At 43.3% G+C, this 115,343-nt stretch carries 98 protein-coding genes and 6 tRNA genes (2 of these 104 running past the window's edge); 41 read left to right on the top strand and 63 right to left on the bottom strand.

Annotated features, from left to right (window positions below; all coding sequences use genetic code 11):
• From uhpB to R7O12_RS02730, 6 genes are all read left to right on the top strand, one after another.
• Positions 1-834: the 3' portion of a signal transduction histidine-protein kinase/phosphatase UhpB gene (gene uhpB / locus R7O12_RS02755; RefSeq protein ID WP_213907653.1), read on the top strand. It extends 669 nt beyond the left edge of the window; only the last 834 of its 1,503 coding nucleotides appear in the window; its start codon lies off the left edge, out of view; its stop codon occupies positions 832-834.
• A gap of 6 nt (positions 835-840) precedes the next feature.
• Positions 841-2,181: an MFS transporter gene (locus R7O12_RS02750; RefSeq protein WP_005376086.1), complete on the top strand. Its 1,341-nt coding sequence runs from the start codon at positions 841-843 to the stop codon at positions 2,179-2,181.
• 124 nt (positions 2,182-2,305) lie between these two features.
• Entirely contained in the window at positions 2,306-3,523 is a 1,218-nt protein-coding gene (gene manA, locus R7O12_RS02745) for a mannose-6-phosphate isomerase, class I (RefSeq protein ID WP_176311570.1), read from the top strand.
• Positions 3,524-3,875: 352 nt separating this feature from the next.
• Positions 3,876-5,138: a hydroxymethylglutaryl-CoA reductase gene (locus R7O12_RS02740; protein ID WP_047101062.1), complete on the top strand. Its 1,263-nt coding sequence runs from the start codon at positions 3,876-3,878 to the stop codon at positions 5,136-5,138.
• Between the two features lie 407 nt (positions 5,139-5,545).
• On the top strand, positions 5,546-7,114 hold the full coding sequence (locus tag R7O12_RS02735; RefSeq protein WP_176311571.1) for a DUF1800 family protein: 1,569 nt from the start codon (positions 5,546-5,548) through the stop codon (positions 7,112-7,114).
• Between the two features lie 9 nt (positions 7,115-7,123).
• A complete protein-coding gene (locus tag R7O12_RS02730; protein WP_025767746.1) occupies positions 7,124-8,449 on the top strand; it encodes a DUF1501 domain-containing protein in 1,326 nt (441 codons plus the stop codon).
• Positions 8,450-8,535: 86 nt separating this feature from the next.
• Here the strand turns inward: R7O12_RS02730 and R7O12_RS02725 are convergent, their stop codons facing one another.
• Positions 8,536-9,630 (bottom strand): ketoacyl-ACP synthase III, encoded by a 1,095-nt coding sequence (locus tag R7O12_RS02725; protein WP_025767745.1) that lies wholly within the window; start codon positions 9,628-9,630, stop codon positions 8,536-8,538.
• A 162-nt stretch (positions 9,631-9,792) separates the two neighbouring features.
• Between R7O12_RS02725 and trxC the strand changes: the two genes are divergently transcribed.
• Positions 9,793-10,227 (top strand): thioredoxin TrxC, encoded by a 435-nt coding sequence (gene trxC / locus R7O12_RS02720; RefSeq protein WP_005387991.1) that lies wholly within the window; start codon positions 9,793-9,795, stop codon positions 10,225-10,227.
• A gap of 176 nt (positions 10,228-10,403) precedes the next feature.
• Entirely contained in the window at positions 10,404-11,564 is a 1,161-nt protein-coding gene (locus R7O12_RS02715) for an MFS transporter (RefSeq protein WP_318125603.1), read from the top strand.
• Between the two features lie 49 nt (positions 11,565-11,613).
• On the opposite strand, the gene R7O12_RS02710 is transcribed toward R7O12_RS02715, so the two are convergent.
• Positions 11,614-12,003: a nitrous oxide-stimulated promoter family protein gene (locus tag R7O12_RS02710; RefSeq protein WP_025767744.1), complete on the bottom strand. Its 390-nt coding sequence runs from the start codon at positions 12,001-12,003 to the stop codon at positions 11,614-11,616.
• 14 nt (positions 12,004-12,017) lie between these two features.
• A complete protein-coding gene (locus tag R7O12_RS02705; RefSeq protein WP_025767743.1) occupies positions 12,018-12,527 on the bottom strand; it encodes a GNAT family N-acetyltransferase in 510 nt (169 codons plus the stop codon).
• Between the two features lie 136 nt (positions 12,528-12,663).
• Between R7O12_RS02705 and R7O12_RS02700 the strand changes: the two genes are divergently transcribed.
• Positions 12,664-12,855, top strand: a complete 192-nt coding sequence (locus R7O12_RS02700; protein WP_005376066.1) for a DUF2986 domain-containing protein — start codon at positions 12,664-12,666, stop codon at positions 12,853-12,855.
• 49 nt (positions 12,856-12,904) lie between these two features.
• Here the strand turns inward: R7O12_RS02700 and R7O12_RS02695 are convergent, their stop codons facing one another.
• Together R7O12_RS02695 and R7O12_RS02690 are read right to left on the bottom strand one after the other, a co-directional pair.
• Positions 12,905-15,076, bottom strand: coding sequence for a TonB-dependent receptor (locus R7O12_RS02695; RefSeq protein WP_017634648.1), 2,172 nt, complete (start codon positions 15,074-15,076; stop codon positions 12,905-12,907).
• 89 nt (positions 15,077-15,165) lie between these two features.
• Positions 15,166-15,903 (bottom strand): siderophore ferric iron reductase, encoded by a 738-nt coding sequence (locus R7O12_RS02690; RefSeq protein WP_042520969.1) that lies wholly within the window; start codon positions 15,901-15,903, stop codon positions 15,166-15,168.
• A gap of 419 nt (positions 15,904-16,322) precedes the next feature.
• Here R7O12_RS02690 and R7O12_RS02685 point away from each other — a divergent pair, with 419 nt between their 5' ends.
• The gene (locus tag R7O12_RS02685) at positions 16,323-17,654 is read left to right on the top strand and encodes an anaerobic C4-dicarboxylate transporter (RefSeq protein ID WP_005376060.1); all 1,332 of its coding nucleotides are present in this window, start codon (positions 16,323-16,325) and stop codon (positions 17,652-17,654) included.
• A gap of 85 nt (positions 17,655-17,739) precedes the next feature.
• Here the strand turns inward: R7O12_RS02685 and R7O12_RS02680 are convergent, their stop codons facing one another.
• Positions 17,740-18,228 carry an NYN domain-containing protein gene (locus R7O12_RS02680; RefSeq protein ID WP_005376059.1) on the bottom strand — a complete coding sequence of 163 codons (489 nt, stop codon included), beginning with the start codon at positions 18,226-18,228 and terminating at the stop codon, positions 17,740-17,742.
• A 119-nt stretch (positions 18,229-18,347) separates the two neighbouring features.
• On the opposite strand from R7O12_RS02680, the gene R7O12_RS02675 reads away from it, so the two are divergent.
• Complete coding sequence (locus R7O12_RS02675) at positions 18,348-18,788, top strand: DUF4174 domain-containing protein (protein ID WP_005376058.1); 441 nt, start codon at positions 18,348-18,350, stop codon at positions 18,786-18,788.
• A 16-nt stretch (positions 18,789-18,804) separates the two neighbouring features.
• On the opposite strand, the gene cobA (R7O12_RS02670) is transcribed toward R7O12_RS02675, so the two are convergent.
• The 4 genes from cobA (R7O12_RS02670) to nirB (R7O12_RS02655) all read right to left on the bottom strand — a co-directional run bounded on the left by cobA (R7O12_RS02670) (position 18,805) and on the right by nirB (R7O12_RS02655) (position 23,685).
• Positions 18,805-19,563, bottom strand: a complete 759-nt coding sequence (gene cobA, locus R7O12_RS02670; protein ID WP_025767740.1) for a uroporphyrinogen-III C-methyltransferase — start codon at positions 19,561-19,563, stop codon at positions 18,805-18,807.
• A gap of 173 nt (positions 19,564-19,736) precedes the next feature.
• Complete coding sequence (locus tag R7O12_RS02665; RefSeq protein WP_025767739.1) at positions 19,737-20,588, bottom strand: formate/nitrite transporter family protein; 852 nt, start codon at positions 20,586-20,588, stop codon at positions 19,737-19,739.
• Positions 20,589-20,783: 195 nt separating this feature from the next.
• Entirely contained in the window at positions 20,784-21,107 is a 324-nt protein-coding gene (gene nirD, locus R7O12_RS02660; RefSeq protein WP_005387969.1) for a nitrite reductase small subunit NirD, read from the bottom strand.
• A gap of 13 nt (positions 21,108-21,120) precedes the next feature.
• The gene (gene nirB / locus R7O12_RS02655) at positions 21,121-23,685 is read right to left on the bottom strand and encodes a nitrite reductase large subunit NirB (protein WP_176311574.1); all 2,565 of its coding nucleotides are present in this window, start codon (positions 23,683-23,685) and stop codon (positions 21,121-21,123) included.
• Positions 23,686-24,211: 526 nt separating this feature from the next.
• Between nirB (R7O12_RS02655) and rnk the strand changes: the two genes are divergently transcribed.
• The 5 genes from rnk (at position 24,212) to R7O12_RS02630 (ending at position 29,598) form a co-directional block, all read left to right on the top strand.
• Positions 24,212-24,619, top strand: a complete 408-nt coding sequence (rnk, locus tag R7O12_RS02650; RefSeq protein WP_005390213.1) for a nucleoside diphosphate kinase regulator — start codon at positions 24,212-24,214, stop codon at positions 24,617-24,619.
• A 238-nt stretch (positions 24,620-24,857) separates the two neighbouring features.
• Entirely contained in the window at positions 24,858-25,817 is a 960-nt protein-coding gene (locus R7O12_RS02645; RefSeq protein WP_318125611.1) for a GGDEF domain-containing protein, read from the top strand.
• Positions 25,818-26,044: 227 nt separating this feature from the next.
• Positions 26,045-27,031 carry an ABC transporter substrate-binding protein gene (locus R7O12_RS02640; protein ID WP_005376042.1) on the top strand — a complete coding sequence of 329 codons (987 nt, stop codon included), beginning with the start codon at positions 26,045-26,047 and terminating at the stop codon, positions 27,029-27,031.
• A 133-nt stretch (positions 27,032-27,164) separates the two neighbouring features.
• Positions 27,165-28,370, top strand: coding sequence for a diguanylate cyclase domain-containing protein (locus R7O12_RS02635; protein ID WP_267923253.1), 1,206 nt, complete (start codon positions 27,165-27,167; stop codon positions 28,368-28,370).
• Positions 28,371-28,605: 235 nt separating this feature from the next.
• Positions 28,606-29,598, top strand: a complete 993-nt coding sequence (locus R7O12_RS02630; RefSeq protein WP_005376038.1) for an LLM class flavin-dependent oxidoreductase — start codon at positions 28,606-28,608, stop codon at positions 29,596-29,598.
• 5 nt (positions 29,599-29,603) lie between these two features.
• On the opposite strand, the gene R7O12_RS02625 is transcribed toward R7O12_RS02630, so the two are convergent.
• Together R7O12_RS02625 and R7O12_RS02620 are read right to left on the bottom strand one after the other, a co-directional pair.
• A tRNA-Cys gene (locus tag R7O12_RS02625) sits at positions 29,604-29,677 on the bottom strand.
• A gap of 36 nt (positions 29,678-29,713) precedes the next feature.
• Positions 29,714-29,800, bottom strand: a tRNA-Leu gene (locus R7O12_RS02620).
• A gap of 220 nt (positions 29,801-30,020) precedes the next feature.
• Here R7O12_RS02620 and R7O12_RS02615 point away from each other — a divergent pair.
• Complete coding sequence (locus R7O12_RS02615) at positions 30,021-31,031, top strand: CHAD domain-containing protein (protein WP_318125602.1); 1,011 nt, start codon at positions 30,021-30,023, stop codon at positions 31,029-31,031.
• A gap of 69 nt (positions 31,032-31,100) precedes the next feature.
• Entirely contained in the window at positions 31,101-31,889 is a 789-nt protein-coding gene (locus R7O12_RS02610) for a lipase family protein (RefSeq protein ID WP_005375991.1), read from the top strand.
• A 74-nt stretch (positions 31,890-31,963) separates the two neighbouring features.
• Here R7O12_RS02610 and R7O12_RS02605 read toward each other — a convergent pair whose 3' ends face one another.
• The 4 genes from R7O12_RS02605 to R7O12_RS02590 all read right to left on the bottom strand — a co-directional run bounded on the left by R7O12_RS02605 (position 31,964) and on the right by R7O12_RS02590 (position 34,376).
• Positions 31,964-32,218 carry a hypothetical protein gene (locus tag R7O12_RS02605; RefSeq protein WP_005375990.1) on the bottom strand — a complete coding sequence of 85 codons (255 nt, stop codon included), beginning with the start codon at positions 32,216-32,218 and terminating at the stop codon, positions 31,964-31,966.
• 130 nt (positions 32,219-32,348) lie between these two features.
• Positions 32,349-33,872 (bottom strand): alpha-amylase, encoded by a 1,524-nt coding sequence (gene amyS / locus R7O12_RS02600; protein WP_318125601.1) that lies wholly within the window; start codon positions 33,870-33,872, stop codon positions 32,349-32,351.
• 307 nt (positions 33,873-34,179) lie between these two features.
• Positions 34,180-34,253 (bottom strand) — tRNA-Cys (locus tag R7O12_RS02595).
• Positions 34,254-34,289: 36 nt separating this feature from the next.
• Positions 34,290-34,376, bottom strand: a tRNA-Leu gene (locus R7O12_RS02590).
• A gap of 550 nt (positions 34,377-34,926) precedes the next feature.
• Here R7O12_RS02590 and R7O12_RS02585 point away from each other — a divergent pair.
• From R7O12_RS02585 to R7O12_RS02570, 4 genes are all read left to right on the top strand, one after another.
• The gene (locus tag R7O12_RS02585; protein ID WP_053303666.1) at positions 34,927-36,558 is read left to right on the top strand and encodes a methyl-accepting chemotaxis protein; all 1,632 of its coding nucleotides are present in this window, start codon (positions 34,927-34,929) and stop codon (positions 36,556-36,558) included.
• A gap of 201 nt (positions 36,559-36,759) precedes the next feature.
• The gene (alr, locus tag R7O12_RS02580) at positions 36,760-37,989 is read left to right on the top strand and encodes an alanine racemase (protein ID WP_025767730.1); all 1,230 of its coding nucleotides are present in this window, start codon (positions 36,760-36,762) and stop codon (positions 37,987-37,989) included.
• Positions 37,990-38,300: 311 nt separating this feature from the next.
• Positions 38,301-39,032: an AzlC family ABC transporter permease gene (locus R7O12_RS02575; RefSeq protein WP_017820197.1), complete on the top strand. Its 732-nt coding sequence runs from the start codon at positions 38,301-38,303 to the stop codon at positions 39,030-39,032.
• Positions 39,029-39,337 (top strand): AzlD family protein, encoded by a 309-nt coding sequence (locus R7O12_RS02570; RefSeq protein WP_017820198.1) that lies wholly within the window; start codon positions 39,029-39,031, stop codon positions 39,335-39,337. Before R7O12_RS02575 ends, R7O12_RS02570 begins: the two co-directional genes overlap by 4 nt.
• Before the next feature lie 140 nt (positions 39,338-39,477).
• Here the strand turns inward: R7O12_RS02570 and dld are convergent, their stop codons facing one another.
• The 6 genes from dld to R7O12_RS02540 form a co-directional block, all read right to left on the bottom strand.
• Complete coding sequence (gene dld, locus R7O12_RS02565; protein ID WP_065275338.1) at positions 39,478-41,184, bottom strand: D-lactate dehydrogenase; 1,707 nt, start codon at positions 41,182-41,184, stop codon at positions 39,478-39,480.
• A gap of 382 nt (positions 41,185-41,566) precedes the next feature.
• On the bottom strand, positions 41,567-42,469 hold the full coding sequence (locus tag R7O12_RS02560) for a LysR family transcriptional regulator (RefSeq protein WP_017633645.1): 903 nt from the start codon (positions 42,467-42,469) through the stop codon (positions 41,567-41,569).
• Between the two features lie 239 nt (positions 42,470-42,708).
• Positions 42,709-42,784 (bottom strand) — tRNA-Gly (locus tag R7O12_RS02555).
• A 36-nt stretch (positions 42,785-42,820) separates the two neighbouring features.
• Positions 42,821-42,894: transfer RNA gene (locus R7O12_RS02550), tRNA-Cys, on the bottom strand.
• A 206-nt stretch (positions 42,895-43,100) separates the two neighbouring features.
• On the bottom strand, positions 43,101-44,555 hold the full coding sequence (gene viaA, locus R7O12_RS02545) for an ATPase RavA stimulator ViaA (RefSeq protein ID WP_005375981.1): 1,455 nt from the start codon (positions 44,553-44,555) through the stop codon (positions 43,101-43,103).
• A 9-nt stretch (positions 44,556-44,564) separates the two neighbouring features.
• Positions 44,565-46,226 carry an ATPase RavA domain-containing protein gene (locus R7O12_RS02540; protein WP_005375980.1) on the bottom strand — a complete coding sequence of 554 codons (1,662 nt, stop codon included), beginning with the start codon at positions 46,224-46,226 and terminating at the stop codon, positions 44,565-44,567.
• A 269-nt stretch (positions 46,227-46,495) separates the two neighbouring features.
• On the opposite strand from R7O12_RS02540, the gene R7O12_RS02535 reads away from it, so the two are divergent.
• From R7O12_RS02535 to R7O12_RS02515, 5 genes are all read left to right on the top strand, one after another.
• The gene (locus R7O12_RS02535; RefSeq protein ID WP_005375979.1) at positions 46,496-47,011 is read left to right on the top strand and encodes an NUDIX hydrolase; all 516 of its coding nucleotides are present in this window, start codon (positions 46,496-46,498) and stop codon (positions 47,009-47,011) included.
• Positions 47,012-47,033: 22 nt separating this feature from the next.
• Entirely contained in the window at positions 47,034-48,038 is a 1,005-nt protein-coding gene (gene ltaE, locus R7O12_RS02530) for a low-specificity L-threonine aldolase (protein ID WP_062730971.1), read from the top strand.
• Positions 48,039-48,116: 78 nt separating this feature from the next.
• Entirely contained in the window at positions 48,117-48,437 is a 321-nt protein-coding gene (locus R7O12_RS02525) for a c-type cytochrome (protein WP_005375977.1), read from the top strand.
• Positions 48,438-48,648: 211 nt separating this feature from the next.
• Positions 48,649-50,181, top strand: a complete 1,533-nt coding sequence (gene yfcC / locus R7O12_RS02520) for a putative basic amino acid antiporter YfcC (protein ID WP_171344054.1) — start codon at positions 48,649-48,651, stop codon at positions 50,179-50,181.
• Positions 50,182-50,291: 110 nt separating this feature from the next.
• Entirely contained in the window at positions 50,292-51,287 is a 996-nt protein-coding gene (locus R7O12_RS02515; protein WP_104980723.1) for a succinylglutamate desuccinylase/aspartoacylase family protein, read from the top strand.
• A 207-nt stretch (positions 51,288-51,494) separates the two neighbouring features.
• Here R7O12_RS02515 and R7O12_RS02510 read toward each other — a convergent pair whose 3' ends face one another.
• The gene (locus R7O12_RS02510; RefSeq protein WP_005375974.1) at positions 51,495-52,028 is read right to left on the bottom strand and encodes a lipocalin family protein; all 534 of its coding nucleotides are present in this window, start codon (positions 52,026-52,028) and stop codon (positions 51,495-51,497) included.
• A 307-nt stretch (positions 52,029-52,335) separates the two neighbouring features.
• On the opposite strand from R7O12_RS02510, the gene R7O12_RS02505 reads away from it, so the two are divergent.
• Entirely contained in the window at positions 52,336-52,716 is a 381-nt protein-coding gene (locus R7O12_RS02505) for a cystatin family protein (RefSeq protein WP_318125600.1), read from the top strand.
• Between the two features lie 58 nt (positions 52,717-52,774).
• Here R7O12_RS02505 and R7O12_RS02500 read toward each other — a convergent pair whose 3' ends face one another.
• The 22 genes from R7O12_RS02500 to tagH all read right to left on the bottom strand — a co-directional run bounded on the left by R7O12_RS02500 (position 52,775) and on the right by tagH (position 81,726).
• Complete coding sequence (locus tag R7O12_RS02500) at positions 52,775-55,831, bottom strand: SMC family ATPase (RefSeq protein ID WP_318125599.1); 3,057 nt, start codon at positions 55,829-55,831, stop codon at positions 52,775-52,777.
• 9 nt (positions 55,832-55,840) lie between these two features.
• Positions 55,841-56,974, bottom strand: coding sequence for an exonuclease SbcCD subunit D (locus R7O12_RS02495; RefSeq protein ID WP_025767717.1), 1,134 nt, complete (start codon positions 56,972-56,974; stop codon positions 55,841-55,843).
• A gap of 361 nt (positions 56,975-57,335) precedes the next feature.
• Positions 57,336-58,175, bottom strand: a complete 840-nt coding sequence (locus tag R7O12_RS02490) for an NAD/NADP transhydrogenase subunit beta (RefSeq protein ID WP_158173105.1) — start codon at positions 58,173-58,175, stop codon at positions 57,336-57,338.
• A complete protein-coding gene (locus tag R7O12_RS02485; RefSeq protein WP_005375969.1) occupies positions 58,176-58,466 on the bottom strand; it encodes a PAAR domain-containing protein in 291 nt (96 codons plus the stop codon). It abuts the gene before it with no gap.
• An 11-nt stretch (positions 58,467-58,477) separates the two neighbouring features.
• The gene (gene tssI, locus R7O12_RS02480; protein WP_005375968.1) at positions 58,478-60,313 is read right to left on the bottom strand and encodes a type VI secretion system tip protein TssI/VgrG; all 1,836 of its coding nucleotides are present in this window, start codon (positions 60,311-60,313) and stop codon (positions 58,478-58,480) included.
• A 49-nt stretch (positions 60,314-60,362) separates the two neighbouring features.
• Positions 60,363-60,842: an Hcp family type VI secretion system effector gene (locus tag R7O12_RS02475; RefSeq protein WP_005375967.1), complete on the bottom strand. Its 480-nt coding sequence runs from the start codon at positions 60,840-60,842 to the stop codon at positions 60,363-60,365.
• A gap of 208 nt (positions 60,843-61,050) precedes the next feature.
• Positions 61,051-63,618, bottom strand: coding sequence for a type VI secretion system ATPase TssH (gene tssH / locus R7O12_RS02470; RefSeq protein WP_176311577.1), 2,568 nt, complete (start codon positions 63,616-63,618; stop codon positions 61,051-61,053).
• Positions 63,619-63,628: 10 nt separating this feature from the next.
• On the bottom strand, positions 63,629-64,594 hold the full coding sequence (gene tssG / locus R7O12_RS02465; RefSeq protein WP_053307731.1) for a type VI secretion system baseplate subunit TssG: 966 nt from the start codon (positions 64,592-64,594) through the stop codon (positions 63,629-63,631).
• Positions 64,591-66,414: a type VI secretion system baseplate subunit TssF gene (gene tssF / locus R7O12_RS02460; protein ID WP_086047345.1), complete on the bottom strand. Its 1,824-nt coding sequence runs from the start codon at positions 66,412-66,414 to the stop codon at positions 64,591-64,593. Before tssF ends, tssG begins: the two co-directional genes overlap by 4 nt.
• On the bottom strand, positions 66,411-66,875 hold the full coding sequence (tssE, locus tag R7O12_RS02455; RefSeq protein WP_017635621.1) for a type VI secretion system baseplate subunit TssE: 465 nt from the start codon (positions 66,873-66,875) through the stop codon (positions 66,411-66,413). The genes tssF and tssE overlap by 4 nt, the downstream gene beginning before the upstream one ends.
• 7 nt (positions 66,876-66,882) lie before the next feature.
• Complete coding sequence (locus tag R7O12_RS02450; RefSeq protein ID WP_005375952.1) at positions 66,883-67,677, bottom strand: type VI secretion system accessory protein TagJ; 795 nt, start codon at positions 67,675-67,677, stop codon at positions 66,883-66,885.
• A gap of 10 nt (positions 67,678-67,687) precedes the next feature.
• Positions 67,688-69,199, bottom strand: coding sequence for a type VI secretion system contractile sheath large subunit (gene tssC / locus R7O12_RS02445; RefSeq protein ID WP_104980726.1), 1,512 nt, complete (start codon positions 69,197-69,199; stop codon positions 67,688-67,690).
• 52 nt (positions 69,200-69,251) lie between these two features.
• The gene (tssC, locus tag R7O12_RS02440; RefSeq protein WP_104980728.1) at positions 69,252-70,745 is read right to left on the bottom strand and encodes a type VI secretion system contractile sheath large subunit; all 1,494 of its coding nucleotides are present in this window, start codon (positions 70,743-70,745) and stop codon (positions 69,252-69,254) included.
• Positions 70,745-71,275: a type VI secretion system contractile sheath small subunit gene (tssB, locus tag R7O12_RS02435; RefSeq protein ID WP_005375949.1), complete on the bottom strand. Its 531-nt coding sequence runs from the start codon at positions 71,273-71,275 to the stop codon at positions 70,745-70,747. Before tssB ends, tssC (R7O12_RS02440) begins: the two co-directional genes overlap by 1 nt.
• 15 nt (positions 71,276-71,290) lie before the next feature.
• Positions 71,291-72,406 (bottom strand): type VI secretion system protein TssA, encoded by a 1,116-nt coding sequence (gene tssA / locus R7O12_RS02430; protein ID WP_054701384.1) that lies wholly within the window; start codon positions 72,404-72,406, stop codon positions 71,291-71,293.
• The gene (locus tag R7O12_RS02425; protein ID WP_005375947.1) at positions 72,399-73,193 is read right to left on the bottom strand and encodes a PP2C family protein-serine/threonine phosphatase; all 795 of its coding nucleotides are present in this window, start codon (positions 73,191-73,193) and stop codon (positions 72,399-72,401) included. Before R7O12_RS02425 ends, tssA begins: the two co-directional genes overlap by 8 nt.
• A gap of 9 nt (positions 73,194-73,202) precedes the next feature.
• The gene (gene tagF, locus R7O12_RS02420) at positions 73,203-73,898 is read right to left on the bottom strand and encodes a type VI secretion system-associated protein TagF (RefSeq protein WP_005387528.1); all 696 of its coding nucleotides are present in this window, start codon (positions 73,896-73,898) and stop codon (positions 73,203-73,205) included.
• Positions 73,880-77,398, bottom strand: a complete 3,519-nt coding sequence (tssM, locus tag R7O12_RS02415; protein ID WP_213961070.1) for a type VI secretion system membrane subunit TssM — start codon at positions 77,396-77,398, stop codon at positions 73,880-73,882. Before tssM ends, tagF begins: the two co-directional genes overlap by 19 nt.
• 16 nt (positions 77,399-77,414) lie before the next feature.
• Complete coding sequence (gene tssL, locus R7O12_RS02410; protein WP_318104433.1) at positions 77,415-78,707, bottom strand: type VI secretion system protein TssL, long form; 1,293 nt, start codon at positions 78,705-78,707, stop codon at positions 77,415-77,417.
• An 11-nt stretch (positions 78,708-78,718) separates the two neighbouring features.
• The gene (gene tssK / locus R7O12_RS02405; protein ID WP_085569002.1) at positions 78,719-80,044 is read right to left on the bottom strand and encodes a type VI secretion system baseplate subunit TssK; all 1,326 of its coding nucleotides are present in this window, start codon (positions 80,042-80,044) and stop codon (positions 78,719-78,721) included.
• 21 nt (positions 80,045-80,065) lie between these two features.
• Positions 80,066-80,521 carry a type VI secretion system lipoprotein TssJ gene (gene tssJ / locus R7O12_RS02400; RefSeq protein WP_318125597.1) on the bottom strand — a complete coding sequence of 152 codons (456 nt, stop codon included), beginning with the start codon at positions 80,519-80,521 and terminating at the stop codon, positions 80,066-80,068.
• 11 nt (positions 80,522-80,532) lie between these two features.
• Entirely contained in the window at positions 80,533-81,726 is a 1,194-nt protein-coding gene (gene tagH / locus R7O12_RS02395; RefSeq protein WP_318125594.1) for a type VI secretion system-associated FHA domain protein TagH, read from the bottom strand.
• Positions 81,727-82,038: 312 nt separating this feature from the next.
• On the opposite strand from tagH, the gene R7O12_RS02390 reads away from it, so the two are divergent.
• The 3 genes from R7O12_RS02390 to R7O12_RS02380 all read left to right on the top strand — a co-directional run bounded on the left by R7O12_RS02390 (position 82,039) and on the right by R7O12_RS02380 (position 85,197).
• The gene (locus tag R7O12_RS02390) at positions 82,039-84,189 is read left to right on the top strand and encodes a serine/threonine-protein kinase (RefSeq protein ID WP_042521013.1); all 2,151 of its coding nucleotides are present in this window, start codon (positions 82,039-82,041) and stop codon (positions 84,187-84,189) included.
• Between the two features lie 446 nt (positions 84,190-84,635).
• Positions 84,636-84,971 (top strand): Hpt domain-containing protein, encoded by a 336-nt coding sequence (locus tag R7O12_RS02385; RefSeq protein ID WP_115386676.1) that lies wholly within the window; start codon positions 84,636-84,638, stop codon positions 84,969-84,971.
• A gap of 34 nt (positions 84,972-85,005) precedes the next feature.
• Positions 85,006-85,197: a hypothetical protein gene (locus R7O12_RS02380; protein WP_025767706.1), complete on the top strand. Its 192-nt coding sequence runs from the start codon at positions 85,006-85,008 to the stop codon at positions 85,195-85,197.
• Positions 85,198-85,267: 70 nt separating this feature from the next.
• Here the strand turns inward: R7O12_RS02380 and R7O12_RS02375 are convergent, their stop codons facing one another.
• The 4 genes from R7O12_RS02375 to R7O12_RS02360 form a co-directional block, all read right to left on the bottom strand.
• Positions 85,268-85,729, bottom strand: a complete 462-nt coding sequence (locus tag R7O12_RS02375; RefSeq protein ID WP_318125593.1) for an ATP-binding protein — start codon at positions 85,727-85,729, stop codon at positions 85,268-85,270.
• Positions 85,710-86,939: a PP2C family protein-serine/threonine phosphatase gene (locus R7O12_RS02370; protein WP_005375910.1), complete on the bottom strand. Its 1,230-nt coding sequence runs from the start codon at positions 86,937-86,939 to the stop codon at positions 85,710-85,712. The genes R7O12_RS02375 and R7O12_RS02370 overlap by 20 nt, the downstream gene beginning before the upstream one ends.
• Positions 86,940-86,968: 29 nt before the next feature.
• Positions 86,969-87,229 carry a hypothetical protein gene (locus R7O12_RS02365; RefSeq protein ID WP_005375908.1) on the bottom strand — a complete coding sequence of 87 codons (261 nt, stop codon included), beginning with the start codon at positions 87,227-87,229 and terminating at the stop codon, positions 86,969-86,971.
• A 220-nt stretch (positions 87,230-87,449) separates the two neighbouring features.
• Positions 87,450-88,064 (bottom strand): glutathione S-transferase family protein, encoded by a 615-nt coding sequence (locus tag R7O12_RS02360; RefSeq protein ID WP_033907003.1) that lies wholly within the window; start codon positions 88,062-88,064, stop codon positions 87,450-87,452.
• 284 nt (positions 88,065-88,348) lie between these two features.
• Here R7O12_RS02360 and R7O12_RS02355 point away from each other — a divergent pair, with 284 nt between their 5' ends.
• Both R7O12_RS02355 and R7O12_RS02350 read left to right on the top strand, forming a co-directional pair.
• Positions 88,349-88,924, top strand: a complete 576-nt coding sequence (locus tag R7O12_RS02355) for a TetR/AcrR family transcriptional regulator (RefSeq protein WP_009701863.1) — start codon at positions 88,349-88,351, stop codon at positions 88,922-88,924.
• 1 nt (position 88,925) lies between these two features.
• Entirely contained in the window at positions 88,926-89,330 is a 405-nt protein-coding gene (locus R7O12_RS02350; protein WP_213962415.1) for a PPC domain-containing DNA-binding protein, read from the top strand.
• A gap of 98 nt (positions 89,331-89,428) precedes the next feature.
• Here R7O12_RS02350 and nirD (R7O12_RS02345) read toward each other — a convergent pair whose 3' ends face one another.
• The 11 genes from nirD (R7O12_RS02345) to R7O12_RS02295 form a co-directional block, all read right to left on the bottom strand.
• Positions 89,429-89,764, bottom strand: a complete 336-nt coding sequence (gene nirD / locus R7O12_RS02345) for a nitrite reductase small subunit NirD (RefSeq protein WP_053307743.1) — start codon at positions 89,762-89,764, stop codon at positions 89,429-89,431.
• On the bottom strand, positions 89,765-92,284 hold the full coding sequence (nirB, locus tag R7O12_RS02340) for a nitrite reductase large subunit NirB (protein ID WP_053307744.1): 2,520 nt from the start codon (positions 92,282-92,284) through the stop codon (positions 89,765-89,767). It lies immediately after the preceding gene.
• Positions 92,285-92,294: 10 nt separating this feature from the next.
• A complete protein-coding gene (locus R7O12_RS02335; RefSeq protein ID WP_054578974.1) occupies positions 92,295-93,131 on the bottom strand; it encodes an ABC transporter ATP-binding protein in 837 nt (278 codons plus the stop codon).
• An 11-nt stretch (positions 93,132-93,142) separates the two neighbouring features.
• Entirely contained in the window at positions 93,143-94,108 is a 966-nt protein-coding gene (locus tag R7O12_RS02330; protein WP_005375889.1) for an ABC transporter permease, read from the bottom strand.
• 72 nt (positions 94,109-94,180) lie between these two features.
• Positions 94,181-95,545 (bottom strand): CmpA/NrtA family ABC transporter substrate-binding protein, encoded by a 1,365-nt coding sequence (locus R7O12_RS02325; protein ID WP_005387573.1) that lies wholly within the window; start codon positions 95,543-95,545, stop codon positions 94,181-94,183.
• A gap of 265 nt (positions 95,546-95,810) precedes the next feature.
• On the bottom strand, positions 95,811-96,392 hold the full coding sequence (locus R7O12_RS02320; protein ID WP_054578975.1) for an ANTAR domain-containing response regulator: 582 nt from the start codon (positions 96,390-96,392) through the stop codon (positions 95,811-95,813).
• Between the two features lie 73 nt (positions 96,393-96,465).
• A complete protein-coding gene (locus tag R7O12_RS02315; protein WP_054578976.1) occupies positions 96,466-97,383 on the bottom strand; it encodes a dienelactone hydrolase family protein in 918 nt (305 codons plus the stop codon).
• A gap of 229 nt (positions 97,384-97,612) precedes the next feature.
• Positions 97,613-98,566, bottom strand: a complete 954-nt coding sequence (locus R7O12_RS02310; protein WP_054578977.1) for a glycosyl transferase family protein — start codon at positions 98,564-98,566, stop codon at positions 97,613-97,615.
• Positions 98,563-99,468 (bottom strand): uroporphyrinogen-III C-methyltransferase, encoded by a 906-nt coding sequence (gene cobA / locus R7O12_RS02305; protein WP_176311578.1) that lies wholly within the window; start codon positions 99,466-99,468, stop codon positions 98,563-98,565. The genes R7O12_RS02310 and cobA (R7O12_RS02305) overlap by 4 nt, the downstream gene beginning before the upstream one ends.
• Positions 99,469-99,488: 20 nt before the next feature.
• Positions 99,489-102,152 (bottom strand): nitrate reductase, encoded by a 2,664-nt coding sequence (locus R7O12_RS02300; RefSeq protein WP_149192224.1) that lies wholly within the window; start codon positions 102,150-102,152, stop codon positions 99,489-99,491.
• Positions 102,153-102,444: 292 nt separating this feature from the next.
• Positions 102,445-102,879 carry a GNAT family N-acetyltransferase gene (locus R7O12_RS02295; protein ID WP_031781129.1) on the bottom strand — a complete coding sequence of 145 codons (435 nt, stop codon included), beginning with the start codon at positions 102,877-102,879 and terminating at the stop codon, positions 102,445-102,447.
• A 379-nt stretch (positions 102,880-103,258) separates the two neighbouring features.
• Here R7O12_RS02295 and R7O12_RS02290 point away from each other — a divergent pair, with 379 nt between their 5' ends.
• From R7O12_RS02290 to R7O12_RS02270, 5 genes are all read left to right on the top strand, one after another.
• Positions 103,259-104,515, top strand: coding sequence for an aromatic amino acid transport family protein (locus R7O12_RS02290; RefSeq protein WP_005375868.1), 1,257 nt, complete (start codon positions 103,259-103,261; stop codon positions 104,513-104,515).
• A 612-nt stretch (positions 104,516-105,127) separates the two neighbouring features.
• Positions 105,128-107,041: a tetratricopeptide repeat-containing diguanylate cyclase gene (locus R7O12_RS02285; RefSeq protein WP_081008284.1), complete on the top strand. Its 1,914-nt coding sequence runs from the start codon at positions 105,128-105,130 to the stop codon at positions 107,039-107,041.
• Between the two features lie 10 nt (positions 107,042-107,051).
• Positions 107,052-107,393: a hypothetical protein gene (locus R7O12_RS02280; RefSeq protein ID WP_017820239.1), complete on the top strand. Its 342-nt coding sequence runs from the start codon at positions 107,052-107,054 to the stop codon at positions 107,391-107,393.
• Positions 107,394-107,642: 249 nt separating this feature from the next.
• Positions 107,643-109,421, top strand: a complete 1,779-nt coding sequence (locus R7O12_RS02275; RefSeq protein ID WP_054579021.1) for a S8 family peptidase — start codon at positions 107,643-107,645, stop codon at positions 109,419-109,421.
• 12 nt (positions 109,422-109,433) lie between these two features.
• Positions 109,434-109,889: a hypothetical protein gene (locus tag R7O12_RS02270; RefSeq protein ID WP_054578979.1), complete on the top strand. Its 456-nt coding sequence runs from the start codon at positions 109,434-109,436 to the stop codon at positions 109,887-109,889.
• Positions 109,890-110,035: 146 nt separating this feature from the next.
• Here the strand turns inward: R7O12_RS02270 and R7O12_RS02265 are convergent, their stop codons facing one another.
• The 3 genes from R7O12_RS02265 to R7O12_RS02255 form a co-directional block, all read right to left on the bottom strand.
• Positions 110,036-110,965 (bottom strand): SRPBCC family protein, encoded by a 930-nt coding sequence (locus R7O12_RS02265; protein ID WP_149192222.1) that lies wholly within the window; start codon positions 110,963-110,965, stop codon positions 110,036-110,038.
• A gap of 137 nt (positions 110,966-111,102) precedes the next feature.
• A complete protein-coding gene (locus R7O12_RS02260) occupies positions 111,103-112,344 on the bottom strand; it encodes a sensor histidine kinase (RefSeq protein ID WP_054578981.1) in 1,242 nt (413 codons plus the stop codon).
• Positions 112,316-112,984, bottom strand: coding sequence for a response regulator transcription factor (locus tag R7O12_RS02255; RefSeq protein ID WP_047101150.1), 669 nt, complete (start codon positions 112,982-112,984; stop codon positions 112,316-112,318). The genes R7O12_RS02260 and R7O12_RS02255 overlap by 29 nt, the downstream gene beginning before the upstream one ends.
• A gap of 89 nt (positions 112,985-113,073) precedes the next feature.
• Here R7O12_RS02255 and R7O12_RS02250 point away from each other — a divergent pair, with 89 nt between their 5' ends.
• The 3 genes from R7O12_RS02250 to R7O12_RS02240 form a co-directional block, all read left to right on the top strand.
• Positions 113,074-114,273 (top strand): DUF5666 domain-containing protein, encoded by a 1,200-nt coding sequence (locus R7O12_RS02250; protein WP_054578982.1) that lies wholly within the window; start codon positions 113,074-113,076, stop codon positions 114,271-114,273.
• A 149-nt stretch (positions 114,274-114,422) separates the two neighbouring features.
• Positions 114,423-114,719: a hypothetical protein gene (locus tag R7O12_RS02245; RefSeq protein ID WP_213871156.1), complete on the top strand. Its 297-nt coding sequence runs from the start codon at positions 114,423-114,425 to the stop codon at positions 114,717-114,719.
• A gap of 271 nt (positions 114,720-114,990) precedes the next feature.
• On the top strand, positions 114,991-115,343 hold the 5' portion of the coding sequence (locus R7O12_RS02240) for a hypothetical protein (protein WP_225473152.1). Its footprint extends 280 nt past the window's final position; only the first 353 of its 633 coding nucleotides appear in the window; its start codon is at positions 114,991-114,993; the stop codon falls past the right edge of the window.

Below are 115,343 nucleotides of genomic sequence, written 5' to 3'. Positions count from 1 at the left end.
GGCTGGCAAGGTGCCCTACTCGCCACCATGCTCAACAGCATTGCGCTGATTGCGGCTCGCAGCGGCGTATCAAATCTAGAAATCACCGATTTGTTATTATCTCTCTCGGCGCAAACCATCACCGGCATTATGCTCGGCTTAGGGGTTCAGAAACAAAAAGACCTCAATCACAAACTGCGCGGCGAACTTGCACGCAATCAGAATTTGTCTCGCCAGCTTATCAAAGCGGAAGAATCGGTAAGACGCGATATTGCGCGCGAGCTACATGACGAAATTGGACAGAACATCACGGCGATCCGCACACAAGCCAACATCATTAAGCGGGTAAATAACGCCGAAACAAGCGTGGGTTGCGCCGACATGATCGAAGGGCTTTCCCTCAACGTGTACGACACCACTAAGCGACTGTTAAGCAAGCTAAGACCAAAAATGCTGGATGATTTGGACTTAAAAGAATCCGTCGAGCAACTGACGCGAGAGATGGAATTCGCCAATCACGGAACAACTGTTCAACTGAACTGGCAAGGCGATTACACCAGCCTGAGTGACACACTCAAAGTAACCCTATTCCGTTTATGCCAAGAGTCATTAAATAACGCAGCCAAGTACGCAGAAGCGCAGTTGATCAATATTGAACTGACAATTGGAGAAGCTGCGGTGTCACTGATGATTCACGATGATGGTGTCGGATTCAAAGTTCAGGACAGCATGAAAGGCATGGGCGTTCGCGGCATGCAAGAACGTGTGCACGCGTTAGGTGGAAAAATGGTTATCTACTCCACCAGCGATCAAGTGATCGGCACACAAATCAGCATTACTTTACCTAAGGTGTAACTCAAGATGTTTGGATTTTTACGTTCACCTAAATTTACTCAACCGAGCCTGAGCAACGAGCAAATCGACCAGCGTTACCACCATTGGCGTTTGCACATTATGTTGGGGATGTACATCGGCTACGCAGGTTTCTACTTTACCCGTAAGACCTTTAACTACGCCGCACCAGCGATGATTACCGATCTTGGCTTAGATAAAGGCGATTTGGGTCTTATCGGTACACTTTTCTACATTACTTACGGCTGTTCGAAGTTTATTTCTGGCACGATTTCGGATCGCTCTAACCCTCGTTATTTCATGGGATTAGGATTGATTGCGACAGGTCTGGTCAATATCGCGTTCGGTTTTTCTAGCTCACTCGCGGCTTTCATTACTCTGTGGATCTTAAACGCCTGGTTCCAAGGCTGGGGCTGGCCTTCATGCTCCAAGCTGTTAACCACTTGGTATTCACGCTCCGAGCGTGGCTTCTTATGGGCCATTTGGAACACCGCACACAACGTTGGTGGCGCGCTGATCCCTATTTTGGTGGGCTATTTAACGTTGCACTACAGCTGGCGTGAAGGCTTTATTCTACCCGGCATCATCGGCGTATTACTCGGTCTATTCGTTTGTTGGCGATTGCGCGACAAACCCACAACAATGGGTTTACCAAGTGTCGGCCAATGGCGCAACGACGCACTAGAACTTGCGCAGGAAAATTACGGACGTGGCCTCACCTACCGAGAAATTCTGAAATCGTACGTATTTAACAACAAATACATCTGGCTGCTCGCGTTCAGTTATGTGTTGGTTTACATCGTCCGAACCGCAATCAATGACTGGGGAAACCTGTACTTGACCGAGCAGCATCACTATAGCCTGATTAATGCCAACGCTGCTCTGTCTATGTTTGAAATCGGCGGTTTTGTTGGTTCATTGGTTGCGGGTTGGGGCTCAGACAAACTCTTTGGCGGTAACCGTGGGCCAATGAACTTGCTGTTCGCGATTGGGATTTTCTTATCTGTCTCCGCGCTTTGGCTAATGCCTCTGACCAACTTTGCATTCCAAGCAGCGGGATTGTTCTCCATCGGCTTCTTTGTCTTTGGACCACAAATGCTGATCGGTATGGCGGCGGCGGAGTGCTCTCACAAAGACTCTGCCGGCGCGGCAACAGGATTCGTGGGCTTGTTCGCCTACATGGGCGCAGCATTGTCTGGTTATCCACTGGCGTTAATTCTTGAAGAATATCATTGGACGGGTTTCTTCATCACCATTTCAGTTTGTGCAGCCGTCATTGGCCTTTTGTTGCTGCCATTTTTGCAAGCGCAACCATCACGAAAACCACTCGAACCAAAACCTCGGTTGTAAATCGACTTATCGCCCTTCGGGCAAATTGGCGAGTGACCTAACCGCGCTCGCCCACCTTATTTAACGTATCTCTGCTCAATTTTTCTTCCGATTCAGTTCGGAGGGTTAACTATGGGAAAAATTCATGAATTTGAACACTATTTCATCGCATAGCTTCTTTCAAATGAACAACAAAATCCAAAACTACGCTTGGGGAAGCACCTCTTCTATTCACGATTTGTTTGGCTTTTCTAACGAAACGAATGAGCCTCAAGCAGAAGTATGGATGGGTACTCACCCAAACGGCTGCTCTGAAGTTCAGATTGAGCAAAACACGCTGCCTTTGTCTGAACTGATCAAACAAAACCAACCCGCTTACTTATCAGCAGAAACCGCAGCGAAATTTGGCGACCTGCCCTTTCTGTTTAAGATCTTAGCGGCCGAACATGCACTGTCGATTCAAGTTCACCCAAGCAAACAAGATGCCGAAATAGGCTTCGAAAAAGAACAAAGTGCCGGGATCCCACTAAACGCAAGCCATCGTAACTACAAGGATCCAAACCACAAACCTGAGTTGGTGTACGCGCTGACAAGTTACCAAGCCATGAACGGTTTTCGCTCGTATGCCGAGATTATTGAGGCATTTAGCCTTTGCGATATCGATGAGCTACGCGCGCCTCTTGACACATTCAAACGCGAAATCAACTCACAAGGTTTACGCGATTTCTTTGTGCACATTCTTACCATGGAAGGAGAAACAAAAGAGCGAGCACTGAAACAGCTTCTTGCCCACGCTTCACGTCAATCGGAACAAGGCACTGACAGCGACGTTTACCAGCTCATCTTGGATCTATCCACTCAATACCCTGGCGATGTCGGCTTGTTTTCGCCATTACTGTTGAATGTCATCACGCTGCAACCTGGCGAAGCGATGTTCCTGAGCGCAAGAACGCCACACGCTTACATTAAAGGTACGGGATTAGAGATCATGGCGAACTCAGATAACGTTTTGCGTGCAGGACTCACGCCGAAACATATGGATGTTGAAGAACTGGTTAAATGCACAGATTTTGTGCCTAAGCCGTTTAACAGCCTTGTTCTTAAACCCAATGCCAATGGTTGCCAAAGCCTTTATCCGGTCCCAGTGGCAGACTTTAGTTTCAGCATTCTTAACCAACCGAACAATGAAGTGGTTGATGCCAATAGCGCAGAGATTTTGATGGCGATTGATGCCGACCTGACACTCATCAGTGATAACGGTGAGACGTTAACCGCCGCGAAGGGACAATCTGTATTTGTTCCTGCTTACGTTGGCCATTACCGTATTCAAAGTGCGGGACGTGTGGCTCGCGCCTTCAACTAGTTTTTGAACAACCGATTCAAACTAACGTCTGACCCAAGGGACTGGGTTAGACAATTTATTCCTTTCATAGATTGAACCATTCCGCTTTTAAGGCGCTCATGCTTACACCTTGCCGAATCCAAACACCTACAGGCCAGTTTCTCTAAAAGCCATAACCTCCCGGATCTGCCATTTACTGCAACATTCATTGTCAAAACCCATTTATGTCCGGTAAATTCGTCGCTCCAATATCAAATCACTTGGATAATAAAGGCGCTTGCACAGTGGTATTTGTTGCAAAACGTATAATCAACGTTGTAATCAAAACCTCAATCACTACAATCTCTGGTTCGATTTTTCAGTTAACGTTTGTATGCCGAAGTTAAACCAAGATAACCCTGTTCAAAGCTCCGCCCTTTCCGATATCGAAACCAGCAGTAAGATTCAATCGGCATTAGAACCGAAGTTTCACAAGCCAGAGAAACGTCTCTGCTTAAGCCCTGGCCTGTCGGATAAGCATTTGGCGCGCCGTTGGCAAGTATTGGAACACGTGACCAATAAAGATCATCTCCTTGATCCTTTCACGCAGTCACATTGCGATGCTTACTCCAACAACATCGAGCACTTCATTGGTACTGTTAATGTGCCGGTCGGCATTGCAGGCCCTTTGCGCGTCAACGGCTTGTATGCGAACGATGACTTTTTGGTTCCGCTCGCAACGACAGAAGCCGCGTTAGTCGCTTCCTACAACCGTGGCGCAAATCTTATTACCGCCGCTGGTGGCGCGAGCGCATTGTTGCTGAGTGAAGGGGTGAGCCGAACGCCAGTGTTCGCCTTTAATAACCTTGCCGACGCTGGCCAGTTCGTCAGTTGGGTTGTGACCCAGTTTGACGCATTTCGTCAAATTGCGGAATCCACCACCTCACATGGCAAACTCAAAGACATCAATGTAAATATCGAAGGAAACCACGTTTATTTGGTCTTTGAATACGTGACTGGTGACGCTTCCGGACAAAACATGGTGACCATCGCAACAAACGAAGTGTTCCATCATATTTTGGCGACCAGCCCAATCAAACCAACTCAAGCATTCTTGGATGGCAACTTATCAGGCGACAAAAAACCAAACGCGCACACACTGCGCTCGGTACGCGGTAAGAAAGTATCCGCCGAAGTGACCATTCCTGCTGAGTTGGTGGAAAAATATCTGCATACGACGCCGGAGTCTATGGTTCAATTTGGCAAAATGACTACAGTGGGCGGTTTACTTAGCGGGACAATTGGCGTCAACGCGCATTACGCAAACGCGCTTGCCGCGCTGTACATTGCTTGTGGTCAAGATGCCGCTTGCGTTGCAGAGTCTGCCATTGGAATCACTCGTATGGATGTGGACGCTCAAGGCAACTTGTACGCGTGCGTGACCTTGCCAAACATCATGGTGGGGACGGTTGGTGGTGGTACTGGCCTTCCAACACAAAAAGCATGTTTGGATATTTTGGGTTTGCACGGCAACGGCAATGCGAAAGCGTTAGCCGAAGTCGCAGCTGCGCTTTGTCTGGCTGGCGAACTCTCGATCGTGGGCGCATTTTGTGCCGATCACTTTTCTCGTGCTCACCATAAGCTTGCCCGAAAATAACCTTTGTTGCTTTGTACAAGAGAACATCCGTGTGGTTTTCTCTTGTGCAAACCAATGGACTTTATTTATTGGCTCAATAATTTCTTGAAACTAACTTAAGCCTTAACAAACATACCAATCTCTTGTTAACAGTACTTTAGCTGTCCCCCTTCTATATCCATTGCGATATCTCTGCTTGTTACTCTTCATTGGCCATATTTAATATCAGCATCTTAGAAAAAATAGCATCAAAAACTTCTAGCACTATAGTACCAAATTCATCGTTTGAGTTTTTTGTTCACCACTTATAGCTACTATACTCGCCTATGCAGCTGCTTGATTTTCATAAATTTACTAAACAGCTCAAAAGAGCTTAATAACTCCCGTTAAATGGACTTAAATCGTTACTTCGGGTAAGCGAGTTAACTATGAGACGTCAGAAGCTAAATAAAATCTCTGCTTGGGTACTAGGATTGGCTATCTTATTGCTGAGCCATGTGCCTAATGTATCAGCACAAATACAGCAATCCCCATCCGATCAAACCGTTGCGCGTTTTCTCTATCAAACCTCTTTTGGACCAACTCCTGCGTTAATTAATGAGGTTAGGGAAAACGGGTTAGAGGACTGGATACAGAAACAAATCAACCTGCCAGCAACCTACCATCAACCACTTTATCAAACGCCTTTTTCTAAAGGCCTACAGTCAAACCGAGAAAATGCTTGGTATCAGATTGTTGTTACTGCTGAAGATCAGCTCAGACAGCGAACGGCTTATGCATTGAGTCAGATCGTAGTCGTTTCTCGTTATGGCGGCGTTCTTTCCAGCAAACCTACAGGGTTAGTGAATTACTACGATCTGTTGGTTGAGCATGCGTTTGGCAACTACCGAGACCTGTTGTATGACGTTTCCATCCATCCAGTCATGGGGAGCTATTTGTCTATGCTCGGTAGTGCAAAAGAAAATAGTGCGACAGGAACGCTTCCCGATGAGAACTTTGCTCGAGAGTTAATGCAGTTATTCACTATCGGTTTGTATGAACTCAATTTAGATGGCAGTAAAAAGCTAAACCACGCAACAGGCAAACCTATCCCCACGTACAATCAAACTGATATTCAAGAGCTCGCGCGAGCATTAACTGGATGGAAAAATTCCGACATCGCATTCGTGAAACCGATGCGAGTTATCAGTCAAAGACACGACACCGGCGAGAAGCGATTTCTAGGGAACGTGATCCCATCGGGTCTAACCGCACAAGAAGAGCTTTCAAAAGTGATTGATATGTTGATGTCTCACCCAAATGTTGCTCCATTTGTTTCAAAGTTACTTATCCAACGTTTGGTCAGTTCAAATCCAAGCCCAGAGTACGTCGCGCGTGTTGCTACGATATTTAACAACAATGGGGAAGGAGAAAAAGGCGATCTAACCGCCATTGTTCGAGCCATATTGCTCGACCCTGAAGCATTAGGGATGACGGATACCCCGCCTATAAAAGTGAAAGAACCGATACTGGTCCTGACTAATTTTCATCGAGCATCAGGTTTTACGATTAAAGGATCACGTTACGAAGACGCAACAACGATGATGAACATCGCTAATCAAGGGCCGCTTCGTTCTCCTTCCGTGTTTAATTTTTACTCTCCAGACTATCAGCCGTCTAACGAGTTTACGGAGTCTGGTATTAACTCTCCAGAGTATGAACTTCTCAATTGGTCTGTTTATACCGATTTGGTCAACTATATGTTAACCAGCACTCGTAGAGGAGGTGGTGATTCCTACCACTTCGATCTTAACGAGTTTTATCTTCTTCTGGACGATCACCGTGCCTTAGTCGAATTGGTTAACGAGCGTTTCTTTGCTGGAACGGCTTCTGCTGAATTGAAAGAGCTCATGCTCACCGCCCTGAATGATTATCGTGGGGACTATGTGCCAACAACAAAACTCGCTCTAGTGATATTTACCGCCATTTCTGGCGACGAATTCTATATTCAGGATTAGGAGTGAATTATGGATATTTCACGACGACATTTTATACAAAGCACGCTATCGATGGGCGCACTAGCCTCTCTTAGTCTGCCAGGTTACTCTCTCGCAGCGCCATCCAATGACTTTCGAGCATTAATATGTGTGTATTTAGCAGGCGGAAACGATGCATTCAACACCATACTGCCATTATCGGAGGCGCACTATCGTCAATATTCCAAAGTCAGAGGGCCACTCTCTGTCGCCAAAGAAGACATACTCCCTATCAATTTAAGTGCTGTCGATAGCTCAAATCACCCAGTGAAGCTCGGCTTACACCCAAAGTTAAATGCGTTAACTTCCGTTTTCGAACAAGGCGATGCCAGCATCGTGCTCAATAGTGGCATTCTCAACCATCCCGTCACCAAACAAGCTATTGAGCAAGGTGAAGCATCACTTCCCGAGCAACTGTTTTCTCATAATTCTCAAACAGACGCTTGGTTACTTGGTGGAATGAGCGAGTCTAAAAATCTTGGTTGGGCTGGCAGAATGTTGGATGTATTAAACTCTGAATCAGAAATAACACCGCTATACAGTGTGCATGGCAACTCGCTTTGGTTACGGGCAATGGAACACCGCCAAACCGTCCTGAAAAAAGATCGCGCAGTTCAGCTTACCGCGATTGATAACCCGCTATACAAGGGGATCTATGATCGCCTTCTCTCTCATCAAACTGACAATCCATTTAATGGTCATTTTAATTTGATGGTTGATGAGTCGATGGTAATGAGTAGTGTACTGAGCGAGCAACTCAACCACATTGCTGACGAGCCGCTGTTTACGTCATCGACGCTCGGCAAGCAGATGCAAACCGTGTACAAATTGATAGCAAGCCAAGATGTCCTGAAGCAGCAACGACAAGTCTTTTTCGTTAAACACTCTGGGTATGACCTGCACGATTCGCAACTGACACGTCATCCAGTGTTACTTGAGGATCTCGCGACAAACCTTTTAGCAATGTATCGTGCGGTCGAACGGTTAGGGCTAAACAAGCAAGTCACCTCTTTCACTATGTCTGACTTCGGTCGACGGATGATGAGCAACGGAAATGGTACCGATCATGGCTGGGGTGGCCATCAACTATTAATTGGAGGCGCGGTAAATGGAAAACAACCTATCGGTACATGGCCGGAACTAATACTGGGCGGAAACGATGATTACTCTCAAGGCCGACTCATACCCAAAATTGCCGCTGATCAAGTTGGTTCAACACTAGCGCAGTGGATGGGCGTGAGTGATAACGCTGCACTGGAATACGTCTTCCCGAACATCCGTAATTTTACTCATTCAAACCTGGGTTTTATGGCTTAAGATATTTTTCAGGTTAGCTGTAGAACGCATCATCAAATAAGGGAGCCTCGCGCTCCCTTACTCATCTTATGTTTGCAGAGTGTCCGTTACACCTCGTCGCGACGGCGTTCGTTACACAGCTTAATGGCACGCTCAAGTAATTCTAACGCGGATTGCTCACATTCAGGCAGAACCGCATCACTTTCAGAAACTGGCGTTACGCGGTCACCCCATCTCAATACTGCCGCACCCCATGTCAAACCTGCACCAAATGCAGCAAGAAGCATATTATCACCTGGGTTAACTCGACCTTGCTCTACCGCTTCACACAATGCAATTGGCACCGTCGCAGCTGAAGTATTGCCATAGTTTTGAATGTTAACAAACGCTTTGTCGTGTGGAATTCCAGACAGGTCACACAAGGTTTGAATAATACGAATATTCGCTTGATGCGGAATCACAACATCGATTTGTTCCGTCGTTAACTGTGATGCTTTCAGTACGGTTTTCGCAGCTAGCCCCATGCCTTTTACTGCACGTTTGAAAATTTCTTGTCCTACAAAGTTGAAATCCCAGTAACCGTTGTCTTCCGCAAAGCGATCCATACAAGTACCAAACTTTGGTACGGACAGAATATCGCGGCCTTTTGCGTCACAACCGATTTGAGACTGTAGTAAACCCGTTTCTTTTTCCGTTCTTGATAACACAACGGCGCCCGCACCATCACCAAATAGAACAGCGGTATCTCGCATTGCCCAATCGATGTAGAAAGACAATCTTTCCGCACCAATAATGATCGCGTTACGATAGTTACCTGATTGAATCAAACGTGTGCCCGTTTCTAGGCCATAGACAAATCCCGTACATGCGGCATTTAAGTCAAAGGCAGCGGCTGCACGAATACCTAGGTTCTGCTGTACCTTAGACGCGATATTTGGAATCAATGAATCTGGTGAACAAGTCGCCACAATGATTAAATCCACGTCTGTTGCATCGACGCCTGCTCGAGCTAATGCATGTTTAGCAGCAACGGTCGCCATGTCTGACGTGTTTACATGACTAATACGGCGGTTTTCGATACCAGTGCGGGTACGAATCCACTCATCGGAAGTATCGAGGAAAGTGCTAAGATCATCGTTAGAGAGCACGGCTGGCGGAACACATTTCCCCCAACCTGTAATTTCAGCGTAGTAATTTGTCATCGCAGACCTATTTATTGTTGTATTTTAATAAAATTTCTTAGAACCTTAGGCTCAAATACAAACCTGCGCTGCGTTATTTCGGCAGGTTAAAAAATAAGTATACAAATAATGAGGCTGACTGGTAAGTCATGTTTTCATCAATACGTAATAAAGGAAGAAGTCATGTCATCGTTTAAAACTCGCTGCCCTTCGTGCGGCGGTCTAAATCGTGTCCCTAATGAGCGCGTTGCCGAATCTGCAACTTGCGGTAAATGTAAAAGTGCACTTTTAGACGGCTCGCCTATCGAAGGTACACAAGATAACTTTTCTGCTCTATTACAAAGTGATATGCCTGTTGTAGTAGATTTTTGGGCCCCATGGTGCAACCCGTGCGTTGGTTTTGCTCCTGTTTTCTCTGATGTTGCTCATGAGCAAGCCGGAACGGCTCGTTTTGTTAAGATTGATACCGAAGCTCAACAACAACTTGCGACGCAATTTGGTATTCGCAGTATTCCTACCATTATGGTTTTCAAGAATGGTCAACGCGTTGATATGATCAATGGTGCGTTACCTAAAACTCAATTCGATCAATGGTTAAATCAAGCACTTACTAAATAATCTTCCACGCCAACCTTGTTTGTAGGTTGGCGTTTTTATGCAACTTATCAACCTATCTAGTTAACAAATATTATTTATCGAAACGACTTAAATTTATCATTTTACTTGCCTAACTATTAGCCTCATATTCGCGCCGAATAACCCTTAGATTTCATTTAACTTATAGGCGCAAAACAGTGGAAAACACAGTCGTTCCTGCAGCATCACCACGAGTTACAGTTCCAGTCGTCGCACTGTCTCTTTATGCGGTGGCTTCGGGCTATTTAATGAGCTTGATCCCTCTCATGCTCGGTGAATACAACATCTCAGCAGATTACGCGAGTTGGTTGGCGAGTGTGTTTTATGGCGGCTTATTAACCGGTGCTATTTTTATTGAACGTATCGTACGTCAAGTTGGTCACCGTAACGCGTTTATTGGTTGCTTGGCCGTATTTTCGCTAACTATCGTCACACTACCCGTGTTTGCTAACGGATTGATGTGGCTTGCCGCTCGCTTTATTGCGGGTATCGCGGTTGCTGGTGTTTTTGTCATTGTTGAATCTTGGCTAATGTCTGGAGACGAAGCATCGCGTGCGAGACGTTTGAGCTTGTACATGCTATCGCTTTATGGTGGTTCAGCATTAGGCCAGTTTGGTATTGGCGTGCTTGGCGTAAGTGGCGGCGTTCCGTTTATTGCGATCACGACGTTGATCTTAATGGCGATGCTGGTGCTAATGTTCATTGAGTGTGAGCAGCCAAACAGCCATGAATCAACCGCTTTATCATTTAAGCAAATTGCCAAACTAAACCATGCAGCAATTATTGGTTGTGTTGTTTCAGGTTTGACCTTAGGCGCGATCTACGGATTAATGCCAGTTGAGTTAACTAACCGTAAAATTAGCCATCAAGACATTGGTACATTGATGGCGCTAGTGATTCTAGGTGGCATGCTAGTTCAACCAATGGTGACCGCGTTAAACAAATACATGAGCCGCACAGTGCTAATGGCGTTTTTCTGTATTTTGGGTATTTTTTCGATCGGTATGACCTTTATTTCCTCGTCAGCCGTGGTATTGGCTGCTGCATTATTCTTTTTAGGTGCAGCTACTTTTGCCTTGTACCCGATTGCAATCAACTTAGGTTGCGAAGGACTTGATGAACACTTTATTGTCTCTGCGACACAAGTCATGCTATTTAGCTACAGCATCGGCTCTGTTGCTGGTCCTGTTGTCGCTGATAAATTTATGGGCCAAGAACACGGCTTGCTAGGCTACTTGTTTGCCGCTTTGGTTGCGACTGGCGTATACATGCTACTTGCTGCGAGCAAAACCAAGCAGCGTATGGCCGCTGGCCTCTAACCACGCCGCTTCTACTCAACGAAAACGAGGGCATGTCGCCCTCGTTTTTTTATTCTTCGCATTTTTGTTTAGATAAACGCTTGTGACGGTTTGACGCGTTCGCTGCAGGCTTTTCCGGTACCATTCGCTTTTCATGAAGCAAATGACGAACCGCCAAGATGGGATGTTTCAGTAACATTCTGGGGCCAGAGTAACGCATGACCAAACGCATTTGTTCTTTCGGCTCTGGTTTGTAGCAGTGAATCGGACATTTATTACACGTCGGTTTATTCTCTCCATAAGGACAGCGGTCGAGGCGCACTTCTGCGTATTCAAGCAGCTCATGACATTCTGAGCATAAGTCACGTTTTGTTCCATGATGGTCATGACAGTAAACCTCTACCATGGCTTTTACTGTCTTAAATTCAGTGGCGAGTTTGCCAAGTAAAATATCGCTCATGCGCTATCCAAAAATCACAACATCATTGTGTAAAGTTCTAACGTGCGGCCATTATCATATTGCTGCTCAACTCGTTCAAACTCAAAGCCCAGTTTTTTGAGCAAACTTATACTACGAATATTGTCATTGTTGGTGATGGCAACCAAATTATCGAGTTTCATTTCCTCTCTAGCGTATTCCAGCACTGCGGTTGCAGACTCCGTTCCGTAGCCGAAGCCATAAGCGGAAGGTAAAAATCCATATCCGAGATCATAGTGTTGTAATGTGTCACGTTTAACCAACCCACAAATCCCGATGGGTTGTCCATCTTCTTTCTTCTCTACAACGAGTAAACTCACGCCTCTAATTTTTTGCATGCGTAGCATGTTTTCTTTTATGTAACGCGCCGCTTCATATTCGGTACGAATTTGTTTGTCTCCGACAAAACGGTAGAAGTCTGGGCGGTTATAAAGTTCTAGTATAAATGGTGCATCATTTACACTCACAAGACGCAGTATCAAACGTTCGGTGTACAGTGTTTTCATTTGGGCTCCATTAAAACGCGATAGATGATTGGACATAGGAACGTACTTGAATTTTGCGACCGATACCGGCGCTTATTTAGTTGTAACTTGATAAAAAAGTAACTATCCTGCCTCGCTAAATTAAAGGACCACCACCATGAACCGCAAGAAGAAAATCAATCAGATCTTGAAAGCGAAGCAGAAGAAGCATAACGCTAAGCTACATAAGAGCAATAAGCCGCGTTATATCTCCAAAGCTGAACGCGCGAAAATGGAAGCTGAAGAACAAAACCAAGCTTCAGAACACACGGAAAACGTTGTAGACACAGCGCAGACAGATCAAGCCTAAAAGAAAAGCCGCTTCAAGCGGCTTTTTTGATATTTGGAGCGAGTTAGCTTTAGTATTCAACACTGTAGTTCAGTGTGAATGTGCGACCTCTTCCTTTGTAGTCGTACGCTGCTGCATCGTAGTGTGCTGCATAAAGAATCTGCGCACGTTGTCCCCAAGCGGTTGTGTAGTCTTCGTCAAATAGGTTTTGAATACCAAAACCTAACTGCCCGATAGGTAGTGTTACGTTACCAAGAAGATCAAACGTAGTGTATCCATCTAGTTTGTTGTTTGCGTCATCTTCGTAATCAAACATCGTCTGGCTTTGTAGACGTAGTGAATAGCCATCCTGATAGTAAGCCGCCCACGCGTTCGCTTTTGATGTACTTGCTTTACCCGCACTTAGATCTTCCCACTTACCGTTGGTTTTCAGCTCAGAAACCACATAGTGACCTGATGCACCTAACAAAATATCACGGTTTACCCAGTAGTTAATGTTTGCTTCGGCACCGTATACACGTTGCTCGTCATCAACATTGGTGATTAGGAGCGTCTTCTTGTCATACTTGATTGAGTTATCCGACACCGAGTAGTAACCCGCCGCTTGCAGTGCGACAGTATCCGTATCTAATCGGTAACCAATTTCATAGCTGTCCGTTTTGATGCCCGACATTTTTGAGTCAGATACGTTAATGCTATTGTTCAACGCGTAGTGACCATTTGCATCCGCGGCATCGTAGCTACCTTGGCCGTAGTACTTTGCAGGATCAGCGAGTTCGAAACCTTGAGAGAAGTTCGCCCAAAGCTGAGATTCATCGTTAAGCTGATAAATGGTGCCCAAATTAAATAAGCTCACAGAGTAGTCAGTGCTGCCACCTGGTACCGCATCCGCTGATACACCATTACCCGATGCGATCTTCTTTTGTATACTATAGGCAACAAAATCATCAATCTTATTGTCCATGTATTGGTAGCGGTAGCCTGCTTGTACTGACCAATCTTGATTGATTTGGTAATCCCCTTGGACAAACATTGCGTAAGACGCCACATCAACATCTGGGTAACGCCCCACTTCGGCATAGGTTCGATTAATTAAGTTCCCAGAGCTGTTCGCAATGGTTGGATCGAACAGAGCCTGGTTACTTTCAAAACGGTCTAAGTACGCATCGACACCATAAACAAGTTTGAATGACTCCCAGCTTTTAGCTAACGCTAAGCGCCCAGCAAAAACTTCTGTTTTTTGTTGAGAGGCACTTTGGTAATAAGGAGTAAAGGTTTGGTCTTCACTACGGTAAGATAACTCGCCTATCAGTTGATGACCGAATACGCTGTCGTGAGCGTAGTTCGCACTTAAGAGAACTCGCTCTGTACCATGTTCACGGTCGGAATCGAACCCCTCTCGTACATCAACAAATTTATTGTTAACAATGTACAAACCGTATGGCGAATCTTGCTGGCTGTCATAGTATTGTGCGACAAGGTTTAACTTGCTGGCATCGGAGATTTGAATCTCGGTCGATCCCATAACATCGAGCGTTGAATTATACTGCAAAGAGCCCTGTGAAATGTCTGGGGTGACAATGTCGCCATTTGCGTCAAATGCACCTTGTGTCTCGGTGTACACAACCGAACCTCTAGCGGTAATTCGCTCATTACCACCCGAGATAGACTGAGCGAGTTTGTAATCAAAGTCATCGCTGCTATTAAAGCCTGTAGTGCCACTCACGTAGGATTCAAACGACAAGTCATCCGAGTACGCTTTCTTGGTGATAATGTTAATAACACCACCAGTAGCGCCTGCACCATAAATGGAGGTTGCACCAGATAGTACTTCAATTCGCTCGATGTTGAATGGGTCTATTGCATCTAACTGACGACTAATCGGGCGAGAAGACTGTAACGAGACACCATCAATCATTACCAACATTGCTCTACCGCGAAGGTTCTGACCATAGTTAGTTCGACCACCGGTGCCGACGTCTAAAGAAGGGATGGTTGCAGAAAGAATATCACCCAGTGTCTTGCCCGCACGATATTGCTGAGCAATCTCTTCTTGGCCAACAAACCAAACCGTTCCTGGAATATCGGAGATCGATTTCGGCATCACACTGCCTACAACAACCAATTGCTCATCGCTCGGAGTCGATGTTTGTTGAAGATCTTCTGCTGCTATTGAGCTAACTGCGTATCCACTGCTCATCGCAAGTACGATGAGATTGAAAGAAAACGTCCTTTTCATCATTGTATTTATCTTTTTGTTGTCAACAAGAGCATGCAATGATACTTATTCTCACTCTCAAATCGAGCACTGTTACACAAGTTAAATAAATGTTAATTAAGAACCTTCTTGCTCATAAGCTGTCGATTTTCCTCTAAACGAGGACAATCTGCACAAAGCTTTCTGCCTTCACACTTATAGACTAAACAACAACTTTTTCTTACTAACTTTAGCGGCTGATCAGATTCCGTCTCATGAAGTGAGCGGCTATTATCAACATCCAAACCCATTGCGCTTAGCCACAAGACCGCATGCTCCTGAAGTGTCGAGTTAGTCATTTGCGGAAAGCGCTGTTGGAGACGAATTAAACAAGCCATGATTCCGTCCGACATCAATTGATGGGTGAAGCCAGGACGAATGCGTGTCCATTGACTCATCTCTTGTTGATAGAAGTCGAACAGTTCTCGGATTTGACGCCCCGCCTCTTTTATCAACGCTTCTGGCTCGCCATGTATATGCGCTTCGTCGGCGAATCGGTACCCAGAAACAAAACAAGGTTTGAGGTGCTGCGCTATCTCGCGAATGTTTGGCAACGTGTGGTAACCGTAAATAGAGATGAATGCGACATAAACTGGCTGCCAACAAAGTAAATCCCACGTTCTTGTCAACCAATATGCTTTTCCCGCTTCCGGATGAGCCTCCGAGATTTGCTGGTAAAGGCCTTGGATGATCGGGTTGATATCATTCTCGATATGGATAGCTTCTTGCCCTATCTCGCCGATATCACCGTGTAGATAAGGTGTAATCTCACTCGAAGTTTGAAACAGTTGCGGGAAAAATTGCTCAGACATGATGGCTTATTGTTGGTGTAGTCATTCTGACACCTTTATACCCAAGCACCAATCGCAATGCAAACTATTATCCTTTGCGTTTTCATAACAAAGAAGCACCTTTAGGGTTAGTTATGACTGTATTTCCGCGTTCTGTGAAACTGTAAGGTCTGGTTACGTATGCGATGAATAGCAACAAACTCTTAAACCTCTTCGCATTTAACGCTCACATGATCGCAAAAATACACAGCATAAAAACACCCTGATAAAACTGTGTTAACAGTTCCCCTGTGTAGCGTGAGTTATTGCCAATAATTGAATATTGCTGTTTCTTATCCAGCGGATTGTGAACAACATGAAGTATTTTCTTTCTGAATATCGAGACAATACAAAGAGGTAATTTGGCTATGTAGCCCTCTGTTTTGAATAAGGAAATCCACATGTTGTATCTTGAGTTTCTATTTTTGCTCGTGATGCTGTATATCGGCTCACGTTATGGTGGTATAGGCCTTGGGGTCGTATCCGGAATTGGCTTGGTGATTGAAGTCTTCATCTTTAAGATGCCGCCAACCTCTCCTCCTGTCACCGTCATGTTGATCATTTTAGCGGTGGTAACATGTGCTTCCATTCTTGAAGCCGCTGGCGGTTTGAAATACATGCTGCAAGTTGCCGAGCGTGTGCTTCGTAAGAACCCAAAACGCGTCACCCTTATTGCTCCGTTCGTGACTTACTTTATGACCTTCCTACTTGGTACAGGTCACGCGGTTTACTCTATCATGCCAATCATTGGCGACGTTGCACTTAAAAACGGCATTCGTCCTGAGCGTCCTATGGCTGCCGCTTCTGTCGCCTCTCAAATCGCAATCACGGCATCACCAATTTCAGCGGCCGTAGTTTACTACTTGGCGCAACTCTCTGATATTCAACACGAGATCACTCTGCTCTCAATTCTGCTCGTTACTGTACCTGCAACGCTATTCGGTACGTTGTTGATGTCACTTTACAGCCTAAAGCGTGGTAAAGAGCTAGACGACGATGAAGAATACCAAGAGCGTTTGAAAGATCCTGTGTGGAGAGAAAAAATCCTCAACACAACTGCAACGTCTCTTGATGAAGTACTACCAACAAGTGCTCGTAACTCTGTATTGCTGTTCATTGCTTCTATCTTGGTTATCGTCGTTATCGCGATGTGGCCAGACATTCGTACCATCGTAGATGGCTCGAAGCCAATCAGCATGGCAGTTGTGATTCAAATGATGATGCTCTGCTTCGGCGGTATCATTTTGCTTGCGACCAAAACTGACCCGCGTGACGTACCAAATGGGGTGGTATTTAAATCTGGTATGGTGGCGGCGATTGCTATCTTCGGTATTGCATGGATGTCAGATACCTACTTCCAGTACGCTATGCCTCAATTTAAATCTGGCATCGTTGAGATGGTAACCAACTATCCTTGGACATTCGCGCTTGCGTTATTCATTGTGTCGGTTGTGGTGAACTCTCAAGCTGCAACGGCTCGCATGATGCTGCCTGTTGGTCTCGGCTTAGGTTTGGAACCTGCGCTGCTTATCGGCTTGATGCCAGCGGTATACGGCTACTTCTTTATTCCAAACTACCCTTCAGATATCGCGACTGTGAACTTCGATACCTCGGGCACAACTAAGATTGGTAAGTGGTACTTCAACCACTCATTCATGTCTGTGGGCTTAATCGGCGTGATTGGTGCGTGTTGCTTGGGTTACTTGCTAGGGCAAATGATCATTCCTTCGTAACTAGCCAAATCAACGATAAATTAGAGGCGAGTCATTGTACGTTTCGTACAGCCTGAGTGACTCGCCTTTCTTTATTGCACTATTACTACAGCAAGAAATCGTCATCAATCGCGACAAAATTGTCGGCACAATCAATCAGAGTTTGGGATGTTAGCTTAGGTACACCATAAACGGTCACCGTGTTATTGAAGCGCTGCTGAATTCTCTCTACTAGCAGACTAAAGTCTCCATCTCCCGAAACTAGAATCACTTCCTCAACTTCGGGAGCAATTTCAATTGCATCGAGAGTAATACCCACATCCCAATCGCCTTTCGAGCTACCATCACGACGCTGGATGTAGGGTTTAAGCATCACCTCAAAGCCAACACCCCGAAGAATATGGTGGAACTGACGTTGCTTGGGATCATTGCTCGCAATAGCATAAGCACGAGCACTTACCACCTCTTTCCCTTGTGTGGCAACATACCAAAACTGGTTGTAATCAAAATTGCTTCGATACGCTTCGCGACAGGTGTAATACACATTCTGTACATCAACCAAAATGGCGATTTTTTGTTTGCTTTCCGAACTCATCTATTTCTACGCTCAATTTATTTGCTGCCTACCCTATGCCAGTTTTGGAAAAAGCACAATGAGCCAATTCCACTAAACTTAACGTATAAAAAGTTATTTGGGTTTCTAGGGGAACTGTCATGGGCGGAAAGTTACTAGTGATACTGCTTTCTTGTATCTTGTCATCGACAGCATTTGGTTATCCAGCGCACTCCAAATACTGGCCACATAGAAGTGTGCTCTACTTTGCGCCAGAAAATGATGAATACGTCAAACAATTCTTGCTAGAAACACTTATGAATGAGTGTGAGTTGGAAGACAGAGATGTCGTCACGCTGGTCATTACAGAACAAGGTTATACTTTTCCTGCTTGGCTTAAAGAAGAGTTCGACCTAAAAATGCTAGCTCGTCTTTATGAGGTCGAAAAAGGTTCTCATACCGCTATTTTGCTTGGTAAAGATGGTCTAGAAAAGCACCGTTGGGGCGCAGAAACAGACTGGCCGTTTATCAACAACCTCATTGATCAAATGCCTATGCGTAAGCAAGAAATGCAGAGGCAACAAAGCCCCTGTAAAATATAGTCAGTTCTGGGCAGTATTACTTTGCGAACCAATCCAACTTGTTGTGAAGTTGAGTCACGCTGCCAACCACAATCAATGCTGGGCTCACGGCTTGCTCTGCCATGATCGATAGCTCGTTCAACTTTCCTTGGAACACACGCTGCTCTGGGCGCGTACCGTTTTCAATAATGGCGCATGACATCTCAGGATCTAACCCATGAGTGATCAGCTTATCCATAATGTGGCCGCTTTGCTTCAAACCCATGTAGAAAACAAGTGTGTTGTTGGATTGTGCTAGAGAATGCCATTCAATCTCACGACCATCTTTTTGTACGTGACCAGTGATGAATTGAACGCTTTGCGCATGGTCGCGGTGTGTTAATGGAATACCAGCGTAAGCCGTTGCACCCGCTGCTGCTGTGATCCCCGGAACCACTTCGTATTTAATACCAAATTCCGCTAGTTCTTCTAGCTCCTCACCACCACGGCCAAAGATAAATGAGTCACCGCCCTTCAGACGCACAACACGCTTACCTTCTTGCGCTTTCTGCACCAAGATTTGGTTGATTTGATCTTGAGGTACACAGTGAAAATCGAGCTTTTTCCCAACATAAATCATCTCTGCTGATGCATGGGCCAACTCAAGAATCTCTTTTGATACCAATCGGTCGTACACAACAACTTCAGCCGCTTGAATGGCTTTTAAGCCTTTTACTGTGAGCAAATCAGGGTCACCAGGACCTGCACCAACAAGAGAAACAAAGCCGCTGTTTAAAGATGAGTTAACAGTTGTCATATCAACGCCTATCGAAAATTTGGACATAAAAAGTAACACTCAAGTCATTAACTCAAGGTTAAAATCACCCCAAGGAGTTATTACTTTTTATAGCTAAATCAATACAATACTTATCGAAAGTTAAATGAGTTGAACAGCCCTACCTACCATAGGTAGGGCCAGATAAAAGCGGTTTATTTTGCGATTGCAGGCTCTGCTTTTACTTCTTCTTCAACTACGTTGATAGAAGGCGCTGTTTTCGCGTGAGTTAGGTACAGTGGAATACAAGTCATTACGAGACCACCAACAATATTACCTAGAATGGTTGGAATAAGGTTGAAGTTCAACCAAGTCGCGATACCAAAATCCGCACCTAGAATCATACCTAGTGGGAATAGGAACATGTTTACTACGGTGTGTTCAAATACTAGCGCAAAGAAGATGAAGATTGGGAACCACATCATTGCTACGCGACCAGACACCGAACGTGCCGTCATGTTGCCTATAACGCCTAGACACACCATTAGGTTACAGAAGATGCCGCGTACGAAACATGTGATCCATCCGTCCATACCCATGTTTTCAAAACCAAGGCTACGCGCGGTAGAAACAGCGACAAATTTCTTCGCTACTGCGTTCAGTTCTAGAGAGAAGTTACCTGTTAGTGAGATAGCCACTAGGTAAGCAACGATTAGAGAACCGATAAGGTTACCCAAGCCCACAAGACCCCAACAACGGAAGATACGACCCCAAGTGATACCAGGACGGTTTGCAAACTTAGCCAGAGGCGCTAGACCAAAAACACCGGTTACTAGGTCATACCCCATCACACTTAGAATCACGAAACCAACGGGGAAAACAAGTGCTCCTACAAGACCGATACCCGTTTGTACAATCGCGGTAATAGCAACCACCACCGCAAGCGAAAGAATAACGCCAGCCATCGTACCGCGAAGCAGAAGGTCTCGCGTGCTTGTATTAGTTTTCGCTTCACCAACATTGATCATGGTTTGCACGAATTCTGCAGGCTTAAAATCAGTAGACATGAATGTGTCCTTATCCAAAATTGAAAGTTAAAAAGTTAAAGATTGAATAGAGAAAGGCTTCCCGTTGACACCTGAACGCTATCTACAACACCTCGCTTCCCTGTTCCCCTGAGTTGATGCTTGGAAAGCCTTTGTCTATTAAATCTAGGTTTCAGTTCATTCCCTCCCCCTAAGAGGAGGGAATGAAAACCAAGCTTACGCAGAGATTTCTACTTCGCCGTTGGTTACGCGGGTTTTGTACGCTTTCACGCTAAAACGCTCGTCTTCCATGCACGCACCTGTTGTCAGGTTAAAGCGTTGCTTCTTAAGTGGGCTAGCCACCCAAAGCTCGCCTTGGTGCTCACAGATCAAACCGCGAGAAAGCACGTTTGATTGGAAGAACGGGTCTGTGTTGCTGATCGCCAGCACTTCTTCTGCTTGTGTTGGGCGGAATACCGCAACTTGCTGACCATCAACCAGTGCACAAACACCCGTGCCCGGTACGATGTCGCTGATTTGGCAAATCTTTTCAAATGACATAATCAACCTTCCCTTATGCTTCAGTGATCGCTACGTGTAGGATGTCGCCTTTCGCTTCAGGATGTTTTTCCGTGAAGGTTGCTGGGCGGTGCTGTTCACGCTCTTGTACAAACACAACGTTGTCATCGCGCTTGTCAGAGTTGATGAAGTGCGCGAAACGAGTCAGTTGTGATTCGTCGTTGATGGTCGCAGTCCACTCACACTCGTACTCGTCTACAAGCTTCGCTACGTCTGCCTCTAGTTGAGCGTTGATACCAAGCTTGTCGTTAACAATCACTTCGCGTAGGTAGTCAACGCCACCTTCCATGTTTTCCATCCAAACTGATGTGCGTTGTAGTGGCGCAGCAGTACGGATGTAGAACATCATGAAGCGGTCGATGTACTTGATTAGTGTTTCTTTATCTAGGTCACTTGCAAGTAGGTCTGCGTGACGAGGCTTCATACCACCGTTACCACATACGTACATGTTCCAACCTGCATCAGTCGCGATAATGCCAAGGTCTTTACCTTGTGCTTCCGCACACTCACGAGTACAACCAGAAACACCGAACTTCATCTTATGAGGGGTACGAATGCCTTTGTAACGGTTCTCGATGTAAGAACCCAGACCAACAGAATCTTGAACGCCGTAACGACACCAAGTTGAGCCCACACATGTCTTCGCCATACGAAGGGCTTTTGCGTACGCTTGACCTGTTTCGAAACCAGCGTCGATAAGCTTGCGCCAAATCTCTGGAAGATCGTCTTTTTGAGCACCAAACAGACCAATACGTTGAGCGCCGGTGACTTTGGTGTATAGGTTGTACTCTGCAGCAACGTTCGCTAGTGCACCCAGTGCTTGAGGTGTTACTTCACCACCCGCCATACGTGGGATAACAGAGTAAGTACCGTCTTTTTGGATGTTACCTAGGAAGTTATCGTTCGTGTCGTGCAGCTTAACCAGTTGTGGCTTAAGAATGTGCTCACCCCAGCAAGAAGCCAAGATAGAACCAGCCAGTGGTTTACAAACTTCACAGCCGTAACCTTTACCGTATTTCTCTAGAAGCTCATCAAACGTTTTGATCTCTTCAATACGGATTAGGTGGAACAGCTCTTGGCGTGAGTATGCAAAGTGCTCACACACGTCGTTCTTCACTTCGATACCAGATTTAGCAAGCTCAGCATTTAGAACAGACGTCACTAGAGGAATACAACCACCACAGCCTGTACCTGCGCCAGTCACTGCTTTGATGTCGCCCAATGTGTGGTGACCATCAGCAACCGCTTGTGCGATCTTGCCTTTGGTTACGTCGAAACAAGAACAGATCACTGCGCTTTCTGGTAGAGCATCTGCACCTAGTGTTGGTTTCTCAGCGCCTGCGTGTGCAGGAAGGATCAACGCATCTGGGTGTTCTGGTAGGTCGATTTCGTTCAGCATAAGTTGAAGCAGGTCGCCGTAGTCAGACGTATCGCCAACCATAACCGCGCCAAGCAGTTTCTTGTTGTCTTTAGAAACGATAAGACGTTTGTAAACTTCTTGCTCTTCGTTTTGATAAACGTAGCTCTTACAGCCTTCAGTACGACCGTTCGCGTCACCAATTGAACCTACTTTTACACCTAGAAGTTTCAGCTTCGCAGACATATCAGCGCCTTCGAATTTGCTTTCTGTGTTACCTAGTAGGTGATCAACGGCAACTGTCGCCATCTTGTAGCCAGGAGCAACAAGGCCGTAGAACATTTCGTTCCAAGACGCACACTCACCGATAGCGTAGATGTTCTCATCAGAAGTCTGACAATGGTCGTTGATAGCAACACCGCCACGAGGTGCCACTTCCAGCTCCATTTGGCGTGCTAGTTTGTCTTGTGGACGAATACCTGCAGAGAATACGATGAAGTCTGTTTCTAGCTCTGAACCGTCAGCAAAACGCATAACATTGCGTGCATTTGTGCCTTCTGGCGCAATCTCAAGCGTATTTTTGCTGGTGTGAACGTTCACGCCCATACGCTCGATCTTTTGACGAAGTTGGTTACCACCAGCAAGGTCAAGTTGTTCAGCCATTAGTTTTGGCGCGAACTCAACAACGTGCGTTTCTACACCCAGTGCTTTCAGTGCGCCTGCTGCTTCAAGGCCTAGCAGACCACCACCGACAACAACGCCTGATTTGCTCTTCTTCGCACACGCTTCGATCGCTTTAAGATCTTCGATAGTACGGTAAACAAAACAGTCTTTGCTTTCGTGACCTTTGATAGGTGGAACAAATGGGAATGAGCCAGTAGCAAGAATCAGCTTGTCGTATTGAACTTCACGGCCAGTGCTTGAGTAAACAATGCGGTTTTCACGGTTGATGTTAATCGCGCGTTCGCCGATCAGCATGTTAATACCGTGTTTCTCGTAGAAGCCTTCTTTTACTAAAGAAAGTTCATCTGCAGTATGGTGAGAAAAGTAAGAGGAAAGGTGCACACGGTCGTATGCGACACGAGGTTCTTCACAGAAAACCGTAATGTCTATATTAGACATATCAGCTTTCTCGACTAAGTCTTCAATATAACGGTGCCCTACCATACCGTTACCGATGACTACTAGCTTCAACTTGCTCATTATAATTCCTAAGGGTTAGGTTCTTATCACTGAGCTCATTGTTAATTGTGAAAGAAAATTAATACATGATGTAAATCAATTACAATTTCAAACTACCCTAAAGGGGTAGATGAACGTATTTATCTGACTATTGCGAAATAAAAAGTAATTTATTAACGGATATTGGTAGTTTTAACAAACTGAGATAACCGAAGCCATGCTAGCAACGGACTATACCGTTTTGCTTTATGAAGTAAGGCTGACCATCGAAACCGAGCACACCTACGATAAATCCTGCTTTGCTTCTAAACGACGCACTCACTTGACTTCACCGTTTCAAGGTGATCAGAGAACAATATCTGAAGTGATTGAAAGATTTAGAAAAATCAAGCTTCACAACAAAAATTTTTTACTAGCTAAGTCGCACTATAAAGACTAAAATCAGGTTTAGTTCATATGGAATAGCGTCCATATGATTGATACCGTAATTGACATATAGAGTGCCGTCCCATTTTTGTGAGGCGGCCTTTTATTTGGGAGTCATAAAATGTCAGAAAACAATTCTATCTACATCTCAAGCTTAGATATGAACCGAATCACGGCTTTGTTGGATAAAATGCCAAACATCGCAGCGGAGCTTGTGGAATTAGAAGCAGAGCTCGACCGAGCAACAGTTCTTGAGCCAGAACAAATGCCAGATAACGTGGTCACGATGAACTCGACTGTAGAGTTTAAATTTTCAGGTGAAGATAGAACCATGACAAAGACACTGGTTTACCCTTCTGAACTGAAAAGCAGTGATGATATCTCTATTTTTGCACCCGTAGGCAGCGCACTGATCGGTTTGTCTGTCGGCCAAAAACTTGACTGGCCAATGCCAAATAATCAAGTGAAGACAATTGAAATTGTCGATATCACATACCAACCTGAGCGTTGTGGTGCACTAAACCGCTAATCCTCAGTAGTCCCGGTGCAAAGGCCTCCATTTAAGACTTTGCACCAGGAGAGCCCCTCGCTTACCCCCTATTTCCTTCTTTGTTTTCCAAGCATTTACTTTGCTGCTCTTAAGTAACATCACCGATTCTTTATTATTTACCGCATATTCAATATTTATATCTCCAAGCTCAATCATAGAAATTGCAAAGTATTTTTCGTATATTGTCGCTCCGAAAACGACGTAAATTATGCGCAAAATGGAAGAATATCTAACTCGAATTGCCTGCTTAGAAAAAGAAAATGAAGAGCTGAAGCGGAAGAATGCGCGACTACAAGAAAAGTTGAATGCTGCACTCGACAGTAATGGACTGTGTTTGTGGGAGCAGCATATTCCTTCAGGTACTTTGACGATATTCAATATGCAATGGGGCAAAATGCTAGGTTATCAGCCCCATGAGTTAACCGCCACGGTTGAAACATGGAAAAGCAATCTCCACCCTGAAGATTACGATCTTGCAGTGGGTGCATTTGAAGATCACCTAGCAGGCAAGACCGACCTTTATGAGGTAGTACATCGCATGATTCATAAAGACGGCAGTGATAGCTGGGTCTACGATCGAGGGCGCATCGTCGAGTATGGTTCTGATGGCGAACCACTACGGATGATGGGTACTCATATCGATATTACAAAAGAAAAGCGTTATGAGCAGCAACTGGCCAAGTTGGCTTCGAGTGATCCATTGACTGGATTGTTAAATAGAAAAGCAATTGAGGAAAACTTTAATCATCAACCTCAAACCGAACCGTCTCAGCAGTCTGCTTTAGTGTTTGTTGATATAGATAATTTTAAAGCAGTTAACGACCAGCTAGGCCATCATACTGGCGACACCCTCCTCATCAATATCGCCAATAGCTTAACAGAGCTTGCGTCAAGCAAGTCTCAAGTTGGACGCATAGGAGGCGATGAATTTGTTATCTTAAACTGGCATTCAAGTCGAGAGGAAATATCCCAACTTTGCAATCAACTCTTAGATTCAATCATTCCAGTGATAAATCAAGACTTACATAAAGTAACGATAGGAATGAGTATCGGTGTTTGTCTCTTTAACAAAGGAAAGCAACCGTTTAATGAAGTGTATCAAAAAGCCGATCACGCAATGTATGAGATAAAGAAAAATGGCAAAAATGGAGTACAATTTTTCAACTTAAAAAGTTGATATCTCTCCATAAATCATCATGTTATGAAATCAGTCATTTGCTACAACTTGAACTAACTCAAGATAAATTCTTTATATCTAAGCCAGTTACCGAAATTACCCCTAGGTACTCATAAATTTGGCACGATACAAATAAATCCTCTCCTCTCCTAGCATCAACCCAATAAGCAACTACACTCATTTAACTGATAGATTAATTACTACTATTATGAAGGGAGTTGTTTTTGATGGATACAAAACAGATTTCTACAGTTATCATAATTTTAGTTCTTTCTGCATTAGTAGTTGCTTATTTAAAATTAACAACGGTATCAAATGCTATCCACAAACCTACAACAATCGGTATATCTAAGACGCCTCTGTCAGCCCCTTTTATCATTGCAGAGCACATAGGTGCGTTTGAAGAAAACGATTTAAACGTCGAACTTATCATGTGCTTTGGAGGGGTCGAATGTTCAAACCTACTTCTAGAAAACCATGTTAATTACGCCACTTTTTCTGAAAGCGTACTGATGTTTAAAAGCTTTGAATACAAAGATTTAGCATTAATCACTTCTTTTGCATCTTCTACGAATGATATTAAGCTGCTAACTAAAAAGCGGTCTGGCATAGAAAGTATAGATAAATTACCAGGAAAAAAGGTTGGTGTAATAAAAAAGAGCGCTAGCGAATATTACTTAGACTTGTTGCTACAGGTAAATGACATTGATTTAGAAAAAGTAGAAAAAATATCATCAACAACGCAGGTTATTATAAATCATTTAATGCAAGGAAACGTCGATGCAATATCTACTTGGGAGCCATACGGATTTATGGCCAAGAATAGAATAAATGAAGAAGTAAAGAACATAGGAATTATTGGCGTGTATAAACTTTACTTTTTGCTTGTATCAAAAGAAATACACATTGAAAAATCAGATCAAGAAGTAATGAAAATAATAAAGTCACTTCATCACTCAATTAACTGGATGGATAAAAACCCTCATTTAACAATGAAAATACTATCACAAAAACTTAACACAACAGTTGAAGAAATATCTTGGAGTTGGGATGATTATAACTTTCGATTAAATTTAACGAATTCTTTATTATTTACATTACAATCAGAAGCTAATTGGGCATTAAAACAAAACTATGTAGAAGGACAGATTCCAAATTACAGAAAAATATTTAAAGAAAACTATATCAATTCATATTTTGATGGTCTAGATTAAAATGCATCGTTCGTTAAACTACTATTTAGCATCACTATTCAGTCTAAGCGTAATACTATGTATCAGCGTTATAGTATACATAAGCTTCATAAAAATAGAAGATTATAAAGCCAAGAAACAATTAAACCAAATAATGGACATACAAATATCATTAGAGTCATTAAGTAGTTATCTTTGGGCTTACACTCAAAATAGGGGGAAAAACAATTTCACACAATTCATGATTTCTCATAACAAATTAAACGAATTATTATCTCAAAATGAAGATGTTTTATACCTTACTAAAGACCTAAAAAAAATGAATCTCGAACTGTATTTTTTAGTTCAATACGAAAATAATCATTTACTAGACAAAGATCGCCATTATGATTCAGTCTTAAATTATAATAAATCAAATCCTGTCATACAATCCAGAATAAACATTGTATCCCAGGATATGAATAATGAAATAATATATATTTATAAAAAAATACTTAATAATAAGTCTACAAAACTACAAAATTTAAATTATTACACTCAAGCAGGTATTATTTTTATCTCTCTGGTTGTTATGCTATTATGCTTTTATATAAAAATAAAGTTCAAGAGAAGCTTTCAAAGGTTTATAAATGGAATAAAACAATTAAGCAGGTCAAATTTTGACTATAAAATCCCTTCAGAAAATCAATTCACGGAATTTGAAAATCTGTCTTGTTACTTCAATAAAATGGCGGCATTGTTAAACCACACAACAATATCAAAATCAAAACTTAAAGAAGAAGTAGAGAATCAAACTTCAGTTCTAAATCGTCAAAAAGAAAGTTTGGTATTTTTGTCTGAGCACGACTCCTTAACTAATATCTACAATCGTCGAGCAATAGAAAAACATTTGATCCAGCTTACGCGTAATTTCAGAGGCAGTGAGAATAGTTTTAGTTTGTTTTTTATAGATTTAAATTTATTTAAGGATATTAACGATAGCCATGGCCATGAGGCAGGTGATGCAGTGTTAAAATCTGTAGCTAGTAGATTATCAAGTATTATCGACGAATCAGACATGGTAGGCCGCTTTGGTGGAGATGAATTTATTATTATTCATCGTTCACACACAACAGGTACGTCTCTGTCTGCATGTGCACTACGCTATATCCAAGAAATAGAAAAAGTAATTCATTTTAAAGGTAAAGAGTTATGCGTCGGAGCTAGCATTGGTATTGCACTCTATCCTGAGCATGGGTCGAATGTACATGAATTATTAACAGCGGCAGACAAGTCTATGTATCAGTCAAAACGTTCTAAAGCTAGCTCGTTCACTATTGTCGACAACAGCAGTTCGCTGTTAAAGAGGCCTATGTTTTAATCTAAAGTAGCTGTGGAAACGTTCTACATGCGAATATTCAACGACATCGACCACTGTGGCCACTTACAGTAATAAAGCCGCTTTTATCACATAGCAAAAGCTAAACTCGTAAGCTAAACGCTCTCCAGGCATTGAAGAAAAATAATCCATTGTGAATGGTTAATCCTCCCCTTTTAAACGTCAACTTTCACCACCATATGATAGTTAAGATTCATTAACAGGCTATAACTATCCTATGTCTTTTCCTCGTTTATCTGTTCTGGATTTGGCACCCGTGTCCGACGGAACAAACTTCACCGAAACGTTCGAACGCTCCGTTGAATTAGCTCAATCAATCGAGTCCTGGGGCTATCATCGGTTTTGGATGGCTGAACACCATAACATGCCCGACATCGCCAGTGCCGCAACCAGTGTATTACTCAGTCATATTGGAGCGCACACGAACTCGATCCGTTTAGGATCAGGTGGAATCATGTTACCTAACCATGCACCACTAGTTATTGCAGAGCAATTCGGAACGTTAGAGGCATTATACCCTGGTCGTATTGACCTCGGATTAGGACGCGCACCAGGCACCGACTACCAAACAATGCATGCATTAAGGCGGGAACCAGAGCATATGGATCCTGACTTTGAAGAGCTGTTGGAGGAACTTAATTTCTTTCTTGGTCCCGTATCTCGAAATCAACCAGTCGCGGCTTATCCAGGTAACAACACATCTCTGCCGATTTGGCTTCTGGGGTCGAGTACATACAGCGCACGTTTAGCAGCTAAGAGAGGCTTACCTTTCGCATTTGCTGCACACTTTGCTCCAGATGCAATGTCTCGTGCTCTAAACTTTTATCGAGATGAGTTTGTCCCATCCGAGCATTTAGCTCAACCCTATGTGATGATTTGTGCCAACGTTATCGTAGCGGATACTCAGTCACATGCAGATTTTCTCGCGACAACAGAGAAGCAAAAATTCTTAAAAATGATTCGCGGCAATCGCGAAAAACTTCGCGCACCAGTGAAAAGTATGGCACCACTATGGTCAGCACAGGAAAAGCTTCACGTTGAAACTCAATTACGTGAATCTATCCATGGTGATCAAACATATGTAAGACAGAAAATTGAGAAACTTTTGGAACGCACTGGGGCAGATGAAATTATGGTAAACACGATGGTGTTTGAACAATCTGAGAAGTTGAGATCCTACAGGTTACTATCGGAACTCATGGACAAGTAAAAGAATGGAGGCGCCTCCCGGAGTCGAACCGAGGTCCACGGATTTGCAATCCGCTGCATAGCCACTCTGCCAAGGCGCCTTTCTGATTTTGTATCTCTGTCACCAAAGATTTTGATGGTGCCCCGGGCCGGACTTGAACCGGCACAGCGCGAACGCCGAGGGATTTTAAATCCCTTGTGTCTACCAATTCCACCACCAGGGCAACGCAATCATGCGATGGGTTAGACACCATCTATCTCGCGACCTTTGCCGTGAGAACGAGGCGTACTTTAACGGATTAATTTATCTGGTCAACAAAAAATTAGTCTTTTTTATTCAAATGGTTAAAAAGACGACTCTAACGAACAAAGGGCGATCATTTTGCTTATTTGATCATCAATACACTTTGCTTTCGTGCCTTTTAACCTTCTCATTTTATATCAATGAAGAGCCAACAAATCGCGCAAGTTAACAGTATGGGTATAAACTTAACGTGTATTTCAGAGAACAAAATAGCGCTCATCATGTTTCGAAAACCATCATTTCACTTACCCTTACATGCCGACTCCGAACTCGACTTCGTAGTGCCCCACTTCTTCCTTACTGAATTTGATTATGCACGCTCTCTGGAGCAGGGAGTCATCGACGACTTGGATCCTGAATATACACACCAATATCGCGTCACACTGAGGCGCATACGCTCACTATGCTCACTACTTCGCGAACTGATCCCTCCTTTTGAACAGCGTATTTTGAAACCTCATTTAAGAATAATGATGAAGAAAACAAATAAGCTGCGTGATTTGGACGTATTTATCTTGGACAAAAACCAATACATTGAAATGCTCCCAAATCACAAATCGTCTCTTGAGCAACTTTTTTGCTTTATAGAATCTGAACGTGCTTACGAACAAGCAAAAGTTACGCGTTGGCTAGATACACAAGAATACACAACGCACTGCACTTTGATCAGGAATAGTATGTTGCGAAGTACGCAACACGAACCAGTGGATAGCAACGTACCTGCGTTACTTTTCGCAAGCCAAAAAATCTCCGTTCAATTTAAAAAAGTTGATAAAGCACGACGCAAAATCTCGGACAAAAGTCGTGACAGCGTGATTCATTCGATGCGGATAAAGTGCAAAGCGCTTCGTTATTTGTTAGAAGGATTTTCCACGCTCTATCCTTCCCAACAGCACAAAAACAACGTGAAACAACTAAAACTATTGCAAGACAAGCTCGGTGACTTTAACGACACTTCAAGTCAAATTGAATTTTTCGCACAACTCAAAGAAACAGCAAATCTCAATAAACAAGATCGTAAGGCTTTGAAAAAGCTAATTAACGTGCTTAGCGAACATCATGAACTCTCTCGCCAAACCATCTTGACGCATTTAAGCCAGTTAGAGTCTTTCGTTCGCGATTCCAATACACAAAATCTCTACCGACCCTAAATCAAGGTTCACGTATTCTTAATATTCATTAATTACAGTCAATCGTTGGGCTCCACTAAGAAAGATAACGTGAAACCATTAAAACGATACCAATACGAGCGCTATGCGGTGCTTTGTAATCTCGCCTACCCTCGCGTCTTCAGACAAACTCAATATGGATTCGATCCTAATGGGCAACGAGTCATTAGAAATGAACACGGTAAGATTATGATTCGCGTGCTCTGGAGTAAAAAACAGAGTGAAGTGGTCGTAGTGATTAAAGGCTCACACAGTATCAGTGATTGGTTGTTGAACTTCGCGATGTGGACGAGAAGCTGTCGAAGGTTGGGACTAAACTATCGCATTCACGCGGGTTTCTATCATCTGTTGTTCCAAGAAAGTTTACCGAGCCGGAATGAAGATCGGTTAGGGTTGACCGTGATCGAACGCCTCGAAGGTATCGTTGTACCACTTATTCTCAGGGGAAAAAGAATCACTATTACTGGCCACTCTTCAGGTGGCGCGATTGGCAGTGTTTTTGCTGACTATATTGAGAAAAAATACCCCAAAAGCATTAAACGCGTGGTCACTTTCGGACAGCCCGCTGTCGGAGATTGGACGTTTAAGAAACGCTACCGTTTGGGGCACAAAACATACAGGATTTGTTGCGACATCGACATCGTGACCTTTATGCCGCCCGTACCTTTTTTGTATTGGCATGTAGGCAAAATGCTATGGTTATATAACGGGAGAATATACGAGAACACCCCAACGCTCATACGGCTTGGGCGCTCCTTATTTAGTTGGTTAATGCGACCGTTCTCTTATCACTTTATGAGTAAATACATTCGCGACAAAGACTTTTTTGATGAACGCTGAGTTAAACATCCGAAAGGTATGACGTACAGACACCAAAAAGCCGGACTTCGCCGGCTTTACGATTAAGTGGTGATCTACAGAGAGGCGATTTCTTTTTCAAGTTGATATTTGTTATCTGTGACAATTCGCTCTAACACTTCAACACGTCGCTTCAAGTCACCAATTTGCTTGTTAAGGTTATCTTGTTCTTCTCGGCTCATCGTATTACGTTCAGATATCTCCAACGCTCTTACTTCTTTACGATGGTTCAAGATTAACTTTATTATCCCGCCCCCAAATATGGCACCGAACACAATAGCCACAACCAATACATCAGCAATAGATTCCATTCTTTATCTTCCTCTAGATTATGCTCAACTATAAGTTACTCATTTGTCGAATGAATATCAAATAACACATTGATTCATTGAAGAGTTTTATCAAGAATTGCCTACTCTGTATCAAAATCACAGGAATGGATTATTCAACGCCAACCCAAACCGAGACAGATCCGCCGTTTACTGGGAACTCAGCCCAACCATTCGCATCAGTCCAAACTTCTTCAGTTCGGAGACCCAACTTGTCTACGTAGCGAGCACTTGGTTTACCCGTATACATCCACTTCGAGCCGCCAGGTCCATCACTCATGATCACGGCCATTGAATGTGGATGCTTTGCATCACCTTCTCGAGTCCAACCAATTACGTCCCAGTGGTCGAGATAAGAATGTTGTTTGCCATACGCATAATCTTTACGCAGTGTTACTAGCTCTTCAATGTAAGGCACTTTGACCATATTGATGTCATGCCCTTTATCACTGTACTGCGCGCCGTAGTAATCTGCATAAAACACGGATGGATAGCCTTCTTCACGCAATAAGATAAACGCGTAAGCGAGCGGCTTAAACCACCAATCAACCGTCGACTCCAAAGCCTGCAAAGGTTGAGTGTCATGGTTTTCTACTAAGGTTACCGCTTTGACTGAATTGTCCTTCATCAGCGTACCATCCATGATTTGACGCATATCGTAGCTACCACCCGATTTAGACGCATTGTAGAAGTTCATATGTAACGGTGCGTCGAATAGAGACATGCTGCCAGAAGTTTTGGTGATAAAGTTATGCAACTGATTAACATCGTAGTTCCAGTACTCTCCGACCGTGAATAGTTCTTTCCCTGTTTTCCGACGTAGGTGATCAATCCATTCTTGCAGGTATTGATATTTGATGTGCTTCACCGCGTCCATTCTAAACCCATCCACACCCGTCATGTTGATATACCACTCGCCCCAGTCTTTCAGCTCTTGCTTCACTTCAGGGTGATCCATATCTAGATCAGCGTACATAAGGTAATCGTAGTTGCCTTTTTCCGAGCTAACTTCCCAATCCCATGCCTTACCCTCACCTTTGAATTTGAAGATAGCTTTTTCTTCGCCAGCATCGTCCCAATCCACGCCATCAAAGTGGTACCACGTCCAATGAAAGTTCGAGTACTTGTCGTTGCGCCCAGGGAAATCAAACTCTACCCACGCTTCAATCCATTTATCACCAAGTTCAATATTTCGGTTGTTCCAATCTACTCGCTTGGTATCAACCCAAGACTTTCCATCCGCACCACCGCGATGGTTGAACACCACATCGCCATAAATCTGGATATTGTTTTTATGGGCAGCATTGATGGCGCTTAGGTACTGATCTTTGGTGCCATACTTGGTGCGCACCGAACCTTTTTGATCAAACTCTCCCAAATCGTACATATCATAAACGCCATAACCGACGTCCTTGCTACCACCAGCACCTTTATAGGCGGGCGGTAACCATAACGCAGTAAAGCCGTTGTCAGATAGTGCCGAAGCGTTGTTTTCAACTTGTGTCCAGAGTGCACCGTCATTTGGCACATACCAATGGAAATACTGCATCATGGTGCCATTTTGTGCCGCCATTACAGGCGAACTGAGCAGCAAAGTTAAGGGTAAAAGTGTAGGTTTAAGGTTGAATGTTTTCATTATTTTTCTCTCACGTTAAGGACTAGAATCCTCCTTTCTGCATATACGCACCAAGCGATACTAACTATGACGCTAGCTAGGTTGCTGCCTGTAATACAAAAAGTTCGGATTACAATCGAAGAGAAACTATCACCAATCACACTATACAATTATTGAGTTGTCTAACATTTATAAAATCAATGATTAGCGCGTTAAAAATATTGAATGGTGATCAAAACATGGGAGACTTTAGGAAAGCGCGAAGGGTTACGAAAAGGCGGACTAAAAACGAAAAAAGCCAGTCATTTAAGACTGGCTTTCGAAATAGTGGAGGCGCCTCCCGGAGTCGAACCGAGGTCCACGGATTTGCAATCCGCTGCATAGCCACTCTGCCAAGGCGCCTTTCTGATTTTGTATCTCTGTCACCAAAGATTTTGATGGTGCCCCGGGCCGGACTTGAACCGGCACAGCGCGAACGCCGAGGGATTTTAAATCCCTTGTGTCTACCAATTCCACCACCAGGGCAACGCAATCATGCGATGGGTTAGACACCATCTGTCTCAGCGACCTTTGCCGTGAGAACGAGGCGTACTTTAACGGATTAATTTATCTGGTCAACAATAAATTTTATCTTTTTGATTTAAGTGCTTAAAAAGCGATCTGCCTAGTATATTTGGCATTCAATTAGACCAATAAGCACCCGTTCCCTTTCATTGTCTATTAAGTCATACGCATACTAGTGCCCGTAACTGCTTCGAGGTAAACACGCGACTATCACGTTATGAACGCTGATCTTTTCACCGCTGTAACATCTGTAACAATTTGATTCCCTACTCTTGGCACGACTGCGTACAGAACATCATATTTTGTTACCGATAACTTTATATCGAATGTGGTCGTACCTTTATAAAATCATTGACTTTTTTTATTTTCAAACAAAGCTCAATTCATTATCGAAAATATCAATAAATAATGGTACGTTACACGAGTTGCAGTAATTTAATGGACATATATCACATATAAGGATGTGGTTTACTTTGGCGACACAACATAAGAAAAACAAGGTATATCACTAATGTCTATCAAGAATCTTTCTATAGCGAAAAAGATATCGCTATCGTTTTTACTCATTGCCATCGTCAACATTGCATTTGGCGTGTTTTTATCTACAGAGCTCAAAAGCATCAAATCTGAGCTTTTAAACTATACCGATGATACGCTTCCTGCAATGGAAAGGGTCGATTCGATTCGAGACCACTTGTCTCGCTGGCGCCGAGCTCAATTTGCTGCGTACACTTATGAAGACGCAGACCAAGTCAAAACTAAAATTTCTAACAATATTAGAGAACGCGAAAAGATCACTAGAGAGCTCAACGCTTACGGTGAAACTATCTGGCCTGGCGAAGAGCAGCAAACTTACCAGCGTCTTATGCGTCAGTGGAAAAAGTACTTGGATACTATGGACCAGTACAATGAAGCGATGCTAGCTAACGACAAAAGCAAGGCCCACCCTATTTTGGCGAACTCTTTGTCTGCTTTCGAAGCGGTTGACTCAGAGTTAGGCGAACTAATCCGTCTCCTTAAAGAAGCTATGGACAGCAACAAAACTCATATCCTGTCCTCTGTAAATGGATTGAGTAATTCTTCAATTGCAAGTAACGTGATTATTCTACTGATCATGGTAGGCATGACATACGTGCTGACTCGGCTAATTTGTGGCCCACTTAAACTTGTTGTTGAGCAAGCAAATGCCATCGCGACAGGTGATCTATCAAGTGACATTGACCGTAAAGCAATCGGCAATGATGAGCTTGGTGAACTGGCAGACGCGACCACTAAGATGCAAGATGACTTACGCCAAGTTATCGATAATGTGATTGCTGCAGTTACTCAGTTAAGCAGCGCTGTCGAAGAGATGAACCAAATCTCCGATATTTCTGCGTCTGGTATGAAAGATCAACAGCTGCAAATTACGCACATCGCAACAGCAATGACAGAAATGAAAGCGGCCGTAGCCGATGTTGCTCGTAACACTGAAGACTCAGCGAACCAAGCTAACGAAGCAAACCGCCGCACACAACACGGTGTTCGTGAAACCCAAGGTATGGTTGACGCGATTCAAGAAGTTTCAAATGTAATTGGCGCTGCAGGCGATACCGTAGCAGAGCTTGAACAGCAATCGAATAAAATTAACGTTATCGTGGATGTTATCCGCGACATCGCCGATCAAACCAACCTACTTGCACTTAATGCAGCCATTGAAGCGGCGCGTGCTGGTGAGTCTGGTCGTGGCTTTGCCGTCGTTGCAGACGAAGTTCGAACTCTTGCTGGCCGTACGCAAGATTCAACGAGTGAAATCACTTCGATCATTGAGCAGCTACAATCACTTGCAAAAGACGCAAAATCAGCCACTGAACTTTCTAGAACCAGTATCTCAGAATGTGCAGAACAAGGCATTCAATCAAAACAGCTGATGAGCGACATTGAGCATTCGATTTCGGACATCTCAGACATGGGTACCCAAATCGCCACGGCTTGTAACCAGCAAGACTCTGTTGCGGAAGAGCTTAACCGCAGCATTGAAAACATACATTTAGCATCTCAAGAGGTCTCGCAAGGCTCGGAGCAAACCGCACAGGCGTGCCGCGAACTAAGCCAGCTATCCATTTCTCTTAAAGATGTAATGAGCCGCTTTAAACTGAGTTAAACTCAGTGGGTACCTTAGTAGATATCAAATCAATCCCGATTTGCTTAAATTGAATGTCATCACTGAGGTATATTTAGGTATATATTAAATCACTATCTTAATAAACGCTCCAAAGCACCACTTGGAGCGTTTTACTTCGTCAGGTACTTTCCCCAAGTACTCAATAACATAACCAATACAAAAAACGCGTACGGAGACTTTATGCGCTTAAATAAAACCTTACTATCACTGACTATCGCTGCTGCAATCGCGGTTCCTGTAATGCAAGCTACTGCTGCTCCTCTTCAAATTAGCAATACAGCAGCAAAAGCAGAGCAAGTTCAAGGTGCTAACGCTTGGCTAGAAATAAACTTAGGTCAGTTCCGCGATAATATTGAGCAGTTTAAATCGCACATGGATGGCAAAACGAAAATTTGTGCCGTGATGAAAGCCGACGCATACGGCAATGGTATCGCAGGCCTGATGCCGACTATTATCGAGCAACAAATTCCTTGCGTTGCCGTTGCAAGTAACGCCGAAGCACAAACTGTTCGCGACAGTGGCTTTAAAGGCCAACTTATGCGTGTACGCTCAGCGGATATTGGCGAGATTGAAGCCGCAATCAACCTAAATGTCGAAGAGTTGATAGGCACAGCAGAGCAAGCTAAAGCACTGTCTAAACTAGCCGAGAAAGCTGGTAAAGAAATCAAAGTTCACCTTGCTCTGAACGACGGTGGTATGGGACGTAATGGTGTTGATATGACGACAGAAGCAGGCAAGAAAGAAGCGCTAAAAATCGCTCAACAAGCTGGCGTAAATATTGTTGGTATCATGACTCATTTCCCTAACTACAATGCAGACGACGTGCGCCAAAAGTTAGCTTCATTCAAAGACAGTTCTGCATGGCTGATTAAAGAAGCGAATCTAAAACGCGACAACATTTTACTGCACGTAGCAAACTCTTACACCGCGCTTAATGTTCCTGAGGCGCAGCTTGATATGGTTCGTCCTGGTGGCGTTTTATACGGAGACTTACCAACTAACCCTGAGTACCCTTCTATCGTGTCTTTCAAAACACGCGTGGCATCCGTTCACCACCTGCCAAAAAATAGCACAGTCGGTTACGACAGCAGCTACACAACAAGCAAAGAAAGCTTAATGGCGAACATTCCTGTTGGTTACTCTGATGGTTATCCACGAAAAATGGGGAATACGGCAGAAGTTCTGATCAATGGCCAACGTGCAAAAGTTGCGGGCGTTGCTTCAATGAACACTACTATGGTAGATGTTACAGGTATCAAAGATGTTGAGCCTGGTTCTGAAGTTGTTTTGTTTGGCTCCCAACAAGGCAAAACGATTTCAGCTGCTGAGATGGAAAAACACGCAGAAGTCATCTTCCCTGAACTATACACGGTTTGGGGAAGCGCGAACCCTCGTGTCTACGTAAAATAAACCTATTCAGTTATTCGTAACAGAGCGAAAAAGCGAGCCTCGTGCTCGCTTTCTTTCTTATTTACTAATCTGTACTAGCTCGTGATGTTATCAATTAAACAGAGCTTACTATTTCTGTTGTTTTATTCTCCTTTAGCACTACCAAGCGCGACTCTCTACACTCTGTTTCTTAAAGCCGCTTGGATGGCTCAATTTTATATAGCACTTAGAGTTTGAAAGCCCCTCCAATTGATGTTAAACATGAAGTTTACAAAAGAATAACAAACACACTCGTATGGCACTGCCCCTTTGCCTGCTAGCTAGGTATCTCTATGACAGAAAATACTCAACATCTTCAACGCTCCTCCACTGAGTTGCACGAATTTAATCGGCTTGACGTCTGGAACGGCTTCACCCAACTTTTACCCCTCTCTATGTTCGTGGTCATATTTGGCCTCGCTTTCGGTGTTGCTGCGGTACAGACTGGACTAGATGTATTTCCCACTATGTTGATGAGCACACTGGTCTTCGCCGGTGCTTCACAATTTGCCACGTTAGAAATGTGGGGAGCAGAAGTCCCTCTCATTCCAGTTCTTATTACTGTATTTGCTATTAATGCTCGTCACCTCTTGATGGGAGCTACACTTTATCCATGGTTACGACAACTCCCACCAACAAAACGTTACGGTGTAATGCTGGTAGCATCAGACGCTAACTGGGCAATGGCACTCAATGCATTTGGTAGAAAAGAACCAGGCTTTGGCTTGCTTGTTGGTGGCGGCTTAGCGATGTGGTCTTTTTGGATTGTGGGCACCTGGATCGGCATTTATTTTGGTAGCGCAATCAAAGATCCGGTGGGCCTAGGGCTCGATATGGTTATGGGATGCTTCCTGCTGTCTATGGTGGTGGCCGGGCCGAAAGACTTAAGAATCTTTGCTATTTGGGCCATAGCAGCAGCCTCTTCTATGTTGGCGTATTGGTATTTGCCAGAGAATAGCCACGTAGTGGTTGGCGCCATTACTGGCGGAGTCTTGGGTGCTTGTTGGAAGGAGAAGAAAGCATGAACATCGAAACAACCTTAGGTGGCACACTGCTTATCATTATCGCTATGGCGTTAGTCACGCTCATAACCCGCTGGGGCGGAGTGTATGTTATGTCATTCATTCCAATTAGCGAACGGGTTCAACGTTTCATTACTGCGATGTCAGGCTCCGTATTGGTTGCCCTTTTAGCTCCGCTAGCAGTAGAGGGTGATAATGGTGCTAGAGCAGCACTGTTTTCTACTGCCGTTGTCATGTTCATCGTGAAAAAGCCTCTACCCGCAATTGCAGCAGGCATCATCGCCGCCGCCGCGGTACGTGCTCTTTAGTCGTTGTTTCAACGCCGATACCAATCATCAATAAAAGACCCAAAACACAAAGCCCTGATGTCACGAGTGTCATCAGGGCTTATCTTATGCTCATCATTTTAACGATGAACAACGATTATTAATCATGGTGAGACAGCACATCACGCACAGCAGTTACAATTGCGCTTATATTTGTCCATTTTACCAATACCAGGGTTAAAGGTATTGGTTGGGTCTAATTCGTGGTAAAACTTCTGCAACGAGTTTTCGGCTTCATACAAGTGACCCACGTTATGTTCTGCTGGGTATTTGGCACCACGGCTATTGAGGTGCTCTAGCATCAGCTTTTTCATCAACTTCGTGTCAGTCCCTTTTTTGAAAATGTAATCTTGATGGAAGACGTAACACATAAAGTGACCATAATAGAGCGCTTGAACAAGGTTCTTACTCACCTCTTCAGGCAAAGTTTCTAGCCACTCTTCATCATTACGTCGCAATGCAATATCAAGTGCAACGATGTCTTCTACGTCTTTTCGGTGAATCGTCTCGTAACGAATTGCTGCACCAGCGGCTGCAAAGCGATGTAAATAAGCTTTTTTACCTTCTTCCGGCGTACACTCGAAGAAATCACAGTCGTCTTCAACAGCCCAAACTTCTTTGAGGTATTTTTGTGCTTCAGCAATACCACCATCACTCATTTTCAATACCAGGTGATGCTCATACTTGTCACGGAAATCCAGCATTCGTTCTGGTAAATGTTGTGGGAACAACTTGCTCGCGTAGTACAAAATGGTGTCTGGCAAATATTTACTGACAAACGGGATGCGCTCTAAGAAGTTTTCTACCTTAGCTTTAAGTGCGAACATTTTTGGCAGCTTATCTGTGCCTAACAAGTCGATGGATAAGAACACATCCTTGCCGTACTTCTCTGCCATGTTGAAGATATCTCGATGCAAGTATTCTCCCATCTCAGGCAAGTTATCAAACGTAGATAAGAAGTCTTTTCGCAACTTCGTTAGTTTCGCAGGGTCATTGGTGCCAAGGTAAAAAACCTGCTCTTTTTCGGGTACTGGGTAGCTGTCAACCCGAACGGCAAAAACACCCAACTTGCCAGCACAGCCACTGGCTTCAAATAATCGGCGTTCATCGGCATTAAAGCGAGAAGGAATGTCAGAAGTCACGTCTCGAACACGTTCATCGTATTCTCTGTCTGATGCCATTCGCTCATCATGAATGATCTTCGCTGGGTCAAAGTTCCCTTCTTGCAGGTTTGTTAGAATTTCTTCTGGCGTTTCACCTAATCCTTCAATACCAAGGTGGTTCACCAAATGTAACTGGCCTTGCTTATCGACCTGCGCGTAGATCGCCAGTTCCGTATAAGCAGGACCACGCTTAACTAGCGCACCGCCTGAGTTATTGGCGATACCACCGACCACAGTGGCACCTAGCGATGAAGAGCCGATGATAGAATGCGGTGCTCGGTTCACTGCCTTCAACTCTTTCTCCAAAGAGTGTAAGCTCGCACCAGGCAAGCAAACCGCCTGCTTACCACCATCTAATAAGTGAATCTTCTTGATTTTGGTAATATTGATCACAACCACATCGCGATCATAATCATTACCACTCGGAGCTGAGCCCTCTGTTAAACCTGTTTTAGCCGCCTGCATGATAATGATGCAGTTTGCTTCAACACACTGTTTAATAATCTTCCATTGTTCTAGAAGAGTGTTAGGAAACACGATAGCAAGCGCATTACCACTACCCGAACGAAACCCCGAGCGGTAATATTTCGTTTTAACCTCGTCGGTTAGAACATTTTCTTCCCCCACGATGGTTTTAAATTCTTCAATCAGCTGCTTTTGTTTCATATCCGTATCTCTAGTTATTGTACTTCGCTCACAACACCGCTTAGCGGCAGGCATGGCGTTTGAGCCACTATAAGCAGTCCATTTCTCTGCGTCTATGTCAGGCGGACGAACAATACGTAATCAATAAACAACAAACAAAATAATTCTTTATTTTTCTGTTACTTATCTTTCACATTTGAGAAATTTAACGTAAGAAACAGACCGTTTCTTAAAAGAAACAATAGCAAAACCATTTGTTAACAGTTGTGCGGGGTATCTTGTTATCAATATTAGTGAAGAAAACGAGGAGAAGCGTAAGCTCCTAAATTTAAGAGGACTCTTAGAAATGAAGATGGAAACATAAGCTCAACACCAACATAACGATCGGTGTTGAGTTATTGGCTTAAAATCGATGGTTTTGACTTTGAAAGCTTGTGTATAGATGATCGATAAAGATCTTAATTTTTTCTGGTTGCTGACGAGTGTAAGGGTACACCGCATAAATACCCAAACATTTGGCTGTTTCGTCTTTAAATAACTGAATCAGACTGCCTTGCTTTAAGTCTTCATAAACCAATACACGCGGCACATAGATGATTCCCTGCCCTAACAGCGCCACATTTCTCAATACAGAAGAATTGTTAGTACAGAGGTTACCGTCGACGGTGATTTGATATACCTCGTCTCCATCTTTAAACGCCCACTCATGCGCTCCGGTTTCTTGGTAGGAATAGACTAAACAGTTGTGTTTAGCCAAGGCTTGAGGTTGTTTAGGTATGCCATGTTTAGCTAGGTATTGGGGTGACGCGCAAATGATCCAATTCGCATCCACCAGCTTTCTTGCAATCAGACTAGAATCTGGCAACACACCCGTTCTAATTGCCAAATCAAAACGTTCATTCACGATATCGACGAAACGATTATCTAGATCCATATCGATATTGATGTCTGGGTATTTCTGATTAAATTCATTAATCACTTGAGGAAGAATTAATTCACCAGAGATAGTAGGCACCGAAATTTTAATATTTCCAGATAAGTTTTTACCTAAACCCACAATGGATTCTTCCGCCGTTGCCACCGCTTGATAAACCGCTTTTGCATGAGTAAAAAACGCTCGTCCTGCTTCAGTCAACGTTAGCGTTCGCGTTGTTCGGTAGAGAAGCTGTACACCAAGCTCTTGTTCAAGCTTGGCAATGCGTTTACTGACGACCGATTTAGTCAGTGACATATGTCTCGCGGCAGCACTGAATGAACCTTGCTCGATCAAGTGATAGAAAATGATGTAATCGTCGGTATTTCTCATGCGTCTTCGTCAAATCCTTTGGAAGCCCGTATTGTAAACTGAAATTGGCTGAGGTGCGAAACATCGGGTCACACTTAATATCAGAAACTCGTGACAGAGATGGGGTTGCTAAGCTCACAGGTAATGAAAAAGAGATGGTGTGAATTTATCAGTCTTCAGATACAAAAAAACCAGCTTTCGCTGGTTTTAAGTTGATGCACTTGGCATCGAGATACCGCCATGGCCATATCTGAATAATTTGGAGCGACACACGAGGTTCGAACTCGTGACCTCAACCTTGGCAAGGTTGCGCTCTACCAACTGAGCTAGTGTCGCATTTATTCTCGAAAGCCATTCGCTATCAAAGAATAATGGAGGCGCCTCCCGGAGTCGAACCGAGGTCCACGGATTTGCAATCCGCTGCATAGCCACTCTGCCAAGGCGCCTTTTTTTATTACGCTTCAGGGCTCTACCCCGTTGCGTTGGTGGCTACTTTACGGATTGAGAGAAGATAGTCAAACAAAAATATTTCATTTTCTGTTCGTTTGATTTCTTTTAAGTCAATTCGACCAAAGTTCGATCTTATTGGCTTAAAACGAAGCAATATAAATCTAGCTTTCAGTTCGTTTTGTCCCATGAAACATTAAGGCGTTTAATAGTTGCTGACCCTTTTTAGCAATCTTCCCACAACATTAGGGTGATAAGACCAAGTGTGATCAAACATCGACATTAATGCAGGATTTCCGTATTTCGATAAGCTAATCGCGTGAAAACGGTTTTTCTTCGCCTTGAGCGCATCCACTTTGGCCAGTAACTCGTCTTGTTGTTTTGGCGCGATAAAGTCGGAAATGACTACCATGTCTGCGTTTTTATATTTATCACCGCTCATCAAGTCGATAGATTTAATCAAAGTTGGCTCTAAGTCTGTACCACCATGGAAGCTATAAGTTAGAAAGTCCGCCGCCTCGCGCAGACCATCTTGTTTGGTTAGTTCGTAGGTAATGTGTTCCGTAGAAAAAATAATGACATAGCAATCACGTTGCTCCGCTAGTGCGATTTGCATCAGAGCATAAGCCATGGCTTTGGCGCATTGCTCAGGAAAGCCACTCATGGAACCGGACGCGTCCACACAAACAATGAAGGGGCCTTTTTCGATATCTACCGCTTTATGGTCAGGTCGGTGAGCTTTAACTTTACGTAACGTGCGCGATTTGCCTTGTGTACGATAGTTCATGAGCCGTTTATCAACTAAGTGTTTATAGAACACAACTTCAAGTTCAGGATACGCCAAAAACATCGTTTCGTTGGGAAGTAGCTTATTTAGATCATCGCTTTCGTGAATACCGACAATATCATCCGTCGCCTCATCACTTTTCTCTTCGACCAATTGAAGTTCTTCAGTGGGCGCACGATTTAGTTCAGGATCATTTACTTGCCCCGCCATACGACCGAGTTGCTCCGCAATTTCTTGCAAGCCTTGGTGCTTCTTCAGAAACTCAGCATGGCGTTTCATCACCGTTAAGTCTGTTTTACTCAACTTGGCAGATGCCATATCCCACAGGCGCCCTACACTTTCAGCGTCACCCGACTCCGTGACTTTATCCATATTACGCATGGTTTCCATACGTTGATACAGGTCATTCAGCACCTTTTCTTTATTGGCTTCAAGCTCGCTTACTTGCGCTTGTTTTATAGCATCGGTGAGGCTTTTGTACCATTGATCACAAAAGTAATGAGGGAACATAGGGTTATTCATCCCTTTGTTCTTTTCCATCATTCGGCGAGCTTGCATGTAAAACGCAGAGTGCCATTCCAGCTTTTTAATCACATCTTCGATGTTTTCAAAAAACGCCTCTTCATCCCAATGAATAACCTCTTGATATAAAGACAGCTCTTGTTGGAAACGCTCTGTCTCACATACCTTGGTGATCCGTTTTTTGACGCTGCCTCGCCACTTTAACAAGTGACCTTTGACCGAAGATTTAACACCTCGGTTTTCTGCCATCATCATGACTTGTGAACGAGCCATCAAATCATTAACTGCGCTATCGATGATGCCGGAGTCGGCCACCATCAGCGCGAGGTTAAGTCCGTCTGCACCTAGCATGTCGTCTCCTTATGAGAAAAACTGATTTAAGTTTTTAAAGCGTTGGATAACTTTTTCACTTTCTGCTTGGATTGATTCAAGTCTCTGACTGACCTGTTGTAGACTCGACTCCATAAGGCGGGGTAGTTCAGGATCAACAAAGCTATGCGGAAGCGCATCATGAAAGTTCGCTTTCACCTTGCGCATATGGTGTTCTGCCTCACTAAGCTGATTTACGGCTTTTTCGCTCTGCGTTAACCACTTTTGGTAAAGCTCTACATCCAAGCCCTCTTGAGTCACTAGGCTAACCAAAATGCCTCGGTTCGCGATATCACGGATAACTAGGTTATTCGCCGCGTCAACATCAAATCGTAAACGGCACATGTTGGTGTTTTGATTGACGTAACCATACACATCACCGCTTCCCTCTTTAATGACTCGATCTAACTCATCTTTGGGTACATAAACCCAGCGGCTATCACCTTTTTCTGATTCTGAAACCGACATGTTGCTTTGCAAGACAACCAATTTAACTAAGTTAACGGCTGCGCCAACTTTGTACATCTTGGCTTTAGAGGTATCAAAGCGCATGGTTTCTTTACGCAAAATACCCGTGGCCGCTTCAGACGTTAACGTCATGCGGTAGGCATCTTCTAGTTCATGTTGGACATCAACCAAAGACTCACGGCAGTACTCGATTTCCTGCTCCGCGTCTTGTTGATCAAATGCATGTTTTAAGGCGAACTCTTGAACCACTTCACGTACCACATCTCGCGATTCAGGACTGTTCCATAAACAATCTTGCAGCAGTAAAAGGTCAAGCGGATTTATTTCATCGCGACCATTAAAAAACGCGCTCGCTTTTAACAACTTCACGGCTTTCTTCCAGCGGCGGTCAGAGACATACATATCGGTATTGGCCACATCACCAAACTGAGCTTCAACTTTGCTTTCTAACATCGTTTTAAGCTGGAAAAGCTTTTCGAATGCATTGTCGGTTAACGTCAATTTGTCGAGCTGTTGTTGCCATTGATGATATTCTTCATCAGTTATCGCTAGGCCTTCTGGTACTTGTGCCTCTTGCGATGTGCCCACAGTCAACATCGACTTAAAGTTTTGTTTATTCTGAATTCGATTCACAAACACACGCACCAACATGCGGTCGTAGAGCGCATCCAATCCACTATCTTCATCGGGTAATTCATTGGAAGCCGATACCAACAAGCGCATTGGCACACGCTCGATATCGCTGCCATTTTTGAATGTTTTCTCATTAACCACTGTCAGCAATGTATTAAGAATTGCAGGGCCCGCCTTCCAGATTTCATCCAAAAATACGACTTGTGCAGTTGGCAAATACCCTTTAGTTAAGCGAACATAACGGCCGTTGTCTTTTAGCTCTTGGATACTCAGTGGCCCAAACACCTCTTCAGGGGTTGAGAAGCGCGTCATCAGGTATTCGAAGTAACTGCTGTTATCGAACGCTTGGATGAGTCGTTTGGCAATTAAGCTTTTTGCAATACCAGGGGGACCTAAAAGAAAAACACTTTCACCAGCAAGTGCAGCAAGAAGGCAGAGCTTGATCGTATGTTCACGCTCATAAACGCCATCCGTTAACGCTTTCGCCAATTTATTGATGCGTTCTGAGAGAAGCGCTTTTTCGGCATTTGAGGTAAATAAGGTTTGTGTCATACGTTCTCCGGCTGCTGAAGTGGTATTGCGTTAACATTTTTATACACTTGTTATAACTTTGTTACAAATGTATTTTGTCGAATTCCCCTTATAGCAGATGCTTTTCCCCTTCTTGACGAAGCAATCAAAGTTTCCATTTATGAGACATTGCTCACTTAAAGTGCAAACGCTTTCGTCGTGTTGCAGTATTTTTTGCTTTTGTTTCCCACCATTTGTGGTTAATGTCGAAAAACGTCAAAAATGCGGTAACAGCTAGGGTTTATAACTGCATGAGCAAGATAATTCATAAATGGAAGCAAATTTCTCTGATTGAAGAAGACGTTGTGCTTCCTACAGGACAGGCAATTACGCACACCACAATCCATCATCCGGGTGCTGCGGTGATTCTCCCTATTACAGCGGAGGGTCACATTGTCCTTGTCCACCAATTTCGGCCTTCACTTAATAAATGGCTATTGGAACTTCCTGCTGGTACCAGAGAAGGCAACGAAGAGCCACTCTGCTGCGCCAAAAGAGAGTTAGAGGAAGAAACTGGGTTTAGTGCAGAGAAATTCACGTCTCTCGGCCAAGTCACCCCTCTTGCCGGATTTTGTGATGAGATACAGTATCTATTTGTTGCCGAAAAGCTCAACAAAACAAACCGTTACGAGTGCGATGAAGACGAAGTGATTGAGGTCGTCACCTTGTCAATCAAGCAACTCGAAGAAAAGATAGTCGATGGCACGATCACCGATGCCAAAACGATCGCTTGCTTAAGCAAAGCGCGCCTTTGCGGATATATTTAGGACTTTGACCAAGGAGACATTCATGGATTTTCGATCAGATACCGTTACACAGCCCACCCAAGCCATGCGAGAAGCCATGTTTAAGGCCCCCGTTGGGGATGATGTTTATGGTGATGACCCTACGGTCAATGAGCTTGAAAAATTTGCTGCGCAGCTTGCTGGTTTCGAAGCAGCTTTGTTTACCACTTCAGGCACTCAAGCCAATCTGCTCGGTTTAATGGCGCATTGCGAGCGGGGAGATGAATATCTATGTGGGCAACAAGCACATAACTACAAATACGAAGCTGGTGGCGCGGCGGTTTTGGGATCAATTCAACCTCAACCAGTCGAAAATAACCCAGATGGCACGCTACCATTTGATAAACTGACTGCTGCGATTAAACCAGATGATTGTCACTTTGCTCGCACTAAGCTTCTCAGCTTAGAAAACACAATTAATGGTAAAGTACTACCTCTGTCTTACTTAGCAGAAGCACGTGACTTCGTGAATAAACATAACTTGCAGATGCATCTAGATGGCGCTCGCGTTTTTAACGCAGCCGTTGCACTTGATGTTCCGGTAAAAGAGATCGGTCAGTACTTTGATTCAATGACGATCTGTCTGTCGAAAGGTCTGGCTGCCCCTGTTGGCTCGCTACTACTTGGTAGCAAAGACTACATCGCAAAAGCACGTCGCTTAAGAAAGATGGTCGGCGGTGGTATGCGTCAAGCGGGTATTCTTGCCGCAGCAGGCAAACTTGCCCTTACCGAACAAGTGGAACAGCTAAAACAAGACCACATCAACGCAAAAACCTTAGCGGAAGGTTTAGCAGAACTGCCTGGTTTTTCAGTCAACCCTGAATTTGTTCAAACGAACATCGTGTTCGCGAAGCTTGATCCTCAAGTGGACATAGTAAGTATCGCTGCGAAACTAAAGGAACAAAACATCACGATAACCCCTGGAAATCCAATTCGTTTTGTAACTCATAAAGATATTTCAGCGAAAGACATCGACACTTTCTTATCAAGTATAAAATCTCTACTTTAATTTGATTTTGATCATTGAGCTTCCCCTAAGGGGAAGCTTTATTGTATCGCCATGATTTTTAGCGAATAGATAACCTCCATGCTCAGGTTTGTACTTCTAATCTCTTTTATTTTCTCTTCCGCTATCCATGCCGAGCCGTTTGGTGATGCTGATAAAGGTAAAATCAAATCACCTAGCTGTGTCTATTGTCACGGTGTTAAAGGCATCGCAACGAACAACACCTATCCAAGCCTTGCTGGTCAAAATTCTCAGTACCTTTACAATGCAATGAAATCTTATCAAGCCGGTGAGCGTAAAGGGCCGCTTGCAGAAATGATGGCAGCACAGTTAAAAATGTTAAATGATGAAGACCTTCGTGATGTCGCTGCTTTTTATGCAGAACAGACAGAAATCAAGTAATTAGATCACCTGTAGATGACTATGAAAGCTCGTGAATCATCCAAACTCAACGCATATTGAAACATTAACCCAACATTTGACCACAAAACAATCAAATTAACTTCACTTCAAATATTTGATGAATTTATAGTTCAACATAAGCATTAATATTGACTTTTTATTCTATTTTATCGATATTTCATTCTTTATTGAATTTGACGTGAAGTAAGTTATGTCTCACACACATGCGCAACCAGCAGACTCGGTTGCTACCCCTAAGTCGTGGCAGATGCCAGATACCCTCATTTTGATCTTCATTGTTGGTATTCTTGCTGCGATTCTTACCTACTTAATTCCTGCTGGTCATTTTGATAGCCAACAGGTGACCTACATGGTCGACGGTGCAGAAAAAACTCGCACAGTTATCGATCCTTCTTCTTTCTCTTATGCAACCGACGAAAACGGTGAATTGGTTTACAACAAGGTTGGCCTGTTTGCTTCTGGTGGTGGCATTGGTCTGATGAACTTCCCTTTCGAAGGGCTAGTTTCTGGCTCTAAATGGGGCAGCGCAATCGGCGTGATTATGTTCATGTTGGTTATCGGCGGTGCTTTCGGCGTTGTAATGCGCACAGGCACAATCGATAACGGTATCCTGCGCCTTATCGATAAGACCAAAGGTAACGAAGCGCTATTCATTCCAGTGCTATTTTTGCTGTTCTCGCTAGGCGGTGCGGTATTTGGTATGGGTGAAGAAGCCGTAGCATTTGCGATTATTATCGCGCCGCTTATGGTTCGCCTTGGTTATGATGGTATCACTACGGTAATGGTTACCTATGTTGCGACTCAAATTGGCTTTGCTACTTCTTGGATGAACCCTTTCTCCGTCGCTATTGCGCAAGGCATTGCGGGTGTACCTGTTTTATCCGGCATGACAGTGCGCATGGGGTTATGGGCTAGCTTTACGTTAATCGGTATCGCTTTCACAATGATCTACGCCGCTCGTGTGAAGTCAAATCCTAAACTTTCTTACAGCCACCGCACAGACCAGTATTTCCGTCAGCAAGAGCTTGGCAATCAAGATTCTCGTTGGAACCTAGGTGACACACTCGTTATCCTTACGGTTATTGCGACCACGGTGTGGGTCGTTTGGGGCGTAGTCGCTAACGCATGGTACATCCCAGAAATCGCTTCTCAATTTTTCACTATGGGCTTTGTTGTCGCGATCATCGGTACGATTTTCCGCCTGAACGGTATGACGCTAAACTGCGCAGCTGATGCATTTAAAGAAGGTGCAGCTATTATGCTTGCACCTGCCCTATTAGTGGGTTGTGCGAAAGGTGTATTGCTTATACTTGGTGGTGGTACAACTGATGAAGCGAGTGTACTGAATTCAATTCTAAACAGTGCTGGCGGCGTGATTAGCGGGCTTCCTGACGTGGCTGCGGCATGGTTAATGTATGTATTCCAATCTATCTTCAACTTCTTCGTCACTTCAGGATCCGGACAAGCGGCACTAACGATGCCTCTACTGGCCCCTCTGGCAGACATTGCAGGAGTTACGCGCCAAGTGGCAGTTTTGTCATTCCAACTTGGCGATGGCTTTACTAACGTTATCGTCCCTACTTCGGCATCTCTCATGGCAACGCTTGGTGTCTGCCGTATCGACTGGGGTGACTGGGCAAAATTCTGCTGGCGATTTATTCTATTACTCTTTACCCTATCAAGTATCGTCGTTATCGCAGCTCATATTATGGGTTTTGCGTAAAACGAAGCCAATTGGTAATTAAGGCGAGACATGTTCTCGCCTTATTAATATTCATGGTATGACGACGCTAAGGTTTTAGATTAGCTCATGGTTTTGGAGTGGTAACTTTAATGGCAACACAATTTCTCGATGACGTGATTCAAGGTCATCAAGTGATTCAATCTCTCAATGTAGCAGACCTAAATTCGGGCGAGCATAAGTTTTGGTTTCGCATCGCAACGAATGCTCTCTCTCAGTGGCAACACCTACCTGTGCTAGTGTTCAAAGGTGAAAAACCTGGCAAGAAAATCATGATTACCGCAGGGGTTCATGGTGATGAGTACAATGGTGTGTTAGCAGCGCAGCAAACTGCTCGAGAGCTCATCGGCACTGAAGTCGCTGGTACTGTCACTATTGTTCCAACCGTTAACATGCCAGGTATGCTAAACCACAGCCGTGATTTCTATTCCGCAGACCCTGATGCGTCTCCTGCAAACTTAAACCGCTTTTTTCCTGGTGACCAAAACGGCAATGAAGCCCAACGCTACTTATATGCATTGTGGAATGATTTGCTCAAACCAAATGCTGATTTAGCCATTGACCTTCACACTCAAACCAGTGGTGCGGCCTATCCGCTTTACGTGTTTGCAGATTTCCGAATCGAGCAATCATTAGAAATGGCTCGTCTCATTAATCCTGATGCGATTTTAAATGATCCTGGAGATGCTGGCGTCCTTGAAACGGTTTGGAATAACCACGGTGTCCCAAGCATTACAGTTGAAGTAGGTATGGGGCGATACACCGAGCAAGAGCTCATCAGTCGAACTGTAACAGGCATTTTTAATGTGCTGAAAGAGCATAACATTGTTGAAGGTGATGTGGACACTATTACGTCATGCTTGGAAGGAAACGAAATCATCAGTGTGAAAGCGACACACGGCGGCTTTGTACTGCCTCATGTTAGTTTGATGGATTTTGTCGAGCAAGGTCAACTTCTTGCGATTCAATACGACAGCTTTGGCGCTGAGATTAAACGCTACACCGCCCCAACAAGCGGCACAGTACTTAGCCACAATGTTGAATCTATTCGAGCACCAGGCTCCCTGATCGTTCGTTTGATTAAGTAAACCATAACCGTTTGTTGATAGATCAACCTTTCGACGCTCACTCAAATTTATATAAGCCCCATCACGAGTAATCACAAATGATGGGGCTATATCCATTTTGACCACATTAAGTTACGCGGTAACAAATTACTGTTAAGCGAAATGACAAACTGAGCTCTTAATTAGGAAGCTTCCCCTCTGTCCGCTTTTTCAGCCACGCTGATGAACTTAAAGCTGTCTTTGTTTCTCTTGTTCAACAAAAATGAGCTCGTCTATAGCGAAACCTTTCTCTTTAGCTACGTACTTAAAGCGCTCCACTACTTTCTCATCAACGTTAGGCGTTCTAGACAATAGCCACAAATAGTCGTGGTTGTAACCGGAAACAAACGCATAGTTATAGTTTTCACCTAGCTCAAAAACAATGTAAGAAGAGTATATTGGCCCAAAAAAGGAAACCTTTAAGTGTCCAACCGTTTTATCTTCAACAAAATAAGCTTTGCCTTCAGCTTCTGACCACTGTCGCTCTTCTTCGGAATATCCACGGTTTATCACCTTAACCCCACCATCCTCGCGAACCTGATACTCAGCGGTAACGTTGGATAAGCCTCGCTCAAATGAATGGTCTAGGCGTGCAATTTCGTACCACTTACCTAGATATGGCTCTAAATCGAAATTATTGACGGGTTCCACCCCATCCGGCTTCGAGGTACAACCAAATAAAGTTGCAAGTGACAAAAGTAAAAATATTTTTATCGATTTCATACAACACCTAAATTTTAATTAGTGATTGATTTTACTCTAGAAGATAACAAATCGATCACTAAGCCGCACCATCGCCCTAATAGGTACACATCACAATTCTTCATCATCAATAGCGCGCTGAACACCGAAACCTCGTCATCTCAGCAAATCGATAACAAGATTGCTCTATTTTTGACTTACAAGCTGACCATGCTTGTACATTTTGTCAGCATTTAACCCTATGCATATAGAAACTTTGCACAACATAGACATTCGTAGGCATATCACCCTCCTATAATACGTTGCGTTATAGACAGAGGTTATTGTTATGAAATTAAAAACAGTGTCAGTTTGTGCACTTTTGGTGTTACTTGCAGGTTGTCAGCAGGAAAAGCCGAGCGCAACGACACAATTAACGACCTCGGCAGATGTATGTAATGCACAAGGAAACATGCCAGGTGGGTGGAATGAGTTTAACGCGACCCCTGATGCAAAAAAGGCAATGGCCTTTGTTTTAAAGAAAATGGACACAATAGCGTCGTTTAAACAAATACTGAATGTTCACGCGCAAATCGTTAGCGGCGTCAACTATGCTATTGAGTTTGAATTGGATGATGGCTCTGTTTGGAACACGATTGTTTATCGCAACCTCGATGGCGAATATGCGATTACCCAATCGCCAAAAGAAGGCCACTTTTGCGAACAGTAGCGACTTAGTCAGAAAGCCCCAACATTAGGGGCTTTTTGATCTAACAGTAGTCACTGAATTAGACAGCGAAGCGACATTGAGATTTAATCGACACCGTTGAACCAAGTCTTGATGGTTCTACATCAATCCTCTGCGCCATTTGTTCTTTCAACTCAGAAACGTGAGAAATAACACCGATCATGCGCCCAGTCTGTTGCAGGTCCACTAGCGTTTGAATAGCAAGATCTAAAGACTCTGGGTCTAAACTACCGAAGCCCTCATCAATAAATAAAGTGTCTAAACGAATACCGCCACTATAGGATTGCACAACATCCGACAAACCAAGTGCCAGAGCAAGCGCTGCCATAAATGATTCACCGCCGGAAAGTGTCGCAACATCACGCGTTTTTCCTGTGTAGCCATCTTCAACCATTAAATCTAAGCCGCGACCCGCAGCACCTTTGAAGCCCTCTGTTTTTCGAGCAAGAATATAGCGCCCTTTACTCATAAGGCTTAAACGTTGGGAGGCCTGAATCAGCACATCATCCAACAGTACACCAAGAACAAAGCGATGTAGGCTAACCCTGCTGCCTGTTTTACCACTAGCAACGTCGTACAACGTACCAAAGACTTTGTATTCTTCTTCTAACTTACTATTTTTCTCATGCAACACGGCAATATCTTTACGAACCTTTTCAAGACGTTCAAATATTGAGCGTGTGGTATCAAGTTGATTCCTTACTTCAATATATTGCGCCTGCAGAGTGGTTAACCTGTCATTAAACAACTCTAAATTAGGCCTTTCAAGATCTTTCAATGCATGATTTAAATCATGTAGTGTTTGCTCAAGCTTGGTTTGTGCCTGTTTGAAGCTGTCTATTTCTTGCTGCCAGGCTTGAAGTTCATCATCTCCCACTCGACTACTTAGATAATGGCTTTCATCCTCAAATTTACTCGCCTGTAGTGCCTCATTCCACGCTAATTCTGCTTGGCTAAGTTTTTGCTCTGACTCAGATAACCACTGCTTGTTCGTCGCTAAGTGACTTTCCGCATTTGATTTCTCCAATATCGCTTGCTGCAAAGCGGTTTGCGCCTTTTCTAAGCCTGTGTTCAAACTCAGAATTTGCTCTTTTGTCAGCAAAATTTCACGTTCAAGCAAGTCAGCGGAACTGTATTTTGGGTCAATAGAAGCTTGTAATTGAGCCAATTGTTCTTGGTTCGCTTCAACGGTTGATTCATCTGCCGCAATTTTATTCTGTAACTCATGAATTTTATTTTCACCCACGACGCAGCGTTGATTAAGCTGTTCAACGTTCCTTTCTATTTTTTCAATATCAATAGCTTGTAGACGTAGGAGTTGAGCATTAAGCGCTTGCAAATCATTTTGAACCGTCGAGATCTCAGATGTAGCATACTCACCCAACTCCTCTTTCAACTGGTTACACTGATTCTGATACTGACTAATGACAACGTTATGTTGTTCTAGCTGATTGCTTAGTTGGTTCAACAAGGTTTGAGCTTCTCGCTCTTTCGCTCTAGCCGCCTGAACTTGCTCTTTTGTCACGGCTTCTTCAACAAACGTTGCGGGGTTAGGATGCGTTTCGCTACCACACACCGGGCATGCTTCACCTGCTTTTAGTCGCTGCGCTAATACTGCTGCTTGAGCGTTGTGCCACTTAAGCTCTATCGTATCAGCGTCTTGTTGACACTGCATATAGCGCTGACTGGCTTCGTTTAGTGACTGCTGCTTACCTACAGTTAGCGCATTGAGTTTAGAGAGCTCTAAAGTAAGATCATGCAGCTTTTTTAGATCCTGTAGCAGCCGTTGTTTTTGTTTTATTTCCGCATCGATGCTTCCAATAAGCGCAACATCAACTCGTGCTTTCTCTAGCTCCTTCTGTCCCTGCTGGGCCTGTAACGTTAACTTATCTTTTAGTTCTATGTACTGTTTTAACGTTGCTTCAAATTGTTGTTTTTGTTGATAACCCGCCGTTATTTTACTTTCCAAATTGTCTTTCTCGACCAACTTGTTTTTCGTACTTTCAAGCTGATACTGCAGTTGCGTTAACTGCGGGACCTTTGCCGCGGCCTCTTTTGCACTTTGCTGCAAGTTTTCTTGTTCTCTCGCAACGACATGAGCTTTTTCGAGACTCTCTTTCAAAGCTACGATTTTTTGCCCAAGCTCTTGCGTTTGAGCTTTTGCATTTTGTAATGAGATATAGGGCAACTCTATCTTATTGGCATTTTTAGCGTTTTCTAATTGCTGTTGACGAGCTTTTATCGAATCTGAGTGTTCTAGATGCAGCTTGAGTGCGCTTTCTGCTTGCTCTCGTTTCGAAAACTCTCCATTCAAGGTTTCCGCTTTTTGCAATTCAGATTTAGCAGTATTGAGCTTATCTAACGCTGCTTGCTCATTCTTTTTATCAGACTCTAATTGCTTAGTTACTTGTTCCAGTTGTTGTAATAGTTCTTGTTCAGAACTCGCTTCTGCAACTTGTAAAGCACCTCGAATTTGATTATCAAATTCGCCTTTCGCTTTACTAATTGCACTCGCTTTATCTTTGAGCGCGTACTCAATTTTTTTATATATGTCAGTTTGAAAGAGCTGGCCAAAAATTTCTTCACGCTCTTTAGAGCTAGCAAGCAACAGTTCTCGGAATTTTCCTTGAGGCAACACCATAACTTGACGAAATTGAGTTTCATTCAAGCCAATAATATTGCTAACTTCAGTTTTAACCTGAGTCGTCTTGCTGGTGATAAGCGTTTCAGTCTCACCGAGTTCATAAAGAGCCGCAGTGTGCTTTTTAATCGTCATCCCTTCACCACGGGCCTTGGGCGCTTCCTGCTCAGGGGATCGAACAACTCGGTATTGTTTGCCGTGTAACGAAAATTCGAGAACTACTTCGGTTGGTAAATCTTGCGCGGATAAGTCACACCGCATCTGAATACCTTGTCGCTCATTACCTGTGGTTTCACCATAAAGGGCGAAGCAAATGGCATCTAAGATCGACGTTTTACCTGAGCCTGTAGGACCATTAATCAAAAACAGAGGGTTACGGCCAAGCTTTTCAAAGTCAATGACTTCGGTTTTTGTAAACGGACCAAAGGCTTGCATGGTAAGTTTAATTGGTTTCATCTTTGGTCCCTATTGCTGTGATAATTGCTTAATAATGTCAGTAACAGCTTGCTCTTGCTCTTTAGACAACTGGCTATCTTGCGCCTCAATAAAAAAATCTCGGAACATATCAATTTCGCTTCGCGCCAACTTTGCTTGCGCCATTTCCTGCTCTACCCCAATTAACATGCCAGGTTTCTCAAGGTGTAAAACGTTTGGATACACTGAACGAAGTTTTTCCATTGGGTTTAAAATCGCATGTTTATCCATCAAACGAACTAACAAATAATCTTCATTCTTAGGGTCTGTTTTGCCTTGATCAATAACTTTATCCAGCTCGCCCTCTACAATGCGCATTTCATGAGGAGCCGTAAGATCAATATGCTCTGCAGAAACAAATCCTTTCTTGTCCAGTTCAACTAACGTGAAACCTTTTCTCTGGTTCTGTTCACCAAAGCTATACTTCATGAGTGAGCCAGAGTAGCGGATATGCTCTGCGCCTTTCTTTTGAGGCTGATGCAAATGACCAAGTGCGACGTAGTCAAAATCTAAGAAGTGTTCATGACTCACGCGATCAGAGCCACCAATAGATAATGGTCGTTCAGAGTCTGACTCGATGGCCCCATCAACAAAACAATGACTCACGAGCACGCGCTTTTGCGTAGAGATAAAGCGCTCTTTAATTTGCTCAACAAGCAATTGATGAGCCTCATCATGAGTGGATACCGAGGCTTTGTAGGCAAACCTGACCTGTTCAGGGTCGTTATAAGGCATACCATAAAACGCGACCTCATCCGCAGAGTCCGTTTTTATGATGATGGGAGTGAGCATATCTTCAAAGTTGCTAACAATATGGAGACCTGCATTTTTCATTTGCTCTGAGCCGAAACCTAACCTTTCTGCACCATCATGGTTGCCAGATATCAATATCATTGGTGTTTCTAACTCGGTACAAATGCGTTTCACGACTCGATTTAACAGTTCTATTGCAACCGTTGGTGGCACCGAACGGTCATAGATATCTCCCGCCACTACAACTGCATCGACGGGGTTGCGTTCAATATAGTTAATCAGTTGTTCGAGTACTGCTTGTTGATCTTCGAGTAGTGATACGTTGTGGAATTGTCGACCAAGATGCCAATCTGAGGTGTGGATAAACTTCATTCGAATTCACTTTCCGCCAATTCTATGAGTAGGCTTGCTTCTGTCAGAGTCCATGTACCGTTTATAAAAAGGAATGCGTCACGGGTGGGATCTCGAACAAGCCAAAACTCAAGTTATTTTATTTCGGTAAGGATATCTTGAGTCGAACAGCTTTTCATGTGGTTTGTGTTCTATGGCTGGCTATTTAATCAGAAAGCGAGAAGAACACTGTAAAAACGCGGTGAGCAAAGCTATTTTGAAAAGCAAGCTGCGCCTAGTCATTGTCCAAACATCATTAAAGGGCCAGTTTCGAGTCAATCCCCCATAACATTTGCATCACTAAAACCTCAGCTACTACTAGAAGGAAAAGCAATAGCCAGACCTATTCACTACGCCAATTGTATATTACTCCTACCGCATAGCCATCTGACTCGATGTCCGCTTGCAACACGTGAAAGTCTGGGCAGGGGCTGCTTCTTTGAAGCTCATCAATCACTAACGCTTTTAAAACGCCGCCACATGCACCCAATCCGCCAAGTTTGATATCAACAAATTGATACTGAGTTTGATCGGTCACCCACGGAGACAAGAATTGCATTGAGTTTAACCATTGCGGTTCTTCCTTATTAACGGATAAATACAATTGACTAAGTGGATGTTCACAACTTACTCCTAATTGCTTAAACACCTTGTCCACGGCGATGCGTTGTTGTTTGGCATCTAAATCAATTCGAACAACATCAGGCACAAGACCTGAATGTCGAAAAAAACACTTGGTTAAAATGATAGAGCTTTGAGGTTTGACATGCCCTTCTACATCACTCGTAACCTCTATAGCCAGTATCCAAGTCGCTTGCGTTTCATTAACTTCACGATTTATCCGATTTAGTGCCATCAAAAATGCAGCTTGGCCATAAGGATAAAAGTAAATTTCAGTATTGACAGTTTGGTCAACGAAAATAGAAAGCTCGCTTATCAATGCTTTAAGCAAACTTTTGTCTACCGAAGATGGTAAAAGAACACAGAGATTCCCCTTGATATCAGCTTGCTCAAGACTCTCGCGCTCAGAGCGCACGAGGCTTAATATATGCTCATCTATTGATTTAGCAAAGTCAGGGGGTCGGATTTCCTCGGACAATCTAAAAGAATCATCAGCTATCTCGCGAACGGTGTGTGAACGGCCATTAAAAGATAGAAGATGCGTTTGAAATGCCAGTGGCATCTAGCCTCCGATTAAAACCGTAGGCATACCAGATAGAATTTTGCCACCATGAGACGTTGAATCGCCGACTCTCGCGGCTGGTTTACCGTTGATTGTTACGCTAGAAGAACCTGCTGAGATACTATCCGGAGGACCGATACAAATAAGCTTGTCGCCTTGTCTTGCCGCAGGTATACCGCCAATCGTTACGTTTGGTGAACCAACAACGACGGGACCACCGACATGCGGTATCTTTCCTGTTTTTTTAGGGCAAAGATGAAAGCTGCCCAAAATTGCGGCTGGTTTACCCACTTTAAATCACCTTAGTTCAATGAAATTTGCCCAGCTTTAAGAGCAATAGCTGAGCCGTTAATGGATATTTTATTACCTTTGATATTGATTTCTCCAGAGCTAGACATCTGAATAGAAGCACCACCTACTTTGATCTCGACGCTCTTTCCTGCATTAAAAGACAGTACTTCACCCGTTTCATTCGAAAAGTTTTTACCTACTTTCAAGCTCGCGTTCTGACCAACCTCTTGATTAACATCATTGGTCACTTTTTCGGTTTTACTGTTTTCAACGGCGATATCAACACAGTCTTCAACTAGCATTTGGAACAGTTTTTCAGCATGAAGATAAATGTGCTCTTCACCAGGCTTATCATCGAAGCGCAACTCATTAAAATTGGATGTACCTTTTTGTACAGAGCGTGATTTATAACCACTCTGAGAACTTTGCTCTGGTAAAGCGTAAGGAGGGAGTTGACTACCGTTATATAGTGACCCCGTAACGATTGGTTGATCAGGGTCTCCGTTAACAAACTCGACGATGACCTCTTGTCCGACTCTAGGGTGAAACACCGACCCCCATCCGTTACCTGCAATATTTTGCGCAACACGAATCCAACATGAACTATTTACATCGTATTTACCAACACGGTCCCAGTGAAACTGAACTTTGATACGGCCATGTTTGTCTATGTAAATTTCACCATCTTTGTTCCCCGTAACTACTGCGGTTTGCAAACCTTTCATCTGAGGTTTCGGGTAGTTAACTGAAGGACGCAGGATTGTCTTTGAGTCAACACAACTAAACGAGACTTTGACACCTTGCGCACCGGTCCCACCTTGACCAGTCTGGTTATAAACAGCAGCAGACAAAAAAACAGAAGACAGTACATATTCTTTGCCGACTCGAGATTTATCTTCATGCTTTTTAAACTTGAAGCACTTGCCCACACTGAATGTTCTGCACGTAGCCTCGCCACGACACAAATATGCATTTTGCTGTAGTGCTTCTATTGCATGCGTGTTTCTCAGTGCGTATTGATCATTGCTCTCCATTTCACCCATGTATTCAAAATACTCGCTTCCAGGTACTGTAAAAAAATCACTTTCACCCTTTGCAGTATTTTTAGGATTCGAAGAAGGCTTGAGCATGTTATAGCCTGACTTTTGACTCGCTTTAGTAGTCAGAATTTGCGTTTCATGCCAAGAAGAAATGTGGCTAGATTTCGCCGTACCTGTATCAAAATCGACTAAAAACTCAGTACCCGGCTTATAAAAACTGATGTCATCAAAAATATTGAGCGTATGGGCAGACTTAGTATGTGTAAAACAAAATGATAGCCCCTCCTCCGATAACAGACGTCGAACAAATTCAAGATCTGATTCTTCATATTGTACTTTGTATGTGTATTTAGGATAGGACTTGGTTAACTCAAAACTAAAGGCAACACTATGCTCCGATAGTACTTCAGAGATAATTTCCTTTATATCTTTATGCTGAAATATTCTGCAATTTTTTCGATATTCAGCGAAACGTAATTTAGGCTCTATTAATAATTCTATGTTTTTATAATTTTCGCCTTTATGTGTATTAGAAACCCTTTTCCCTTCTAATCTTGCAGCAGAAACATAACCATGCATATAACGAGGATTTGAAGAAACATCCTCATTATTTTCAAGGGTAATGGTAACTTCCTTACCAATAATTTCGTTTAACTCACTTCGTTGATCATTAAAGTAAGCTTTAGCACGCAATGAAAAAAGTTCTGAGATCTCTTCTCTATACTCAAACGAGTTTAGTATGATGGCATCTTTACCGAATGGCGAAGAAATTCGGATGAAATTGTTATCTTGAGTTGCTCTTTTCATTAAATACTTCTTTCAAAAAAATGCGGAGGAATACTCCCCCGCATGAAAATTACATTTGTTGACCTTTAACACCGCTGTAGCCGTATACCAATGGAGCAGAAGTGTTGTTCTTATCGTCAGTAGGAGTCACTGTCATCATCATTTCTGTGTAAGAAATTGTGATAGTTTCAACTGGACGATCGTCTTGGATAGAAACTGAGTAGTTAGAAATCATCGCATCAGTCAGTTCGATCTTCATGATCTCTTCAACCTTCTCACCCTGCTTAGTAATATGGAAAACCGCTGGTTTACCTTTACCAATCGTCGCTTCTTTAAATAAGTCAGGAGAAGAACGGTCTTGAAGTTTAGTGATAGTCAAATCATATAGACGAGTAGCGCTCGCTTCACGGTCCATCGCTGTACCAGTGTATGATGAGATCTCACGACCTACACTCCAATCTACAGATAGTAGTGTAATCAAATCTTTGTATTGCTCGGCTGTTGCCTCACCCTTAATATCTGCGTATTTAAGATACGTATTAGACTGCATGCTAATCTCCTATAGCATTATTAATTGACATATATCGTAATAATTTAATTATCTGACGTTTGGTGATAATTAGTGATTAATGTATCAAAAACTTCATTTTAAATACGCCCTGTTATATCTTTAAATAAGATTTAATTTAAGCGTTTTTTATAAAAAATAATAGTTAATATGAACCAACTCCCAATTATTATTGAGAGTGTAAAGGATGTTAAACTATTGAGACATCAAGTCCACTAGTTGTACCTTTAACAATAATTTCATCAAACGTCTTATCATTAAGAATTGCATGCAATATTTCATGAGAAATCTTCGGAAGCAATGTATTTTCTATGGTTGTTTGTACCACACGCGCACCACTCCCAGACTCATTGCTATTGTCTACAATATCATTAATTAGTTCCTCATCAAAAAACAGGTCAGCGTTATAGTGCTTACGAATACGAGTCGTAATTTTATCCAACTTTAATTTTGTTATTTCTATCAATACTTTTCTTGATAGAGGCAAATAAGGTAATACATTCACACGCCCTAAAAATGCTGGTTTAAAGTCAACCAACAAATCATCGCGTAAAGCATCTTTTAGTGCTGACGGCTCAGGAGCTAAGTCAGGATCAGAATACAAAGACATCGTCGTTTCGGTCCCTGTGTTCGCGGTCATAATAATAATAGTGTTTTTAAAGTCTATATCTCGACCTTCACCGTCTTTAATTGAGCCTTTATCAAATACCTGATAAAAAATATCTTGAACACCAGGGTGCGCTTTTTCCATTTCATCGAGGAGAATTACACTATAAGGTTTACGTCTAACAGCTTCAGTCAGTACACCTCCTTCTCCATAACCGACATAACCAGGAGGAGAACCTAATAGCAATGAGACTTTATGCTCTTCCTTAAATTCCGACATATTGATAGTCGTGACATTTTCTTCACTACCATACACTTTCTCTGCAATCGCCAAAGCCGATTCGGTTTTACCCACTCCGCTTGGTCCGGTTAGGAGAAATACACCATTTGGTCGTGTCTCATCCGTGAGCTGCGCACTCGCGGTTTTTATCACTTCAGACATGAGCTCTAAAGCGTGATCCTGCCCGACAACTCGCTTACACAAACTTTCTTTCAAACCCAATACTGCTTGGATTTCATCATCCTGAAGTTTACCCAGCGGTATACCGGTCCAATCCGAAATAACTTCTGCGATTAGCGCTTCATTTACATGCGAAAAAACTAACGGCTGTGAGTTAGCGGAAAGGTTATTTTCAAGCTCTTGTAACTTGTCTCTAGCAGTTTCAGAACCCTCCTGGATTATTTGGGTTCTAAGTGACTTAGCTTCACTTACCCATTCTTTTTCTTTTTCCCAAAGTACCTCTAATTCAATAATGTCATTAGATAGCGCATCAATCTCTTTTCGGACACCTTGGAGCTGCACATCAAGAGATGCTCCTAATCGATTCTCTTGGCTAAGATGCTCATACTCAGCTTGCTTTGCTTTAAGTTTGTTTCTTTTCGCATCTAGACCTCCCGGTGTAGATGACTGACTTAACGCAACTCGAGAACAGGCCGTATCCAAAACAGAAACCGCCTTATCTGGCAGTTGACGACCATTAATGTATCGAGCTGAGAGTTGGACCGCTGCATTGAGAGCTTGGTTAGTGATATGAACATCGTGGTGTTGTGCCATTACATCAAGTAAGCCTCGTAACATTTCGATCGCGAGCTCAGGGGCTGGCTCATCAACCTTTACGACTTGAAAACGCCTAGTTAAAGCTGCATCTTTTTCAAAATACTTTTTATACTCTGCCCACGTTGTTGCCGCGATCGTTCTGAGTTCGCCTCTCGCCAATGCTGGCTTCAGAATATTCGCCGCATCACCTTGGCCCGCTTGCCCACCACCGCCAATTAGGCCATGAGCTTCATCAATAAACAATATAATAGGCTGTGGAGCGTCGTTTACTTCCTTCACAAGGTTCTTAAGCCTGTTTTCAAACTCACCTTTCATGCCTGCACCGGCTTGCAGTAACGCCAAATCCAGAGACTTAATTGCCACATTTTGCAGAGCGGGAGGTACATCGCCATCAATGATCTTTTGCGCCAAACCTTCAACAACGGCTGTTTTTCCAACACCAGCTTCTCCCGTAAGAATCGGGTTGTTTTGTCGGCGTCTTAATAAAATATCGATCATTAGGCGAATTTCATTATCTCTGCCAATCACCGGATCTATTTTACCTTCCCTAGCTTGCTCAGTAAGGTCTGTTGTAAATTGATTCAAGGCGGAATTCGCGTTTGACTGCGCTAAGTCATTCGATCTTGATTGAGGCGCATTACTTTCTTTAAAGTTCAATAAGCGAGATGGTTCTATCTTGTTTAGTTCAGGACTAATCGAACCAGCCATGTTGACTAACGTATCATCAGACAAGTAGGCAAATAAAAGATGGATGCACCCCAACTGTTCTTGATTGAATTCAATGGTTGCAGATAACAAGGCATTTTGCATAACAGTCACCGTATGAGCTGATAGCCCAGGCACCGACTGGCATCCTGTTTTGTATTTTTCTAATGCCTTTTGAATATCGGTTTCAACCTTGATTTTATCGACATCAAATTCGTCAAAAACTTCAGAGTAAATATCGTCAGGATGGCGGATAATCATCATTAACCAGTGAAACATTTCAATACTGTGATGAGTTCGGGAGCTTGCCATCGCAGCTGCCTGTTCAAGTGTTTCCTTAGCCTGAGGAGACAATCTTTCGACCAACGCTGAAAGTGAGAGTGAAGCCATTACATTTCCTTTAAATAGTAATTGTTATAGTTCGATCTTTTGTACGTTCGTGTTTTTTAAGCACAGAACCAATACCTAACTGCCCCTGCTGTTTCGATAAACAAGCTTGTGGTAGCAAACTATGTTTGGTGGTGAGCTGCCACTTCAGTTGTTTATGTTTTCCAATCAACTCATAAGCAGCGTTCTTAATGATTTCTATATTGGGTTGGTTAGGAAGCAATTTACTAACTAGCTGTTTATCTTTTGGCAGAAATTCTATTGTTGTCCCCGCGTTGATATTCCATGCTTTCGAACCCAAAGAAGCTCCTAAACCAAGTTGAGCAAACTGCCCTTCAGGCATAGTTCGGGATGCAAGGCGTGTTTGCTCTTCTTTCGTAAGGTGTAGCCATTGTCCTTGAAATTCATGAACTTTTACTTGGCATCCAGATAAACATTCAAGAATACTTTTTAGTCCACCTTTACTTCTCATTGGTGAAGCAAACACACCACCATAGTGCAGGGACAGTGAACTCCCTTCCCCAGTTAATGCCGATTTACAGCTTTCTAACGGCGAACGCGCGCCCTGCGCATGCGCACGAGATTGAACTGTCAGCTGACTCAGTTGCCAACATCGATAATAAAGAGATAATAAGCGATGATTGAAAATATCGTAGAAGTCCACCATAGCCGTATCGCCTTCTTTTTGGCGATGTAAAGCTAATTCACTATAGTGCTGGGGAAGCACACCTTGCTCACCCGTTAGGCCTATTAAATTGGTCTCAATCTCTAACTTGCTGTCATCTATATTTTTCAGTTCACAAAGCTGAGCATTTTCAAAACCTAATGATGGATTAACCTTTAAGTTTAGCTTTTCATGCTTCGGTAACGCATCTGTTCCTATTTGCGCCTCTGCTTGCAGAACTTCGTGTTCAATAAGATGAATCGCTTCAAACAATGGATGTTGCTTTAATTCTCGATAAAATTGTTCCGCGCTCATAGCAACACCTTATCGCCAGTTAATGCGGGCCATAGGTGGAAAAACTTTCCCGTGGACTTAAGTCTTATTTCTAACTGCGTAAAAATGTTAATTTCAGCATATTGCGAGAAGTAAACAGATAAAACACTACCTAAGAGAAAGATCTGCTCTTTAGGTAAAATTTGATCAGAAACCGTCAAAATAACTTTTATACCGTGCGCAAATCCAACTTTGCCTTTCTGACTAATTCTTCCTGTAGTAGGCTCAAACTCTAACTTAGTTAAAGCATCGATTACCGCTTTCGTTTCTGCTGTCCCAGAAAATGCATAGAGATTAAGGGTCTGCTTCAAAGTTGCTAAACCATCTTCCTCGGTAAAATGGTTTAAAGTTAAAAGCTTAGTTAACTGCCATCGTGTGCTTTCATCCATTTCTGGCCGAATAGTTTCTGATAAAGAGACTAAACAACGAACAGATTCGAAATTGTCATTTACCTCCGGTAAAGATACTTGCGGCAGCCCACCTCCAAATGGAAGTTTCTGCGCTAAGTTGCGGTTACAGCACTCAGCTTCCACGTACATTAACCAGTTTTCCCGGCTATCCGGGCTGAACAATTGATGTTTTTTATCAACAAAAGAAATGTAAGTTTCTCTACCTGGCTCATCATACCCACCAGCCCAGTTCTTATCCTCACGTCTCATCAACCAATAAATCTCACTAGTGTTCGTATAATGCGTGTGCTCACCAGCGTGATAACATGGCAAATTGTGGTACGTTTTGTTCCAATTTCTCAACGTTACGTCAGAAATTGAGACAACCTCATTACTTTCAGCTTCTTGGTATTGCGGAGACAAGTGGTAATCGTATTCAGTTGGTAGAATACGCTTAGGCTCCATAATACTTTTAAATAAGTTGATTACAGGCACACAACCTACCATTAAGCTTTCTTCGTCCACTTGCTTTGGAAGCCAGTCATCGTTGGTATCAAAGTAAAAATACAGTTCGAATTGCTCTCCAAGATCTAGCTCAGATAATCCAAGTTCGGTGATATCAAAGAACATAAACTTCTCAGGAAAGTGCAAATACTCAACAAGTAATCTTGCTCCTGAAAAGCTTCTTTTACTGTATGGCACAACTTTCTCATCTTCTGAAAATCCCACTTCAGAAAGATGCCTTTTGGTTAAAGGACGAACTTCTTTGCCATCCACAACAACAGATAAACCAATTAGGTTTTGAAACAGCATTTGGTAGAGCTTAAAAGTCAATTGAGATTGACCGTTTAAATAGAAGCGCAGCCGTTCTGCCCCCATTTCACCAAGAGGAGTCTCTTCATCTTGAGCCGTGAGCTGTACTTTCAAAACTGAATGAGCATTGCTTTCCCATCGCGAGCCAACTGGCTTGAAAGGCGCATTTTTAAAAACGCCAGAGGTCACATCAACAGGATACATTCTGACCGGATAACAAGTTCTAAACTCGCACTCATGATATCCAGGAGCACCGATAACAACTCGCTCGCCTTCTTCTACATCAAAATAAGAGGAAGTGGAGTTAGAACAGCTCATTTTAATGACTGACATTGACGGGATTGGGGCGTGAAAATCAGGATATAACTGTCCCATCAAAGACTCTGTAAATTGAGGGTAACTATTGTCTAAGCTTTGTCTAATCCTTGCTGTTAGAAATGCGCAGCCTTCTAACAATCTTTCTACGTGCGGATCGTCAACCTGTTCCTCACTAATACGAAGTCTCGCAGCAATCTTAGGATACTGCTCCCCAAATTCTTGCCCTTTGTGACGCAAATAAGCTAACTCGCGATTATAGTACTTGAGAAACTCTTCACTCATTTTGCTCTACTCAGTTTCATACCTAAATTTACCGGCTCTACTTCAGAATTGAATCGCACTTCATGAATACTGTTATCAATTAAGCAAGTGGCATTTATCTGTAACCTCAATACCCTATCAATAGCGTTTTTCTCGTCTGAAATCTGGACATGAGGGTTCCTTAACCTCGGCTCAAACTCTTTAATTGCATCATGAACGATGTCGCAAAGCTGATTCTGCCCTTCTTGGCTGCTATAGGGCATTGAGGAAAAATCTGGCAGCCCATAATTCAATATTGAATAACGAACCTCTAAAAGATCATCAGGAATGTTTTTCCATCCAATACGACTATTCAGCATCGACTCTAGATCTCTAAGTAAGCTGCTCAACATCTGTTGCTGGCTTGCAGGGAAGTCTTTCTCATCTCGAGTGAGAGGATCACTATCTATCAATTTGTCGAGCAGAGAAACGGTTAAAGACATGATATTTCTACGCTATTTGTTTCTGTTCTAATAATGTAGTCAAATCACAGATTGGAAGCGCTGAATCACCGACTAACCAACATTTTTGACCCAAGCCAACAAAAGATTCTTGCTCACCAATCTGCTTCCAATCCGTTTCTCGACCTAACTTTTGCGCATCGGTCTCTGAGTCAACATATGTCAACGGCATATGGCCTTCGCCTTCACCAAGTCCATCGATATCAAACTCGACAGGTCGCCAAATACTCTCTAACAATGAAGTAGGTGCTTTAACTTCTAGCGTATGGATGCTCGATATGGGTACAAGAAAATAGTTACCTGCTGTAGAAAACAGTTCAATGTAACCACCTAAACGATCATCAATATCTCTAGCATCTTCGTAGTTTGTGCCGTTTACGTTAAACCCTTTAATAGTACGATGCTCTTCAATGCGATGCGATAGACGTGACGCTTCTTCGTACTCTTGATTTCCGAGAGCAAGATTAAATCGAACAAGCTCTTTAGTTAATTCCTCATCACCTATTACTTTGGCACTAGCCGCACCATTGATAAAATCCTTTCTAGCTTGAGCTGCTTTCACTAAATGTCGTAGCTGACTTGCACCAGGCAGATACTCAGGAAACAATTTAATCGATTGCATGAGCTGAGCGTCCGCACGCTCGAAGTCCCCATCAATGCAAAGAAGCTCAATGAAGGAACTTCTCAAGCTCGCATCTTTAGGTGTTGCTTTAATTTCATCAGTTAATTGCTCTAGAGCGTGTTGCAATAGGCCTTGGGACAAAGCATTTTTCCATTGAGTCATTGTTATTTCCTTACACCATGTGCTCTGGTGATAATTCGGTAATTAATTTAATGCTAGATACCATTTGATCGAGTTGAAAATGCGGTCGCAAATGGATAACTGAGTAATAATGTCCAGGAGTTTCTCTTTTCTCTCGAACTGTAATTTTCGCTTCATTTAGGGGATATTTAGCTCGAAGCTCATCAGACGCTTCATCTGATGCGGTAGTGTACTGATGTAACCAGCGTTGAAAGTCACGCTCTAGGCTTTCTGCATCTTGATACCCACCAATTTTGTCACGCCCCATAACCTTGAGATAATGTGCGACTCGCGATACACACAATGTGTATTGCAACATCGATGTCAGTTTTGCATTCGTTGAAATATGCTTTTCTGCGTATTGTTTGGGCTTGTAGAGAGATACATTCGAGGTCATCCCTACCATATCAGTCTCAGGTATTGGAGAAATAGAAATAAAACCGCACTCAGACAATTCTTGTTCTTTTCTCTCAGAGATTTTCAAGTTTAACGGACATCTTTCACGATCATTCTTGCCGTTAACACGCATCTTGCTCCTTGTAGGAGCGACGATAATGCCCTGACTGTAATCGCCTTGTTTAATCCCTCGCATATGCGTGAACCAACCATGTTCCTGAAATGCTCTAATTGATACGGCAGCAAAACAGTACGCACTACTCCCCCATAGCAAATCTCGGTTGGAGTCGTAGATGTGTTCTTGAAAATTGAATTTATCATTCCGCGAGCCATCACTTTTGTATGGCTGACGGAACAAGACGTTAGGTGCAGTCAAACCAATAAATTTAGCGTCATCGTTATCTCTCAAACTACGCCACTTTGCATAATCTTCCTGTTCAAATTGGGCTGCTATATCTCTTATCGCAGAGAGTTGAGCGAAACTATCAACACCAAACATCTCTGGCGATGCAGACATGATAAATGGGCTGAATGCTGCAGCTGCAGACTGAGAGATCTTACTCAACACAGACAGATCTCTATCAAAATAATTTTTACTAGGATCACAGCGAAGCTGATAATCTCCAACCACCACACCAAAGGGTTCTCCCCCTGCCATGCCATATTCATTTTGATAGAGCAACTTAAATAGTGCTGATTGGTCAAACTCGATGGCTTTGAAAGCATCTTTACTGATTTCATTCCATGTCGCCGTTAAAACCTTAACTTTTACAGAGTCCGATGAACGAGAATCAACCTGTTCACATAAATACCTAACTCCAACCCACCCCCTTTCGAGCTGTTGAAACTCAGGATGATGTAATATTTCATTTAGTTGAGATTCTAATAGCTCATCAATGCGGTTAATTGTGTTCATCACACTATGACGAAAGCTGTCCAAATCTCTTGAACGTGTACCTTCTAGCCAAATTCGCGCTGACGCTACAAGATCAGAAGATTCATTGAATCGAGTCAACCACGGGCTATCAAGTTCAGCATAGCCTCCGGTACTGAACTCATGTTTTAGCTTGCTAGGGTCGCGAAAGTTAAGTGACACTGCTAATTCCATCTAGAACATAAAGATTGGTCATGGCTGGCCTTTCGACCAGCCAATTCATTTCTTATCCACCTGACTGAGGGATCTTTGCCACAAGTCGCAAAGATGTGGTCAGTTCTTCCATTTGTAACCAAGGCTTCAGCCATGCTACGGCATTGTAAGAACCAGGTGCGCCAGGAATTTCCTTAACCTGAACACGAGCGTCTGCTAGAGGGTATTTCGCTCTGATCTCTTGACCACCGCCTTCAGAAGCATTGACGTAACCTAGGATCCAGCGGTTCAGCCAAGACTCAACGTCTTCTGCTTCCATAAAGCTACCAATTTTATCTCGGGCCATTACTTTCAAATAATGCGCAAAACGAGATGTTGCCATCATATAAGGTAGGCGGGCAGAAATGGCCGCATTGGCCGTTGCTTCAGGGGATTCATGGTTCGCTGGTTTTTGACAGGTTTGCGCACCAAAGAACACTGCATAGTTGGTGTTTTTGTAGTGACAAAGCGGTAAGAAACCAAGCTTACCAAGCTCCGCCTCACGTCTGTCGGTAATACCAATCTCTGTTGGGCACTTCATATCAGGGTCGCCATCATCACTCATGAAGAAATGCGTTGGCAAGTTATCCACTCGACCGCCACCTTCTGCACCACGGATGGCAGTACAAAATCCATATTTTGAAAATGCGTCGGTTAACTTAACACCAAGAACATACGAAGAGTTCATCCAACAGTAGTCGTTATGTTCAGCGTTAACAGCAATACCTGAAACAGGATCTACTTCGAACTCTTCAAACCCAAACTCTTCGACTGGAGCGGTAGCTTGTCCGTATGGCAAACGAGCAAGGACTTTTGGCATCGTCAGACTAACGAAGCGCGAATCGGCACTCTCGCGGAACGAACGCCATTGGGCGTATTCTAGTGATTCAAATACCTTATCTAGGTCGCGTGGTTTTGACAACTCAGTCCACTCATCAAAGCCGAATAGTGCTGGTGAAGCTGCGGACAAGAATGGAGAGAAGCCAGAAGCCGCTACATTTGACATTAGGCGTAACGACTCAATATCTTCTGGGTGGTTGGTAAACTCATAGTCTCCAATCAATGCACCATACGGTTCACCACCAGCACTACCAAACTCAGACTCGTAAACCTTTTTAAAGATCTGGCTTTGATCAAACTCAACAGCTTTGCTCAAGTCTTTATGTAGCTCTTTCTTGGTCATGCTCATCATGCGAACTTTCAGAGTAGAGCTGGTCTCTGAATTCATCACTAGATAATTTAAGCCGCGCCAAGAACCTTCGAGTTTCTGTAATTCTGGGTGATGCATTACTTCAGACAACTGATCAGAAATCTGCCTATCGAGCAAATTAATCGCTTCACGAAAAGTTACTGTTAGGTTTTTGTTCCAAGTAACTGTCCCTTTCATTGCTTCTTCAGCGAGCGTTTTAATCAGCTCCTCAGCACGAGAAGCTTCGGTCTGCTTAGTCGCACCAATAGCTTGATCTAAGAATGAAATTGTCTGTTCATTAACAGTTGGATCTAACTGTTTTTCAGCTTCAGTCGTCATTATTCCGCTCCTTCAGTACTGTCTGACTTCGCTTTCTTGCCAAGATCTAACTCGCCTGCAAGTCTTGCCAGATTGTCTGTATTGTTCAAAACATCCTCTAGGATATTTTCAAGCTCTTCTGAGCGGTCAACTTTTGTCATCAAATCACGCAGTTTATTACGCGTTTCCATCAATTGGCGTAGTGGATCAACTTGATTTACGATCGCAGCAGGCTCAAAGTCTTGCATTGATTTAAAGTTTAAATCGACCTCAAACTGTGAATCGTCATTCGCAAGCTTATTCGCAACTTTAAACTTCACCGATGGATTCATTTTTTTGAGTACATCGTCAAAGTTATCTCGATCGATCTGAATAAAACGGCGGTCTTTTAATGGCTTCAACGCTTCTGTGTTTTGACCAGCGAAGTCACCCATTACACCTACAACAAAAGGCAGTTCTTTCTTAAGAGTCGTACCTTCAGTTTCAACATCATAGGTAATGTGGACACGAGGCTTCCGTACTCGTGATAGTTTCGAGTGGATACTCGTCATACCATTCTCCCTTTATTAATTTTCATTTTGTTCTGCTATGCCAACCAAACGGAAGTAGCTTTTCTTTGCATCCCCGTCGGAGATAAGTTCCGCCAGTAACTCCGGCAGAGGCATCCCACACCAACGAATAATCTGTTCGATGGAGTAAGAAACTGGTGAGTGAGGTTCACTCTCTCGGAAGAAATCAGCTACTTGCTGCAATTGTCTAATTGCCTGCTCTCGTGATTTCATGTTTGTCGCTAATAATGCATCACAACTTTGTGAACTTAACGGTTGTTCAGAAGAAGATTCATCAAGATCCTCTAGCTCTTCAAACACGGCTTGTGGTTGATTGAAACGATCTCCTAGAAGGTGCTTTAATGCCGAGTGTATTGATTCAAGTCTTTTTGATATATAAGAGCTAGGAGTCACATCACCGGCCGCTTCGTCTAATCGCTGACTGAATTCATTAAATGATTCTGTAGCGAACTCCAAATCCGTGATTAATTCTTGATAAAACGTATCAGAAGTCGACTTAACCGTAGTTATAATTTCAGATAACTCAACAGCCCCAAGCTCGACTCGATTTCGGCGCTTATCTTCGTCTAAGCGCTCAAGCTCTATAGCTTGCTGATATTCCCAATAGGCATAAGCTTGCTCCACGCCTAAGTCAGTCAATGGTATACAAGCAATTGGAAAAATAAGTGTTCCTTCACTATCGATACCATTGAGGCCAATAATCGCCGATATTCTTGTCTCAATACCATCTTCATCAGGCATTGGGTACAGATCATCCCAAAAGTTCTCAATTAAACTGGTTGCGAGTTTGTAGCCAACGCCCATACCACGAAAACCATACAATCGAGTTAGGGCTTCTATAAGCCAGGCAACAAATTCCAAATCTTTAGACTGATTCGTGAGTATTTCTGGGACATCTTCAATAAATACTCGCCATAAATTACTGTGGGTATAGATACTTTCTTCTTCTATAAGAGCATTACGTTCAGCGTTGCGGGCGGCCATACGCTGATCTTTCAACCGATAGTAAGCAGACTGTGGTGATACATCCTCTCTAGGATCAACACCTGTAGGATTTTCTTGAGATATAGGAGCCAACGCTTGTTCATACCAATCAAACATTTCATTACTCATAAGCTCTCCCTCTTAGAAAGACAGGTATTGTCGCGTCTTCTCTAGTTACTGTTTCGCACTCCGTTTGCGCTTGGCGAACTTTGATCAAAGCACAAGTTACGTTATCACTTGCGCCCCGAACCAAAGCCGAATGCATGAGCGCTAATCCAGCTTGGTTGACTGAGTCTGCATACAATGTCCGATGAATTTCATCACTCGTAAGTTCCTTAGAGAGTCCATCGCTACAGAGTAGAAACTGATCGCCGTCAGCCAACTGCCCTGAAACTTGATCAATAGTGACACTTTCGTCGACCCCAACAGCTCTGGTAATAACATTTGCAAGAGGGTGAGATTCGGCATCTTCAAATGCCAATAAGCCCTGATCCACTAAGTCCATGACTTGACTATGATCACGTGTTTTTTGGACAAAATTACCACTTCTAAGCTGGTAAATTCGGCTATCCCCCACCCAAAGGCAGTGGTAATACCCATCCTGAATAAACAACAAAACAAGTGTTGTTCCCATCGTTTTACCGTCTAAGTGATTTTGTGCGTATTGGTAAATTTCTAAGTTCGCTTCTTGAACCACTCTTCGGATATCATCGATATTAGTATTGGAGACATCCTGCATGTGGCGCGCGACTCTATCCACTAGCATCTGGCTTGCTATATCGCCAGCACTGTGTCCACCCATTCCATCGGCAACCACCCAAATATGCTGCTCTGTCATATCCAACAGAGCATCCTCGTTATAAGGGCGTACTTTTCCTGCGTGCGATTTAGCAAAGGTAAAATAGTTCCAATTCATTCTTCTATCCTACCAATTCCACTTTTTCCAGCCGCCATCAAGCATGGCTGAAAACTGACCAATTGAAGGAAATCCACTAGTAATGAACATGCATGGTTCAACCTTCGTTGAACCTTCAGTCCACCAAAAACATGGTTTACTCAATTTTTCTTTAATGAGGTAATTCAAAAGCGTATTTTGATCAGTATTGCCGTGATCATGAAAAACTGTAGATATTTGGCTTTGATAAAGAAACTCTAGAGGCCTCACTTCACTTGTTACATTCGCAACGAGGTCATTTTTTTCTTGAGTACTCTTATGCCAAACATCAAAGACAAAGTCGTCCTCAAGTACTGAAAGAGCAAGAGCGGCACTGTCCTCTGTCCAAGCTCTGTCACCCCAATATTGCGCAGCTTCACCTTTTACGGCACGAGCTATAGTAAAGAAAAAGTATCTACCGCATGCATCAACACTAGGAATCATGCTACCAATGTAGGTTGAGTCTTCTAAATAGCTAATATCCAAAGCAAAGTGCCACACAGGAGCCGTTAAAAAGTGCTCATTCCAGCTTTCACCCAGTTGTTCCCTGCTGACTGCAATAACCGCCTGTTGCCAATCATGCCAACGCTCCGAGAAATCTTGTGATAAACCATCTTTCACAAAGTCCCCTTTTGCGGGCATTTTACCGATATAGCCCCAGCCTGATGTTATAAGGTTCGTGGACATCTGAACCTCTCCATTTCATTTGACCAAAAAGGATTAATGGCACTAGAAGGAATAAGCTCTAGCTGCACCTTATTTCCCTTTAAATCAATCATAACTATATTGTCTTTACGCGATTCTGGCCTTGCTTTAAGTGATTGATCCAAAAGCTTGAATATGCCCCACTCACCTTCATAGGTATGCGCAATTTCGCGTTTAGATTCAGGTGGTGTGAACACAATTCGAGTCTGATCTTGACCGGCAGGCCAACTCAACGATTTAGCTCTTGCTGGTCCATGCTTATAAACCAAATCTTGTCCACCCAACTCTAAGACAAATCGAGTAATGTGCTGGTCTAGATAAACAGGCTTCATCCCAAACTCTACGCGTAAGGAATTATCAGATTCAAAGAAAGACTGCCTGATACGTTGCGCTCTTTGAAAGACCATTAGTGTTTCTGGGCGAACTCCAATTTCCTTTTCTAATCGCCAACGACTTTTCGAAGTATCCACAAACGGTTCGAGGTATTCTTGGAAGAATGCGTCAAGCGTACCTCCATAACCAAAGAATCGCTTAAAGTCTTTCAATCTAACTTCTCTGCTCGCGTTGGGCTCGAATGGATATCTGCCAGCAATAGTCCGCTGATAAGGGCGGACCACTTGTGTTACCCAAAGTTGATTTAGATGATCCTTCGAACCGCTCTCCGCAAACTTAACCGACTCTTGAGAAAGCTCACCTAGCCATTGATTAAATGGTCTCGGCAAAAGTTCTTTAGCACGAGCAAAGGAAGCTGCGACATCTTGTGTAACGGTTCCATCTAAAATACTTTTGTAGGCAATTTTCTGATTGTTACCAGAGCTTGATAAGTCACTTAAATACGAACGCAAGTTAACCATTGCTTGTTGAATATCATCAAAGTCTTGCTCACCAAGGCGTAAGATCTCTGAAAAATGCGATTCGACTTCTTTACCTGGCAGAGCAACATTGAAACCGTTTTCTTCAGGTAAATACATGTCTAGTCTATCTGCCGTATTTGAAAACTTAACTTTGGCAACTTTACCAGCAACTTCAGAAGCGGCTTTTTGATTTTCTGACAATGATACTTTTGATAGAGCAACCTCTTTTTGGATTGCTCTCAACAAAGATTCGATTGGTCTTTCAACTCCAGATAAAACCCTCGCTTGCTCTGTCGCAAGTTCTAGGCTCGGAGCCTGCTTCAATTGAATATCTTCGATCAACGTTTTCCATTCATTAACATAATCTTGATAGTATCGAGACTGAACGCCTTGGATGGCACTATCTTGATCAATTTCATGAGCCTTAAGATCGTCACCATAAACCCAGTTCTCTTCCATTAAGCTTTTTACTGTACGGTTGATCTGAATCTGAAAAATGCTATGAAAACCATTGTACGTGTAGAAACCCGAAATGCCTTGTGATAGCGGTTTTCCACTAGCTCGCTCGAACTGCTCAAGCCCTTTAGGTCCCAATACATCAGTCAAGCGAAATGAAGGTACATGACTCTTAGAAAATTGTATTTTCATTCGCTGATAAGCACGTTCAGGTAGAGACATTTGAGTCAACACTTCTCGAGCACTCGTCACGGCAGCAGTGTTGTAAGTAAAGCCTTGTCCATCGTTGCCTAATAAATATTGAGTGTGCTGTAGCAAACGTCTTCTTAAGTCTGCGTTTAGCTCACCCGGATATTGACGTTCGAAATAAAAGTTAAACCAAGCCAACACTTCATCTTGTTGATATTTGTCTGGATTGAATAACATCAAATACGTTTTTAACGTTTCGTACAAATACTCACGATGCTGTTGATTGCTCTCCATTTCTGACACCAAGCTATCAAGAAGCAGAGGGGCGTAATATTGGGTCAAAGCATCAGAATATGCATTGTTTGCCGCCTGAGACACTTTGTCTCCTTGATAGAGACCAAACCTCTTTACAGAGTCGGCATCACCGTAGTCGCTTTGCTTTCCGAGAGGAAGCGTCATCAACCTATCTAATGTTTCTACAGCTGAAACAATATCCGCTTCAAAATCTAAACTTTGAGCGCCAATCATTGCATCAATATGGCTCGCTTGTTCATTGGTATCGACAATTAACTGTGAGTTCCACTTATAACTCATAAACCAAAGCGCAGAAGCTCCTAGCAGTAGCGTTGTACATCCAATGTAAACACCTCGACGCATCCAACCTGACTGCTTTTGATAGTGACGATTAACTGTTCCTAACAGTTGCTCTTTGAAAATAACCTTGTCAAAAAGATTCTTTACGAAATAACTATGAGAACCAGTCTGACTCTTTGCTAGAGCTAAACGATTTAACCCAAGTCCATTGGTTGATTCATTCATCAGCTTATCGACTGGTAAGCCTTCTTGAACCGAACTCAACATAAACACACCACGAATCAAGGCAGGCTCTTCAAAACTGTTTTGTGCAAAAATTTCAGCTAAAAACTCGTCAAGATTAGCTTGTAGCACTCTTAATTGCTTTGGAAATTCAAAGATAAGCGCGCGTTTATCTAAATCGTCCTCTGTTTCAAGTATTCTAAGCATACGGGCATCAAGGCGCTCCAACATGCCATGAAATTCTTTGTTGAATAGAGAAATAACGCCTCTTTCATCATCCACTTCACGAGGGAACATGAAACCAAATAATTCCTCTCGCTCTTCCTTACTTAAATCGGCAAAAAACTCATTGAAACCGGCAACTAAATCCATTTTGGTGAGCAATACGTAAATCGGAAACTGCATGCCTAACTGGTTTTTCAGTTCTTGAAGTCTCGACTTAATTGCTCGAGCATGAAGACTTCGCTCGGTTCGAGTCTGAGACATCACGCTGGCTAAACTTATCGTAACAATCGCACCATTAATTGGTCTTTGCGTTCTATACTTTTTCAACAATCCTAAGAAACCATGCCACGCTTTAGAGTCGACCTTTTCTTGACTGTCTTGTGTCGTATACCGGCCAGCCGTATCTATAAGAACTGCTTTATTTGCAAACCACCAATCACAGTGGCGAGTGCCACCTACACCGGCAATAGAGTCAGAGCCAAGGCTGTCTCCTAATGGAAACTCTAACCCCGACTGCTTTAATACGGTTGTTTTCCCCGTTCCAGGAGGGCCAATCAATACATACCACGGTAAGTCATACAAACTTCTCTTGCCTTTGTGTGTTTTCGTCACTACTTTGACAGCTTGCTCAATACGCTCGCGCATTAAGTCAATTTCACTTGCCGCTTCTTTATCTGATTGGCTATCAACCTCAAGCAACGTTTGAATACTTTCGTCTTCTTTCACCTTCTGCTTATGCTGCTTGGTAACGTTAAATATCGCCCAAAGCAACACCAACACAAGAATAGTGACTAGCCGTTGAAAGTCACTCTTTAGGGGCTCATATCCCGCTATGGTAATAAGTGGACCAACAACCCAAATGAAAATAGAACAAGCAGCGACACCTATAAGACCGAGAAACCATCTTTGAGTAAATATTCTGCCAATTTCTTTAATACGCATCTCTATCTACCTATTATTAATTCGCGACAAGAAGGTCGATTTCAATCCGGCGGTTAATAGCTCGGTTTTCATCACTACTGTTTTCAACTAATGGTCTTGCATCCCCCAATCCCTCGGGTATCACTCGCCCTTCTAATGCACTATTCGAGATCAGTTGTTCAGACATAGCAGTGGCTCGAGCTAATGATAGGTGCCAGTTCGAGGGATATTTACTCGTGAAAATAGGCCTATCGTCGGTGTGACCAGTAACAATGATCTTGCCTTGGGTCGACTCCAATGTTCTCGCAAGCTTAGAAATAACGGGTTGGATGTAAGCGACAACATCAGCACTACCTGATTCAAATAGATCTTGAGACTTTAACGAAATTCTTACCCTGTCTTGCAGCGGCTCAACATTGATTAGCCCCTTACCGATCTCAGTTGCTAGATACATTGAAATCTTTTCTGCAATTGGCGCTGATTTTGATTCTGACGTTGCATCTTGGTTAAGTTGTTGCGGTTGAATCAAATTGACTAATTGAGAAAAGGTGCGATTGGATGCCTTATTTAGCTCATAACTAAAATACATATATATGCAGACCAATAGTGCCGCCGTTACAGAACATACAACCCAAAGAGGAGCTCTATCAGAAGCCTTTGAGCCATTCAAAATGTGTTGGTCGATACTATTGCTTAGTTCCTGAGGGACTCCTCTCCCATAAGGCTTAAGAGTAGCAATAACCTGTCTTCTCAATTTCCGGTGCGACTCTAGTCCATTTTTTTCTAAACGGTATTGACCCAGAAACCCGAGAGATAAGCACACATACATTAGTTCAAGCAAATCTAAGTTCGCATCTGGTTTCGCCATGCACTTATCAAGATGCTTAAAGAACGCTTCCCCACCTTGACTGCTAGCATAGAAGGAGCTGAGTAATGAATCGTGACTCCAGAATGAATGCCCACCCCAATTGGTGTTAAGGACAACTTCATCTAGTGAACAGCATAAACAATAACGAGCTGTATCAATGGTATCCAAATCAACGTCATGCTGACGTAATCGGTTCTCATAATCTCTAAGCTTTTGTGCCAATGTCTCTTTTAGAAACAACGGATCGGAATGAGTCGCTGTCGACCGAATTTGACCGATAATAGATAACAGGCCATTCGCCTCTGCTAGTAGAGAGTTATTCCCATAAGCGACCACTGAATCATTGTTCACCAATTCAGGGCTTTTTGAGATAACTACGGTATTATCCACAGACTTTTCTGATTGTGGTTTCGATGCGGGTGCTCTTCCACCCGGTGTTGGTTTTACTATCGTTTGTTCCATACAGAGCGCGCCTATTGATTAATACTCCAAAGCTCAAGTTCAGCATTCGGAAAATGCCCTGATAGGTGAAGCGCAATACCGCCACTATCTTTTAGCCTCATCCAAAATGGCCCTTTCTTGACAACTTCGAAATAGACATAGCCCGTTTGGTAAGGAATCTGTCTCGGGACGACACTCAACGGCACTACGTTTATACCGTTGATCTGATTATTAATTAGATCGCGAATCTGTTCTGCCGGGCCAAACTTGAGTTGCGCTGGGACCAGGCGTCTTATTTCATCTGTTGTGGTATCTGCTTTAATTGCTAGCACAAATTGGCATGACTCAAGCAAGCGTTTATCTGGAAGCGGCGTCACTTGAATACCGTATTGGCGAGGCTCCAACGGAAGTTTGGTCGCAGTTTGGTCAAGAACAACACTGAGGTACTGACTGAGTATCTGATTCAACTCGCTATAAACACTTGATACATCTAAGTGATCATACGCAAGCAAACTTGGGAGTCTTTTAGTTTTATTAGAAAAAGTGGCTAACTCACCAATGTAACCTTTAAGTGTCGTCGCTAATTCCAGTGGATGTAACCTATCTAACTCACTGAAATGCTTTAACTTCGCCTCATATCGGTTCAACATTTGGAGCATGATGAAATCAACAGCAGATGCCGATGCAGATTTGCCCTTAATCAAGCGCTGCGCAATAACGTCAGCACGCATCTTTGTCATCGCGATAACGTTACGTAGATAAGCTGACATGACTTTATCGCTCAGGAGATTGATAAGCGGAGGAACGTACTCATCGTCTAGTATAACTTCCCCTTCAGGAGTTACCTCTTTGATCCTTAAGATAGGTAACTCCACATAACCCGCTAATTTGTCATTACTCGCTTTCAACTCAAGGTTGAGGGCTGCAACTTGGATGGTTTCTTCATCTTGTCCTGTAAGGTTATCTATCACGTCGATATCTTGAAGTACATAACGAGAGACGATCGATTCGCTTACATCCGAAACGTTTTTACCTGTAACACTTGAAAGAGGGAGAGTTATTTTTACTAACGTATTTTCAGTGTTTTTATCAATAAGTAGAGGCGAAACTGAATCGTTGGATATTAACGTATTAACCAACGTCATATCTGGCAAAACAGCTTCAAGATGCTCAAGTTCAATAAGACCATCTTTTAGCGCGTGTTTTTTTACTCGACATTTCCAAACTCCCCAATTGTAAACCCCACCTAACTGATGTAAGCCCTTGAATTCTTGAGAGGTTGCGCGTTCTTGTTGTTGGAAGTGCTGGGGACGTAAAAACATTCCTTCGCACCAAGCCGTCTTGGAGTATTGCGTCATTTATAATTAGCCAACTAAACGTTATTTAACGACCAAAGACAGATCTTCTAACAATACTTGATATGTGTTGTAACCGGTCTTATCCACTTTAATGACTTGTCGCCAATTTGAGTTTTCAATATCTCGAAACGCTACGACAATGCCTAAATATTCTGTCTTTGGAGACATACTTGCTTGATATTTTTCTTTCTGACCTGGAGTTAATGAAACTTCATATTTATTCACTAAATCAGGTCCTAAGACTTTTTCACTTTCTTCATAAATAGAAAAAAAGTCCTGGCTTTCGAAAATGGTATTTGACGTTAATTCAAATACATACACCACTACAGGAGAAGGCCTGCCGTTTGAATCAGGATTAATGTTATGACTTGCTGCTATTTCTAAATCTGAGTATGGATCAACAACTAAGTTCGCTGCTGAGCACCCAAATAAAGCCATTGAAATTAATAACAAAATATATTGGTAAAACTTTTTCATCACCCTAATTCCTAGCCCTTGTTTTTTAATGCTAATTCATAGTGCTTAGCGAAGTCTTCTAAATAGAACGGAGACTCTTTATTGATAATATCATCGGATAGCTTTTCATGAATATGCTCAAACCTCTTCCAACTTTGAGCATATTTTCTAGCTGGAATAACCTTATTAATAACCGTGTCTTTCGCTAAAGCATCTGAGTATATAGAAGTAGGTTCAACAAGTGACATAACACTTGAAACCGTACCTTCAACACCTTTCATTAAGGCTTGCTCATGACTTTCGATGTCATTAAATGCTTCTTTAATGGCTGCATTTGGCTTTAAGAAGCTAGCAGTTTGACGGTTATATAAGTTATGAATCGCATCTTCTAAGTTTGCAGAAAACTTTAAAGGGTTATTTTCTGACTTACGAAATGCGGTATGACTCAGTCGATTTGTTTGTTTAAACACTGCTCTGTTATGCAGTGTTTCCATTAAACCAACTAGCATCAAAGAAAATGACTCCCCCAGTTGTTCAAACCATTCCTCTCGGTTATCGCTGGGAATCATCATTGGATCTATACCCACCCCTCTAACAAAAGCCGCAAGTTCACCCCCATTGGTATCAAAGTTGGGAGTCGATAGGTGTTCTGATTGTCGGTTAACCTTCGGTAAAGTTTCAGATACGATGCTCTGTTTTTCGGGCTTTGGGATATCAATAAAATCATCGACTAAACCAATATCTAGCTGAAAGTCAGAAGGAACACTTTCGTTTAAGAGTTCACTAGCACTAAGGCCTAGGTCAACAAATTCTGCTTCCGATGGACTTGAGACTACTTCAGGGGGTGCGCTAGAAAGACTTTTACTTGTCTCAAGACTGAATACATCTGTATCTGTTTGAATAGAAACTGAAATTTGATAATCCCCTAAGCTAACCATATCGTCATCGCTTAGTGCTATTTCATTTCCTTGACCCACAGGAGTTACAGCATTATTTACAAAAGTACCATTAGTTGAGAGGTCTTTTATCAAGTATTTGTCACCAAACTTAATCAGTTCTCCGTGGGTTCCGGATACCACTCTTTCAGGATCTGGTAGTGTCCAATCACATTGTTCAGACCTACCAAATGTAACCTTGGCATGTTCATCACTTGATTCAAACACGAACTCACTCTCAATCTCTGGAGTAAATTTGTGAAAACTTGTTATGGTTAAAACCAACTTCATGTAAACCTCGCCAAAGACCTGCTAGATATTATTTTTAATTTTATTATTAACTGCTTTCTTATTAACAGTGAGATTAATAAAAATCTTAATAATGCCATTGAAAATCATGCACGGAATAATGAATCATTTTTTTATCAAAGCAATCACGTATTGTTCAACAATTTTAATTATCCAACCAAGTTCAAATTTTTGACACTTAGACTTTCATCAATAAAAAAACGAATGTTAGTTTGGCCGAGAAATTCTAACATAATGACTTTTCATTGAGCAGAAAGGTATATATTCCCCCATCATTTATACGGAGTTCTTGTGATGGAAGACAGTAATAAAAACAATTCTATAAATAACGAAGAAAGCGGAGATAAAACTAAAATTGTAAAGACTCAAAAACGAGACAATGCAATTAAATCAACCAAACTCACTAATAATGAAACCTCCGTTAAAAATAAAAATGAAACAAATACAAAACTGTCTCAAAAAGAAAACACTCCGTTAGTTAATAAGAAAAAAAACAATAAAGATGACTCATTAAATAATAACAAAGATGTTATTAACGAAAGCTTAATAGGAACGACCGTTAAAAATCGGTATGAAATTGAGTCGGTTATTGGGCATGGTGGGCTTTGCGATGTTTACTTAGCTAAAGATAAGATTCTTGAATCTTCAGGTTCAGAAACACCCTACGTTGCGTTAAAAATATTACAGAAAGAGTTTGCTTCTCAACCAGAGACTGCACGCATGTTAATACGTGAAGCTCAACAAACTCAAAGGTTAAGCCACCCTAATATCATTAGGGTTTTTGATTTTGGTGTTGATGGCGAAATATACTTTTTAGTTATGGAGTATATTAACGGAGAAACATTAGAGAGTTTAATACAGCGTTCTAGGCCCCATGGGCTGAAGTTTAATGCAACTTTATCAATCCTAAATCAGGTACTCGATGCACTCTCATATGCTCACTCTCTTGGTGTAGTGCACGCCGACCTAAAGCCCGCTAATGTGATTTTAACGTCTGAGGGTAACGTTAAGCTGCTTGATTTTGGTGTATCTAAAACTCATCAATTAAAGCAGGATCAATATGCGGCTAAACGTAAATCCGAAAATGTTGAAACGCTTGGTTATACTCCCAACTATGCATCACTCAACCTGTTATCCGGTAAGGAACCGAACTTAAGCGACGATATGTTTGCTCTATTTTGTATTGCTTACGAGTTATTGAGTTGCAAACACCCTTACGCAAGAACTCCAGTTAATGAAGCTCTCAAACAGAAGATCAAGGTCTCTAAACCAACTAACATGCCCGCATCTAAGTGGCCAATATTTTCAAGCGTATTTTCAACTGGCATCATTCCGAACGAGCTGACCCCTGAGCAGTTGAAACGCAAATTGAATATGCGCTATTGGCCTATCGCTAGCGGCGCGGCAGCGAGTATATTATTAGTTAGCGGCATTGTATTTGGTTATCAGCAGCAACAAGAAACCATCGCCACTTTGGAAACCGTTATTAGCAAGCAAAATGATCAAATTGCCGGACAAGAGTGGCAGCTTGATACGCCAGCAGAAAAAAGTTTGGCACTGATTGATAGTGAAAAAAGCTTACATCCAGTCGTTAAGGCTGGCTTATTACGCTTACACAAGACCTATATTCTCAGCGAGTTTGAATCTGAAATTGATCAGGTTTTGAATTCTGATGCCAACAACTACCCGAATTATGATGAAATTGAGTCCATACTTGATAAAGCAAAAACCTACTACCCTGACTCACATAAAATAGAAGTTCTTGCCTTAGATATTCAGTCAAGCAAGCACTCCACGTTACTTTCGATAGCAAGGCAAATCAACAGTCAACTTGAAAAGTCTCGGTACAGTAAAGAAGACGGCAGTAAATCCATCTATGAGCTCAAGGATGAGTTAAATCAGATTCATCAAGGTTATCCTTTCACGCCAAGTTCGTTATCTAGCGATGTTTTCGGTCAGCACCTCACTGAAGCACTCAAAAAGAAAGACGCAGCTGCACTTGTTGCTCTTATTAAGGTTGGGAACACCTTCTTTTCAAACGTAGAAGAGCATCAAGAGAACTTACAGATAAGTAATGCGATGAAAGATGCAGTGCTGGAAATGAAATTATATGAGACAGCGCTAGATTCCAACAGCCCTCTACCGTTTCCAGAAGATGCCGCTAGAATCCTGTTCCAAGAAGAGTTTGAAAACTTTTATTCTCGCCTAGAAAAGGCAAGGACGACAACTCATCTCGATAACTTGGTGAAGGATGTGGATCTGTTCTCGAAAAACTTTCCTATTGGTTTTCAGGATGTTAACGATTTAAGATTCAAAACTGCTGATAAATACTTACGCTTCTCCGATATATTGCTTAATAAGCGAAGGACTTCAAGCGCAAGACGCGCTATGAAGAAAGCCAACGAGCTTATGAAGCAAATAGAACAGGACTCTAAGCAAGGCTAGTAATACAAAAGGGACGCGAGTCCCTTTTTTGCCGTAGATTACTTGCCAATATGCAACTAGATTGCTAATTTATACTTGTACTTAATGAGGAGAGTTAGCCTTGACTGAAGGAATAGTCAAAGTTGGCGAACGTCTGGCGTCCGTATGTAATGATAGCCTTAAACTAGGACTGCAAGACACTTACCGACTCGGCGTTTTACTTGGAAACATCCCCTTTGCTACTTGTGTTAAAAACACGCGAGTTGAAGTTTTTTCATCCCTACATTTCGACCATTGCCGTTTGGATATAAGTCAAAATATCTTTAACAATGACTTTCTTTTTGTAAGTTTATCTCAAGCGACAAGCAAACTATTTCTGCTCAAATACTGGTTATGCCATTCATACCTTCGGCTAAGCCTTCATTATCCGAAACATTCCTCTACCTCAACGTTTAATAGGGGTATACATGATTAATTTTGATGTTCTCAATACATACATGGATAACGACGTAGATCTGATCGTCACTGTTTTTTCTACATACCTTGAAGATCACACGAATGATATAGAGCGTATAGATGAGCTATATACAAGCAGATGTTGGTCAGAACTCTATCTATTAGCGCATAGTTTAAAGGGCATTCTAGAGAGTTTCGGAGAAGACACCGCGGTCATTGCGTTTCAAAGAATAGAAGAAAAAACCAGAAACGATACAGCGCCAGATAGCTCAGATATAGCTATAGTTACTAAAGAGCTAGCTGCAATTAATCAACAAATCTTCGCTTACTTGAAGAATATGCAATAAAGAAATTCAAGGCTTAACTGGGGGAAATATGGCAATGAATAATAGCAATTTCAGGGAGTTGATTGAGTCTCTCAAAGACCTAACACCAACTCAAAAAAGGTACTTACTTAGCCGTACAAAGATGGCGCTAGATGATGAAAGTAATATGTTAAACATCAGTGATATTCTAACACCAGAAGAGTTGGAGGCGTTACTATCACCGGCACCAACAACGAATACAAAATAACAATGATATACAACGCAACCGTCAGATTAACGCTAGGGACCAAGTGAAGCAAATCGACTTTGCTTGGTTGTTAGTTTCTCTCCCTATTCCTTTTCACTACAACAAACGTATTGTTTTCGAAACCTTTTTCCAATGTAAACAGGTCAGATAATTGAGCGACTAACATCAGTCCGCGACCAGAGGAGGACCAACTATCGTCATCCATTAAGTTAGGTGCCTCAATCTGTTTATTTTTATGTTGGATGAACGTCTTTTCATTGATCGGCGCTCCGCAATCAGAGACTCTCAGTTCCACGAAACCGGACACTTGGTCATCCCCAACCCTACACTCCACTTCAATTGGCAGGCCTTCTATTTCACTGTAAGAATGAATATAAGCGTTATTCATGAGCTCAACGACACAAAGCTCCAATGATTGAATTGCATTTAAGGGGATTTGATGACCCATCAAAAACCGAACAACGTCTTTGCTCGCACTTCGTGATTGAGTAAGGGAGCTCCCGTAAGTTCGTTTAAATTCGCTCTTTGACATTCTTTTCCTTAAAATCGAGCCTCTCACCATGCCATTTTACCTGTAAAAGGCTGGCATCATCATCAAACTCATCTTCGTTGTGCCAAGATTGTACTTTTTTAAAGACGTCTCCCACTTGATCTTCAACTGGCAGCGTGCAAACAGCTTTTATACTCGATGCCAATCGTTGTAGTGAAAACATCTCCTCACCCTGCCTCGCTTCAATCAAACCATCCGAATAAAGCCACAATGCATCGCCCTCATCTAGACTAATTTGGTTACCGCTATATTCTATCGGCTGCATTGCACCAACGATAAAGTTATCGTCACCTATCTGTTCCATCGTGTTCGTACTCGCTCGCCAAACTAAGATCCTGGGGTGGCCAGCCGTGCAATAGCTAAGTCGCCCTGATTTTGTGTTAAGAATGGCGTAAGCCATAGTAAAGTAAAGTTGACTGTTTCTAGTTTGCTGATAACGCCGATTTAGCCGTTCAATCACAGATGCTGGCTCACTTACGCAATAGCAGTCATCTCTCAACTCCATCGTGATCGAATCAGGCCCCTGACTTTGAGATAGTGTCTGTTGAATAGAAAAAGCCATCAAAGCTGAAGAAATACCATGACCAGAAACATCACATACATAAAACGCAACATGTTGTTCATCGAGCTCCAAATACCCCAACATATCACCACCAATCTGGGAGCATGGTCTGTAGACATAACTAAACTGTATATTTTGGATAGTTGATTCAGCAGGGAGTAGTTGCTCCATCAGTTGACTCGCAGACTGCAGGTCTTGGTGAATTGTTTGGTAGGCCGCATCTAGCTCTTTATTTCTCTCAACGAGTTTGTTGTGCAGTTCTAAAGTACGAAACCCCGCACGGATTCTGGCCTGAAGTTCCTCTACAGACGTCTTCTTATCTACGAAATCATCTGCGCCAGCATCAATGCCTTTCACGATCGAACTTTGGTCATTTCTAGAAGACAGTAGAACAAAAAAAATGTAACGTTCGCTAACTTTAGATTTTAATTGGCGACACAATTCAATACCATTAATTCCAGGCATCATTAAATCACTCAGCACAAACTGAATATCAGGGCGGTGGGTTAGCACTTCGAGCGCCGCTCGTCCGTCTTCAACAGCAAGCACTTCATAGCCTTGCTTTTCCAATGCACTGCTGATGTAAAGCAGTACTGTTTTACTGTCATCGACCAAAAGAATGGGTTTCATCTGCCTCCTTAAAGTGGTTGCTATACTGGCTAACGCAAAACACTAGTCACTGACTGCTCATTTCTAAAACGGCTGTAGTCTTCGGCTAATAATTGGTGTTGATATCGAGTGTAAGACAACGCTTCATTAGAAATTAGTATCTGATGCTCTTTTTCGATTAACTGACTTTGCAGCCTTTCAATCTGTTCATTCTGCTGTGTGTAATTGAGGTACAGTGCGAATAGACCAAAAACCGAAACCATTAACAGGGCGATTAGAATATTATTGATAGTTTTCACTTGAATATTCATGACCTCTCCTTGTCTATTATTAGACTTTCCATGATGAAAGAGAGCGTCTACGGACCAAGAGCTCAAGGCTCTAAAACGCAACGAAGCAAATTGAGGTTGTTTTTCCAATTATAGGCGATAGGAGAAAAAATAAGAAAAATCTGAAAAAATTTGAATATCCTGCTGAGTTAAGAATCGGTAAGGTGGTAGCAGCGAGCTATCATCCACTCGCTGCAATACATTAACTCTGAAATGCAGGTCTAGCTAAAATTTGGTTATACCATCGAGCAATGTTTGGCGACGTCGATAGCACATCAATTTCTAGGCCTTTAATTGCGAAACTGATCAAAATAAAGCCTGTTATATCGACGATAGTAAAATGGTCTACGGCGATAAAATCATTATGTTCAAGACGCTTGTCTAAGACAGGCAGAAATTCGTAGACGCGTTGTTTTGATTCTTCGCCCCATGCTTCAACACAACGTTCTCTGTCTCCATAAACTCCGGTCATGTTTCGAAACGCCTGAAATGCCGCATTTAGTCCTTGGAACTCCACCACACGATGCCACATTTCTACCTGAGCACGTTCGAGCTGGTTAGCACCAAACAGCGCCAGATCATTTCCAAACGCTTCATCTAGGTAGCGACAAATCGCCACGCTTTCACAGATCGTCGTACCATCATCCAGTTCCAGCAGAGGCACTTTGCCATTCACGCTTTTCGATTTAAACGGTTCAGATAGGTTATCGCCCTCACGAACGTTCAGCGCAATTCGCTCAACCTCGCCACCGATTTCCTTCAGAAAAATGCTAACTCGCTTACAACTTGGAGTCATTGCGGTTTCATAGAGCTTCATTTCACATCCTTTTATCTTTTTCTAACCGATTGGTTAGGATATACTGTAGTCAGTTTATAAACGATCAGTCAAGAACTTCACTATCAAAAATTTTCAAACAGTTGTGGGTCTGTTTGCTGAGCGAGATTTTTGATGCCGTTTGTGAGTTCACATGAATTTGGGGGCTGATACCCAAGAATAGATGGGTATTCATCATATTGGTTCAGTTCTAACGCTAGAGGTTCTCTGTACCATCCCTCCAAAGCAATTTAATTACCCAATAAGCAGACCCAGGCAGGTAATTTATGGCAAGAAAAGCCAACTTCGACCGAGATGAAAAGCTTCTCGTGGCTATGGATGTGTTTTGGCGCAAGGGCTTTGCGAACACGTCTATCTCGGATCTCACCGACGAACTGAACATCAACCGCTTCAGTCTTTACAACACCTATGGTGACAAGCAACAGCTCTACTACGAAGCGCTCGATACTTACTTAAAAAAGGTCTCGCTACCGTCACTGAATGATTTGGAAAAAGACGACGCGTCTTTACCTGAGTTGGAATCGTTCCTTAAATCTTTTGCTGATCTGCAACGCAAACGCAGCTGTGGGTGTTTTATCCAAAATGCGTTGATTGAGCACGCTGGTGAAGACGATGATGTACTGCGCAAAGGACATTTTTTGTTCGACCATCTTATCGACATCATTGCGGATGCGCTGACCAATGCGCAAAAAGAAACCTTAGTGCCGAAAACGCTGAAACCAGAAGAACTCGCTCGTTTCGTTCTCAACAACATGCAAGGCATGCGCGTACTTGGCAAAGCCAAACGTTATGCCGACTTGGATACCGCGCTTTCCTGCTTGCTGGTTTTGATTAGGAAGTGACATGTCGATTGAAGTGATAGCAGTACGTCTTACCAAAGGCATGGACTTAAAGCTGAGCCTAGCGAAATTGGTCGAGCAGTATGGTATCAAAGCAGGCTCGATTGCCTCATGCGTTGGCTGTATCTCTGACCTCAACCTTCGTTTGGCAGGTGCAGAGAGTACGTTAACCAAACAAGAGCCATTTGAAATCGTCTCTGTGATGGGAACCCTAACGCCTGAACATCAACACGTTCATATCTCGGTGTCTGATCGTGAGGGACGAGTTTGGGGTGGGCATTTAATGGAAGGCACGGTTATAGATACCACCGCAGAATTGATCATCCATTCTTACTCAAAACTTGAGTTTACCAGAGCGATGGACGACTCGACTGGCTATACCGAACTCCAAGTGAATCCTTCCAAATAACAAAAAGCTCCAGAGCGATACTGTGCTGTCTCTGGAGCTTTATTCGCTTTTCTCTTATGCCAATAATTTATTCATATCGAGCAAGCTAATTTCGAGGATCATTCTTCGGCTAAATAACAAACCTGATTATCGTCGATCGTTACTTGCCACGTTTTTAGGCAGTGCGCATCGTCTTCCAAACATTGCCCACTCTTTAAACTGAAGTGCTGTTTATACAGTGGTGATGCGACACACATCTCACCATCAATATCACCGACAATCCCTCGACTCATCACATAAGCCTTACCAATTGGGTCCCAATCTTGAACGGCGTAAACACCGCTATCTGGAATGTAGAACAACGCCACATGCTCGCCTTCAATCAACACCGTGGCACCGATGAACGGCATTAGGTCATCACGCTGACACAATTTCACTTTGGTTAAAGCTGCCATTTACACCTCCTGTTTCACTGGAATACGCTGACCGCGCACACGTTGGTACGGCAAGACTTTGCTGCCCGATGTGCTGTTCAAGAAAGGACGGAAGCGTTGCAATTTTTGAGGATTATCTAACGTACTCTTCCACTCACATTGATAGGTATCTACGACTCGTGCCATTTGTTCATCCAAAGAATCACATAGATTCAGAGAGTCATCCAAAATCACTTGTTTAAGGTAATCTAGGCCCCCTTCCATATTCTCCATCCACACAGACGTGCGCTGCAAGCGATCAGCGGTGCTGACGTAGAACATCAAAACTCGGTCAATCATGATGATCAACTCTGGTTTGGATAAGTCGGATGCAAACAAATCAGCGTGTCTTGGTCTCATGCCGCCATTACCACACACATATAGATTCCAGCCGTTTTCAGTGGCGATCACCCCAATGTCTTTACTTTGCGCTTCTGCACACTCGCGAGTACATCCCGATACGGCAAACTTAAGCTTATGGGGCGCTCGCAATCCTTTGTAGCGGTTCTCTAACTCAATCGCTAATCCGACCGAGTCATCAACACCATAGCGACACCAAGTAGAACCCACACAAGATTTCACGGTGCGCACCGACTTGCCGTAGGCGTGCCCTGTTTCAAAACCAGCATCAATCAAGGTTTGCCAGATTTCAGGAAGCTGTTCTAACTGCGCGCCAAATAAATCCACGCGTTGACCGCCAGTGATTTTGGTGTATAGATCGTATTGCTGAGCGACTTCGCCTAGCACGATGAGTTTGTCTGGTGTGATTTCGCCACCCGGAACACGAGGCACAATCGAGTAAGAGCCATCTTTTTGTAGGTTCGCCATAAAGGCATCATTAGAGTCTTGCAGAGATTGATGCTGCGGCTCCATGATGTGTTCATTCCACAAAGAAGCAAAAACAGATGCCGCTGTCGGCTTACAGATATCACACCCATGCCCTTTGCCATGCAGTGCAATTAAGGTGTCGAAGTCTTTGATTTGTTCCACTTGGCAAATATGGAACATCTCTTGGCGACTTAACTCAAAGTGCTCACAAAGGTGGTTGTTAACCTCTACCCCCATGGCTGCCAGTTGAGTATCCAATACCGACTTCACCATATTGCTACAGCCACCACAGCCAGTACCGGCTTTGGTGTTCGCTTTAAGGTCCGTAAGGTTGGTGGTGCCAGCTTGAATCTCGGCAACTAAGTCGCCTTTTGTGACGTTGTGACAAGAACAGATAATGGCGCTGTCTGGCATCTCTCCATCAAGCATTCCGGTATCAAACAGCAGGTTCGCCGCGTGGTCTGGCAGGACCGTTTTGTTCAAATAACACTGTAAGAGCGCATCGTAATCGCTGTTGTCACCAACAAGAATTGCACCGAGCAATTGGGTGCCGCTCGCATCAACCACCAGCTTTTTGTAGATGCCTGCGACCGCATCTTGCAATACCATTTCTTGTGCGCCTTCGGTTTGCATTTGTGCATCGCCGATAGACGCCACATCCACCCCAAGCAGCTTGAGTTTGGTGCTCATGTCTGCACCTTTGAAACCTTCGCTTGGCATCCCAGTCAAGACATCGGCAGTGGTTCTCGCCATGGTGTAACCGGGTGCGACTAAACCAAAGATCTTCTGCTCCCAAAGGGCACATTCGCCAATCGCATAAATATTCTCATCGCTGGTTTGGCATTGGTTGTCAATCACAATGCCGCCTCGCTCGCCGACTTCTAGCTCAGCCATTTTTGCCAACTCATCTTGAGGGCGAATACCTGCGGAGAAGACAATCACATCCACTTCGAGAGGATCTTTGTCTTTAAACACCATACGATGCTTAGCCGTTTCACCATCGCAGATTCGCTCCGTACCCGTCGAGGTATGAACAGTTAGCCCCAGCGCTTCAATCTTCTCTTTTAGCACTAAGCCAGCACCATCGTCTAACTGCACGGGCATCAGGCGGGGTGCAAATTCAATAACGTGAGTTTCTAGCCCCAATAGTTTGAGTGCGTTTGCCGCTTCTAAACCCAACAAGCCACCACCAATCACTGCGCCTGTTCTTGCGCCTTCACATGCCTTCTTGATTTGTGAAAGGTCATCAAGCGTGCGGTAGACAAACACGTTGTCTCGGTCTTTACCCTCAATTGGAGGCACAAACGGGTAAGAACCAGTCGCGAGCACAAGTTGGTCGTAACCCAGCACATCTTCACCATCAAGCAGAAGGCGCTTTTGTTCTCTGTCGATGCCTGTTACTTGGCAGCCAAGTACGAGTTGGATGCCATGCATGTCGTACCATTCTTGGTTACTCAGCATCAAATCATCATGAGATTTGCCCGCAAACAAAGAGGACAACTGTACACGGTCATACGCGATAAAGCGCTCTGCACCAATCACGGTAATTCGGTGCTCCAAATGCGCGTTTTTCTGTACCAATTGCTCGACAAGGTGTTGCCCGACCATACCGTTGCCTACCACAACGATGTGGCTCAATGCGTTCTTTACTGGAATCGTTAAAGGACTGTTCATCGCTGCCTCCTTATGCCGTTTGCGCTGCGGTTTTGGGTTTGTCTTCTTTCGAAGCAGGAATCTCGACTTTGGATTGCTTCTCATAAAGGAACTTCAATACGGCTTGTCGACACTTCTGATACTGCGCATCATCCGCCAGTGCGACACGCTCACGAGGGCGAGGTAGGTTCACTTCTAACACTTCACCAATGGTTGCTGCCGGTCCGTTGGTCATCATCACGATTTTGTCGGATAGCAGCACCGCTTCATCCACATCGTGAGTAATCATGATCACGGTGTTGTTTAGCTCGGCTTGGATCTTCATCAGTGCATCCTGCAAATGCGCACGTGTTAACGCATCCAACGCACCAAATGGCTCATCCATCAGCAAAACCTTTGGTTGAAGTGCCAGTGCTCTCGCAATGCCGACTCGCTGCTTCATACCGCCCGAGATTTCATCCGGCTTTTTGTGCGCAGCATGCTGCATTTGAATCAACTCCAAATAGTGGTTCACTTGTTCCTGAATCCACGCTTTGCCCTTTTTGCCGGCAATTTGTTTTACTGCAAGCTCAACGTTTTGATACACGGTTAACCAAGGCAATAATGAATGGTTTTGGAATACCACTGCGCGGTCGGGTCCCGGCCCTGCCACCTCTCGTCCATCGACTATTACGCCGCCGTCTGTTGGCATGTGTAGCCCTGCGACTAAGTTTAATACCGTTGATTTACCGCAGCCAGAGTGACCAATTAGGGATACAAACTCGCCTTTATTGATTTGTAAATCGACGTTGTTAAGCGCGATGAACTCGCCATCTGGCGTTGGGAATCGCATCCCTAAACGCGTTAGATCTAATAATGCTTTTTCCATGATCTTTTCCCTTATCTCAACGCTTGTTGTTTATTCCAAGACAGCCACTTTTGAAGTTGCAACATGCCTCTATCGAGCATCAATCCAATAAAGCCGATTGTGATGACTGCGACCATAATACGACCCAATGATGCCGAGCTGCCGTTCTGGAATTCATCCCAAACGAACTTGCCTAACCCAGGGTTCTGCGCGAGCATCTCTGCTGCAATCAATACCATCCAAGCGATACCTAAAGAGAGACGTAAACCGGTGAAGATCATTGGAATGGCAGAAGGTAAAACGATGGTACGAATGTGCTGCCACCACGAAAGTTGGAGCACTTTGCTCACGTTGATTAAGTCTTTATCAACGCTCGTTACACCCACAGCGGTATTAATCAGCGTCGGCCATAAGCTACACAGCGCCACGGTGATCAGAGAGTTAATGAACGACTTAGCAAACATCGGGTCATCACTCACATAAGTGGCACTCACCACCATAGTAACGATAGGCAGCCATGCCAAAGGTGATACAGGCTTGAGCAATTGAATGATTGGGTTGAACGCTTGATACAGCCCTTGATTAAGACCAAGCACGATGCCAAGTGGAATCGCGATAACCGTCGCCAGCAAAAAGCCCGCGGTTACAGTCACTAAGCTTGTTATGATTTGATCGAAGAACGTCGGTTTACCTGTGTAAGGACGAATCTTCACTTCCGCATCTGGATTCTTCGCTAACTTCGCAGCATTGCGCTTTTCCTGACGCTCGATAAACGCTTGTTCCTTTTCTCGCTCTTGCCAATGGTCATCGACAAGGTTGCTGAACTGCTGAAAAGTTTGCACAGGTCCCGGTAGCGTACCTAATGAAGTTTGCACTTCTCTCGCCGCTAAGTGCCACATTGCCAAAAAGATCAGCAAGCCAATGACGGGCAAAAGCACCAGCCGACTTCGGTTCACTACCTGCTTAGCAGGAAACAGGGAAATGACATTACTAGACATACTCACTCCTAAGAAATTTACATCCTTGTTGCCACAAGCGAATTCCCTCGCCTGTGGCGTTTATCGTTATGGTTAAACCTTGTCTTTTCCTTTAAGCCCGATAGAGAACTTCTCTAGATATTTATTTGGCTCGCGACCGTCATAAACGATGTTGTCGATAAAGTGTGTTTGTGGCGCACGGAAACCATCTTCAGCACTGAAATCTGGGAAGTCTTTTTTGCTCAACACTCCATCTTCAATTAGCGCTTGAGCTGCTTGTTGGTAGATATCTGGACGGTACACCTCTTTCGCCACATCCATGTACCAATCATCGGATTTCTCGCTTGAGATTTGTCCCCAACGGCGCATTTGAGTCAGATACCAAATCGCATCGCTGTAATACGGATAAGTGGCGTTATGACGGAAGAACACGTTGAAGTCTGGCACGTCTCGTTTGTCGCCTTTCTCGTATTCAAATGTGCCCGTCATTGAGTTGGCGATAACTTCGGCATCCGCTCCAACGTATTCGCTTTTTGATAGCATCTTCACTGCTTCTTGGCGGTTGGCATTGTCGTTTTCATCCAACCAATGTGCAGCTCGAATCAAGGCTTTCACTACGCGAATGTGCGTGTTTGGATACTTCTCAGCCCAAGCTTTAGAAACACCAAACACTTTCTCTGGGTTGTTCTTCCAGATCTCGTAATCGGTCACGACTGGCGTACCGATGCCTTTAAATACGGCTTGTTGGTTCCATGGTTCGCCTACGCAGTACCCTTTGATCGTGCCCGCTTCCATTGTTGCTGGCATTTGTGGTGGCGGTGTAACACTCAAAAGAACGTCAGCATCCAACTGACCACTGTTGTCACCGGATTCTGGTGCATAAAAACCTGGGTGAATCCCACCTGCCGCTAGCCAGTATCGCAACTCATAGTTGTGCGTCGATACAGGGAACACCATCCCCATATTGAATGGTTTGCCTTTATCCAGATAGCTGTCGACCACAGGCTTCAATGCATCCGCTTTGATTGGGTGAACAGGTTTGCCATCTGGTTGCTTTGGAATGTACTGCTTCATCTGCTCCCAAGTATCATTGGAAACCGTGATTGCGTTGCCGTTCAAATCCATACTGAACGCGGTAATCACTTCTGCTTTTGTGCCGACACCAATCGTTGCGCCCAATGGCTGACCAGCAAGCATGTGCGCGCCAGCAAGCTCACCATCGATGACTCGGTCTAAAAGCACCTTCCAGTTTGCTTGCGCTTCTAAAGTGACGTACAAGCCTTCGTCTTCAAAAAAGCCTTTCTCATAAGCAACCGCCAGCGGTGCCATATCGGTTAACTTAATAAAACCAAACTTCAGGTCTTCAATTTCTGGTTCACCCAACTCTGCCTTTACGCTGACCGTGGTGAATACCGATAACGAAATTGCTGACACTTTCAGCATCGAACTCCATTTCATTGGTTTGCTCCCATAAAAAAAGCGCCACTACTCCGAAGAGCAGTAGCGCCGTTGCTAAGTCTACAATTACCGCCGTTGATAATTGAGATAAGCGATTCAACAATAAACCCAATTCTACTAATCCAATTACTGTGCCAACTTATTTTTCACTGTAAATACAATGAATTAGTTTATTCTACCGTTTCTAATTCCCTGTTATTGCTTGCTGATAGTGCAACACGCACCACGTTAGAAAACGCACCCTAACCCCAAAGAGGTAGAACGACTAATCCAACACTTCCAAAGTAGTTATCAAATTCTTGGCAACTTGTGCGAGCGTTTGGCTCGATTGCATGGCTGAATTTCGTAGCGCTTTATAAGCCTGTTCTTCATCAACGCTGTGCATCTTCATCAGCAGCCCCTTGGCTTTTTCCACCAGCTTGCGCTCTTCGATCTTAAAGGTCAGCGATTCAATTTCCGATTGCATACTTTCGAATTTCGCTCTCACTAATGTCGCATGTTCAATCCAAGGTTGAAGTGCAAACTCACTATCGTGCGGCATAAGAACATAGTCCATTTTTTCTGATAAACGATTGATATCATTGGATGATAATTGCTTTAAGACGATAAGAAGTGGTGCCGATTTTCTGCGGCAGAAATCGACGATCAAACGCAGTTCCGCGGTTGGTTGCTGCCATCCAACCACAACGCTTGCTGACGGTTCTCGCTGCATAAGCGTTTCTAGTTGTGCCAATTGGCAGCCAATGATGTTGTCGTAATCTTTGCTCAACAAACCGGACAATCGAGCCTGCTCTTGGAGGCCATCACAGCATACTATAATGGGTGTTTTTGACGTTGATTGAGTCATGCACATTCCTTGTTTATATCTCACTCACTAAGAGAGACATAACAAGGAATGTGCCAACTAAAGTTGAAGCGTTTTAACTAGAGGCGAGATGTTCTTTGAAGAAGCCGAGTGTACGTTCCCAAGCGAGCGCCGCTTCTTCCGGTGCGTAGCGTGCTGTTGAGTCGTTATGGAAGCCGTGGTTGACGTTCTCATACATTAACGCTTGATACTGTGCGTCGGTTGCGATCAATTGCTGCTCATAAGCAGGCCATGTGTCGTTAACACGCTTATCGAGCCCTGCAAAGTGAATCATCAACGGCCCTTTGACTTGCTTTTGGATCTCTTGAGCCGCAGGTGTTCCATAGAAAGGCACACCTGCATCGAGTTCTTCTGGCATAACTGCTGCGAGCATGTTGACAATGTATCCACCGAAGCAGAATCCAACCGCGCCCAATTTACCGTTTCCACCCTCGTATTGTTTGAGGAAGTTAGCGGCTGCAATAAAGTCTTGTTCGATCTTGGCTCTGTCCATCTCTTTCTGCATTGCGCGACCTTCATCGTCGTTCCCCGGATAGCCGCCGAGTGGATAAAGCGCGTCTGGAGCGAAAGCAATAAAGCCGTCTTTTGCAAGTCGCCTAGCCACGTCTTTGATATAAGGGTTCAGACCTCGATTTTCATGAATCACCAACACGGTCGGCGATTTCAAGGTCTTCTTCTGTGGCATCACCAAATAACCACGCCCTTCTCCATACCCATTTGGAGATGGAAAGGTTTCGTAAGTTGCTTTGATGTCAGGATCGTTAAATGAAACTTGTTCTGCGAGTGCGTAATTCGGGGTTAGCGCGTCAACCAGTGCTGTCATGCTAAAGCCAAGCACAGCAAGGCCACCCAGCCTATTTAGAAACTCACGGCGCGAGATTTTTCCGTGGGCGTATTCGTCGTACCAATCGAAGGCTTCTTGCGGGATCGGATGAGAAGCCTTTTCACTAGGAGTGGTATGCTTTAGAACCATTATCCATGTCCTCTGTGTCTTACCATATGGGATTTTCTCATTCTCAAAAGCGCAGCGAGAAACGAACGCGATTGAGGCTAAAACTGCGGTTTCACCACTCTGATACGGAGCAAGGTGGTGAAACACATCATTGGCGAGCTAGGATCTTTTACCTTCTTCAAACAATAGATAATGGATTCAGATTCAACAACTTTGCGTCGTTGGTTTTACATTAATTGACAATAGTGCGTCATTGCTGGGCGCAATAGGCTTGCCAGTAAGAGAAGGCTCGTTCGAATGCTTTTTCTCTGTCGTGCATTTGTGCAAATAGCACCACTGTCATGGTGGCAAGAACCGTATTCGCCATTTGGTTCATGTCATCTTCTGACGTCCCAAACGGGCAGTTCGCAGGCATTGTCACCTCAGACAGCATTTGCTCCGTCCAGTAGTGCGATGTCACGCCGCTTGTTTGGCTTAACCAGACCGTTTGGCTTACTTTCGGGTTGTATTCTGACTCACCCGATTGTCCTTTGAAGGACACAACAGCATGAGCGGTTTGACCAATCTCGTATTCGACTTCAGCATGAAGTTGTTGGAATCCAGGATGGAAGCTACCACGAATACCAACCGTCGCCTGCCCCGGATTCAATGCTCGAACCACAGTATTAATCGGCGTTCTAAGCCCATAACGATTCTTCCAACCGATCATGGTTTCTGCTTGAGCCGCAAACGCACTGAGCGGCAGATACACGATGTTTTGTGTTTCTAACACACGTTTTGCGTCTTCGGCTGATTCCGCTTTCTTGATAGCAAACTTGTCGAGGTAATCTTCAGCATGCAAACGACCAGATTGACGGTCGTGATAACCATGCATCAGCACTTTATGGCCATTATCGGCGAGGATCTTCGCTGCCAACAGGTGCCAAGGTTGACCTGCCGCTTCACGTTTACCTGCATAACATGGCCAGTCGATGTCTGCACCAATAGCAGGCATGCGGGATTGGAATGCTTTCACAAAGCCGGCGATTTCTTGTTGAGTCTCGTTCTGTACACGAATCAGCATCAATAACATTGCCATCTGATCGTCATCGCACTCACCGTTTAGGTATTCATCCATAACTCGAAACGCTTGGTCAAAGTTCAGTGGTTTTCTACCACGTTCGCCACGACCGACTGTTCTGATACACTCCAAAATGCTGCTCATATTCCCTCGTATTCCGTCACTGACTGTACGGTTTCTATTAATTGTTCGCGCAGTTTGACAACTTCTCCCATCACAATCAATGCTGGGCTGATGCCTTTAAGTGTAATCGATAACTCATTGAGCTGATTGAGTTGGGTAACATGCACTTGTTGTTGAGGGCTGCAACCATGAGTGATGATCGCGACTGGAAAATCTTCTCTCAAACCAGAGCCTATTAAACCCGTTTGTATTTGCGATGACTTTTCTAACCCCATATAGAAGACTAACGTTTGTCCGCTTTGCATCAGTTGGCTCCACGCTTCAAATGCGCCTGTTACCACTTGCCCCGTCACAAAGGTAACGCTGCGAGCAACGCCACGATGAGTCAGCGGAATCAAGCTGTTTGCTGAACATCCAATCGCAGCGGTAATGCCGGGAATGACTTCGTACGCGATTGAGTGTTTGACGAGTGCTAACGCCTCTTCACCTCCACGGCCAAATACAAAAGGATCTCCCCCTTTTAAGCGTACAACTCGCTTTCCTTGTTGAGCGAGCGATACCATCAAGTCACAAATTTCTTCCTGACCAATACTAGGTTGTCCGCATCTTTTGCCCACGTAAATCCAATCGGCTTGTGGCGAAGCCAACTCCAAAATATCTTTGTTAACCAAACGGTCGTACAACAGTACCTCTGCCGACATAATCGCTTTCACAGCCTTTACCGTTAACAAGTCAGGATCGTGCGGCCCTGCTCCGACAATCGAGACAAAACCTTTGTGGTTCGCGTCCAGGTCTAGTGAATGGTCTTCTAAAAGTTGGTTCAGTTTGCTTGCTTGATCATGCTTAGAAAAGCGAGACGAGCGTTCTTGTTTCTGACTCGCTTGTCCTTTCTTAAACCAAGACTTTTGATAAGGCGCTTCCATGTGCTTATCCTCTTTATGACTTACTTTATTTGAATAGCCAAACTTTGCTGGTTCGCTTGCTGTTTGCCCTTTTGATGCTGATGGCTGTCGACCATTTGTTTGATTTGAGAGACGCACGAGCCACAGTTAGTACCGCATTTGAGTTTGTTTTGAAGTTGGGTCACTGACGTGCAGTCTTGTTTCTCCATCGCGTCATGTATTTGTTTATCGGTAACGCGGAAACAACTACAAACCAGTTTGGCGCTACTTTGCGATTGAGTGATGGTAAGCAGTTGCGATAGCTCCATCGGTTTGCCAATCAAGCCGGTAAAGTTGGTGTAGTCGGTTTGAATCGGTTCACTAGACACCACTAAAACAGAACGAATGATACGAACCTCTCCAACAAGGTCGTAATCCACTGCTAACCAACCTTGGGCAATATCTATCGTAATTCTGCGGCTCTTTTCCGTTCGACAAAAACTCTGCTTCTTTGGTCGCTTATCGTGTGCAAAGCGCCAAATGCCCAAATTGCTTTCTGCTTGAAATGCGCTGTAGAGAAATTTACCGGAATCAAACTGTGTACCGATGAACATACCGTAGGTTTTTACCGCCGCATCTTGCACTTCAACATAAGACGACTTAAACGCAGGCTGCCCGGAAATAGGGTCTTTTGCGCTGTTTACTATCGCGTTAACACTGCTTTCACCGCCATATCGACCCGCCCAGTGCATTGACATAAATAGCTCTTGAAAACCCAAACCTTCATCAATTGCAACTTTGGCATAAATACTGGTGTTTGAAGTAGGCTGAAACAGCTTGGTGAGTTGTCCTGCTTTTAAGCGATTTTGAGTAGCAGAGAGTGTGTTCATGTACACGGTTGGTTCTAACTCAGAGGCGGCAAGGTGTGCGATATGACCTGTGCGCGTCATGGTATGCCATTGATCGCGTTGCCTGCCCGTATTGAGCCACCAGCCTTTTGTTCTTTCTAAACGCGTTGGAGATTCACTGGTCACGACAAAACGCGCTTTACCATCTGGGTGCGAATAGACGCCATCAGCAAAAGGACGCTCTCCTCCCCATTGTGTTGGCACCCACTCTTCGTATTCTTGCTCGGTTAAGTTGGCGTATTGAGAAAGATCTAGCTTCAATGGCGAATCTGCATTCATACCTGTCATCGCCGCATATTCCCTGAATACCGCCCGCTCAGAAGTAAACGCAAAGCCATTTTGTGTCTTTTCCAATGCACACAGAGCTTGTCCGACTTGGCATATCGCCCACCAATCTGATTTTGCTTCACCCGGAGGCGTTTGAAACTGGCGCTGCCTTGAAAGTCGACGCTCAGAGTTGGTCACCATGCCTTGCTTCTCCCCCCAACCAGCGGCGGGCAGCAATAGGTCCGCGTAATGCGCAACATCCGAATCCGCTGTGATATCGGAAACAATCACAAACGGACAAATCTCTAGTGCTCGTTTTACCAATTGGTTATCTGGCAAAGAGACAACAGGATTGGTTGCCATGATCCACAGAACTTTAATCTCACCACGTTCTACCGCCTCAAACAGTTCAACGGCTTTTAAACCGGGCTGAGTGGCAATTTCTGGTGAATCCCAGAACGCCTGCACTTGCTTAATAGACTCTGCGTCAAAAGCACGATGAACCGCTAATTGATTTGCCAAACCACCCACTTCTCGTCCACCCATCGCATTCGGTTGACCTGTAATAGAAAATGGCCCGCAACCTGACTTGGCAATTTTACCTGTCGCCAAGTGTGCATTAATAATGGCATTGCCTTTATCGACACCATTTTCGGCTTGGTTAACCCCTTGGCAAAACAACGTGATTGCGGTTGGGCTTTGTGCAAACCATTGGAAGAATGTCGTGAGTTTTTCTTCTGAAATCCCAATGGAAGACGTTAGATTAGTGACATCGTAACGCAAGTCAGAGACTTCTTCTTTAAGTGTATCAAACCCGTCGGTATAGGAATTTATGTATTCAGAATCAATACATTGCTGCTCAATAAGAAACTTAAGCAGCCCATTAAAAAGTGATACATCCCCATCGTTTTTAATCGATAGATGCAAATCGGCTTGCTGTGCAGTGACCGTTTCACGCGGGTCAATGACCACCAGCTTGAGGTTAGGATTGTTTTCTCTCGCTTGTTGAATACGTCGGAATAAAACAGGATGCGTCCAAGCGGTATTAGCACCGCAAATTATCAATAGCTCAGTCTTATCAATATCGTCGTAATTGACGGGAACGACATCTTCACCAAATGCTCGTACATGAGCCGCAACCGCCGAAGACATACACAAACGGGAGTTAGTATCGATGTTAGCGCTGCCAACATAGCCTTTCATGAGTTTGTTGGCGACGTAATAGTCTTCCGTCAACAACTGACCAGAAACATACATAGCGACGGAATCAGGTCCAAACTCCGCTTTCGCTTGATGAATCTTTTCTGCAATCAGATCCGTGGCTTGTTGCCATTGTACTTCTTGCCCTTGAGGTCGCTGCTTGGTGACAAGCTTTGGATACAGCAAGCGCGAAGGCATATTCAAACTCTCTGCCAGCGCGACGCCCTTTACGCACAGTGATCCCGCATTTGCAGGATGACACGCATCCCCAACGATTCCTTTCGCATTGACCTCGACACCACATCCAACACCACAATAGGGACAAGTGGTTTTTTTGCATCCTTGCGACATAACACCTCCAGTGCGATTCAGCCCAACTTACTAGCAAAAAAAAGCCTCTCCCGAATCGAGAGAGGCAGCAATGCCTTTAACGCTGTTAGTACATTTTCAAAAAGTAATACCCTATACCGCTCTCGCCTGCTATTGAGAGCGGCGCATCGAGTTATCGATGAACGTTTATGTAAAGCAAGTGAGGTGCCAAGATTAAAAACCTTTACTATACAAAAGGTTAGCTTAAAACCAATTATAGCAACGTAATGCTACGCACTGATTGTGTGCAAATTTCGGTCATTATCGTGCAGAATTACTTTACTAATTCCATGACTAACCTGGATTCTTCGTCACCAAAATAATGCGCTTCTTCTTCTAACGTTTTAAAGCCAAGGGAGAGGTATAAAGACAATGCAGGTTGGTTCTTAGGATCGACAGTCAATTTCACGCTTGAGCCTAACTTCAACGGCGCAATAACGTTTTCTAGGAGGGAACGCGCAATACCTTTACCTCTATGTTGAATATCGACGGCCAATGACATGATCCAATATTGATGTGCATTTGTGCTAGTCGTTAGCAATATATACCCTGCGACCTGCTCTCCCTCTTTTGCTACCAGTAAGCTCTCTCCCCAACAATCAAAAGCTTGCCGAAAGAAAAATTGAGGATAGGCGTGTTCTCCAAATAAAGTATTTTCGAGCTTATATATGGCAAATAAGTCCTCTTTTTGCGCAGACAAGATGTCCATTCAATGACTCCTTCTTTAACATGAATGGCAGCAGTATACCTAAATCTCATCTAAATGACGGGACACAAACATCTCAATTAAGTGCTTAAGAAATGTAATATTCTTCCTGAAAATTAGGCCTAACTCACTTAGAACATACATCCGTGATTAAGTTTTAACCGCAAAATCAAAAACCACACAAGATGAAAATTTCAATACATACAACCATTAAATACATTAAAATTAAGAACTTTATTCTGGTTTATTGAAAAATTCATAGTTGGATAATTTACAACCACCCCAAGTCCACAGCATTATTCACCAAGCTTCGCATGTGATAATAAACACTAAAACCTTTACCATTTTCAGCATTATTATTTTTATAAAAGCGAGTTTTAAAGTGAAAGAATCTCGAAATGCCTTAAATCCTAGTGAAATAAACACAACCACAGCTTGGTCAAAACATGATACACATTGGGTTCTTAGCCTATTTGGAACGGCCGTTGGCGCAGGCATCCTGTTTCTGCCAATTAACCTTGGGATTGGTGGTTTTTGGCCTTTAGTCGCGATGGCAGTACTTGCTTTTCCAATGACCTATCTTGCGCACCGTGGCTTAGCTCGTTTTGTACTATCTTCTAAGATCAAAAACGCAGACTTCACTGATGTAGTGGAAGAGCACTTCGGCGCAAAAGCAGGCCGTTCTATTTCACTGCTGTATTTTCTTTCGATCTTCCCGATCCTGTTGATATATGGTGTTGGAATAACAAACACAGTAGATAGCTTCATGGTAAATCAGGCTGATATGGCTTCTTTACCTAGACCTTTGCTTTCTGGCGTACTAGTGTTTGCACTAATTGCTATTATGATGGCGGGTGAAAAAGTAATGCTACGGGCCTTTGCCATTATGGTGTTCCCACTTGTTGCCATTCTTGCCTTTCTATCATTTTACTTAATACCGAACTGGACCATGCCTGTCATGGATGTGCCAGAAGCGTCAGCTTTTGCTAGCACTATGTGGTTAGCAGTTCCTGTAGTGATTTTCTCGTTTAGTCACGCAGCTGCAATTTCAAGCTTTGCAAATGTACAACGTCGCCATTACGGTAAGCAGGCAGATGCCAAATCCGAAGTTATTCTTCGCCGCACTAGCATCATGCTGATTGCCTTTGTTCTTATTTTTGTATTTTCCTGTGTGCTAACACTGTCACCTGAACAATTGGCTCAAGCAAAAGAACAAAACGTATCCGTATTGTCTTACCTAGCGAACGCAACCGATAATCCATTTATTGCAACACTTGGTCCTTTAGTAGCGTTTGTTGCTATCACTTCATCTTTCCTTGGGCATTTTTTAGGTGCGCGTGAAAGCTTAAATGGTTTAATTACCAAGCATTTTAACCTATCTGAGAAGCGTGTTGATCGTATCAGCGTGGCAGCACTGTTCTTCTCAATCTGGGCGGCGGCGATCATGAACCCAAGTATTCTTGGTATGATGGAAGCATTGTCAGGGCCTGTTATTGCAATGATCTTATTTATTATGCCAATGTTAGCGGTGTATAAAATCGAGGCGATGAAACAATATCGAGGAAATGTCTCTACTTACTTTGTTCTAGCAGCAGGCATTGTGGCGGTAAGTGCATTGATTTTTAGCTTCTTCAGCTAATAACTAAAGACTAGCTTGGATTTTCAGGGGAATACCTTACACAAGGTTAAGGTGATTCCCTGAATTTTCTTACTCTTTAAAAGGTAATCATCGTTACCCTTGACTCTTAAATAAGAGCGAAAACACCCGCAATCATAAGTACTGAAGCGATGCAGGTACGGCCGATAATGCCGAAGTGCGAAGGTTGAATCATTTCATTATGCATAGTTAATCTCCTATTTATTATAAATAGCCATTTTTTATTGGCTTAATAACACTATGTCTAATATCCAGTTTTTTAACAACCCATACAAACATTAAATATTTATGACAGAAACGTAATTTTTTACACTTCACCCTGATTTCGAGCGATGAATCCGCGGCTTAAATCATTAGATTGAGTCCACCGAATATGCTCACTTACCTTCCATCGTTACCCTACCTATGCCATCTTCCAATCATTACATAAGTTTTCAATAGATTTTGTTTTTATAAATCATAATATTATAGAGATCCTTCTCGTATCTCACTCCCAAAACACTTTGCCACTGGGAATCCATCCGCACTTAACCAACAAGAAATGGTAGACTTAACTGGTATTCGGTTAAGAGATCACATTTTATTAATACGCTCATGCACTTCTCAATTAAAACACTGGCTTGCGCACTTTGTACTGCACTTGGACTTTTCTTGCATCCCACCAACGTACTGGCGAGTACCGAAAAGCAAGCTTATCTGGAAGAACACATTTCAGCAGAAAGCAAGCCCATGTTAAAACTCTACTTTCGCTCGATGGGTAAGCCGCGATCAATTCAAAAAGATGAGTTAAATACGCCACAGCATGCATCAGCGGAGTCTCTTGCTCTGTATTACTTTGCACGAAAGTACCTTAAGCGTTACGAAGGCGTTCCATTACCGAAAGATATGCCCGATTTAATCGAATTCGGTAAAAAGCACCATTTGGAATGGGTCGTCGCTGAAGCACAGCTCAATAAAGCTGTAACAATGATTGAGCAAGACGATAACTGGAACGCAGAATTGTTACTCCATGACGTTGTTTCTACAGCCCGTGATCTTGGTTATCTAGCATTAGAAGGCCGTGCTTACCGCTGGTTAGGCAATCTAGAAGTATCTCGAAATCAACTACGCAGTGGCCTAAAATATTACCGCAATGCCTATGTGTTATTAGAAAAAACAGTATTTGAAATACAAGTCGCGATGACACTGAACAACATTGGGACGGTCTACATCGACGCATCAGATTGGGCTCGGGCCAACAGTTACCTAACGCAAGCTCTCGACACTTACCTAGAGAGCGAATATCAATACGATAATAGCTTTTTTATGGGGGTTATCTACGCAAACCTTAGCATCGTTCACTCGAGCCTCGGAGATAACAAAAAAGCGGAATATTATTTCAATGAAGCCATTCGACTTTCAATGCAAACGGGGTCGGACACAGTCAAGCACCACTCTTTATCCAGCTTTTCACAAATGTTGAGCTCGGTAGGAAAAATTGATGATGCATTAATGGTCGCACAGCGTTGCGTAGACCTGCCCATTCCAAAAAATCTAGAAATGCTAAAAACGTCTTGTTATGAGGCATTTGCAGAGGCTTACCTCGCAAACAAACAATACGATAAAGCTATTACAACAGCGCTTAACGTTCTAGAACAAACCAAGTCAACCAGTGAATTAGAGCTGCGGCAGCGTATTGATATGCTTTCGGTACTGGTAAACGCTCATCAAATTCTTAATGACTATGAAGCTGCTTTTCATTATTTAACCCAATTAAGAGAGCTAGAGGCTGAGTTTTCTCATCATATTCATGGTGAAGAGATGATTAACATTAAGTTTGACCTCGAAGCTAAGTTAGCCCAGAAAGAACTCAAATTGCTAGAAACAAAAAATGCGCTACAAGCCTCTGAACTGCGTTCACAGCGCTATCGAGAAATGTTCTACTTTATCGCTATTGCGGCAATTGGAGTCGTTGGTTTTCGTTACGTACTGCGCGTTAGACGTATTAATAAAGCACTCACTCAAGAAAATACTACCGATCCATTAACTCAACTGCATAACCGTCGCTATCTTCACATTTGGTTGGACAAAATGGCTCGTAGAAGCCCAGATAGAACATTTGCCTTAGCCGTTTTAGATGTCGATCATTTTAAAACCTTTAATGATCAATATGGACACGATATTGGCGATAAAATGCTGACTCATATTGCCACGCTATTTAATGAATCCACCCGCTCTGGTGACCTACTCATTCGTTGGGGTGGAGAAGAGTTTGTCCTATTATTCGAAGTACAGCGAGTTGAAGATTGCGCTAAGTTTTTGGAGCGATTGAGATATACTGTTGAAAACACACCATTGGTGGTTGACTCTAAACCATTAAACGCGACAATTTCCCTTGGAGCAGTGGACAAACTGTCGGCACAAATAATTAAACAAGAATGGGATCAATGGTTTTTCTTGGCAGACCAAGCTTTGTATGATGCGAAGCAAGCTGGTAGAAACCAGTTCGTCATTCACCCTACATCATAAAAAAGCACACATGAAAAAAAATCTAATCATTATTACTTTTGCGCCTCTATTTCTTATGGCGTGTAGTAATCAGCAAGCATCTCAACTGGGAATGCGCAGCAGCAGTGTCAACGTATATGCCCAGCAAATGAGTAACACTCAACTATGTGAAACTCTCTACTACAACCGTGCAACTAACCAAACCAAAGTGGCGATTGGTGCTGAGTTCAATCGACGTGGATTAAACAAAAAGTGGTGTGATAAAGAATTCGATAAGTTGTACATTAAAAAGTGGATTGATAACGTGCTGCCTAAGGAAAAAGCCGAACCTAAGAAACCAATGGCAACTATTCAACCCGCTCCAACTAAATAACCCCCCCTCTTGAAGCAGACGGTACACTCGTATTTTCTGCTTTTCACTTTTCATGCATGTTCGATGCGACATATAAAAACTTCATAGTTTCAGTAAATTAACAAAGACTTATGTTGTCCATCGAACTTTTAATGTAAACAAGTTGTAAATGGTTTTCGTCCTTATTCTTTGTCGTTAGCTTTGTTTGTTCCTGTTAGCGGAATATGAAACAGGAACTAAAAAATTCCAAACAAAGACATGAGGTCAAAAATGGAAATACGCATTAATCGCCTATTTGCTGCTATGTTGGCAGTAGGCATTGCACCTGCCGTCTCGGCGTTTGATCCACTCTATTCTGAACAATGGCACTTAGACAACACGGGGCAAACTGCGTTTGCGGCTAATCCTGCTGTTGCTGGGAACGACTTAAACACTAAGCTCACTCAGGCAATGGGGATTGCAGGTGTTGGTGTGAAAGTTGCTGTTATTGATTCTGGAGTGCAGATCGATCACCCCGACCTTGCAGGTAATATAGTTACAGGTAGCAGAAACTTCGTCGAAGACTCTTCATTCCCACCAAGTTATCCGGTTGATACTAATGGTCATGGCACTGCTGTAGCCGGTTTGATTAGCGCCGTCGGCAACAACGGTGAAGGCGGACGCGGTGTCGCTTATCACTCTTCCCTCATCGGTTTTAACTGGTTAGCCAACCAGACATTAGAAGGCTGGTTAATCTCCCATGGCATGGACCCAGCAACACGCGATGTTCGCGTATTTAACCAAAGTTACGGTTTCAGCCCTATAAACCCGATTACTTTTGATGAAAGCGACCCTCAGCTAAAACTTGAAATGGACGTGATGAAAAACGTCAGCGAGAGTAACGCATGGGGTCGAGGTGCTGTATTTGTAAAGTCAGCAGGTAATGGTTACCGTTATTTCAATGCAGGGCGATTCTTCGTATTGCCAAGTAACTTCTTTGCTGGTGGAGACAATCAAGGCTTACCGATGCACAACTCTGCTCAGTCTTATGATAACGCCAATTACTTCAATCTAGTCACTAGTGCATTGCGAGCGGATGGTACGAGAGCGAGTTACTCATCGGTGGGGTCGAACGTGTGGGTTGCAGCACCAGCAGGTGAATATGGGCAAGATTTCCCTGCTATGGTCACCACTGATTTAATGGGTTGTGAAGAAGGGCAAAATACCAGTGATGGCCTTGGCATTAATGGGTTACACGGCGGAACGGAGCTCGATCCGAACTGTAACTATACCAGTACGATGAACGGAACCTCATCGGCTGCGCCAAACACATCGGGTGCCATCGCGGCAATCATGTCAACCAACCACGCACTTTCTGCTCGTGATGTACGTGCTTTACTAGCGGAAACAGCAAAAGTAACGGATAAAGCGCATCCAGGCGTACAGCTTGAATTTACTAACCATAAAGGTGAACAGGTTAGCTACGAGGCTATTGCCCCTTGGCAGAAAAACGCAGCAGGCGTAGATTTCCATACTTTTTATGGCTTCGGCGCTGTAGATTTAGATGAAGCGATGCAACGTGCTCGCATGACGAATCGTGTTTTGCCAACTCAAGTCATTACGCCATGGGTTAATAACGCTACAGAAGTAAGTGTACCCGATGCAAGTCTAGTTGGTGGTTCTTCAAGTATCGCCATTGCCGATGAGCTGACAGTAGAATCCGTTCAAGTGACATTGACACTGGACCACGCTCGTCTGCCCGACTTAGCTATCGAGCTCATTTCGCCATCAGGGACTCGTTCCGTTTTGCAAACACCGCGCAATGGTCTTGTTGGTCAATCTCTTGATTCATCGATTACTGGCTACAAAGATCAATTAATGTTGTCTAACCAATTTTATGGCGAAGATGCAAAAGGCGAATGGACGTTGCGAGCAATAGATACGAACGGCGATGAAGTCTATTCTTACATTGCATATTTCAACTCTTCCACCATCTATGACGTTCCGATGGCAAACAACGCTCAGCCCGGTGTTATTAAGAACTGGTCGATGCGCATATTTGGACACTAAGGAGTCAATAACATGAAATACAAATCATTTTCTATGCTGGCTCTCGTTATCATGACGTCGAGTGTATACGCTGAGCAACAGCTCTCTCAACAGCCTGCACCAGAACTGTTTGTGCCATCAGAAGCGGTTGAGATTAATGGCCAAGACTATCGAAAAGTGCAAACTAGCACTGTTAGAACCCTATCTGAAGACGTAAAACTTCAAGCGGGTGATGAGGTGTTTAAGAATGCGTTTAGTAACGTATCCAAAGCCACTGGACTGGTTTACATCACCGTAAACAATCCTAACGAAGCGAAAGCAGTCGCCAAAGAGTTAAAATTAGAAGTTATCTTCGCAGAGGGGGAATCAGCGGTGTTAAAAGCATCTCAAGATCAAGATCTGCTAAGTATTAGCGACTACCTAAACGCAGACAGCCGGGTAAAAGCGTCTAAAATAGAACTAAACAGCGGTAAATACCGTGCACAATAATTCTCTAACAAGAGAAGTTGGCCTGTAAAACCATGCCTCAGCGATTGCTGAGGCATTTTTATGGGTAGGAACAGATAGGCTATTATTCTTTAATAACATTTCGCATAACCAGTATGATACCTAAACACCCTACTCGCCTGCGCCTGTCATTTCTTAAACAAAATAATTTCCGTTCTTAGCTCTTCTTCCGTGGTTTCCTTCGGGCTATTCAGATAGCGTTCGATTCCTAAAGGACTGGTTTTGACTTTCATACCACTCTGACGAACCAAGTTCATCGCTAAAGCCCATGCATTTCCCAAAAACTGATATTCACCTCGGTGTTCAACGACAAATGTTTCACTCTCAGGAATGGTACCGGTAACCGCCCCTTGAGGCGCTGGTACTGAGTTATGAAGAGGAAAGCAAGTGATAAACTCGAATGTACCTTTCTGCATATCCATCGACTGGTAATAACAAAACAATTCACCATTCACGGATAGGGTTTCGTCACTAATTAACTGTTCTAGTTGCTGAACATGCTTCTCAATTACCGAACCTAATTCCTGCAAGCTAGCCACACCCTTGATCCCAATGTAATGAATTTGAGGCAACGTTCGGTTACCTATTTCGACTAAGTCTGAATGCACTCTTCCGGTTTCAAGCTTACTTTTGAGCATGCGTAACCCACGTTGATAATCCATCTCTATCATCGACTTAAACATACTTTTCAGAAAGAACAGATACCAAGGGACGCGAGATTGCATTTTCCATTCGACTAAACAGCCATTTTGTGACGGCGTCACGATTAGAGTCACCTTTCCATGGCTCTTGATTGGGCGAAAGAAATGTAGCTCCATATCTAATCGATGCTCTTGAGTACTTTCCAGTACAATCGCGCCAGTCCCAATACGCTGACCATTCCATTGATAACCAGCTCCAACGTGGCCCTGATTATCACTGAATGTCAGCTCGCAGCTTGGTTCAAGAATGATCCATGGTGACCAGCTGGGCCAGTTATTGAAGTTCTTGAGATAGCCAATAATTTCACTTTGATTCTTATTAATTTCAATACTTCGGCTGACCTGATAAGAGAGCATAACGGTTCCTCGAGTTTCCGCTTCACTAACTTCAGTCTAATTCAAATTCCAGTTTTTTCTTGTTTGACTACGGGTTAGATGCGTACGACAAGAAAAATCCAGAGCGTTAATTCTCACTTGAATCAATACGCGCAAAGCTAAGAGCAGAACTCCACTTTTGCACTAAATCGAACACCATCATCGTCCAGTACTAACGCCCACCCCATCCGTTCACATATTCGTTGTACGATAACAAGCCCACAACCATAACCAGCGTTGTACGTCTCGTTGCCATCGTGACGGTTTAGGATCTTAAGCGCATGACCTTTCAACTCAATTTCAATATCTCCCACACTATAGCTAAAGGCGTTTTTAATCAGATTGTTGATAACAATGGTCACAAAACTCTCTGGTGCCTTCACTACACCACTATGTTGTTCGTACAAAGCGTAGTTCGAATCTTGCTTGGCAAATAAAGGAGCCAGCTCTTCCAGTTGTTTTTGTAAACAAGTAAGAAGCTGATGCTCTCCGTAATGTTGAGGCTCTATTTTCTCTTTACCAAGTAAGAGAAACGCTTCTGTCAGTACACGCATCTCGTCACAAGCTGACTGCATCCTCGTGATGGCTTTTTGCGCAACTCGAGGTTGATCAGGAAGACGCGTCAGAATGTCTGTTGAGCCTTTAATCACCATGATTGGCGTTCTCAACTCATGCGATGCAAAACGGCTAAATTCTTGTTCTCGTTTGAAATAGCCCGCGATATCGTTCTTATTATCCAGCAAAGTCTGCTCTATCTGGCGTGTTTCGCTGAACTTAGTTTCAACTTGGAAAGCGGGTTGATCCGGTGACATTTGGCTAATTTTTTCTTCGATTTGCGCTAGTGGTCGAGACAATATTCGCACCATATAAATGCCATACCCGACCATAACAAATGAAAATAAGCCACCGAGCAGTAGCGTAAACTGATGCAGCGAGCTTTCGTATTCGTCCAAGTAATCATCTGAGTCATCTTGAAACACAATGTACATAAGCCCCTTCCCTGAGGGATGGTTCAATACAACAAAGTGTTTGTCTTCTTCACCAAGCAGATATTCGTAAAAACCAGGTGAAGTAAAAGAGAGCAACCAATCGGGTGTCGGTGCTTCACTCCAATATGAGTTGAATTCCAATACGTTTGGCAATGGCGCATCCCAGCCCTGTTTCTCGAAATTCTCACTATAAAGCGCAGCTTCAGTATCTAGCCAGTGATGTAAACTCAGCACTTCCAGTTTGTTTTCTGCCACATAAATCAGCGACCAAAAAAGAGTAAACATCACAAACGTCATGACCCCAAAACCCCAACGGATCTTGCGATAAATGCTTGGATATTCGTTATGCTTTAAGTCGGTAACCTTGTCCATGAATAGTCTCTAATCGTGATTCTTCAAAACCTTTGTCTAGCGCGGTTCTTAAACCGTAAATATGGCTACGAAGTGCATCACTTCCAGGTGGTTCGTCTCCCCACACACTATCGATCACTTCTGCGCGCGAGACCGCTGCTGGAGCACGTTGGAGGAGCAATTTTAAAATTTTAGTTTGAATTCGACTCAGCTTAATTTCTTTGTTTTTTCTCGTTACTTTTCCTGTACGCGCATCTAAACAAATATCTGCAAATTTGAGCGTTCCGATATCTTGTCTTGGACCACGATTAGCCAAAGCATGAACACGCAAACTGAGCTCTTCCATCGCAAATGGCTTCATTAAATAATCATCTCCCCCCGCTTTAAAAGCCGCGATTTTGTCATCTAGCGTATCTTTTGCCGTTAGGAAGAGAATTGGCGTTCCACATAACTTATCTTGTCGAAGCTTCTGTACCGTACTGATGCCATCGAGCTTCGGCATCATGATATCCATGATGATTACATCGTAATGATTTTCCTCGATTAACTTAATCGCAGCCTCTCCATGAAACGCACAATCGATAATCATGCCTTCGAGCTCAAGATAGTCTGCAATCGTCTCCGAGACGTTATGGTTGTCATCTACAATTAAAATTTTCATAAAATCAAATTTCTTCACGATCTCTTCACGATATGCCCAATAAGATACAGGCAATTTCCTAAACTCGCTCGTAAATTGAGGCTAATACAATGAAAAAACTCGCTCTTATTTCTGTAGTAGGTTTGGCATTGTCTGGTTGTGGTGGTTCAGGTGGTGGCACCAATAGCGATAGCACACCAACTCAACCAGCAGTGAAACCAAGTGTAGCGATTGGCTCTGTTGAAGCGGTCAACGCTGAAGAAAGCACGTTAACCGTCAATGGACATACGTATCGTGTGTCTGAGGTGGTTTATGACGACACACAAGTGCAATTGGCCGATGTAAAACCCAAAATGGTGGTTCGCGTGGGTTCAGATATTCGGCAAGCTTCGGGCAATGGCGTCCGAGTCACACTTGAACCAACCATTACTGGACGTGTGACAGCAATTGATCATGTGAAGAAAAAATTCACGGTAAACGGCATAGAGCTGCAGTTTGACGGTTTAAGTGATGATATAGAGATCAACGACTGGGTGATGGTGTCATCCTTACCGACTGCGGATGCGGGCTATCGAGTGTTGTCTGTGGTCGAAATCGACGTAGATAACGATTACCCAGCCCTTGGAAGCTACTACGAACTGGAAGGTCGCATTACTAGTACCGATGAAAATGCTGGCACGTTTGAGCTTGGTACAAATATAACCGTATCTTACGACAACATTAGCCAACTTAGCATCGGCCAATGGGTGGAAGTAGAAGGTGAAATGCAAAACGGTATCTTCATGGCACATGAGGTAGAAGTTGAAGACTACGACGATCTAAAAAATGACAGCGATGTGGAAGGTATCGTGACTTGGGTTGCCAAGGATTATAGTGAGTTCTCTCTAAACTACCGAGGAGCCTTCTTCATTGATAACGCAACACGATTTGAAGACGGCAGCAAAGCGAACCTAAAACAAGGCCAAGAAGTGGAAGTAACGTCTGTCATGAAAAATGGCAAACGCATCGCTACCGTTATTGAGTTTGAGCAACCAGACTTTGACGATAACAACCAATGGCAAGGTAAAGAACTTGAATGTGAAGGATACGTATCAAACTACGATGCTGAAGCAAGAACATTTGAAATCGAGCGTTGCGAAAACGACGCAGATCAATTGCTAAACAACACGACCGTTGTGATTGATGCACAAACACGCTTCCAAGGCATCGAAGAACTTAACCTAAATGGTGCTCGTGTCGAAGTCGAAGGTGTGATCATTAACGACCAAAATATTGCCCGTGAAGTGGAGTTAGACGTTTACGACAACTAATCCCTTCTACGCTTAAGAAAAAGTGTCACTTCGATGGCACTTTTTCTTTTCACCTTACTTTGCTTCCCAAGCTCAAACCAACAAATTCTCCGCCAAAGCCTTTTCTCTCCGTTACACTTTACCTATGTTTCACAACATTGGTGACAACTATGAAAAAACGCAACCTCATTTTGTTAATCTTGTTTTTTGGTTCAGCCACGAGCTTAGCTAGCGTGATGGATCCTGACTGCGATGCAGAAAAGGCAGCTAAAGCCGCTGCGACAAAAGCCGTGGTTGGTGTTGGGGGTCGCTGTACGCCTAAAGAGGCACTGAAAGATACCGCAGTTGATGCAGGAAAAGACAAATTGCCAGATGAAGGGATGGCGGGTAAAGCTGTTGATGCAATGACACCGGAAAAAGAGAAGAAAACGGTGAAAGACGTAACCAAAAAGCTCAATAACGATTGATACCTACATCATAGATGTTTGAGCGTAGAAAACATTTTCCTAGAATAAAGTGGCGATTTACCAGTTGTTTGAAGCACACGTCTAATCTTGGTTTTTCATATTCAAAAACCTGCATTTGACCACACACTATTTTTACTACACAAGTTCAAAAATTAGTAATAATTCCTCCTAACTTTGAGACTTTGAGCCTAACGAGAAATGTAACAACTTGCATACAAGTCACTTGGCTATATTGTACACATACTATATATCGAAGAAAGGAGGTTTAACGATGGTTAGAGGTTATAGTGAACAGACTCTAAAAGCCGAACCTGTAGTTCAATTGGCGGTACTGACAGGCTTAGATGCCGATTTGAACTTCATCAGAAACAACAGAGAAAAGGTTTTGCCTATAATCACAGGTGTCATTTTGTATCGACAGCTCAATAGACGCGACCAAAGAAAAGTCCTTGAGCAGGCACAGGCTTTAGGGAATTCGAAATTTTTCGGTAAGATTCAAATGCTGGTAGCGCAAAGTATTGCCAAGCCAATGTGGAACCCTTGGAGCCTATCAGATGGTGAGCTGCGCCAGTATTTTAATACTCATAAAGCAGTTGCAAATTTCCTTTCTACATGGTTTATCAC

This window comes from Vibrio sp. Vb1574 (assembly GCF_033338675.1).
Note: the sequence above shows the minus strand (reverse complement) of the source record. Positions and strands in the feature narration are given on the sequence as shown.

What these genes read in the sequence shown, in the direction of transcription:
- nirD (WP_053307743.1), bottom strand. Translation starts at nt 89,764, where the DNA reads ATGGCAGCTTTAACCAAAGTGAAATTGTGTCAGCGTGATGACCTAATG.
- R7O12_RS02265 (WP_149192222.1), bottom strand. Translation starts at nt 110,965, where the DNA reads ATGCTCTCTTATCAGGTCAGCCGAAGTATTGAAATTAATAAGAATCAA.
- R7O12_RS02685 (WP_005376060.1), top strand. Translation starts at nt 16,323, where the DNA reads ATGTTGTATCTTGAGTTTCTATTTTTGCTCGTGATGCTGTATATCGGC.
- cobA (WP_025767740.1), bottom strand. Translation starts at nt 19,563, where the DNA reads ATGACAACTGTTAACTCATCTTTAAACAGCGGCTTTGTTTCTCTTGTT.
- R7O12_RS02275 (WP_054579021.1), top strand. Translation starts at nt 107,643, where the DNA reads ATGGAAATACGCATTAATCGCCTATTTGCTGCTATGTTGGCAGTAGGC.
- R7O12_RS02730 (WP_025767746.1), top strand. Translation starts at nt 7,124, where the DNA reads ATGGATATTTCACGACGACATTTTATACAAAGCACGCTATCGATGGGC.
- R7O12_RS02330 (WP_005375889.1), bottom strand. Translation starts at nt 94,108, where the DNA reads ATGTCTAGTAATGTCATTTCCCTGTTTCCTGCTAAGCAGGTAGTGAAC.
- R7O12_RS02325 (WP_005387573.1), bottom strand. Translation starts at nt 95,545, where the DNA reads ATGAAATGGAGTTCGATGCTGAAAGTGTCAGCAATTTCGTTATCGGTA.
- R7O12_RS02425 (WP_005375947.1), bottom strand. Translation starts at nt 73,193, where the DNA reads ATGAATTGGAACTATTTTACCTTTGCTAAATCGCACGCAGGAAAAGTA.
- R7O12_RS02280 (WP_017820239.1), top strand. Translation starts at nt 107,052, where the DNA reads ATGAAAAAAAATCTAATCATTATTACTTTTGCGCCTCTATTTCTTATG.
- R7O12_RS02505 (WP_318125600.1), top strand. Translation starts at nt 52,336, where the DNA reads ATGAAATTAAAAACAGTGTCAGTTTGTGCACTTTTGGTGTTACTTGCA.
- R7O12_RS02515 (WP_104980723.1), top strand. Translation starts at nt 50,292, where the DNA reads ATGGCAACACAATTTCTCGATGACGTGATTCAAGGTCATCAAGTGATT.
- R7O12_RS02735 (WP_176311571.1), top strand. Translation starts at nt 5,546, where the DNA reads ATGAGACGTCAGAAGCTAAATAAAATCTCTGCTTGGGTACTAGGATTG.
- R7O12_RS02310 (WP_054578977.1), bottom strand. Translation starts at nt 98,566, where the DNA reads ATGAGCAGCATTTTGGAGTGTATCAGAACAGTCGGTCGTGGCGAACGT.
- R7O12_RS02675 (WP_005376058.1), top strand. Translation starts at nt 18,348, where the DNA reads ATGGGCGGAAAGTTACTAGTGATACTGCTTTCTTGTATCTTGTCATCG.
- R7O12_RS02535 (WP_005375979.1), top strand. Translation starts at nt 46,496, where the DNA reads ATGAGCAAGATAATTCATAAATGGAAGCAAATTTCTCTGATTGAAGAA.
- R7O12_RS02605 (WP_005375990.1), bottom strand. Translation starts at nt 32,218, where the DNA reads ATGGAATCTATTGCTGATGTATTGGTTGTGGCTATTGTGTTCGGTGCC.
- trxC (WP_005387991.1), top strand. Translation starts at nt 9,793, where the DNA reads ATGTCATCGTTTAAAACTCGCTGCCCTTCGTGCGGCGGTCTAAATCGT.
- tssK (WP_085569002.1), bottom strand. Translation starts at nt 80,044, where the DNA reads ATGACGCAATACTCCAAGACGGCTTGGTGCGAAGGAATGTTTTTACGT.
- tssE (WP_017635621.1), bottom strand. Translation starts at nt 66,875, where the DNA reads ATGTCTTTAACCGTTTCTCTGCTCGACAAATTGATAGATAGTGATCCT.
- R7O12_RS02690 (WP_042520969.1), bottom strand. Translation starts at nt 15,903, where the DNA reads ATGTCTGAGCAATTTTTCCCGCAACTGTTTCAAACTTCGAGTGAGATT.
- tssI (WP_005375968.1), bottom strand. Translation starts at nt 60,313, where the DNA reads ATGAAAAGAGCAACTCAAGATAACAATTTCATCCGAATTTCTTCGCCA.
- tssJ (WP_318125597.1), bottom strand. Translation starts at nt 80,521, where the DNA reads ATGAAAAAGTTTTACCAATATATTTTGTTATTAATTTCAATGGCTTTA.
- tssA (WP_054701384.1), bottom strand. Translation starts at nt 72,406, where the DNA reads ATGAGTAATGAAATGTTTGATTGGTATGAACAAGCGTTGGCTCCTATA.
- R7O12_RS02380 (WP_025767706.1), top strand. Translation starts at nt 85,006, where the DNA reads ATGAATAATAGCAATTTCAGGGAGTTGATTGAGTCTCTCAAAGACCTA.
- R7O12_RS02335 (WP_054578974.1), bottom strand. Translation starts at nt 93,131, where the DNA reads ATGGAAAAAGCATTATTAGATCTAACGCGTTTAGGGATGCGATTCCCA.
- R7O12_RS02355 (WP_009701863.1), top strand. Translation starts at nt 88,349, where the DNA reads ATGGCAAGAAAAGCCAACTTCGACCGAGATGAAAAGCTTCTCGTGGCT.
- R7O12_RS02640 (WP_005376042.1), top strand. Translation starts at nt 26,045, where the DNA reads ATGGATACAAAACAGATTTCTACAGTTATCATAATTTTAGTTCTTTCT.
- R7O12_RS02390 (WP_042521013.1), top strand. Translation starts at nt 82,039, where the DNA reads ATGGAAGACAGTAATAAAAACAATTCTATAAATAACGAAGAAAGCGGA.
- R7O12_RS02370 (WP_005375910.1), bottom strand. Translation starts at nt 86,939, where the DNA reads ATGAAACCCATTCTTTTGGTCGATGACAGTAAAACAGTACTGCTTTAC.
- R7O12_RS02495 (WP_025767717.1), bottom strand. Translation starts at nt 56,974, where the DNA reads ATGAAGTTTATCCACACCTCAGATTGGCATCTTGGTCGACAATTCCAC.
- R7O12_RS02375 (WP_318125593.1), bottom strand. Translation starts at nt 85,729, where the DNA reads ATGTCAAAGAGCGAATTTAAACGAACTTACGGGAGCTCCCTTACTCAA.
- cobA (WP_176311578.1), bottom strand. Translation starts at nt 99,468, where the DNA reads ATGGAAGCGCCTTATCAAAAGTCTTGGTTTAAGAAAGGACAAGCGAGT.
- R7O12_RS02645 (WP_318125611.1), top strand. Translation starts at nt 24,858, where the DNA reads ATGGAAGAATATCTAACTCGAATTGCCTGCTTAGAAAAAGAAAATGAA.
- R7O12_RS02680 (WP_005376059.1), bottom strand. Translation starts at nt 18,228, where the DNA reads ATGAGTTCGGAAAGCAAACAAAAAATCGCCATTTTGGTTGATGTACAG.
- viaA (WP_005375981.1), bottom strand. Translation starts at nt 44,555, where the DNA reads ATGCTAGGTGCAGACGGACTTAACCTCGCGCTGATGGTGGCCGACTCC.
- R7O12_RS02250 (WP_054578982.1), top strand. Translation starts at nt 113,074, where the DNA reads ATGAAAAAACTCGCTCTTATTTCTGTAGTAGGTTTGGCATTGTCTGGT.
- R7O12_RS02710 (WP_025767744.1), bottom strand. Translation starts at nt 12,003, where the DNA reads ATGAGCGATATTTTACTTGGCAAACTCGCCACTGAATTTAAGACAGTA.
- R7O12_RS02585 (WP_053303666.1), top strand. Translation starts at nt 34,927, where the DNA reads ATGTCTATCAAGAATCTTTCTATAGCGAAAAAGATATCGCTATCGTTT.
- R7O12_RS02665 (WP_025767739.1), bottom strand. Translation starts at nt 20,588, where the DNA reads ATGTCTACTGATTTTAAGCCTGCAGAATTCGTGCAAACCATGATCAAT.
- tssF (WP_086047345.1), bottom strand. Translation starts at nt 66,414, where the DNA reads ATGAGTGAAGAGTTTCTCAAGTACTATAATCGCGAGTTAGCTTATTTG.
- tssC (WP_104980728.1), bottom strand. Translation starts at nt 70,745, where the DNA reads ATGACGACTGAAGCTGAAAAACAGTTAGATCCAACTGTTAATGAACAG.
- R7O12_RS02740 (WP_047101062.1), top strand. Translation starts at nt 3,876, where the DNA reads ATGCCGAAGTTAAACCAAGATAACCCTGTTCAAAGCTCCGCCCTTTCC.
- R7O12_RS02705 (WP_025767743.1), bottom strand. Translation starts at nt 12,527, where the DNA reads ATGAAAACACTGTACACCGAACGTTTGATACTGCGTCTTGTGAGTGTA.
- amyS (WP_318125601.1), bottom strand. Translation starts at nt 33,872, where the DNA reads ATGAAAACATTCAACCTTAAACCTACACTTTTACCCTTAACTTTGCTG.
- R7O12_RS02490 (WP_158173105.1), bottom strand. Translation starts at nt 58,175, where the DNA reads ATGCCACTGGCATTTCAAACGCATCTTCTATCTTTTAATGGCCGTTCA.
- R7O12_RS02635 (WP_267923253.1), top strand. Translation starts at nt 27,165, where the DNA reads ATGGACATACAAATATCATTAGAGTCATTAAGTAGTTATCTTTGGGCT.
- R7O12_RS02725 (WP_025767745.1), bottom strand. Translation starts at nt 9,630, where the DNA reads ATGACAAATTACTACGCTGAAATTACAGGTTGGGGGAAATGTGTTCCG.
- R7O12_RS02315 (WP_054578976.1), bottom strand. Translation starts at nt 97,383, where the DNA reads ATGGTTCTAAAGCATACCACTCCTAGTGAAAAGGCTTCTCATCCGATC.
- tssB (WP_005375949.1), bottom strand. Translation starts at nt 71,275, where the DNA reads ATGACGAGTATCCACTCGAAACTATCACGAGTACGGAAGCCTCGTGTC.
- tagH (WP_318125594.1), bottom strand. Translation starts at nt 81,726, where the DNA reads ATGAAGTTGGTTTTAACCATAACAAGTTTTCACAAATTTACTCCAGAG.
- R7O12_RS02270 (WP_054578979.1), top strand. Translation starts at nt 109,434, where the DNA reads ATGAAATACAAATCATTTTCTATGCTGGCTCTCGTTATCATGACGTCG.
- rnk (WP_005390213.1), top strand. Translation starts at nt 24,212, where the DNA reads ATGTCAGAAAACAATTCTATCTACATCTCAAGCTTAGATATGAACCGA.
- R7O12_RS02360 (WP_033907003.1), bottom strand. Translation starts at nt 88,064, where the DNA reads ATGAAGCTCTATGAAACCGCAATGACTCCAAGTTGTAAGCGAGTTAGC.
- tagF (WP_005387528.1), bottom strand. Translation starts at nt 73,898, where the DNA reads ATGTCCACGAACCTTATAACATCAGGCTGGGGCTATATCGGTAAAATG.
- nirB (WP_176311574.1), bottom strand. Translation starts at nt 23,685, where the DNA reads ATGAGCAAGTTGAAGCTAGTAGTCATCGGTAACGGTATGGTAGGGCAC.
- nirD (WP_005387969.1), bottom strand. Translation starts at nt 21,107, where the DNA reads ATGTCATTTGAAAAGATTTGCCAAATCAGCGACATCGTACCGGGCACG.
- manA (WP_176311570.1), top strand. Translation starts at nt 2,306, where the DNA reads ATGAATTTGAACACTATTTCATCGCATAGCTTCTTTCAAATGAACAAC.
- R7O12_RS02245 (WP_213871156.1), top strand. Translation starts at nt 114,423, where the DNA reads ATGAAAAAACGCAACCTCATTTTGTTAATCTTGTTTTTTGGTTCAGCC.
- nirB (WP_053307744.1), bottom strand. Translation starts at nt 92,284, where the DNA reads ATGAACAGTCCTTTAACGATTCCAGTAAAGAACGCATTGAGCCACATC.
- yfcC (WP_171344054.1), top strand. Translation starts at nt 48,649, where the DNA reads ATGTCTCACACACATGCGCAACCAGCAGACTCGGTTGCTACCCCTAAG.
- R7O12_RS02385 (WP_115386676.1), top strand. Translation starts at nt 84,636, where the DNA reads ATGATTAATTTTGATGTTCTCAATACATACATGGATAACGACGTAGAT.
- R7O12_RS02450 (WP_005375952.1), bottom strand. Translation starts at nt 67,677, where the DNA reads ATGACTCAATGGAAAAATGCTTTGTCCCAAGGCCTATTGCAACACGCT.
- R7O12_RS02285 (WP_081008284.1), top strand. Translation starts at nt 105,128, where the DNA reads ATGCACTTCTCAATTAAAACACTGGCTTGCGCACTTTGTACTGCACTT.
- R7O12_RS02300 (WP_149192224.1), bottom strand. Translation starts at nt 102,152, where the DNA reads ATGTCGCAAGGATGCAAAAAAACCACTTGTCCCTATTGTGGTGTTGGA.
- R7O12_RS02255 (WP_047101150.1), bottom strand. Translation starts at nt 112,984, where the DNA reads ATGAAAATTTTAATTGTAGATGACAACCATAACGTCTCGGAGACGATT.
- tssG (WP_053307731.1), bottom strand. Translation starts at nt 64,594, where the DNA reads ATGAGCGCGGAACAATTTTATCGAGAATTAAAGCAACATCCATTGTTT.
- R7O12_RS02575 (WP_017820197.1), top strand. Translation starts at nt 38,301, where the DNA reads ATGACAGAAAATACTCAACATCTTCAACGCTCCTCCACTGAGTTGCAC.
- ltaE (WP_062730971.1), top strand. Translation starts at nt 47,034, where the DNA reads ATGGATTTTCGATCAGATACCGTTACACAGCCCACCCAAGCCATGCGA.
- R7O12_RS02695 (WP_017634648.1), bottom strand. Translation starts at nt 15,076, where the DNA reads ATGATGAAAAGGACGTTTTCTTTCAATCTCATCGTACTTGCGATGAGC.
- R7O12_RS02510 (WP_005375974.1), bottom strand. Translation starts at nt 52,028, where the DNA reads ATGAAATCGATAAAAATATTTTTACTTTTGTCACTTGCAACTTTATTT.
- R7O12_RS02540 (WP_005375980.1), bottom strand. Translation starts at nt 46,226, where the DNA reads ATGACACAAACCTTATTTACCTCAAATGCCGAAAAAGCGCTTCTCTCA.
- dld (WP_065275338.1), bottom strand. Translation starts at nt 41,184, where the DNA reads ATGAAACAAAAGCAGCTGATTGAAGAATTTAAAACCATCGTGGGGGAA.
- R7O12_RS02750 (WP_005376086.1), top strand. Translation starts at nt 841, where the DNA reads ATGTTTGGATTTTTACGTTCACCTAAATTTACTCAACCGAGCCTGAGC.
- R7O12_RS02525 (WP_005375977.1), top strand. Translation starts at nt 48,117, where the DNA reads ATGCTCAGGTTTGTACTTCTAATCTCTTTTATTTTCTCTTCCGCTATC.
- R7O12_RS02700 (WP_005376066.1), top strand. Translation starts at nt 12,664, where the DNA reads ATGAACCGCAAGAAGAAAATCAATCAGATCTTGAAAGCGAAGCAGAAG.
- tssL (WP_318104433.1), bottom strand. Translation starts at nt 78,707, where the DNA reads ATGGAACAAACGATAGTAAAACCAACACCGGGTGGAAGAGCACCCGCA.
- R7O12_RS02260 (WP_054578981.1), bottom strand. Translation starts at nt 112,344, where the DNA reads ATGGACAAGGTTACCGACTTAAAGCATAACGAATATCCAAGCATTTAT.
- R7O12_RS02560 (WP_017633645.1), bottom strand. Translation starts at nt 42,469, where the DNA reads ATGAGAAATACCGACGATTACATCATTTTCTATCACTTGATCGAGCAA.
- alr (WP_025767730.1), top strand. Translation starts at nt 36,760, where the DNA reads ATGCGCTTAAATAAAACCTTACTATCACTGACTATCGCTGCTGCAATC.
- R7O12_RS02615 (WP_318125602.1), top strand. Translation starts at nt 30,021, where the DNA reads ATGAAGAGCCAACAAATCGCGCAAGTTAACAGTATGGGTATAAACTTA.
- R7O12_RS02570 (WP_017820198.1), top strand. Translation starts at nt 39,029, where the DNA reads ATGAACATCGAAACAACCTTAGGTGGCACACTGCTTATCATTATCGCT.
- R7O12_RS02630 (WP_005376038.1), top strand. Translation starts at nt 28,606, where the DNA reads ATGTCTTTTCCTCGTTTATCTGTTCTGGATTTGGCACCCGTGTCCGAC.
- R7O12_RS02295 (WP_031781129.1), bottom strand. Translation starts at nt 102,879, where the DNA reads ATGGACATCTTGTCTGCGCAAAAAGAGGACTTATTTGCCATATATAAG.
- R7O12_RS02350 (WP_213962415.1), top strand. Translation starts at nt 88,926, where the DNA reads ATGTCGATTGAAGTGATAGCAGTACGTCTTACCAAAGGCATGGACTTA.
- R7O12_RS02365 (WP_005375908.1), bottom strand. Translation starts at nt 87,229, where the DNA reads ATGAATATTCAAGTGAAAACTATCAATAATATTCTAATCGCCCTGTTA.
- R7O12_RS02475 (WP_005375967.1), bottom strand. Translation starts at nt 60,842, where the DNA reads ATGCAGTCTAATACGTATCTTAAATACGCAGATATTAAGGGTGAGGCA.
- R7O12_RS02500 (WP_318125599.1), bottom strand. Translation starts at nt 55,831, where the DNA reads ATGAAACCAATTAAACTTACCATGCAAGCCTTTGGTCCGTTTACAAAA.
- R7O12_RS02320 (WP_054578975.1), bottom strand. Translation starts at nt 96,392, where the DNA reads ATGACTCAATCAACGTCAAAAACACCCATTATAGTATGCTGTGATGGC.
- tssH (WP_176311577.1), bottom strand. Translation starts at nt 63,618, where the DNA reads ATGGCTTCACTCTCACTTTCAGCGTTGGTCGAAAGATTGTCTCCTCAG.
- tssM (WP_213961070.1), bottom strand. Translation starts at nt 77,398, where the DNA reads ATGCGTATTAAAGAAATTGGCAGAATATTTACTCAAAGATGGTTTCTC.
- tssC (WP_104980726.1), bottom strand. Translation starts at nt 69,199, where the DNA reads ATGGAATTAGCAGTGTCACTTAACTTTCGCGACCCTAGCAAGCTAAAA.